General features: G+C 74.3%; 78 protein-coding genes and 2 pseudogenes. 41 read left to right on the forward strand and 39 right to left on the reverse strand.

What is annotated here, in order from left to right; translation table 11 throughout:
• Positions 1 to 268 precede the first annotated feature (268 nt).
• Positions 269 to 625 (forward strand): ArsR/SmtB family transcription factor, encoded by a 357-nt coding sequence (locus tag ACZ5GT_RS22770; protein ID WP_469028383.1) that lies wholly within the window; start codon positions 269 to 271, stop codon positions 623 to 625.
• A gap of 6 nt (positions 626 to 631) precedes the next feature.
• Here the strand turns inward: ACZ5GT_RS22770 and ACZ5GT_RS22775 are convergent, their stop codons facing one another.
• Together ACZ5GT_RS22775 and ACZ5GT_RS22780 are read right to left on the reverse strand one after the other, a co-directional pair.
• Positions 632 to 1,624, reverse strand: coding sequence for an Acg family FMN-binding oxidoreductase (locus ACZ5GT_RS22775; protein ID WP_469028389.1), 993 nt, complete (start codon positions 1,622 to 1,624; stop codon positions 632 to 634).
• A 138-nt stretch (positions 1,625 to 1,762) separates the two neighbouring features.
• Positions 1,763 to 2,464 carry a response regulator gene (locus ACZ5GT_RS22780; protein ID WP_469028396.1) on the reverse strand — a complete coding sequence of 234 codons (702 nt, stop codon included), beginning with the start codon at positions 2,462 to 2,464 and terminating at the stop codon, positions 1,763 to 1,765.
• A 233-nt stretch (positions 2,465 to 2,697) separates the two neighbouring features.
• On the opposite strand from ACZ5GT_RS22780, the gene ACZ5GT_RS22785 reads away from it, so the two are divergent.
• Positions 2,698 to 3,285: an Rv1733c family protein gene (locus ACZ5GT_RS22785; protein ID WP_469028401.1), complete on the forward strand. Its 588-nt coding sequence runs from the start codon at positions 2,698 to 2,700 to the stop codon at positions 3,283 to 3,285.
• Positions 3,286 to 3,795: 510 nt separating this feature from the next.
• Here ACZ5GT_RS22785 and ACZ5GT_RS22790 read toward each other — a convergent pair.
• The 3 genes from ACZ5GT_RS22790 to ACZ5GT_RS22800 form a co-directional block, all read right to left on the reverse strand.
• A complete protein-coding gene (locus ACZ5GT_RS22790; RefSeq protein ID WP_469028824.1) occupies positions 3,796 to 4,455 on the reverse strand; it encodes a CBS domain-containing protein in 660 nt (219 codons plus the stop codon).
• A gap of 44 nt (positions 4,456 to 4,499) precedes the next feature.
• Positions 4,500 to 4,964: a cyclic nucleotide-binding domain-containing protein gene (locus ACZ5GT_RS22795; protein WP_469028405.1), complete on the reverse strand. Its 465-nt coding sequence runs from the start codon at positions 4,962 to 4,964 to the stop codon at positions 4,500 to 4,502.
• Positions 4,965 to 5,111: 147 nt separating this feature from the next.
• Entirely contained in the window at positions 5,112 to 6,821 is a 1,710-nt protein-coding gene (locus tag ACZ5GT_RS22800) for a SulP family inorganic anion transporter (protein ID WP_469028407.1), read from the reverse strand.
• A gap of 280 nt (positions 6,822 to 7,101) precedes the next feature.
• On the opposite strand from ACZ5GT_RS22800, the gene ACZ5GT_RS22805 reads away from it, so the two are divergent.
• Both ACZ5GT_RS22805 and ACZ5GT_RS22810 read left to right on the forward strand, forming a co-directional pair.
• Positions 7,102 to 8,007 (forward strand): universal stress protein, encoded by a 906-nt coding sequence (locus ACZ5GT_RS22805; protein WP_469028412.1) that lies wholly within the window; start codon positions 7,102 to 7,104, stop codon positions 8,005 to 8,007.
• Between the two features lie 111 nt (positions 8,008 to 8,118).
• Entirely contained in the window at positions 8,119 to 8,991 is an 873-nt protein-coding gene (locus ACZ5GT_RS22810) for a universal stress protein (protein WP_469028419.1), read from the forward strand.
• Positions 8,992 to 9,017: 26 nt separating this feature from the next.
• On the opposite strand, the gene ppk2 is transcribed toward ACZ5GT_RS22810, so the two are convergent.
• Complete coding sequence (gene ppk2, locus ACZ5GT_RS22815; RefSeq protein ID WP_469028426.1) at positions 9,018 to 9,821, reverse strand: polyphosphate kinase 2; 804 nt, start codon at positions 9,819 to 9,821, stop codon at positions 9,018 to 9,020.
• Between the two features lie 56 nt (positions 9,822 to 9,877).
• Between ppk2 and ACZ5GT_RS22820 the strand changes: the two are divergent.
• The 4 genes and pseudogenes from ACZ5GT_RS22820 to ACZ5GT_RS22835 form a co-directional block, all read left to right on the forward strand.
• Positions 9,878 to 10,045, forward strand: a pseudogene (locus ACZ5GT_RS22820) (phosphoketolase family protein); the annotation flags it as partial.
• Positions 10,046 to 10,171: 126 nt separating this feature from the next.
• Positions 10,172 to 12,868, forward strand: a complete 2,697-nt coding sequence (locus ACZ5GT_RS22825) for a bifunctional acetate--CoA ligase family protein/GNAT family N-acetyltransferase (RefSeq protein WP_469028434.1) — start codon at positions 10,172 to 10,174, stop codon at positions 12,866 to 12,868.
• A 14-nt stretch (positions 12,869 to 12,882) separates the two neighbouring features.
• Entirely contained in the window at positions 12,883 to 13,614 is a 732-nt protein-coding gene (locus tag ACZ5GT_RS22830; RefSeq protein ID WP_469028441.1) for a CBS domain-containing protein, read from the forward strand.
• Positions 13,615 to 13,655: 41 nt separating this feature from the next.
• Positions 13,656 to 14,168: a flavodoxin domain-containing protein gene (locus ACZ5GT_RS22835; protein WP_469028445.1), complete on the forward strand. Its 513-nt coding sequence runs from the start codon at positions 13,656 to 13,658 to the stop codon at positions 14,166 to 14,168.
• A 111-nt stretch (positions 14,169 to 14,279) separates the two neighbouring features.
• Here ACZ5GT_RS22835 and ACZ5GT_RS22840 read toward each other — a convergent pair whose 3' ends face one another.
• Positions 14,280 to 15,233: a GerMN domain-containing protein gene (locus ACZ5GT_RS22840; RefSeq protein ID WP_469028448.1), complete on the reverse strand. Its 954-nt coding sequence runs from the start codon at positions 15,231 to 15,233 to the stop codon at positions 14,280 to 14,282.
• A 281-nt stretch (positions 15,234 to 15,514) separates the two neighbouring features.
• Here ACZ5GT_RS22840 and ACZ5GT_RS22845 point away from each other — a divergent pair, with 281 nt between their 5' ends.
• Positions 15,515 to 16,504: an Acg family FMN-binding oxidoreductase gene (locus ACZ5GT_RS22845; protein ID WP_469028451.1), complete on the forward strand. Its 990-nt coding sequence runs from the start codon at positions 15,515 to 15,517 to the stop codon at positions 16,502 to 16,504.
• Between the two features lie 2 nt (positions 16,505 to 16,506).
• Positions 16,507 to 17,100 carry an Rv1733c family protein gene (locus ACZ5GT_RS22850; protein ID WP_469028453.1) on the forward strand — a complete coding sequence of 198 codons (594 nt, stop codon included), beginning with the start codon at positions 16,507 to 16,509 and terminating at the stop codon, positions 17,098 to 17,100.
• 542 nt (positions 17,101 to 17,642) lie between these two features.
• Here ACZ5GT_RS22850 and hypE read toward each other — a convergent pair.
• From hypE to ACZ5GT_RS22910, 12 genes are all read right to left on the reverse strand, one after another.
• Positions 17,643 to 18,677 carry a hydrogenase expression/formation protein HypE gene (gene hypE / locus ACZ5GT_RS22855; RefSeq protein ID WP_469028460.1) on the reverse strand — a complete coding sequence of 345 codons (1,035 nt, stop codon included), beginning with the start codon at positions 18,675 to 18,677 and terminating at the stop codon, positions 17,643 to 17,645.
• Entirely contained in the window at positions 18,674 to 19,777 is a 1,104-nt protein-coding gene (gene hypD, locus ACZ5GT_RS22860) for a hydrogenase formation protein HypD (RefSeq protein ID WP_469028466.1), read from the reverse strand. Before hypD ends, hypE begins: the two co-directional genes overlap by 4 nt.
• Positions 19,774 to 20,400 (reverse strand): CBS domain-containing protein, encoded by a 627-nt coding sequence (locus tag ACZ5GT_RS22865; RefSeq protein ID WP_469028473.1) that lies wholly within the window; start codon positions 20,398 to 20,400, stop codon positions 19,774 to 19,776. The genes hypD and ACZ5GT_RS22865 overlap by 4 nt, the downstream gene beginning before the upstream one ends.
• Positions 20,393 to 21,766, reverse strand: a complete 1,374-nt coding sequence (locus ACZ5GT_RS22870) for a Ni/Fe hydrogenase subunit alpha (protein WP_469028480.1) — start codon at positions 21,764 to 21,766, stop codon at positions 20,393 to 20,395. Before ACZ5GT_RS22870 ends, ACZ5GT_RS22865 begins: the two co-directional genes overlap by 8 nt.
• Positions 21,763 to 22,515, reverse strand: a complete 753-nt coding sequence (locus ACZ5GT_RS22875) for an NADH-quinone oxidoreductase subunit B family protein (protein ID WP_469028483.1) — start codon at positions 22,513 to 22,515, stop codon at positions 21,763 to 21,765. Before ACZ5GT_RS22875 ends, ACZ5GT_RS22870 begins: the two co-directional genes overlap by 4 nt.
• A gap of 1 nt (position 22,516) precedes the next feature.
• On the reverse strand, positions 22,517 to 23,323 hold the full coding sequence (locus ACZ5GT_RS22880; protein WP_469028486.1) for an FAD/NAD(P)-binding protein: 807 nt from the start codon (positions 23,321 to 23,323) through the stop codon (positions 22,517 to 22,519).
• The gene (locus ACZ5GT_RS22885; RefSeq protein WP_469028489.1) at positions 23,320 to 23,784 is read right to left on the reverse strand and encodes a Crp/Fnr family transcriptional regulator; all 465 of its coding nucleotides are present in this window, start codon (positions 23,782 to 23,784) and stop codon (positions 23,320 to 23,322) included. The genes ACZ5GT_RS22880 and ACZ5GT_RS22885 overlap by 4 nt, the downstream gene beginning before the upstream one ends.
• Positions 23,784 to 24,941, reverse strand: a complete 1,158-nt coding sequence (locus tag ACZ5GT_RS22890) for a 4Fe-4S dicluster domain-containing protein (protein WP_469028492.1) — start codon at positions 24,939 to 24,941, stop codon at positions 23,784 to 23,786. Before ACZ5GT_RS22890 ends, ACZ5GT_RS22885 begins: the two co-directional genes overlap by 1 nt.
• Before the next feature lie 828 nt (positions 24,942 to 25,769).
• Positions 25,770 to 26,027 carry a HypC/HybG/HupF family hydrogenase formation chaperone gene (locus ACZ5GT_RS22895; protein WP_469028498.1) on the reverse strand — a complete coding sequence of 86 codons (258 nt, stop codon included), beginning with the start codon at positions 26,025 to 26,027 and terminating at the stop codon, positions 25,770 to 25,772.
• Positions 26,028 to 26,033: 6 nt separating this feature from the next.
• On the reverse strand, positions 26,034 to 28,322 hold the full coding sequence (gene hypF / locus ACZ5GT_RS22900) for a carbamoyltransferase HypF (RefSeq protein WP_469028501.1): 2,289 nt from the start codon (positions 28,320 to 28,322) through the stop codon (positions 26,034 to 26,036).
• Positions 28,319 to 28,825 (reverse strand): hydrogenase maturation protease, encoded by a 507-nt coding sequence (locus ACZ5GT_RS22905; RefSeq protein ID WP_469028507.1) that lies wholly within the window; start codon positions 28,823 to 28,825, stop codon positions 28,319 to 28,321. The genes hypF and ACZ5GT_RS22905 overlap by 4 nt, the downstream gene beginning before the upstream one ends.
• A 168-nt stretch (positions 28,826 to 28,993) precedes the next feature.
• Entirely contained in the window at positions 28,994 to 29,662 is a 669-nt protein-coding gene (locus ACZ5GT_RS22910) for a universal stress protein (protein WP_469028514.1), read from the reverse strand.
• 170 nt (positions 29,663 to 29,832) lie between these two features.
• Here ACZ5GT_RS22910 and ACZ5GT_RS22915 point away from each other — a divergent pair, with 170 nt between their 5' ends.
• Together ACZ5GT_RS22915 and ppdK are read left to right on the forward strand one after the other, a co-directional pair.
• Positions 29,833 to 30,735 carry a universal stress protein gene (locus tag ACZ5GT_RS22915; RefSeq protein WP_469028517.1) on the forward strand — a complete coding sequence of 301 codons (903 nt, stop codon included), beginning with the start codon at positions 29,833 to 29,835 and terminating at the stop codon, positions 30,733 to 30,735.
• Positions 30,736 to 30,745: 10 nt separating this feature from the next.
• On the forward strand, positions 30,746 to 33,433 hold the full coding sequence (gene ppdK, locus ACZ5GT_RS22920) for a pyruvate, phosphate dikinase (RefSeq protein WP_469028522.1): 2,688 nt from the start codon (positions 30,746 to 30,748) through the stop codon (positions 33,431 to 33,433).
• A gap of 300 nt (positions 33,434 to 33,733) precedes the next feature.
• On the opposite strand, the gene ACZ5GT_RS22925 is transcribed toward ppdK, so the two are convergent.
• Positions 33,734 to 34,099 (reverse strand): DUF6479 family protein, encoded by a 366-nt coding sequence (locus ACZ5GT_RS22925; RefSeq protein ID WP_469028525.1) that lies wholly within the window; start codon positions 34,097 to 34,099, stop codon positions 33,734 to 33,736.
• 37 nt (positions 34,100 to 34,136) lie between these two features.
• Positions 34,137 to 34,535, reverse strand: coding sequence for a ChaB family protein (locus ACZ5GT_RS22930; protein WP_469028528.1), 399 nt, complete (start codon positions 34,533 to 34,535; stop codon positions 34,137 to 34,139).
• Between the two features lie 124 nt (positions 34,536 to 34,659).
• Here ACZ5GT_RS22930 and ACZ5GT_RS22935 point away from each other — a divergent pair, with 124 nt between their 5' ends.
• The 9 genes from ACZ5GT_RS22935 to ACZ5GT_RS22975 all read left to right on the forward strand — a co-directional run bounded on the left by ACZ5GT_RS22935 (position 34,660) and on the right by ACZ5GT_RS22975 (position 46,019).
• Positions 34,660 to 35,034 carry a four-helix bundle copper-binding protein gene (locus ACZ5GT_RS22935; protein WP_469028531.1) on the forward strand — a complete coding sequence of 125 codons (375 nt, stop codon included), beginning with the start codon at positions 34,660 to 34,662 and terminating at the stop codon, positions 35,032 to 35,034.
• A 105-nt stretch (positions 35,035 to 35,139) separates the two neighbouring features.
• Positions 35,140 to 36,318, forward strand: a complete 1,179-nt coding sequence (locus ACZ5GT_RS22940; RefSeq protein ID WP_469028537.1) for an acyl-CoA dehydrogenase family protein — start codon at positions 35,140 to 35,142, stop codon at positions 36,316 to 36,318.
• Positions 36,319 to 36,327: 9 nt separating this feature from the next.
• Complete coding sequence (locus tag ACZ5GT_RS22945) at positions 36,328 to 37,173, forward strand: oxygenase MpaB family protein (protein ID WP_469028541.1); 846 nt, start codon at positions 36,328 to 36,330, stop codon at positions 37,171 to 37,173.
• Between the two features lie 62 nt (positions 37,174 to 37,235).
• Complete coding sequence (locus ACZ5GT_RS22950; RefSeq protein ID WP_469028544.1) at positions 37,236 to 39,566, forward strand: serine/threonine-protein kinase; 2,331 nt, start codon at positions 37,236 to 37,238, stop codon at positions 39,564 to 39,566.
• A gap of 50 nt (positions 39,567 to 39,616) precedes the next feature.
• On the forward strand, positions 39,617 to 41,182 hold the full coding sequence (locus ACZ5GT_RS22955) for a phytoene desaturase family protein (RefSeq protein ID WP_469028550.1): 1,566 nt from the start codon (positions 39,617 to 39,619) through the stop codon (positions 41,180 to 41,182).
• A 149-nt stretch (positions 41,183 to 41,331) separates the two neighbouring features.
• Positions 41,332 to 41,526, forward strand: a complete 195-nt coding sequence (locus ACZ5GT_RS22960) for a DUF2795 domain-containing protein (RefSeq protein ID WP_469028553.1) — start codon at positions 41,332 to 41,334, stop codon at positions 41,524 to 41,526.
• Positions 41,527 to 41,729: 203 nt separating this feature from the next.
• Complete coding sequence (locus ACZ5GT_RS22965) at positions 41,730 to 42,839, forward strand: NAD(P)H-dependent flavin oxidoreductase (protein WP_469028556.1); 1,110 nt, start codon at positions 41,730 to 41,732, stop codon at positions 42,837 to 42,839.
• Positions 42,836 to 44,449: an acyl-CoA synthetase gene (locus tag ACZ5GT_RS22970; protein WP_469028558.1), complete on the forward strand. Its 1,614-nt coding sequence runs from the start codon at positions 42,836 to 42,838 to the stop codon at positions 44,447 to 44,449. The genes ACZ5GT_RS22965 and ACZ5GT_RS22970 overlap by 4 nt, the downstream gene beginning before the upstream one ends.
• A 73-nt stretch (positions 44,450 to 44,522) precedes the next feature.
• Positions 44,523 to 46,019 carry an acyl-CoA synthetase gene (locus ACZ5GT_RS22975; protein WP_469028561.1) on the forward strand — a complete coding sequence of 499 codons (1,497 nt, stop codon included), beginning with the start codon at positions 44,523 to 44,525 and terminating at the stop codon, positions 46,017 to 46,019.
• A gap of 94 nt (positions 46,020 to 46,113) precedes the next feature.
• Here the strand turns inward: ACZ5GT_RS22975 and paaK are convergent, their stop codons facing one another.
• From paaK to ACZ5GT_RS23000, 5 genes are all read right to left on the reverse strand, one after another.
• A complete protein-coding gene (gene paaK, locus ACZ5GT_RS22980; RefSeq protein ID WP_469028565.1) occupies positions 46,114 to 47,409 on the reverse strand; it encodes a phenylacetate--CoA ligase PaaK in 1,296 nt (431 codons plus the stop codon).
• A gap of 354 nt (positions 47,410 to 47,763) precedes the next feature.
• Positions 47,764 to 48,072, reverse strand: coding sequence for a hypothetical protein (locus tag ACZ5GT_RS22985; RefSeq protein WP_469028570.1), 309 nt, complete (start codon positions 48,070 to 48,072; stop codon positions 47,764 to 47,766).
• Complete coding sequence (locus ACZ5GT_RS22990) at positions 48,072 to 48,332, reverse strand: hypothetical protein (RefSeq protein ID WP_469028572.1); 261 nt, start codon at positions 48,330 to 48,332, stop codon at positions 48,072 to 48,074. The genes ACZ5GT_RS22985 and ACZ5GT_RS22990 overlap by 1 nt, the downstream gene beginning before the upstream one ends.
• 202 nt (positions 48,333 to 48,534) lie before the next feature.
• Positions 48,535 to 50,514, reverse strand: a complete 1,980-nt coding sequence (locus tag ACZ5GT_RS22995; RefSeq protein ID WP_469028579.1) for an alkaline phosphatase family protein — start codon at positions 50,512 to 50,514, stop codon at positions 48,535 to 48,537.
• Between the two features lie 169 nt (positions 50,515 to 50,683).
• Positions 50,684 to 52,297 carry an acyl-CoA synthetase gene (locus tag ACZ5GT_RS23000; protein ID WP_469028582.1) on the reverse strand — a complete coding sequence of 538 codons (1,614 nt, stop codon included), beginning with the start codon at positions 52,295 to 52,297 and terminating at the stop codon, positions 50,684 to 50,686.
• A gap of 187 nt (positions 52,298 to 52,484) precedes the next feature.
• Here ACZ5GT_RS23000 and ACZ5GT_RS23005 point away from each other — a divergent pair, with 187 nt between their 5' ends.
• The 8 genes from ACZ5GT_RS23005 to ACZ5GT_RS23040 all read left to right on the forward strand — a co-directional run bounded on the left by ACZ5GT_RS23005 (position 52,485) and on the right by ACZ5GT_RS23040 (position 62,375).
• Entirely contained in the window at positions 52,485 to 53,285 is an 801-nt protein-coding gene (locus tag ACZ5GT_RS23005) for a crotonase/enoyl-CoA hydratase family protein (RefSeq protein ID WP_469028587.1), read from the forward strand.
• A gap of 98 nt (positions 53,286 to 53,383) precedes the next feature.
• Positions 53,384 to 54,325: a Zn-ribbon domain-containing OB-fold protein gene (locus tag ACZ5GT_RS23010; RefSeq protein WP_469028593.1), complete on the forward strand. Its 942-nt coding sequence runs from the start codon at positions 53,384 to 53,386 to the stop codon at positions 54,323 to 54,325.
• A gap of 14 nt (positions 54,326 to 54,339) precedes the next feature.
• Complete coding sequence (locus tag ACZ5GT_RS23015; protein ID WP_469028599.1) at positions 54,340 to 55,407, forward strand: thiolase domain-containing protein; 1,068 nt, start codon at positions 54,340 to 54,342, stop codon at positions 55,405 to 55,407.
• On the forward strand, positions 55,404 to 56,570 hold the full coding sequence (locus ACZ5GT_RS23020) for a thiolase domain-containing protein (protein ID WP_469028604.1): 1,167 nt from the start codon (positions 55,404 to 55,406) through the stop codon (positions 56,568 to 56,570). Before ACZ5GT_RS23015 ends, ACZ5GT_RS23020 begins: the two co-directional genes overlap by 4 nt.
• Before the next feature lie 95 nt (positions 56,571 to 56,665).
• Positions 56,666 to 56,908, forward strand: coding sequence for a DUF397 domain-containing protein (locus ACZ5GT_RS23025; protein WP_150946472.1), 243 nt, complete (start codon positions 56,666 to 56,668; stop codon positions 56,906 to 56,908).
• A 117-nt stretch (positions 56,909 to 57,025) separates the two neighbouring features.
• Positions 57,026 to 57,934: a universal stress protein gene (locus tag ACZ5GT_RS23030; RefSeq protein ID WP_469028608.1), complete on the forward strand. Its 909-nt coding sequence runs from the start codon at positions 57,026 to 57,028 to the stop codon at positions 57,932 to 57,934.
• A 313-nt stretch (positions 57,935 to 58,247) separates the two neighbouring features.
• Entirely contained in the window at positions 58,248 to 61,139 is a 2,892-nt protein-coding gene (locus ACZ5GT_RS23035) for a helix-turn-helix transcriptional regulator (protein ID WP_469028611.1), read from the forward strand.
• Between the two features lie 738 nt (positions 61,140 to 61,877).
• Complete coding sequence (locus ACZ5GT_RS23040; protein ID WP_469028614.1) at positions 61,878 to 62,375, forward strand: hypothetical protein; 498 nt, start codon at positions 61,878 to 61,880, stop codon at positions 62,373 to 62,375.
• Between the two features lie 6 nt (positions 62,376 to 62,381).
• On the opposite strand, the gene ACZ5GT_RS23045 is transcribed toward ACZ5GT_RS23040, so the two are convergent.
• Both ACZ5GT_RS23045 and ACZ5GT_RS23050 read right to left on the reverse strand, forming a co-directional pair.
• The gene (locus tag ACZ5GT_RS23045; protein WP_469028616.1) at positions 62,382 to 64,352 is read right to left on the reverse strand and encodes an N-acetylmuramoyl-L-alanine amidase; all 1,971 of its coding nucleotides are present in this window, start codon (positions 64,350 to 64,352) and stop codon (positions 62,382 to 62,384) included.
• A gap of 307 nt (positions 64,353 to 64,659) precedes the next feature.
• A complete protein-coding gene (locus ACZ5GT_RS23050; RefSeq protein WP_469028621.1) occupies positions 64,660 to 65,799 on the reverse strand; it encodes an aminoglycoside phosphotransferase family protein in 1,140 nt (379 codons plus the stop codon).
• A 244-nt stretch (positions 65,800 to 66,043) separates the two neighbouring features.
• On the opposite strand from ACZ5GT_RS23050, the gene ACZ5GT_RS23055 reads away from it, so the two are divergent.
• The gene (locus tag ACZ5GT_RS23055; RefSeq protein WP_469028624.1) at positions 66,044 to 67,534 is read left to right on the forward strand and encodes a DNA-binding protein NsdB; all 1,491 of its coding nucleotides are present in this window, start codon (positions 66,044 to 66,046) and stop codon (positions 67,532 to 67,534) included.
• 21 nt (positions 67,535 to 67,555) lie between these two features.
• Here ACZ5GT_RS23055 and ACZ5GT_RS23060 read toward each other — a convergent pair whose 3' ends face one another.
• Positions 67,556 to 69,010: a PP2C family protein-serine/threonine phosphatase gene (locus ACZ5GT_RS23060; protein WP_469028627.1), complete on the reverse strand. Its 1,455-nt coding sequence runs from the start codon at positions 69,008 to 69,010 to the stop codon at positions 67,556 to 67,558.
• A gap of 418 nt (positions 69,011 to 69,428) precedes the next feature.
• Between ACZ5GT_RS23060 and ACZ5GT_RS23065 the strand changes: the two genes are divergently transcribed.
• The gene (locus ACZ5GT_RS23065; protein ID WP_469028634.1) at positions 69,429 to 69,842 is read left to right on the forward strand and encodes an SsgA family sporulation/cell division regulator; all 414 of its coding nucleotides are present in this window, start codon (positions 69,429 to 69,431) and stop codon (positions 69,840 to 69,842) included.
• 39 nt (positions 69,843 to 69,881) lie between these two features.
• Here ACZ5GT_RS23065 and ACZ5GT_RS23070 read toward each other — a convergent pair whose 3' ends face one another.
• Complete coding sequence (locus tag ACZ5GT_RS23070) at positions 69,882 to 70,982, reverse strand: baeRF3 domain-containing protein (protein WP_469028637.1); 1,101 nt, start codon at positions 70,980 to 70,982, stop codon at positions 69,882 to 69,884.
• A gap of 81 nt (positions 70,983 to 71,063) precedes the next feature.
• A complete protein-coding gene (locus ACZ5GT_RS23075; protein WP_469028643.1) occupies positions 71,064 to 71,543 on the reverse strand; it encodes a PaaI family thioesterase in 480 nt (159 codons plus the stop codon).
• Positions 71,544 to 71,610: 67 nt separating this feature from the next.
• On the opposite strand from ACZ5GT_RS23075, the gene ACZ5GT_RS23080 reads away from it, so the two are divergent.
• Complete coding sequence (locus ACZ5GT_RS23080; protein ID WP_469028648.1) at positions 71,611 to 72,036, forward strand: MarR family winged helix-turn-helix transcriptional regulator; 426 nt, start codon at positions 71,611 to 71,613, stop codon at positions 72,034 to 72,036.
• A gap of 57 nt (positions 72,037 to 72,093) precedes the next feature.
• Here the strand turns inward: ACZ5GT_RS23080 and ACZ5GT_RS23085 are convergent, their stop codons facing one another.
• Positions 72,094 to 73,668, reverse strand: a complete 1,575-nt coding sequence (locus ACZ5GT_RS23085) for an alpha/beta hydrolase (RefSeq protein WP_469028653.1) — start codon at positions 73,666 to 73,668, stop codon at positions 72,094 to 72,096.
• Between the two features lie 325 nt (positions 73,669 to 73,993).
• Between ACZ5GT_RS23085 and ACZ5GT_RS23090 the strand changes: the two genes are divergently transcribed.
• Positions 73,994 to 74,779, forward strand: coding sequence for a GNAT family N-acetyltransferase (locus ACZ5GT_RS23090; RefSeq protein WP_469028657.1), 786 nt, complete (start codon positions 73,994 to 73,996; stop codon positions 74,777 to 74,779).
• Positions 74,780 to 74,837: 58 nt separating this feature from the next.
• Positions 74,838 to 75,758, forward strand: coding sequence for an NAD-dependent epimerase/dehydratase family protein (locus ACZ5GT_RS23095; RefSeq protein WP_469028662.1), 921 nt, complete (start codon positions 74,838 to 74,840; stop codon positions 75,756 to 75,758).
• 544 nt (positions 75,759 to 76,302) lie between these two features.
• Here ACZ5GT_RS23095 and ACZ5GT_RS23100 read toward each other — a convergent pair.
• Positions 76,303 to 76,566: a GlsB/YeaQ/YmgE family stress response membrane protein gene (locus ACZ5GT_RS23100; protein ID WP_469028667.1), complete on the reverse strand. Its 264-nt coding sequence runs from the start codon at positions 76,564 to 76,566 to the stop codon at positions 76,303 to 76,305.
• 281 nt (positions 76,567 to 76,847) lie between these two features.
• On the opposite strand from ACZ5GT_RS23100, the gene ACZ5GT_RS23105 reads away from it, so the two are divergent.
• Positions 76,848 to 78,299, forward strand: coding sequence for a hydrolase (locus tag ACZ5GT_RS23105; RefSeq protein WP_469028670.1), 1,452 nt, complete (start codon positions 76,848 to 76,850; stop codon positions 78,297 to 78,299).
• A 117-nt stretch (positions 78,300 to 78,416) separates the two neighbouring features.
• Complete coding sequence (locus tag ACZ5GT_RS23110; protein WP_469028673.1) at positions 78,417 to 78,992, forward strand: PadR family transcriptional regulator; 576 nt, start codon at positions 78,417 to 78,419, stop codon at positions 78,990 to 78,992.
• 61 nt (positions 78,993 to 79,053) lie between these two features.
• Here ACZ5GT_RS23110 and ACZ5GT_RS23115 read toward each other — a convergent pair whose 3' ends face one another.
• Positions 79,054 to 79,512: a MarR family winged helix-turn-helix transcriptional regulator gene (locus tag ACZ5GT_RS23115; protein WP_469028678.1), complete on the reverse strand. Its 459-nt coding sequence runs from the start codon at positions 79,510 to 79,512 to the stop codon at positions 79,054 to 79,056.
• Positions 79,513 to 79,690: 178 nt separating this feature from the next.
• Here ACZ5GT_RS23115 and ACZ5GT_RS23120 point away from each other — a divergent pair.
• Positions 79,691 to 79,849: pseudogene (locus tag ACZ5GT_RS23120) on the forward strand (LLM class F420-dependent oxidoreductase); the annotation flags it as partial.
• A 201-nt stretch (positions 79,850 to 80,050) separates the two neighbouring features.
• Here the strand turns inward: ACZ5GT_RS23120 and ACZ5GT_RS23125 are convergent.
• Positions 80,051 to 80,614 carry an NAD(P)H-dependent oxidoreductase gene (locus ACZ5GT_RS23125; protein ID WP_469028684.1) on the reverse strand — a complete coding sequence of 188 codons (564 nt, stop codon included), beginning with the start codon at positions 80,612 to 80,614 and terminating at the stop codon, positions 80,051 to 80,053.
• Between the two features lie 101 nt (positions 80,615 to 80,715).
• Between ACZ5GT_RS23125 and ACZ5GT_RS23130 the strand changes: the two genes are divergently transcribed.
• Entirely contained in the window at positions 80,716 to 81,396 is a 681-nt protein-coding gene (locus ACZ5GT_RS23130; RefSeq protein WP_469028689.1) for a TetR/AcrR family transcriptional regulator, read from the forward strand.
• Positions 81,397 to 81,493: 97 nt separating this feature from the next.
• On the opposite strand, the gene ACZ5GT_RS23135 is transcribed toward ACZ5GT_RS23130, so the two are convergent.
• Both ACZ5GT_RS23135 and ACZ5GT_RS23140 read right to left on the reverse strand, forming a co-directional pair.
• On the reverse strand, positions 81,494 to 82,627 hold the full coding sequence (locus ACZ5GT_RS23135) for an FAD-dependent oxidoreductase (protein WP_469028694.1): 1,134 nt from the start codon (positions 82,625 to 82,627) through the stop codon (positions 81,494 to 81,496).
• A complete protein-coding gene (locus ACZ5GT_RS23140; RefSeq protein WP_469028700.1) occupies positions 82,624 to 83,334 on the reverse strand; it encodes a TetR/AcrR family transcriptional regulator in 711 nt (236 codons plus the stop codon). The genes ACZ5GT_RS23135 and ACZ5GT_RS23140 overlap by 4 nt, the downstream gene beginning before the upstream one ends.
• A 158-nt stretch (positions 83,335 to 83,492) precedes the next feature.
• Between ACZ5GT_RS23140 and ACZ5GT_RS23145 the strand changes: the two genes are divergently transcribed.
• Positions 83,493 to 84,539 (forward strand): LacI family DNA-binding transcriptional regulator, encoded by a 1,047-nt coding sequence (locus tag ACZ5GT_RS23145; RefSeq protein WP_469028707.1) that lies wholly within the window; start codon positions 83,493 to 83,495, stop codon positions 84,537 to 84,539.
• Between the two features lie 121 nt (positions 84,540 to 84,660).
• Here ACZ5GT_RS23145 and trxA read toward each other — a convergent pair whose 3' ends face one another.
• On the reverse strand, positions 84,661 to 85,047 hold the full coding sequence (gene trxA, locus ACZ5GT_RS23150) for a thioredoxin (protein ID WP_469028713.1): 387 nt from the start codon (positions 85,045 to 85,047) through the stop codon (positions 84,661 to 84,663).
• 123 nt (positions 85,048 to 85,170) lie between these two features.
• Here trxA and ACZ5GT_RS23155 point away from each other — a divergent pair, with 123 nt between their 5' ends.
• The gene (locus ACZ5GT_RS23155; protein ID WP_469028719.1) at positions 85,171 to 86,589 is read left to right on the forward strand and encodes a dihydrolipoyl dehydrogenase family protein; all 1,419 of its coding nucleotides are present in this window, start codon (positions 85,171 to 85,173) and stop codon (positions 86,587 to 86,589) included.
• A gap of 30 nt (positions 86,590 to 86,619) precedes the next feature.
• Here the strand turns inward: ACZ5GT_RS23155 and ACZ5GT_RS23160 are convergent, their stop codons facing one another.
• Positions 86,620 to 87,264: a peptide deformylase gene (locus tag ACZ5GT_RS23160; RefSeq protein WP_469028726.1), complete on the reverse strand. Its 645-nt coding sequence runs from the start codon at positions 87,262 to 87,264 to the stop codon at positions 86,620 to 86,622.
• A gap of 212 nt (positions 87,265 to 87,476) precedes the next feature.
• Between ACZ5GT_RS23160 and ACZ5GT_RS23165 the strand changes: the two genes are divergently transcribed.
• Positions 87,477 to 88,877, forward strand: coding sequence for a PepSY-associated TM helix domain-containing protein (locus ACZ5GT_RS23165; RefSeq protein WP_469028732.1), 1,401 nt, complete (start codon positions 87,477 to 87,479; stop codon positions 88,875 to 88,877).
• The last annotated feature ends 73 nt before the right edge of the window (positions 88,878 to 88,950 follow it).

Here is an 88,950-nt window from a genome sequence, read left to right on the forward strand (position 1 = left end):
GACGATGCCGGTGGCGGGGGGGGGGGGGGGGGGGGGCAGAGGGGGGGGGGGGGGGGGGGGGGGGGGGGAGGGCGGGGGGGGGGGGGGGGGGGGGGGGGGGGGGGAACCCCCCCCCCCCCCCCCCCGCTCCGCTTCAGGGGAGCCCGATTTCGGTCCCGCACCTCCGGCGCGCGAGGATGGGGCCCATGTCTTCGACGAGCGAGTGGATGCGATGCGCCGGCGCCCGGCCGGCCGGGTCGTGCGGCCGTGCCGGGGAAGGGCCGGCCCGGTGACCGCGCCCCTTTACCAGCTGAAGGCCGAGTTCTTCAAGACGCTCGGTCATCCGGCGCGCATCCGGGTCCTGGAACTGCTCAGCGAGCGCGAGCACGCGGTGGCGGAGATGCTGCCCGAGGTGGGCATCGAGCCCGCGCACCTGTCCCAGCAGCTCGCCGTGTTGCGCCGGGCCAACCTGGTGCGGACCCGCAAGGAGGGCTCGACCGTCTACTACTCGCTGACCAGCCCCGAGGTCGCGGAACTGCTGGGCGTCGCCAGGTCCATCCTCTCCGGCCTCCTGGCCGACCAGGCGGAACTCCTCGCCGATCTGCGCTCCGCCCAGCCTCCGCAGCGGGGCGGACAGCCAGGCTGACGCGGGTCAGCCGGAGACGGCGAGCGTGGGCTGTTCCAGCGTCCGGGACACCGGGCGGCGGGGTGACGCCGGGCCCTGCGGGCCGTAGCCCAGACGAAGCACCATCTGGGCGTGGATCCGGCCGTCCCGCGGCTCCCGTACCTGCTCGCGCAGGTCGGGCCATTCCATCGCCTGGTGCATCAGCGAGGCCCGCAGGCCGTGGGCGGTGGCGACCAGCAGGACGTGCTGGAGGGCCTGCCCGGCCCGCAGCCAGTCGGCACGCCGGTCGTGCGCCGTGGACAGCACGGCGAGCGCCGGGTCCGTCTCGTAGGTGCGGGCGGCGAGCGTGGCAGGGTGGCGGTGCGCGCCGAAGTCCCGCATCGGGACCCGGTCCCGGTAGTCCTGCGGTCCGACCGCGGCCGGCGGGACCCCGAGCCCCGCGCCGTCCGGCTCGTGGACCCAGCGGCGGCTCTCGGCGGCCCGGTCGGGGTCGGCCGTGTTGCGCCGCTCGGCCTCCAGCGTCACCCGCAGCAGACGGTCGGTCTCACCCGCGCCGGGATGGCTCAGCAGCGCCCCCTCGGCGTGGGCGGCCTCGGTGAGTTCGGTCAGCACGGCGGCGGGCAGCGGCCGGTCGGCGAACGGCAGGCGGCTGCTGTGCCGGAGCCACAGGCACTCGTACAGCCCCGGGGGCGGCGTGAACCGGGCGGGCCCGCCCAGCCGCACCGTGGCCAGCAGGTCCGGTTCCTCGGGCCTGGGCAGCAGCCGGGTCACCGGGGCCCAGCCGTGGTGTGCCACCGCCAGCCGCAGGTTGAACAGGGCGCAGCCGACCGACAGGTGCAGCGCGCGTCCCGCCGGGTCGGTGTGGCGCAGGCCGCGTTCGGAGGCCGCCCGGACCTCCAGCGTGAGGGAGTCCGGGGCGAACCGGAACCGCCAGGGCTGGGTGTTGTGGATCGAGGGAGCGGCCACCGCCGCCGAGACCATCTCCTCCAGGGTCCGCACATCGAGCAGAGCGGTGGGCATGGTGGTCTCCTCCCCGCCCTCAACCGAAGGGCCGGTGGCCGGTGGGTCCGTCGATGACCCTGACCACGGTGGCCCCTCACGGGCGGGCGCGGACAGGGGCCGTACGGCCTCCGCGGGCGCCGGACGGCCCCTGCGGGCTCACCGCGTGTGCGGGGGATTCTGCTCCGGCTGCTCCAGCTGGGAGGCGATCACCGCGGCCTGCACCCGCCGCTGCACGCCCAGCTTGGCCAGCAGCCGCGAGATGTGGTTCTTGACGGTCTTCTCCGACAGGTAGAGCTTCTTGCCGATCTCCCGGTTGGTCAGGCCGTCCCCGATCAGCGTGAGGATCTCCCGCTCCCGCGGCGACAGGCTCGCCAGCTCGGGCGACAGCTCCGGCTCGGCGGCGGGCTCGGTCCGCAGGGAGCGCATCAGCCGGGCGGTCGTCGCCGGGTCGAGCATCGACTGGCCGGAGGCGACCGTGCGCACCGCCGAGACCAGGTCGGAGCCCTTGATCTGCTTCAGCACGTAGCCCGAGGCGCCGGCCATGATGGCGTCCAGCAGCGCGTCCTCGTCGTCGAACGACGTCAGCATCAGCACCGCCAGCTCCGGCATGCGGCTGCGCAGCTCGCGGCAGACGGAGATGCCGTCGCCGTCCGGCAGCCGCACGTCCAGCACGGCCACGTGCGGCCGCACCGCGGGCGCCCGCACGAGGGCGTGCGCTACGTTCTCGGCGTCGCCGACGACGCTGATGTCGGGCTCCGCGTCCAGCAGGTCGGCAAGACCGCGTCGGACGACCTCGTGGTCGTCGAGCAGGAAGACGCGGATCGGATCCTGCGCCGTGAAGGTGCGTGGCTCGGTCATGTCGACCCCTTGTTCCCCGGGTGTGAGACGGACTGCGGGCCGTCTGTTCCGACGATCATCATGCGGTATGCGGTGGGACGGGGGCCACCAGGACCCTGAGTCCCCACACGGCCTATGGCATATTCTGCGCAATCCGTCGCCGCCGCGACAGGAGCCCCCTCCCCTCGGGGGCCGGAGAGTGAGACCTTTATAGGTGTGTTTGTCCCGTTGCGCCCGTAAAGGGGGTGCGTCCGATGCGGAGGACCGTAGACGCGACCGTCGTGGGGTGGCGCTGGCGGCACAACCCCGTGCGGCGGCGCAGTGACGTGCTGGAGGCGTGGATCCTGCTGGTCACCTGGACGGCGGCGGTGTTCGCGGCGATCGTGGCCGGTCTCCTCGGCTCCCGTGCGCTGGAGCGCGTGGCGGAGCGGGACCGGGCCACCCGCCTGCCGGTGCCGGCGGTGGTGACCCACTTCGTGCCCGGCGGCGGCCGGGACGTGCTCACCGGCGTGCGCCTCGACCGGGTGCCGGCGACCGTGCGCTGGACGGACCGCGCGGGGCGGTCGCGCACCGGGACGACCGACGTGCCGCGTGCGGCCCGGCCCGGGACCGGGGTGAGGGCGTGGACGGACGGCCACGGCCACCTGGTCCCCGCGCCAGTCCCGGCCGCCGAGGCGACGACGCGCGCGGTGCTGGCCGGCGCGGGCGCCGCTGTCGTGACCGGCGTGACGGTGCTCGCGGGCGGATACCTGGTGCGCCTGCGGGTGGAGCGGCGCGCCACCGACCGCTGGGGCACCGAATGGGAACGCGCCGACCGACGCTGGGGCCACACCACCGGCTGACCCACGACCCCGCCATCGGACGACGCGCCTCCCCGCGACCCGCTGCCGGGCGCGGGGGCCCCGCCGTCAGGCGGTCGGCGTCCCGGCGGACCCACTGCCGTGGCAGCGGCCGCCTGTCGTCGGGCGGTGGTGTCCTCGCGGTCCCGCTGCCGCGAGCGCTGGACCTGCCGTCACGAGGTGGGTTCCCGTGGATCCGCTGTCCGGGCGCGGTGGCCTGCGGCCGGGCGGTGAGTGTCCTCGCGGTCCCGCTGTCGGGGGTGGACCCGCCGCCACACGGCGGGTGTCCCCGTGGACCCGCTGCCAGGGCGCGATGGCCTGCCGTCAGGCACCGTGCGTCTCTGCGGTCCCCTGTCGGGTGAGCCGGACCTGTCGTCGACGCGACGGGGGTCCCGCACCCGTCCGCCGGGCCGCGGTGGGTGTCCCCGTGGACCCGCGGTCGGGTGCGGGGGCCCGCTGTGCGGCGGCGGGTGTTCCCGGGGATCCGCGACCGGGGGGGCGGGGGATCCGCCGTCAGGGGGCGGGGGTGCCCCGGCCGTCGAGGTCGAAGCGGACGTCGACGACGCCCTCGACCGCCCGCACCATGCGTGCGGCCACCGGGACGAGCGAGGTGTCGTGGACCCGTCCGCCGAGCGTCACGACGCCCTCGTCGACCTCCACCCGCACCTCCGAGTCCGGGGCCGGGAACAGATACGCCACGACCTCCCGGCGCACCTCCCGCGCGATGTCCTCGTCCTCGCGCAGGAACACCTTCAGCAGGTCGGCCCGGCTGACGATGCCCTCGAGGCGGTCGTCCTCGCCGACGACGGCGAGCCGCTTGACGCGCGCCCGCGCCATCTCCCGCGCGGCCTGCGCGAGCGTCGCGTCGCCGCGGACGGTGAGGGCGGGGGAGGTCATCAGCTCGCCGGCCGTCACCGAGCCCGCCTTGGCGAGGTCGGACAGCCTGCGCAGCTGCGTGCGCCGGTCGGGGTCGCTGTCGCGGAACTCCTCCTTGGGCAGCAGATCCGCCTCGGAGACCATGCCGACGACCCGGCCGACGCCGTCCACCACGGGCAGCGCGCTCACCTTGTGCTGCTGCAGCGCCCGCACGATGTCCTTGAAGGCCGCCGTCCGGTCGACGGAGGCGACGGCGCGGGTCATCACGTCGCTCACGGTGTGCGGGGTTCCGTACACGTCCGCTTCGCGGGCCGCCCGCCCGCCGGGGTCCGGTGCCGTGGTCATCGCATGCCTCCGCTGCCGTACGGGCCGTACAGGTCCAGCAGCCGGGTCCGGGCCGTGCGCAGCCGGTGTGCCACGACCTGGCCCACCCATTCGGCGACGGCCCGCCCGAACAGCGGATCCGAGTGGCACAGCTCGCGCACGGCCGTGGCGTCGAACTCGTACGCCCGCAACGGGGTCACCGCCTCGGCGCCCAGGTGCCAGACGTGCGGCGGGTACAGCCAGGACCAGCCGACCATGTCGTTGTGCCCGACGGACTCGATGACGGCCGGGCGGCGGCCGGGCACCCGCATGTCGAGGTCGACCGTGCCGGTGCGGACGACCCAGAACTTGTCGGCGCGGCCGCCTTCCTCGAAGAGCCGGGTTCCCTGGGGGTACGACACCTCCCGGGCCATCTCCATCAGCCGCTGCCGCTGTTCGGGGGGCAGGGCCCGCGGCAGGCTCGTCGTTGCGGGAGCGTTCATGGCGTGCCTCCAGTGCGGCGTCGGAACTGGCCAGTTCCAGCGTGTCGGCGCGGGCGGCGGCGGGCCATGGGCCACCCGGCCCTGCGTCCGGGCCACCCGGCGCGGCGCCACCGGCTCCGGTCCGGCGGTACCGGCTCCGGCGCGGCGCTACCGGCTCCGGCACCACTTGCGGTACGCGGCGACCGCGGTCGGCAGCGTGGGGAAGATCAGGTCCCGGCCCACGGAGTCGGCTAGCCCGTACGCCTCCAGGTCGTCCAGCAGATCCTGTTTCACCCGGGCCAGGGCGAACACGACACCGCGGCGGGCCAGCTCGCGGCGCAGGGCGTCGACCGCGTCCAGGGCCGTGATGTCCACCTCCACGTTCGCCTCGGTGTTCAGCACGAACCAGCGCACCGGCTCGGTCTGCTCGTCGACGGCGGCCAGCGCCCGGCGGTGGAAGTCCTGCGCGTTGGCGAAGAACAAGGGGGAGTCGTAGCGGTAGATGAGCAGCCCGGGGATCGTGCGGGCCTGCGGGTAGTCGTCCACGTCGTGCATGCCGGCCACCCCCGGCACCAGCCCCTCGACGGCGTCGTGCGGGCGGGCCACCCGGCTGAGCAGCTCCGCCACCGACAGGCCCACGGCCACCAGCACCCCGTACAGGATGTCCAGGGCCAGCACCCCGGCCAGGCAGCCGAACGCCAGCAGCAGCTCGCGGCGGCGAAAGGAGGCCAGCCGGGCGAAGCCCGCCAGGTCGATCATGCGGACGGCCGCGTACACCACCAGCGCGCCCAGCACCGCCGCCGGCATGCGGGCCATCAGGGGGCTGAGGAACAGCAGGACGCCGAGCACCACCGCGCCCGCCACCAGGGAGTACGCCTGGCTGCGCGCGCCCGCCGAGGAGGCGAGCGCGGTCCGGCTGGCGCTGCTGCTCACCGGGAAGCCGTGCAGGAAGCCGGCGCCGAGGTTCGCCGCGCCCAGGGCCAGGAACTCCTGGTCGGCGTCGAGCGGGGGCGCCTCGTCGTCGCGGCCGCTGAAGGCCCGCGCGGTCAGCACGAAGTCGGTGTAGCCGACGATGAGAACGCCCAGCGCGGGCAGCACCAGCTCGGGCAGCACGCTCAGACCGGGCAGCCCGGCCGAGGGCAGGCCCGAGGGCACCTCGCCGATCACCTTGACGCCGAAGCGGTCGTCGAGACCGAACACGCCCACCGCCGCGGTGCCCAGCACCACCGCGAGCAGCGGGCCGGGCAGCGGGCGCGGCAGCCGGTTCACCGTGAACAGGAACGCGATCGCGACGGCCGAGAACAGCACCGTCGCGCCGTGCGCCTGCCCCAGACCGCCCAGGAACGACCACAGCTGCGGGAAGAAGGCCGAGCCGGTGCTGGGCACGCCCGTCAGCTTGGGCAACTGGTCCACGATCATGATCAGGGCGACGCCCGCGAGATAGCCGATCAGCACCGGCCGGGACAGCAGGTCGGCGACGAAGCCCAGCCTCAGCACCCGCGCCGCCACGCACAGCAGGCCCACCGTGACGGCGAGGGCCGCCGCGAGCGACGCGTAACGGGACGGGTCGCCGCCCGCGAGCGGACCCACCACGACGGCCGTCATCAGCGCCGTCGTCGACTCGGGGCCCACCGACAGCAGGCGGGAGGAGCCCAGCAGCGCGTACAGGCCCAGCGCGGGCAGGATCGCCCACAGCCCAGCGACCGGCGGCAGCCCGGCCACGCCCGCGTACGCCATCACCTGCGGGACGAGATACGCCGCCACCGTGAGGCCCGCCAGCAGGTCGCCGCGCAGCCAGGACCGGCGGTAGGAGCCCAGCGCGGCGATCCCGGGCGCCAGACGGCGCCAGTCACGTACATGCCCGCCCGAGCCGCGCACCTGGGCCTCCCTCCGCCGGCCTGTCCGGCATCCGCCGTGCCACGGCCCACCGCCCGGCCACCTCGGCGGCACCAGCTTCCGCGACCCGGCGACCGGCCGGAAGGGGCCGATCAGACCATACGACGGCGCCGCCGACGTGCGGCGTCGGCCCCGTGGCGGACGCGATGCGGGACGCCGCACGGCCGTTGGGCCGGTCGGTCCCCGCGGGGGACATGCGGCCCCTGCAGCGCCCGCCGGGAACTGCCCGAGGCTGGGAGCAGATCCCGATCAGGAGGCAGATATGGTCCGTACCGTTGTCGCAGGACTCGACGGCTCGCCCGAAAGCAGGGCCGCCGCGGAATGGGCCGCCCGCGAGGCGAAGCTGCGCGGCCTGCCGCTGAGGATCGTCCACGTGTGGGAGCCCGTCCCCGCGCCGATGGCCCAGGCACCCTTCCTCGGCGCCGAGACCAGGCAGCAGTGGACCGACCAGTACCCCTCGGACACCGCCGCCGGTCTGAGGCTGCGCCACCCCGGCGTCGAGGTGACCGTCGAGCAGTCCAGTGGCCGGCCCGCCGACGTCCTGCGCGAGGCGGCGAAGGACGCCGAACTGCTCGCCCTCGGCTCCCGCGGACTGAGCGGCGTCGGCGGGTTCCTGGTCGGCTCCGTCGGACTCGCCGTCGTGGCGCACGCCACCGTGCCCGTGGTCCTGGTAAGGGCCGGAGAGCAGGCCGCCGACGAGCACCAGCCGGACCCGGTGGGCATCCCGTCGGCCGCCACCCCCTACCGTCCCGTGGTGCTCGGCCTCGACCCGGCCGGACCGGACGACACCGTCCTGGAGTTCGCCTTCGAGGCCGCCGCCCGCCGCTCCGCCGCCCTGCGGATCGTCTACGGCTGGAACCTGCCGCCGTACTACACCTACGGCCTGACCGTGGACCCGCAGCTCCACGACGAGGTCGCCCGCCAGCAGGCCGCCGCCCTCGCCGAGGCCGTGCGCCCCTGGCGGCAGAAGTACCCGGACGTCGAGGTCGTCGAGGAGTCCCGGGCCGGCAGCGCCGGCGGTTTCCTGGTCGACGCCGCCGAAGGGGCCGCGCTGCTGGTGGTGGGCCGCCGGGTCCGCCGCACCCCGCTGGGGCCCTTCATCGGCCCCGTCGCGCACGCGGTGCTGCACCACTCCACCGCCCCCGTCGCCGTCGTCCCGCACGACTGACCGACCCTGACCACCAGGAGGAGCGAGTGACATGAACGCCGGCGACGACGTACCGCGCGGCCGGGTCAGGGCCCGCATCGTGTTCGATCTGAAATCAGGACGGTGAGGACGATGGAACTGCCCCTCGTGGTGGGCACGGACGGCTCCGAGCCGAGTCTGCGCGCCGTGGACTGGGCGGCCGACGAGGCCGTGCTGCGCGGCGTGCCGCTCAGGGTCGTGTACGCCTCGCTCTGGGAGCGCTACGAAGGCACCGCGCTCGCCCAGGAGATCCGCAAGCCGTCCGACGAGGTCATGGCCGAGGACATCGTCGACGGCGCCACCGAGCGGGCGCTCCGCCGGCACCCGGAGCTGAAGGTGTCCGGCGAGGTGCTGGCCGAGGAGCCCGAGTACGCCCTGGTGCGCGAGGGCCGCAACGCCTCCGCCGTGGTGGTCGGCACCCGCGGCCGCAGCGGCGTCGCCGAGTACCTGCTCGGCTCCGTCAGCCTCACCGTGGCCGCCCACGCCGACTGCCCGGTGATCGTGCTGCGCGGCAGCCAGGACAAGCGGGCCGAACCGGGCACCCGCGGACGCGTCCTGGTCGCCGTCGGCGAGGACGGCGCCGACGCCCCGGCCCTGCGCTTCGCCTACGACGAGGCCCGGCGCCGCGGGGTCCCGCTGGAAGCCGTACGGGCCTGGCGGTGCCCCGCGCACGAGACCACCGACCATCCGCTGCTGGCCGGCGAACCCGCCAGGGCGCACGAGGAACGCGCCGCCGAGGCGCTGGAGGCGGCCCTGCGCGACGCACCGCCGGACCTGGAGGTGCGCCGGCGCACCGTCGAGGGCCACGCCCGCCGGGTGCTGGTGGCCGCCTCGCACGACGCCGACCTGCTGGTCGTCGGGGCCAAGCGGCGGCCCGGGCACGTCGGACTGCAGCTCGGCCGCGTCACGCACGCCGTGCTGCACCACTCCGCCTGCCCGGTGGCCGTGGTACCGCACCGGGTGTGAGGCCCGCGAGGGACCCCACAAGGGGGTTACAGGCTCGCCGCGTGATCCGGGACGTAGGTCTGCAGATCGCGCGGCGGGCGCTCGTACCCGGTCGACGGCGGCCGCGGCGGCAGCTCCAGCACCGGCGGCGGCACGTCACGGTAGGGCACCGTGCTCAGCAGGTGGGCGATCATGTTCAGCCGGGCCCGCCGCTTGTCGTCGCTCTCCACCACGTACCAGGGGGACTCGCTGATGTCGGTGTGCACCAGCATCTCGTCCTTGGCCCGGGAGTAGGCCTCCCAGCGCGTGATCGACTCCAGGTCCATCGGCGACAGCTTCCAGCGCCGCAGCGGGTCGTCCAGACGGCGCCGGAACCGCTCCTGCTGCACCGCGTCGCTGACCGAGAACCAGTACTTGCGCAGCAGGATCCCGTCCTCCACCAGCATCCGCTCGAAGATGGGGCATTGCCTGAGGAAGAGCTGGTACTCCTCCCTGGTGCAGAAACCCATCACGTGCTCGACCCCGGCCCGGTTGTACCAGGACCGGTCGAACAGCACGATCTCCCCGGCGGCCGGCAGATGCTCGACGTACCGCTGGAAGTACCACTGGGTGCGCTCCCGCTCGGTCGGCTTCGGCAGCGCCGCGATGCGGGCCACTCGCGGATTGAGGTGTTCCGCGACACGCTTGATGGTGCCGCCCTTGCCCGCCGCGTCCCGCCCCTCGAAGACGACCACCAGACGAGCGCCCTCGGCCCGCACCCACTCCTGCAGCCGCACCAACTCGGCCTGCAGCCGGAGCAGTTCCTTCTCGTAGGTCTTGCGCGGCAGCGCCGCCTCGTCCTTGCCGGCCATTGCCGCCGCCTCCACCACCGCTCGATGACCCCTGCCGCTGACACCCGGAGCCACTGATGCCCAAGGTCGAACACCAGGACGCCACCGTACTGACCGACGACGAGCTGCGCACTCTGGACGCCCACTGGCGGGCCGCCAACTACCTGGCCGCCGGGCAGATCTACCTGCTCGCCAACCCGCTGCTGCGCGAGCCGCTGAAGCCGGAGCACATCAAGCCGCGGCTTTTCGACGCCTGAGATCAGGTCCGGATCGGGGGCCGACCGGCCCCTGATCGGTCCCCCAACAGCCCATGGGAGCGGGGACCGTTCCGCTGGACCCTCGGAGTGTCAACAGACCTGGAGGGAACCGCGATGACGCACGACGCGCCGGGCAGGCCCATGGTCCACGCTCTCCTCGCGGACGGCAGCACGGTGTGCATCCGCGGCGTGCGGCCGGACGACCACGACCAGTTGCGGGGGTTCTACGAGGAGATGTCCCCGGAGAACCTGCGGCTCAGGTTCTTCTCCGCGAGCAGGCGCTCCGCCGAGCTGGCCGCCGACCGGGCGTGCGCCTCCCCGCACCCGGGATACCGCGCCCTCGTCGCCGAGACCCAGGGCCGGATCATCGGCCTCGCCGAGTACGACACGGCCGGCGGCGACGGCACGGAGGCCGAGATCTCCATCGCCGTCTCCGACTCCGTGCACCACCGGGGCGTGGGCACCCTGCTGACCGAGCACCTGGTCTCCGCCGCCCGGGCCGAGGGCATCACCGGCTTCACCGCGGAGGCGCTCAGCGAGAACCACGAGGTGCTGCGCCTGTTCGCCGACCTCGGCCTGCACACGGCGCGCCACTTCGACGGCCCGGAGGTGCGCTGCGCCATCGCGCTCGACGAGTCCGACAGCTACCTCACGGCCGTGGAGGAACGCGGGCGCGCCGCCGACGTGGCCAGCCTCCAGCCGCTGCTGCGGCCGCGGGTGGTCGCCGTCGTCGGCGCCGGCCGCAAGCCGGGCTCGGTGGGCCGGGCGGTCCTGCACCACCTGCGCGCCGGCCGTTACGCCGGGCGCCTGTTCGCCGTGAACCCGCACGTCGACGCGATCCTCGGCGTGCCGTCCTACCCGTCGGTCTCCGCCCTGCCCGTGCCGCCCGACCTCGCCGTACTCGCCGTGCCCGCCGCCGCCGTCCCCGCCACCGCCGAGGAGTGCGGCAAGGCGGGCGTGCGGGCCCTCCTGGTGATCACCGCCGGACTCGACGCCGACCAGGCACGCGCCCTGCTGACGGCGTGCCGCACGAGCGGCATGCGGCTGGTCGGCCCCAACTGCCTCGGCGTCGGCAACACCGAACCGGACCTGTGCCTGGACGCCACGTTCGCCGCCGACCACCCCCGCCCCGGCACCGCGGGCGTCGCCGTGCAGTCCGGGGGAGTGGGCATCGCCCTCCTCGACGGGCTGTCCCGGCTCGGCATCGGCGTCTCCACCTTCGCCTCCCTCGGCGACAAGTACGACGTCAGCGGCAACGACATGCTCCAGTGGTGGGAGAGCGACGGCCGCACCGACCTCGCCCTGCTGCACCTGGAGTCCTTCGGCAACCCGCGCGCCTTCTCCCGCACCGCCCGCCGCGTCACCCGCCGGATGCCGGTGCTGACCGTCGACGCCGGCCGCACCGAGGCCGGCCGGCGCGCCGCCGCCTCGCACACCGCGGCCGCCGCCACCCGCACCATGACCCGCGGCGCGCTGTTCACCCAGGCCGGCATCACCGCCACCCGCTCCTGCGGCGAACTCCTCGAAGCCGCCGCCCTGATGCACTCCCAGCCGCTGCCCGCGGGCCCCCGCGTCACCATCGTCACCAACGCCGGCGGCGCCGGCGTGCTCGCCGCCGACGCCTGCGCCGAGGCCGGGCTGACCCTTCAGCCGCCGTCCCCCGGCCTCGTCGACGCCCTGCGCGCCGTCCTGCCCGGCGGCGCCGCGGCCGGCAACCCCGTCGACGTCACCGCCGCCGTCACGGAGGAACAGCTCACCCGGTGCGTGGACCGGGTCCTGGAGTCCGCCGCCGTCGACGCCGTGCTCGTCGTCCTCGTCCCCACGGCGGTCGCCGCGGCGACCGGCGACGACCTGGTCCGGGCCCTCACCGGCGGCCCCGCACGGCGGCCGAAGCCGGTCGCCGTACTCCGGCTGGAACAGGCCCTGCCCGTCGAACTGCTGCCCGCCGCCGACGGCGGCACCGTGCCCGCGTACGCCGAACCGCAGGCCGCGGCACGCGCCCTGGCCCACGCGGCGCGCCGTGCCGCCTGGCTCGCCCGTCCCGCCGGCACCGTCCCCGTCCTCGACGGCGTCGACGGCGCACGCGCCCACGCCGTCGTCGAGGAATTCCTCGACGCCCACCCCGAGGGAGGCTGGCTCCACCCGCGCGAGTGTGCCGGACTCCTTGACTGCTACGGCGTCCCGCAGTCGCCGTGGGCCTGGGCCGAGACCGAGGACGAGGCCGTCCTCGCCGCCGACCGGCTGCGCGGCGCCGACGGCCGGGTCGTCATGAAGGGCCACTGGCCGGGCCTGCTGCACAAGAGCGCCGAGCACGCCGTCCACCTGGACCTGCGCGGCGACCAGCAGGTGCGCGCCGCCTTCCGCGACCTGCGGACCCGGTTCGCCGGACTGCTGACCGGCGTGGTGCTGCAGCCGCTCGCCGACCGCGGCACGGAACTGATCGCGGGCGTCGTCCAGGACGAGGTCTTCGGACCGCTGGTGCTGTTCGGGCTCGGCGGCACCGCCACCGAGGTCCTCGCCGACCACGCCGCCCGGCTCGCCCCGCTCACCGACCTGGACGTCCACGACCTGATCACGGCCCCGCGCTGCGCCCCGCTGCTGCTGGGCGAGGGCGGCGCCCGGCCGGTCGATCTCCAGGGCCTCGAACAACTGCTGCTGAGGCTGTCCCGCATGGCGAGCGACCTGCCGCAGCTGGCCGAGGCCGACTTCAACCCCGTGCTCGCGACACCGGACGGCGTCCGTGTGCTCGACGCCCGGGTGCGCCTGCTGCCCCGCAGGCCCCAGGACCCCCATCTGCGCCGGCTCCGCTGAGGAGGAAAACAGTCATGCGACACAACAAGGTCGGCTCCGTCATGACCACGGAGGTCGTCCGCGCCGAGTACGGCACGCCCTTCAAGGAAGTGGCCCGGCTGCTCGGCGAGCACCGCATCAGCGGACTGCCGGTGGTGGACGACGACGAGAAGGTCATCGGCGTCATCTCCGAGACGGACCTGCTGATGCGGCAGGCCGAGAGCCCGGACCCGGCCGAGCCGAGGAAGCGCTTCCGGTTCGCCGACCTCACCCACGAGGGGCGGATCCGTGCGGCCAAGAGCCGGGCCCGCACCGCCGGCCAGCTGATGACCGAGCCCGCCGTCACCGTGCACGCCGACGAGACCATCGTCGAGGCCGCCCGCACCATGGCGCAGAACCGGGTGGAACGGCTCCCCGTTCTGGACGAGGAGCAGCGCCTCGTCGGCATCGTCACCCGCCGTGACCTGCTGCAGGTCTTCCTGCGGCCCGACAGCGACATCCACGACGAGGTCGTCGACGAGGTCCTGGTCCGCGCCCTGTGGCTGGCCCCGCGCAGCATCGACGTCTCGGTGGTCGAGGGCGTGGTCACGCTCTCCGGGCACATGGAACGCAGGAGCGAGACCGAGATCGCCGTCTCCATGACCCGGCAGATCGACGGCGTGGTCGCCGTCGTCGGCAAGCTGACCTACCGGCTCGACGACTCGCACATCCAGCCCGAGGAGCAGGCGCTGCACGGCGTCGCCGACGACTGGCTGCGCAGGCTGTGACGTGACGTGACGTGACGTCAGGTGAGAGGAGGCGGATCGCCATGCCGACGCGCGTGCTGGTCGCCTACGGAACGAAGAACGGATCGACCGCGCAGATCGCGGAGGCGGTGGCCGACGTGCTGCGCAAGGAGGGGCTCGAGGCCGACACGGCGCCCGCCTCGGCGGTCACCGACGTCACCCCGTACGACGCCGTCGTGGTCGGCGGCGCCCTGTACGCCGGACGCTGGCACAAGGACGCCCGTCGGCTGTTGCGCCGGCACGGCCGGACGCTGGCCGAACGCCCGCTGTGGCTGTTCAGCAGCGGCCCCCTCGACGCCACCGCCTCCGAGCGGGACATCCCGCCCGTCCCCGGCGTGCTGCGCGCCATGGACCGGCTCGACGCCCGGGAGCACGTCACCTTCGGCGGCCGCCTGGAGGAGGGCGCCAAGGGGCGCATCGCGCGGATGATCCTGCACAGCGGCAAGGGCGGGGACTTCCGGGACTTCCCCGCGATCGAGGCGTGGGCGGCGCACGTCGCCGACGCGCTGCTGAAGGAGCGGCAGGAACCTGCCTGAACGGTGCGGCGCGGGCCCGGCGCGGAAGGAACCCCGGCGCGAGACCCGCGCCGGGGTCCTTCCGTGCCGCGGACCGGAGTCGTCGCGGACCGGAGTCGTCGTGGACCGGAGTCAGCGGTGCACGGCCAGCGGCACGGTGTCGACGGTCACCGCGTGACCGTCCTCGGGAGACAGGTAGTACGCCGTCAGCAGGCCCGGCCCGGTGCGGAGGGCGCGGTAGGGGAAGGTGACGTCGAAGGTGCCGCGGGTGCCGGTCCCGGACGTCGCCCGGACCTGCACGTCGGCGGCCCTTTGCCCGGAGGCGTCGGTGACCTTCAGCCGGAACACCGCCTCGAAGGTGTCGGCGCTGCCCCACACCCGCAGCGGGCTGCGGACCGTGTCGCCGATCAGCGGGGACTCGACCAGCACGGCGGGGGAGACGTCCTCGAAGTCGGCCCGCCCGACCGGGCCGTTGAGCACGATGCCCTCGCCGCCGAAGGCCCTCACCGGCTTGCCGTCGATCTCGAAGGCGACCTTGCGCACCGACGGGAAGCGGGTCGCGGTGAACACGACCTGGGCGAGCCGTTCCCGCATCGACAGGCTGCCGCCACCGTCGTCGTAGCGGCCGGACAGGTCGACCGTGGCGACGTGGTCGCGGATGACGACGGAACGCAGCCGGGTGCCGGACGGGACGGCGGTGGTGCGGGAGTGACGGGCCTCGTAGGCGTTCGGCCCGGCCAGCAGGGCGCGCACCGCGGCGGCGGCGGTGCCCGGCGCGGTCACCGTGCGCGGGGCGGCGGAGATCTTCTCGCCGTGCAGGAAGTACACCGTCGTACGGACCTGCTTCGCCGGGGTGGCGGGGGTGGCGGGGGTGGCGGCGGACTCGGACGGGCGGGCGGCGCCCGAGGCGCCGCCGGACGAGCCGGTGTCCGCGGGGGACGACGGGGCGGCCGTGGTTCCGCCGGACGGGTCCGTGCCGCCGCCCGTGCCGCAGGCGGCGACCGTGACCAGGGGAAGCGCGAGCGCCGCGGTGAGCACACGGGACCGGCGGCGGGCGCGGCAGGCGGACGGCGTTTTGGTGAACATGGCATCCTCCTCCGACGCTCCCAGCCAACCCCTCGGCGCGCTCCTCACCCAGTGCTGTACGGCCCTCGCCGCGGGCCGAACGGCCGGGCATCCCTCGGCCGGGCCGCGACAAGGGCACGGGAGGGGGCGCGGGAGGGCCAGGGGGGCCAGGGGAGGGCCAGGGGAGGGCCGCACAGGCCGACCGCCGGGACCCTCGGCCCATGCCCCGGCGGACGCCCGGCCGGGACCCTGGGTGTGGACGGTTCACGACCGGTGGACGGTTCGCGAAAGGCGGGAAGCCCATGTCCGTGTCCTACGACAAGCCCGGCCACGCCGCCGTGCATCTGGCCCGCGCCGCCTCCCTCGCGCCCTCGCCGCACAACAGCCAGCCGTGGTTCTTCGTCGAGGAGGGCTACGACCGCGGTTTCGAGGTGCACGCCGACGCCGGCCGGCGCATGCCGCTGTCCGACCCCGACGGCAGGGAGATGGTCGTCGCCTGCGGGGCGGCCCTGTTCAACGCGCGGATGGCGGTACGGCACCTCGGCTTCAAACCCGCCGTCGAGCTGCTGCCCGACCCGGCCGACCCCACCTTCCTGGCGCACGTCGGCTTCGCCGCCCACGCCCCCGTCTCCGCCGACGAGGCGGCACTGGCCGACGCGATGGGGCTGCGGCACACCCACCGCGGACCGTTCGCCTCCGAGTCGCTGCCCGGCGAGTTCCTCGACGAGCTGAGCGAGCACGCGCGGGCCGAGGGGGCCGTCTTCCAGGTCATCGACGAACCCGAGGAACTCGAACTGCTCGCGCGGCTGGTGCGCACCGCGGAGGACCGGCACCGCGCGGACCCGGTGCACGCGGCGGAGGTGGCCCGCTGCGTAGGGCCCGACCGCGTGCCCGCCGAGGCGTGCCGTTACCACCCGGACTGCACGCTCCTGGCCGGCCGCGACTACCTCTACCTCTCCCGCCGGTACGTCGTCCCGGCCCGTCGGCGCGCCGTCGGCACCGGCACCGTCGCCGTGCTGTCCACCGCGCGCGACCAGAGCCAGGACTGGCTGCGCTCGGGGCAGGCGCTGCAGCGCGTGCTGCTGGCCGCCGCCGCCCGGGGCGTGATGGCCGCCTTCCACACCCAGCCCCTCGAACTGCCGGAGCTGCGGGCGCGGATGCGTCGGCAGCTCACCGCCGGTCACTTCCCGCAGGTGGTCATGCGGCTCGGCCGCACCGGACAGCGGTGGTCCACCTCCCGCCGTCCCGCCAACCGGGTCCTCGTCCGCGACAGCGCGCCGGCCCGGTGGTGACGATGCCCCGCGTCAGCCGCCCACGAGCGGCCGGGACACGCTGGTGGCGGCTGCGCCGCAACCCGCTCCGGCCCCGCAGCTACCTGGTCGAGGGCTGGCTGCTGATCGCCACCTGGATCCTGGCCCTGCTCGCCGCCGTCGCCTCGGGCCTGGGGACGGCCGGCGCGGTCGAGCGGAGCATCGACCAACTGCGGGCCGCCCGGCACGCGGTGGCGGCCGTGCTGGTCAAGGACGCGGTGCGCGGCACGTCCTCGGTGGACGGAGGCGGCAGCTCCCGGGCGTGGGCCACCGTGCGCTGGCCCCTGACCGACGGCACCACCCGCCAGGGCATCACCGCCGTCGAGCCCGGAAGCCGGGCCGGCAGCACCACCCGGATCTGGCTGGACCGCGAGGGCAACCTGGTGTCCGAACCCGCCACCGCCGGCCAGGCGCGCGCCCAGAGCGCCGCACTGGGCGCGGCGGCCGCCGTGATCGGCGGCAGCCTGGTCCTGCTCGCCGGCTGGCGCGTACGCGCCCGGATCGACCGCAGCCGGCTCCGCCGCTGGGACACGGAGTGGGCCATGGTCAGCCGCCAGTGGCGGGGCAGGACCGGCTGACCCGCGGGGACGAGCCCCCGGACGGGCCCGGCTGACGTACGGGAAGGAGCCCCCGGCCGGGATGCGCTGATCTGCGGGGGCGAACCGTCCGGTGGGGCGGGCTGACCTGCGGGGCAGAACCGTCCGACGGGGTGGGCTGATCTGCGGGGGCGAGCCCCCGGGCAGGATCGGCTGACGTGCGGGGACGAGCCGCGGGCCGGACCGGCTGACGTGCGGGGACGAGCCGCGGGCAGGATCGGCTGACGTGCGGGGACGAGCCGCGGGCGGGATCGGCTGACGTACGGGGACGAGCTGCGGGCGGGACCGGCTGATCTGCGGGGGGCGAGAACCCGGGCGGGATGGGCTGATCTACGGGGACGAACCGCCCGACGGGGCGGCTGACCTGCGGGGGCGAGTGCCCGAATGGGACGGGCAGACGTACCGGGGCGAGCCTTCGGACCGGGTGGCCGGCGGGGCGCAGGACGGGCACGGAGGGCGGCCCGGCCCGGTGTCCCGGCGGGCCGAACCGGCGTCCGTGCCGGTGCCCGTGCCCGCCCCGGCACTCAGCAGATCCGCGGGAGCAGTTCGCCCAGTGGCATGTCCACGATGCGGCGGGCGCCGACCAGGGTCCGCATGGTCACCCGGCCCGGGGGGCCGTCGGGCGTGACCTCGCCGATGCGGGTCGCCTGCGCGCCCTCGGGCATGGACCGCATCGCGGCCAGTGCGTCCACGGCGACGGCCGGGTCGACGAAGGCGACCAGACAGCCCTCGTTGGCGACCACCAGCGGGTCGAGGCCGAGCAGGTCGCAGGCGGAGGCGACCGCCTCGGGCACGGGGACGGCGTGCTCCTCGATCTCCACCGCGACGGACGAGTCCCGCGCGATCTCGTTGAGGGCGGCGGCCAGTCCGCCCCGCGTCGGGTCGCGCAGCACGTGCACGGCGGCGCCCAGCGGCGTCAGCGCGCGCACCAGCCGGTGCAGCGGACGGCTGTCGGAGGCGATGTCGCTCTCGAAGCCGAGTCCCTCACGGGTGCTGAGCACGGTCGTCCCGTGCAGCCCGACCGGCCCGGACAGCAGGACCGCGTCCCCGGCGCGGGCCGACGCCGCCGACGGGCACAGCGGCGCCTGCCGTCGCCCGACGCCGGTGGTGTTGACGAACAGCCGGTCGGCCGCGCCGCGCCCCACCACCTTGGTGTCGCCGGTGACGATCGGCACCCCGGCCTCCTGGGCGGCCTTGCCCAACGACGCCGTCACGGCCCGGAGTTCGGCCAGCGGCAGGCCCTCCTCGACGATCAGGGAGACGGACAGCGCGAGCGGCCACGCGCCCCGCATGGCGAGGTCGTTGACCGTGCCGTGCACGGCGAGGGAGCCGATGTCCCCGCCGGGGAAGAACAGCGGGCTGACGACGAAGCTGTCGGTGCTCATCACCAGGCCGGAGCGGCCCGGCAGCAGCGCCGCGTCCTCCAGCGGCCCGCCGGCCTCCCCGAACGAGGGCAGGATCAGGCTGTCGAGGAGTTCCGCGGAGAGGCGCCCGCCGGCGCCGTGGCCGAGCAGGACGATCTCGTCCTCGTGGTGCGGGGTGGGGCATTCGATGGTCATGCCGTGCTCCTGGGGGCGGTGCGGCCGGCGGCGTGGAAGGCGGCACACGTGCCCTCGGAGGACACCATGGGCGCGCCGAGCGGATGACGGGGCGTGCAACGGGTGCCGTACGCGGGGCAGTCGGTGGGCAGCCGCGCGCCGGTGAGGACCGCGCCCGCGATGCACTCCGGGTCCTCCACCGGGGACAGCCCGCCCACGTCGAACCGGCGGGCCGCGTCGAACCGCGCGTACTCCTCGGCGAGTTCCAGACCGCTGCCCGGCAGCGAGCCGATGCCGCGCCAGGACCGGTCGGTGACCCGGAACACCCTGCGGACGGCGTCCTGCGCGTCGGTGTTGCCCGCGCGCCGCACGGCCCGCACGTACTGGTTCTCCACCTCGTGCCGTCCGCACTCCAGCTGCCGCACGGCCATCAGCACGCCCTCCAGCAGGTCCAGCGGCTCGAAGCCGGTGACCACGATCGGCACCCGGTAGCGGGCGGCGATCGGTTCGTACTCGCGCCAGCCCATCACCGCGCACACGTGCCCGGCCGCCAGGAACGCCTGCACCTCGCAGTCGGGGTCGTCGAGCAGCGCGGTCATGGCGGGCGGCACCAGGACGTGGCTGACCAGCATCGAGAAGTTCGTCAGCCCCAGCCGGGCCGCGTGCAGCACGGCCGTCGCGTTCGCGGGCGCCGTCGTCTCGAAGCCGACCGCGAGGAACACCACCTCCCGGTCGGGGTGGGCGGCCGCCAGGCGTACGGCGTCCATCGGCGCGTACACCACCCGCACGTCCGCGCCCCGCGCCCGCAGCGAGAGCAGGTCGGTCCGGGAGCCGGGCACCCGCAGCATGTCGCCGAAGCTGGTGAACAGCACACCGGGCCGGGCGGCCACGGCCATGGCCCGGTCCAGCGTCTCCAACGGCGTCACGCACACCGGGCAGCCGGGTCCGTGGATCATCCGCATCCCGGCCGGCAGCAGCTCGTCGATGCCCTGGCGGACCAGGGTGTGGGTCTGGCCGCCGCACACCTCCATGATCCGCCAGGGCCGCGTGGCGGTCTGCCGCAGCTCCCCCAGCAGCCGCCGGGCGAGCACGGGGTCGCGGTACTCGTCGAGGTACTTCATCGGTGACTGAGATCCAGACGGATGTCGACGACCCCCTCCACGGCCCGCACCGCCCTGGCGACGATCGGGACGAGGATGCGGTCGGGCAGCGGGCCGCTCAGGACGACCACGCCGTCCCGCACGGTGACCGTCAGCTCGGTGGTGATCGGGAGCCGGCCCAGCACGTCGTGCCGGATCTCCTCGGCGATCTCCTCGTCCTCGCGCAGGAAGACCTTCAGCAGGTCGCTGCGGCTGACCACGCCCTGCAGCAGGCCGACCCCGTCCACCACGGGCAGCCGCTTGACGTGCCGGCGCGCCATGATGCGGGCGGCCTCGGCGACCGAGGCGTCCGCGTGCACGGTCACGGCCGGGCTGCTCATGAGCTCGCCCGCGGTCAGCGCGGCGGCCTTGCGCCGCTCGTCGCGCTCGGCGTCCTCCTCGCCCCCGTCGCGGAACTCCTCCTTCGCCAGCAGGTCGGCCTCGGAGACCACGCCGATGACCCGGCCCTCGCCCACCAGGACGGGCAGCGCGCTCACCTTCCACTGGTCGATCAGGCCGACGACCTCCTTGAAGGGCGCGTCGCGCCCGACGGCGATGACGGTCTGCGTCATCACATCGCTCACCGTGTACGGAGTCTCAGGCATCGCAGCCTCCCGCTGGTTCTCCCGGCGTGTGGCCGGAGGTACGGACGACCGTCAGGTCGAGGAAATGGGCGGAGCACGAGATGCACGGGTCGTGGTTGCGGATCACCCGCTCGCACAGGGCCGTCAACTCGGCGTCTCCCGGTTCGCCTTCGCCGATCGCCCGCTGGACGAGGCGCAGCAGGTCCTCCTCGATCGCGCCCTGGTTCTGCGCGGTCGGCGGCACGAGCAGCGCGGCGGTGACGATGCCGTCGGCGTCGATCTCGTAGCGGTGGTAGAGCAGCCCGCGGGGCGCCTCGGTCGCGCCGTGCCCGACGCCCGCGACCGGGGGGACGTCCGTGTACGGGCGCTCGGGCGGCTCGTAGCGGCCGATGATGCGCAGCGCCTCGTCGACGGCGTACAGCGTCTCCACCGCCCGCACCAGGATGGAGCGGAACGGGTTGCGGCACACGGCGCCCTCACGCGGGTCGCCCAGCCCCGCCTCGGCGCACGCCTGCAGCGCCACCGGGGACAGCAGCCGGCCGCTGATCGCGAACCGGGCGAGGGATCCGGTGAGATGGAGGCGCCCGTCGAGCCGCGAGTGCAGCGCCGTGGAGTGCGCCACCTGGGTCTCGGTGACGTGTTCGGTGAAGTCCGCGACGGGGAAGGAGCCGGTGGAGCCGTCGGGCCACAGGACGCTCGGGGCGCCGCCCTCGATGGCGTACGTGTCCGGCTCGGCCAGCGCCAGCAGGGCGGCGTCGGTGCGGGCGTCCGGGAACTCGAAGCCGGCCACCCAGCGCACGGTCGCCCACGCGTCGTCCAGCGCCCGCCTCAACTGCTCCGTCATCGGCCGCAGTTCCTCGCGCGTCGGCGCCCGGTGGAAGCCGCCGAGACGTACGTTGACCGGGTGCACCGCCCGCCCGCCGAGGAGCTCCATCAGGTCGTTGCCGGCCTTCTTCAGCCGCAGCCCCCGCTCCACCTCGGCCCGGTGGGTGCGGGCCAGGTCGATCGCGCCGGACCGGCCCAGGAAGTCCGGGGCGTGCAGCAGGTAGACGTGCAGGGCCTGGCTCTCGATCCACTCCCCGCAGTACAGCAGCCGGCGCAGCGCCCGGACCGCCGGGTCGACCGTCACACCGCAGGCGTCCTCGACCGCCGCGCACGCGCTCAGCTGGTACGCCACCGGGCAGATGCCGCACACCCGGGACGTCAGATCGGGCGGCTCGGTGTGCGCCCGGCCGCGCAGGAACGCCTCGAAGAACCGCGGCGGTTCGTAGATCTCCAGCCGGGCCTCGGTGACCGTGCCGTCGTGCACGTGCAGGCGCAGCGCGCCCTCGCCCTCGACCCGGGACAGCGAGCCGACGTGCAGGACACGGGATCCGCGGTGTGTCACTGGTCCAACTCCTTCTGGAACGCGGCGGCGTTGAAGGTGTGCAGGAACCGCAGCACGGCGTCGTCGTCCATGCCGTCGTGGCGCAGCAACGGGATCAGGGCGGGCAGGTTCACCGACCCCGACGGCCCGAAGCAGCCGTAGCAGCCGCGGTGGTAGGTCGGGCACAGGGCCCCGCACCCGGCGTGCGTGACCGGGCCGAGGCAGGGGGTGCCGTGGGCGACGGTGACGCAGACGTTGCCGCGCCGCTTGCACTCGAAGCACACGCTGTGGTCGGGCACGTCGGGCTTGCGTCCGGCGAGGAACGCGGTGATCACCTCGATGAGCTGACGGCGGTCGATGGGGCAGCCGCGCAGTTCGAAGTCGACGGCCACATGGGCGGAGACGGGGGTGGAGTCGGCGAGCGTGGAGATGTACTCGGGGCGCGCGTAGACCGTGCGCCGGTACTCGTCGACGTCCGCGAAGTTGCGCAGGGCCTGGACGCCGCCGGCGGTCGCGCACGCGCCGATGGTGACCAGGCGGCGGGAGGCGACGCGGATCTGCCGGATCCGCTCGGCGTCCTCCTCCGTGGTGACGGAACCCTCGACCAGCGACAGGTCGTAGGGGCCCGGCTGCACCTCGCTGGACGCCTCCAGGAAGTGCGCGATCTCCACCTCGCCCGCCAGCGCGAGGAGTTCGTCCTCGCAGTCCAGCAGGGTGAGCTGGCAGCCGTCGCAGGAGGCCAGCTTGAACACGGCGAGTTTCGGTGCCATCTCACAACTCCCTCACCGCGAGCAGCGGTTCGGCGAAGGCCCAGTCCACGACGGCGCCGTCCCGGCACACCAGCAGCGGGCCGAGCTGGCAGTGCCCGCACGTCCCGGTCGCGCACCGCATGTTGCGCTCCAGCGAGACCCGGATCCGTTCGCGGGGCACGCCGCGCTGCGCCAGTTCCCGGGCGGCGGCCCGGATCATCGGCTCGGGCCCGCAGACGAACGCCCAGGTGTCCGCCGGATCGAAGAGCGCCCGCCCCAGCAGCTGGGTGACCACACCGACGTCGCCGCGCCAGTGCCCGTCGGGCTGGTCGACGGTGACCCCGGTGTACGCCGTGGCCCAGCCCGCCACCTCCTCGCGGGCGATCAGGTCGCCCGGGGTGCGGGCCCCGATCAGCACGTTGACGCGGCGGTACGCCGCCGGCTCGGCCAGCGCGGCGAGGACCAGCGGCCGCACCGGGGCGAAACCGATGCCGCCCGCCACGACCACCACGTCCCGCCCGCGCGCCCGCCGCAGCTCCCAGTCGCTGCCGTAGGGGCCGCGGACGCCGACGACGTCACCCACCCGGGCCGCGCACAGCCCGCCGGAGACCGCGCCGACCGAGCGGACGGTGTGCGCGAGACCGCCAGTGGACTGCACCGAACTCGCGGAGACCGGGATCTCGCCGCGTCCGAAGGAGTGCACCATCGCGAACTGGCCGGGCAGGAACTCCTCGAGCGGCGCACCGACCGGCTCCAGACGCAGCGTGACCGTGTCCGCCGTCTCCTCCCGGCGGCCGACCACACGGTGCGGCACCGGTACGGCGGTCATCGCGGTTCCCTCGTCTCGTAGATCCCGTACAGGTCGACCAGCCGGGCCCGGGCCGCGTTCAGCCGGTGGGCGAGCACCCGGCCGACCCAGTGCTCGACGGCGCGGCCGAACTCGGCGTCGTTCAGGCACATCAGCCGGACGGCGACGGCGTCGAACTCGTACGTCTCCAGCCGGGTGACGGCCTCGGCGCCGAGCTGCCAGACGAACGGCTCGTACAGCCAGGACCAGCCGACCAGGTCGCCGACGCCGAGCGTCTCCACGACCGGCGGGCGGCGGCCGGGCACGTGCATGTCGAGGGCGGCCGTGCCGCTCCGGACGATCCAGAAGCGGTCGGCGTGCCCACCCTCCTCGAACAGGCGCGTGCCCTGCGGGAAGGTGACCTCCCGGCCGACGCGCAGCAGCCGCTCACGGTGCTCGGCGGGCAGGGCGTGGTTCATGCGCAGGGCGATCGAGGGGGCCATCAGTTCGTCTCCGTTCCGGTCTCGGGCTCCGGCGCTTCGGACTCGGCCTTCAGCGCGGCCACTTCCTCGGTGATGTCGATGCCGACCGGGCACCAGACGATGCAACGCCCGCAGCCCACGCAGCCGGTCGTGCCGAACTGGTCGTGCCAGGTGCCGAGTTTGTGGGTGAGCCACTGCCGGTAGCGGCTGCGCCCGGAGGAGCGCACCGGGCCGCCGTGCAGGTAGGAGAAGTCCAGGTCGTAGCAGGAGTCCCAGCGCTGCCAGCGCTCGGTGTGGTCACCGGTGAGGTCGGTGACCTCCTCCGTGGTGGTGCAGAAGCAGGTCGGGCACACCATCGTGCAGTTGCCGCAGGTCAGGCAGCGCGCGGCGACGTCGTTCCAGCGCTCGGCGTCCAGGCTCGCGCCGAGCAGGGCGCGCAGGTCGACCTCGGGCAGGGCGCGGCCCATGTGGTCCCGGGCCGCCTCGACCGAGGCGCGCGCCGCGGTCTCGGTGGGCGGGTCGGCCGCGCGGTGCGGCACCTCCGCCAGCAGCCCGGCGCCCTCCTCGCTGCCGACGCGCACCAGGAAGCGGTGGCCCCGCTCGTCGATCACCTCGGTGAGCGCGAGGTCGTAGCCGGGATCGGCGGCGGGCCCGCCGCCCGTGGAGACGCAGAAACAGGTCGCGCCGGGCTCGGTGCACTCGGCGGCGATCAGCAGCGCGCCGGAGCGGCGCGCTGCGTAACCGGTGTCCGCGTACCGTCCCCCGGCCAGCACCCGGTCCTGGATCGCGATGGCCCGCAGGTCGCAGGGGCGGACGCCGAGAAAGGCGTACGACGGCGGCTCCGGCTCGTCCGCGGTGAAGGAGACTTCGCCCTCGGGCGTGCGGTCGGCGCTCCACAGCCGCTGCCGCGCGGGATGCAGGAACGCCTTCCAGGACTGCGGGCCGGCGCTGTTCGCGAAGGCCGCCCCGTCCGCGCGCCGCACCAGCCGGTAGTGGCCGGCCTCCAGCTCCACACCCCAGCCGTAGGGCAGCGCGTCCGCCGACGTCAGCTCGGCCAGCACGATCGCGCCGTCCCGGACGGTCGGTCCCACGACGGTTCGTCCCCGGGCCACCAGAGCCGCGACCAGGGCGCTCAGGCCGTCCCGGTCGAGCACGACCGGGGCTGCGGTGACGGTCATGACGGTCCTCCTCGTCCGGCTGGCCGTGGTCCTCCACCGTCAGGTTCCGGCGGCGGGGGCCACCGGCGGCAGGGGCCGACCGGCCCTGCTCCCCGTGCCGACCGGATCCTCACCGTCGGCGTGCGCCGGTCGGTTTCCTGGCCGCGAGCCGCTCGACGGCGGGGTACCGCGTCGGCCCTGCTCCCCGTGCCGACCGGATTCCCACCGCCGACGGCCCCTGTCCCTGGTGCGCGCCGGTCTCCCGCCCGCAGGCGCGCGACCGCCGACGGCGGGACACCGCGCCGCCCGTCCGCGCCGCTCCCCGCGCCGACCGGATCCCCGCCGCCGGGCGTCCGGCGGCCGTGGTGGGCGCAGGTCTCTTCCTGCGGGTCGGTCTCCCGGCCGTGGGTGGCTCGACGGCGGGATGCCGCGTCGGCGGTGCGCGCTGCGCCGCTCTCTGTGCCGACCGGCGCCCGCGCACCCGGAGGTACCGGCCGGTCCGGGCCGACCGAGCCTGTTGCCCGTGCCGACCGCATCCGGACCGCCGACGTGCGCCGAAGGGCGCTGTCCCTCATGCGGGCTGGTCTCCTGCCGGGCGGGCGGGCGGGCGAGCGGGCGTCGGCGGCGGCGGTATCCGCGTCGGCGGTGCGCGCTTGTCCCGTGTCGGCCGGCAACCGGCGCACCCCGAGGTGCGGACCGGCGCCCGTGTACCCAGGCACCGACCGGCTGTCGGCGCGGGTCTCGCCAGCGACCCGTGCGGGCGGGTCTCCGCCCACGACCGGTGCGGCGGGTCCTCCGCCCACGACCGGTGCGGGCGGGGGCCGCGACGTCCGGTGTGGCGGGGAGCCGCTACGGGAGTGGTTCGCCCAGTTCGCCCTCCACCGCTCCCGCCATCGACCGCAGCACCTGCAGCGTCCGGTGGGCCTCCGCCTCGTCGACCCGGGTGATGGCGAAACCGACGTGCACGATGACGTACGACCCGGCGTCCGCGTCGGGGGTGCAGCTGAGGCAGACCTCGCGCCGCACCCCGCCGAAGTCGACCGTGGCCATGCGCAGGCCCGCGTCGTCGTGGATCTCGACGACCCGGCCCGGGATGCCCAGACACATGCGTGCTCACCTCTCTCCGGCCAGCCGTGCGGCCGCCACCGCCGCCTGGCCGTAGCTGATGCCGCCGTCCCCGACGGGGACCTGGCCGCCGGCCACCACCCGCAGCCCCTGCGCGTGCAGCCGGCGCTTGACCTCCGTCAGCAGCCTCCGGTTGACGAAGCAGCCGCCGCCCAGGCACACCGTGCGCGGCGCGCCGTCGGCCACGGCCCGGCCGACGAGTTCGGCCGTGACGATCCCGAGCGTGAGGTGGAAGGCGGCCGCCAGGCGCGCCACCGGCTCCCCGGCGAGCTGCCGCTCCAACAGGTCCGCGAGGGTGGGCGCGGGGTCGTACACCCACAGGTCCCGCACCCGCACCACGCGGTGGGCGAGCGGTACGGCGTGCTCGGCGCCCGCCGCGGCCTCCAGCAGGACGGCCGCCTCGCCCTCGTAACCGGTCCGGTCGCACAGGCCCAGCAGGGCGGCGACCGTGTCGAACAGCCGTCCGGCGCTGGACGCGCGCGGGCAGTTGACGTCCCGGGCGACCATGGCGCGTACCCCGGCCACCTCGGCGGGGTCGAGCCGGCCGGTGAAGTGCCGGGTCAGCAGCGGGCCGGGCGCGGGCGCCCCGAGCGCCTCCCCGCCGAACAGCCGGCCGAGGGCCGTGCGCGCCGGACGCCGTACCGCGGCGTCGCCGCCGGGCAGCGGCGCGGTCGCGAACCGGCCCACGCGCCGGTAGCCGGTCAGGTCGGCCAGCAGGATCTCGCCGCCCCACAGGGTGCCGTCGTCCCCGAGGCCCAGACCGTCGTAGGCCACTCCGAGGAACCGGCCGCGCACCCCGTGCTCGGCCGCGCAGGCCGCGACGTGCGCGTGGTGGTGCTGGACGGCGATCCGCCGCACCGGCTGCGCCGTGGCCCACCGGGTCGACAGATAGCCGGGGTGCAGGTCGTGGGCGACCGCCGCGGGCTCGATGCCGGTGAGCCGCCGGAGGTGGTCGTACGACGCCAGGAACGCGTCGTGGACCGCCGGGTCGGCCAGGTCGCCGGTGTGCGGGCCCAGGTGGGCGCGGCCGTCGGCGGCCAGCGTGAAGGTGTGCTTGAGCTGGGCGCCGGCCCCCGCGACCGGCTCCCGCACGGCCAGCGGCAGCGGCGCGGGGGCCAGCCCGCGGGCCCGCCGGACGGTGATCCGGGTGCGTCCGGCGAACTGCACCACCGAGTCGTCGTACCGGGAGCGGATGGGCCGGTCGTGGGTGAGGAAGCCGTCGGCGATGCCGGCCAGCGCGCGGCGGGCGTCGGCGTCGTCGACCGCTATGGGCTCGTCGCTGAGATTGCCGCTGGTGACCACGAGCGGTCGGGCGAGTCCGTCCAGCAGCAGATGGTGCAGGCCGGTGGTGGGCAGGAACAGGCCGATCCGGCGCAGGCCCGGATGCACCTCGCGCACCGGCGCGGGCGTGCCCCGCCGCCGGCGCCGGGCCAGCAGCACCACGGGCCGCTCCGGGGCCGTCAGCGCCTCGAGTTCGCCCGCGCCGACCAGGGCCAGCCGGCGCGCCGTGGCGAGGTCGGGGACCATCACGGCGAACGGCTTCGCCGGGCGGCGCTTGCGCCGCCGCAGTTCCGCCACGGCCGCCGGGTCGCCCGCGTCGCACACCAGCTGGTAGCCGCCGAGGCCCTTCAGCGCGACGATCCCGCCGTCGGCGACCGTCTTCACCGCCGCCCGCAGCGCGTCCTCGCCGCGCAGTTCCTCCCAGGCCAGCCTGGGCCCGCAGGCCGGGCAGGCGACGGGCTCGGCGTGGAAGCGGCGGTCGGCCGGGTCGGCGTACTCGGCGGCGCAGGCCCGGCACAGCGGGAAGCGGCGCATGGTGGTGCGGACGCGGTCGTACGGAAGGTCCTCGATGATCGTGGCGCGCGGCCCGCAGTCGGTGCAGTTGATGAACGGATAGCGGTGCCGGCGGTCGCGGGGGTCGCGCAGCTCGCGCAGACAGGCGTCGCAGATCGCGGCGTCCGGCGGGATCTCCCGCGCCGCCCGGTCCGCGGCGGCGGGCGCGCTGTCGCGCACCCGGAACCCCGGGCGGGGGGCTGGCCCGCGGGGGTCGTCGGTCAGCCGGACCCGGCGCACCCGGGCCAGCGCCGGGGCCCCGGTCCGCAGCCGGACCGCGAACTCCTCGACGGCCCGTTCGGGCCCGGCGACCTCGCCCTCCACGTGCCCGTCGACGTTGGCCACCCAGCCGTCCAGACCGAGCAGGGCCGCGGTGCGGTACACGAACGGCCGGAACCCGACGCCCTGGACGATGCCCTCGACGTGGAAGCGCCGTACGGTCATGCCCGCCTCCTCGCCGCCTCGTCCGGGCGGTGGGCGAGCTCGTCCTCGACCGCGTCGGCCAGGGGTTCCACGGCGGCCGCGACGGCGGGGGACAGGCCGGTGCCGAAGTCGCAGTCGGCGCCCTCGACGGCGTAGACGACCAGCCGCTCCGGCAGCAGGCCGAGGACGCGGGCGAGCTCGACGGCCTCGCCCAGGCCCAGCCCGTGGGTGCTGGTGGCGGACGGCGCCGCGAGGTGCCCGCCGTCCACTTCGAGGCGGTGCACGCGGCCGGGGGTGCCCGGATGGGCGTGCGCCGCGTCCACGACCACGGCCAGGTCGGCGCCCTCCCACAGGCCGATCAGCCGGCCCGGGTCGCCGTCACAGGTGGCGAAGACGGTGTCCGGCGCGTCGGGACGCCCGGCGGCCCGCTCCCGCAGCCGGGCCACCACGGTCCAGCCCACGCCGTCGTCGCGCCGGAAGTCGTTGCCGACGCCGATGACCGCGGTGCCCCTGTGCGTCCTCATGCCCTTCACCGTGTGCCGGACGGCCGCGAACCCACAGGGGCCGAACGACCCCCCACCGGGGCCGATCCTCCTCACCGCGACCAGGGCGGAGACCGGCGCCCCGGACCGAGGCGGGGACAGGGCGCCCGGGCGCGGCGGCGCCCGCCGGGCCGCGCGCGTCACCGGTCCCTACGCCGGCACCACGGCGACGGGGCAGCGGGCGCTGCGCAGCAGGGCGAGGGCGGTGCCGCCGGAGCGGCGGCCGAGGACCACCAGCCCGGCGTTGCCGGAGGCGTGACTGAGGGCCTCCTCGGGGGCGAGCAGCACGACGTCCTGCAGCACGTCGACGTCCGGGAACCGGGTGCGCCACGGCCGCAGGGCGTCGGACAGCCGCTGCACCTCCTGGTCCTCCCAGGTGGCCCGCTCGTCGTGCGCGACGGTGAACAGCCAGTCGGTGGCCTCTTCGGGCAGCGTCCAGGCGTGCACCGCGTGCAGGATCGCCCGGTGCAGCCGGGCCGCCTCGAACGCGAACGTGAGCACACCCTCCGCGGGGTCGCGGGCGTCGAGACCGACGGTCACCCGGCCGGGCTTCGACGGCGTCCCGGGCACCAGCACCACCGGGCGCGTCGCCCGCTCCACCAGCGCCGCCGCGGTGGTGCCCGCGGCGGCCGGGGAAAGGCCCACCACGACCAGTTCCGCGCCGTCGCCCAGGATGCGCACGGCGTCCGGGCCGTCGGCCGTCACCACCGGCACCACGCGCAACAGCACCCCTCGCAGCTCAGCCTCCCGCACGGCCCAGTAGGCCGCCGCGCAACCGGCCGCCGACGCGTCCGCACCGGCGACGATCATTCGCTCCATGGCTTCCCGCCTTTCCGCGAAGGGGAGTTCAGAATTCCACATTGGCCGCCGGCCGGCCGCGCCGCTCAGGGGCCGAACGGTCCCGCTTCGAGCCCTGGCGGCCCATACCTGACGCCCGGCCGCGGGCCGACGCTGGCATGGAGAGCTCGCCGAGCGCAGGAGGTGCGCACATGCTTCCCCCCGTGATCGCCGGAGTCGACGGATCGGCCGAGAGCCTCGCCGCCGCCGAGTGGGCGGCCCGCGAGGCCGTACGACGAGGCCGGCCGCTGCGCCTGGTGCACGCCTGGAACTGGCGCCCCCGCCCGGACGGCGACGATCCCGCCGGCGCCGCGCGGCGGCATCTGGCCCGCCGTGTCCTGAGAGAGGCGGAGGACCGGATCCGCCCTGCCTGCCCCGGTCTGCGGCTGGAGGAGGAGCAGACGGAGGGCCCCGCGACCGCCGCCCTGCTGAAGGCGGCGCAGGAGGCCGACCTGCTGGTGGTGGGCTCGCGCGGGCTGAGCGGCTTCACCGGGTTCCTGGTCGGCTCCGTCGCCCTGGGCGTGGTGGCGCGGGCGGAGAGGCCCGTCGTCCTGGTCCGGGCCGGCGAGGAGGCCGCCGACGAGCACCTTCCCGACGACGACGGGGGCCCGTCCACCGATACCGGGTACCGGGACGTCGTGCTGGGCGTCGACCTCGGCGACGCCTGCGACGAGGTGATCGAGTTCGCCTTCGAGGCGGCCCGGACGCGCGCCGCGCGCCTGAGGGTCGTGCACGCCTGGCAGCAGCCCTCCCCGATCGGGCTGGGCCCGGCCGAGACGGGCCTGCTGGGCGGGGTGCAGCAGGCGGCGGAATGGCTCGGCTTCCTGACCGCCGTCCTCCAGGTCTGGCGCGAGAAGTACCCCGACGTCGAGGTCGTCGAGACCGTGACCGATGGCCGCCCGCAGTCCGTGCTGGTGCGGGCCGCCTCCGGCGCGAGCCTGCTCGTCGTCGGCCACCACGCCACCGAACGCCCGGCGGGTCCGCGCACCGGCCCCGTCGCCCACGCCGCCATCCAACACGTCGGCTGCCCCGTGGCCGTCGTGCCCCATTTCTGAGAGGGCTTCCATGAGCAAGCCGATGAAGTACGTGTACGCATTCGCCGAGGGCGGTCGCGACATGGCCGCCCTGCTCGGCGGCAAGGGCGCCGGACTCGCCGAGATGACGCGGATCGGTCTGCCCGTCCCGCCCGGATTCACCGTCACCACCGACGCCTGCAAGGTCTACCTGAAGACCGGCGAGGAGCCGCCCGAACTCGCGGTCGAGGCCGCCCAGGCGCTGGCCGGCCTGGAGCAGGCCATGGGGCGCACCCTCGGCGCGCCCGACGACCCCCTGCTGGTGTCCGTGCGCTCGGGCGCCCGGTTCTCGATGCCCGGCATGATGGAGACGATCCTCGACATCGGCCTCAACGACGAGTCGGTCGCCGGGATCGCCAAGGCCTCCGGGCAGGAGAGGTTCGCCTGGGACTCCTACCGCAGGCTCGTGCAGATGTTCGGGCACACCGTGATGGGCGTGGACGGTGAGCTGTTCGAGCACGCCCTCGCCGCGCACAAGACCCGGCGCGCGGTCGCCGACGACCACCTGCTGGACGCCGGTGAGCTCGCCGAGATCACCGAGGAGTTCAAGGCCATCATCCGCGAGGAGACCGGCGAGGACTTCCCGCAGGACCCCGCCGAGCAGCTCTCCCGCGCCATCCGCGCCGTCTTCGACTCCTGGAACACCGAGCGCGCCCGCGTCTACCGTCAGCGCGAGCACATCTCCGAGGACCTCGGCACCGCCGTCAACGTCCAGGCGATGGTGTTCGGCAACCTCGGTCCCGACTCGGGCACCGGCGTCGCTTTCACCCGCGACCCCGCCACCGGCGAACGCGGCGTGTACGGCGACTACCTGCCCGACGCGCAGGGCGAGGACGTCGTCGCCGGCGTGCGGGACGCCCTGCCGCTGAGCGAGCTGAAGAACCTGAACGAGCGCGCCTACGACGAGCTCGGCGACCACCTGCACACCCTGGAGGACCACTACCGCGACCTGTGCGACGTCGAGTTCACGGTCGAGCGCGGCAAGCTGTGGATCCTGCAGACCCGCGTCGGCAAGCGCACCGCCGAGGCCGCCTTCCGCATCGCGCACGACCTGCGCGAGGAGGGCACCGTCACCGAGGACGAGGCGCTGGTCCGGGTCAGCGGCGCCGAACTGACCCGGCTGATGTTCCCCCGCTTCCGCACCACCTCCGACGACGTGCCCCTGGCCCACGGCGTGCCCGCCTCGCCGGGCGCCGCGGTGGGCGCCGTCGTCTTCGACTCCGCCGAGGCGGTACGCCGTGCCGCGGCCGGCGAGCAGGTGGTACTGGTCCGCCGGGAGACCACGCCCGACGACCTGCCCGGCATGATCGCCGCGCAGGCGGTGCTGACCAGCCGGGGCGGCAAGACCAGCCACGCCGCCGTCGTCGCGCGAGGCATGGGCAAGGTCTGCGTGTGCGGCGCCGAGGCCCTCGCCGTCGACACGGCCGCCCGCCGCTTCACCACTGCGGAGGGCACCGTCGTCGACGAGGGCGACGTCGTCTCCGTCGACGGCACCGCCGGCACCGTGCACCTCGGTGAACTGCCGCTCACCGCGTCCGAGGTGGGCCACGCGCTGGAGACCTCGGCCGCCGAGGGCCCGCTGACCGAAGCGGTGCTCGGCGCGCTCGGGCACGCCGATTCGGTGCGCCGCCTCCAGGTGCGGGCCAACGCCGACACTCCCGAGGACGCCGTACGCGCCCGCGCTCTCGGCGCGCAGGGCATCGGGCTGTGCCGTACCGAGCACATGTTCCTCGGCGAGCGCCGGGCCCTGGTCGAGGCGATGATCCTGGCCCGTGAGGACGCCGCCCGCGAGGAGGCCCTGGCGGCGCTGCTGCCGCTGCAGCGCGAGGACTTCACGAAGATCCTGGAGGCCATGGACGGGCTGCCGGTGACGATCCGGCTGCTCGACCCGCCGCTGCACGAGTTCCTGCCCGACCGCACGGAACTCGCCGTCCGCCTGGCCGAGGCCGAGCACCCGGACCCGCGCGACCGCGAGCTGCTCGCCGCCGTCGAGCGCATGCACGAGCAGAACCCGATGCTGGGCCTGCGCGGCGTGCGGCTGGGGCTGGCGGTGCCGGGCCTGATGGCCATGCAGGTGCGGGCCGTCGCCGAGGCCGCGACCGCACGGCTGCGCGCGGGCGGTGACCCGAAGGCCGAGATCATGATCCCGCTGGTCGGGACGGTCGAGGAGCTGCGGCTGGCCCGCGCCGAGGCGGAGCGCGTCCTCGCCGAGGTCGCCGCGGAGACCGGCACCGAGCTGGACTGCCCGATCGGCACCATGATCGAGCTGCCCAGGGCGGCGCTCACCGCGGGGAGGATCGCCGCGACCGCCGACTTCTTCTCCTTCGGCACCAACGATCTCACCCAGACCACCTGGGGCCTGTCCCGGGACGACGCGGAGGCCTCCTTCTTCCCGCTGTACCTGGAGAAGGGCGTCTTCGAGGTGTCCCCGTTCGAGACGATCGACCAGGAGGGCGTCGGACGGCTCGTCGAGATCGCCGTCGAGGCCGGCCGGGCGGTCAACCCCGGACTGCAGACGGGCGTGTGCGGCGAGCACGGCGGAGACCCGGACTCCATCCACTTCTTCCACCGCGCGGGCCTGGACTACGTCTCCTGCTCGCCGTTCCGCATCCCGGCCGCCCGCCTGGAAGCAGGACGCGCATCCCTGACCGAAACCACAAAAACCAGCGACACCCGATAAACAGCCCATCCCCCCGCCCCCAAGGGGCGGGGGGAACCGCGCGACCGCCCACGACGCTGCCGCGCCCGGCCGACGGCGTGTGGGCCCCGCAAGGGGCGCGGGGAACTGCGCGACCGGCCATGACGCTGCCGCGGCCGATCGACGGTGTGTGGGCCCCGCAAGGGGCGCGGGGAACTGCGCGACCGGCCATGACGCTGCCGCGGCCGGCCTACGGTGTGTGGGCCCCGCAAGGGGCGCGGGGTACTGCGCAACCACCCACCACGCCGCCGTGCCCGGCCGAAGGCATCACCCCGGCACCGTTCAGCCGCCGCCAGGCCCCCCGCTGCCGAAGGAACCGCTGCTGCCCTCGCTCCAGCGGGGCCGCTCCTGCGCCGAACCCGTCCGGGTCGGGGAGTTGCCGTGGCCCGGCATCTCGTGCGGGGTGAGCCGGCGGTCGCCGCGGGGCACCTCGTCGGGCTCCCGGTGCTCCCGCACCTCGCGGACCGGCCCCTCCTCGGGGAGCCGCGGCTGCTCGGCGGGGTCCGGGGGCCCCGGCTCACGGCGCCGTACGCGGATTCCCATCCAGAAGGCGCCGATCAGCAGGGCGACGAGAGCGACCGCCGCCACGATCAGCCCGGTCGCCAGTGCGCCGCTGCCCGCGGCGATGTCCATCGATGCGCTGTTCATGGCGTGCGGGTACCCCCGGTCCCCGGCGTGAACCGGCTCACCTCGCCCGGCGGGTCTCCGCGCGGTTGGCCTTCCGGATCGCGTCGAGCAGCTGCGCCTTCGACATCCGGGACCGCCCGCCGACGTCCAGCCGCCTGGCGATGTCGTACAGGTGCCGCTTCGAGGCCTGCTCGTCGACGCCCTCGCCACTGCGGCCGCCCTGCTGCCGGGGCCGCTCCGACCGCTCGTCGGAGGGGCCCTTGCGGCCGCCCTCCTTGCGCTCCCAGTGGTCGCCGACCTTCTCGTACATGTGCTTCAGCGCGCCGTACGCCACCCGGTGGGCGCGCTCGCCCTCGCCGTACTGCTCGACCGCCGAGTCGTGCGCCTTGATCCAGGTCCGCTGGGCGCCGTCGGACGAGCGCTCCAGGGTCGAGGGGAGTTCCTGTCGTCCGGGCATCGCGTCCACCTCCGTCAGCCGTGGTCCGCCCAGGGGCACGGGTGCCCGGCGGCGGGCCGGAAGAACCCGCGCGGGCCCGCCGAACGCCGGTTTGACGGCATCCGCACCGGGCTACCCGGACCGCGTGACTTCGACGACATCCCAGCAGGAGCTCTTCCGGTTCCTGGAGGACCGCTTCGCGTGCGCCCAGGCGTGCACCGAGTGCGCGCGGGCCTGCGCGCTGCGCGCCGGCCTGGTGGATCCGGACGGAACGGAGGAGCAGGAGAAAGTACGGCGCAAGGGCATCCTGTGCGCCGAGGTGTGCGACGCGACCTGCCGTGCGCTGTCCGAGCAGAACGGCCTGGACGAGGCCGGCATGCGCATCCAGGTGGAGTGGTGCCGCACGGTGTGCCTGGAGTCGGCCCACGTCTTCGACGCCGTCCCGGGCGCCGAGGAGGGCGCGCGGGCCTGCCGGGACTGCGCCCGGGCCTGCACCGAGTTCCTCACGGTGCTGAACTGACCCCGCCCGAATGACCCCGCCCGAAGCGGCACCGCCATTCCCTATTTCTGGAACACGTTCTACCGTGTGCGCCGTCAGTACCGGCCTGGGAAGCCTGGAGGCGCCGTGCACCTCGCATACACGCCCGAGCAGCAGCGGCTGCGCACCGAACTGCGCGCCTACTTCGCCGGCCTGATGCCGGACGACGCCGTCGCCCGCCACGGTGACGCCGCCGCCCAGAAGCGCTTCTACCGCGACACCGTCCGGCGCCTGGGCGCCGACGGCTGGCTCGGCGTGGGCTGGCCCCGGGAGTACGGCGGGCGCGGGCTGACCGCGATGGAACAGTTCATCTTCTTCGACGAGGCGGCCCAGGCGGGCGTGCCGCTGCCGCTGATGGCGCTCAACACGGTCGGCCCGACGATCATGCAGTTCGGCACCGACGAGCAGAAGGCCCACTTCCTGCCCCGGATCCTCGCCGGCGAGATCGACTTCGCGATCGGCTACAGCGAGCCCGGCGCCGGCACCGACCTGGCCTCCCTCCGGACCCGCGCGGTGCGTGACGGCGACGAGTACGTCGTCAACGGCCAGAAGATCTGGACCACCAACGGCGACACCGCGGACTGGGTCTGGCTGGCCACCCGCACCGACCCGGACGCCCCGCCGCACAAGGGCATCACCATGCTGCTGGTGCCGACCACCGACCCGGGCTACTCCTGCACCCTCATCCACACCCTCGCCGGCCACGACACCACGGCGAGCCACTACGAGGACGTCCGGGTGCCCGTCTCCCGCCGCGTCGGCGCCGAGAACCAGGGCTGGCGGCTGATCACCAACCAGCTCAACCACGAGCGGGTCACCCTCGCCGCGCACGGCACCATGGCCGTCCGCGCCCTGCACGACGTCCAGCGCTGGGCGACGGAGACCAAACTCGCCGACGGCCGCCGGGTGATCGACCTGGCCTGGGTGCGCCGCAAGCTCGCGCAGACCCACACCAGGCTGGAGGCCCTGAAGCTGCTGAACTGGCGGATGGTCGGCGCCGTGCAGGACGGCACCCTCACCCCGCAGGACGCCTCCGCGGTGAAGGTCTACGGCTCCGAGGCCCGCCGGGACGCCTACGCCTGGCTGCTGGAGGTCGTCGGCGCGGCGGGTGCCCTGAAGGAGGGCTCGGCGGGCGCGGTGCTGCGGGGCGAACTGGAACGCGGCTACCGCTCCGCGGTCATCTTCACCTTCGGCGGCGGCAACAACGAGATCCAGCGGGAGATCATCTCCTGGCTGGGCCTGGGGATGCCGCGCGTCCGGCGTTAGCCTGACGACATGTCGCCCGACCCTGGGCTGTTCGGTCCGGCATCCGTCACCTGGCAGATGCACGGCGACCCCATGATGTGGGTCGCCGGCATCCGCGCCCTCTACCTCCAGGCGCTGCACCCGCGCGCCGTCCGCGGCGTCATGGAGAACTCCGACTTCCGTCAGGACGCCTGGGGGCGCCTGCTGCGCACCGCCGGCTTCGTCGGCACCACCACCTACGGCACCGCCGAGGAGGCCGAACGCGCGGGCGCCCGGGTGCGGAAGATCCACAGCCTGCTGAAGGCCACCGACCCCGCGACCGGCGAGCGCTACGGCGTCGACGAACCCGACCTGCTGCTGTGGGTGCACTGCGCCGAGATCGACTCCTATCTGCACATCGCGCGCCGCTCCGGCTACCCGCTGAGCGACCGCGCGGCCGACCGCTACCTCGCCGAACAGCGCACCAGCGCCCGCCTGGTGGGCCTCGACCCCGACGCGGTGCCCGCGAGCCGCGCGGAGCTGGCCGCCTACTTCGAGCAGGCGCGCCCACAGCTCGCCGCCGGCGCCGACGCCCGCGCGGTGGACGACTTCCTGCTCCGTCCGCCGACGCACCCCCTCCTCGTCCCGGCGCGCGAGGTGCTGTGGCGGCGCGTGGCGCACCTGGCGTACGGCTCCCTGCCCCCGTACGCCCACGAGCTGTACGGCAGAGCGGCCCCCGCACCCGCCACCGTGACCCGCCGGCTGCGCGCCACGGGCACCCTGCTGCGCTGCGTCCCCGCAGGGCTGCGCTGGCAACTCCCGCCCGGACACATCGTCCGCGCCATGTCACGGCTCGGTCCCGGCTCCCGCCCCGCACCGTACAAAGTCGGCTCATAGGTCGCCATACTGGACGGGCCGGGGGAGGGCGGGGCGACCAGCGACGGGGGCGATCGCGGGCGATGGGGGACAACAGAGTCATCCAGGGCCGGTACCGGCTGATCGAGCGGATCGGGCGGGGCGGCATGGGCGAGGTGTGGCGCGCGCGGGACGAATCGCTCGGCCGGCAGGTCGCCGTCAAGTGCCTCAAGCCGCCCGGGGCCCACCACGACCGCTCCTTCACCCGCATGCTGCGGGAACGCTTCCGCCGCGAGGCCCGCGTGGCCGCCGCCCTCCAGCACCGCGGGGTGACCGTCGTCCACGACTTCGGCGAGGCCGACGGCGTCCTGTTCCTGGTCATGGAACTCCTGGACGGCCGGGACCTGTGCCAGCTCCTGGAGGACAACGGGCGCCACCCGCTGGCCGTGCCCGACGTCGTGGACATCGCCGAGCAGGTCGCCGCGGCCCTCGCCTACACCCACGAGCAGGACATCGTGCACCGCGACCTGAAGCCCGCGAACATCATGCGGCTCACCGACGGCACGGTGAAGATCTGCGACTTCGGCATCGCCCGCCTGGGTCATGACATCGGCTTCACCGCCCGGCTCGCCGGCACGGGCGTCGCCATGGGCACCCCGCACTACATGTCGCCGGAGCAGATCAGCGGTACCGAGGTGGACCAGCGCAGCGACCTGTACTCGCTGGGCTGCGTCCTGTACGAGATCGCCACCGGCGCGCCGCCGTTCGACCTGGAGGACGCCTGGGGGATCCTCGTCGGCCACCGCGACACCCCGCCCCGCCCGCCCCGCAGCACGCGCGCCGAACTCCCCGCCTACCTCGAGACGATCATCCTGGACCTGCTGGCCAAGCGCCCCGAGCAACGCCCGCCCGACGCCCGCGAGGTGGGCCGCCGCATCACCCTGGGACGTACCGACCCGGCGTACCCGCCGACCGTGGTGACCCCGCATCCCGTGCTCCGCCCGCCCGAGCCGGTCCCCTCCCGCGAGCCGCGCCTGCCGTCCTGGACCCGCTCCATGACCACCGGCCACAAGGCCGTCGGAGCCGGACCGCGCAGCGCCCCGCCGGACCCCGGGGCCGCCCTCACCGGCGAGTGGATCCCGCGGCCCGCCGCGGCCGGCACCGGCGGACCCCCGCCGCAGCACCCGCCGACGCCGGCCACGAGCGTGCTTCCGCAGGCGCCGTCCACGAGCGTGCTCCCGTCCGCGCCACCTATGCCGTCCGCGTCACCCGCGCTGCCCGCGCCACCCGCGCGCCTGCTCGCCGAGCTGGCCGGACGGCACGACACCGGGCTGAGGCTGGGGCGGCTGGGCCGGTGGGAGGAGGCGGGCGAGGCGCACCTGGCGGTCGCCGCCGGGCGCGCCCGCCTGCTGGGCCCCGACCACCCCGACACGCTCGCCAGCCGCTGCCAGGCCGCCTTCGCCCTCAGCCGCGCCGGCCGCGCCGCCGAGGCCCTGCGCGCCTACCAGCACGTCGCCGCCGCCCGGACCCGGACGCTCGGCGCCGACCACCCCGACACCCTCGCCGCCCGCCAGGAAATGGCGTACGTGCTCGGCCGGCTGGGCCGTCACCCCGACGCCCACCAGGTGTACCTGTCGGTGCTCGCCGCCCGCGAGCGGGTGCTGGGCGCCGACCACCCGGAAACCCTGCGCTGCCGCCACGATCTCGCCGTCAACCTCAGCCGGCTCGGCCGCCTCCGGGACTCCTACCGCACGGCCCTCGACGTGGCCGCCGCACGCGCCCGCGTGCTCGGCCCCGAGCACCCCGACACCCTCGTCACCCGCTACGAGGTCGCCCGCGCGCTCGGCCGACTGGGCCGCTGGACGGAGGCCCTGTGGACCTACCGGGAGGTCGCCGCCGCCCGTGCCCGTACCCTCGGCCCCGACCACCCGGACACCTTCGCCGCCCGCCACGAGGCCGGCATCGGCCTCGGCCGTCTCGGCCGCGCCGCCGAGGCGCTGGCGCTCTACCGCGACCTGGTCGACGACCGCGCCCGCGTCCAGGGCCCCGACCACCCCGAGACCCTGCGCGCCCGCCACGGCCTGGGCGTCAGCCTCGGCCGCCTGGGCCACTGGGAGGAGGCCCTCGCCGAGGCCCGCGACGTGGCCGCCGTCCGCGAGCGGGTGCTGGGCGCCGACCACCCCGACACCCTGGTCAGCCGCCGGGAGGTCGCCGTCGGCCTGGGCCGGCTGGGCCGCTGGACGGACGCGCTGGGCGAGTACCGCCGGGTGGCCGCGGCCTGCGAACGCGTCCTGGGCGCCGACCACCCCGACACGCTCGCCGCCCGCCACGACGAGGCGCACTGCCTGCAGCAGCTCGGCCGGGGCGCGGAGGCGGCCGAGGTGTACCGCAGGGCGGCGGCGCCGCGGCAGCGGGGAACCGCCCCGGGCCGGTGAGCCCGGGGCGCGCCCTGGCCGATCCGGATCATCGCGTGCTACCAAGGACCATGACCGCACACGAGCAACGCGCCTACGACGCCGTGATCGTCGGCGGCGGCCACAACGGCCTGGTCGCCGCCGCCTACCTGGCCCGCGCCGGACGGTCCGTCCTGGTGCTGGAGCGGCTGGCGCACACCGGCGGCGCGGCGGTCTCCACCCGGCCCTTCGCCGGCGTCGACGCCCGGCTCTCGCGCTACTCGTACCTGGTCAGCCTGCTCCCGCGGAAGATCGTGCGCGATCTCGGCCTGGACTTCCGCGTCCGGGCCCGCACCGTCTCGTCGTACACCCCCGCCGAGCGCGACGGGCGGCCCACCGGGCTGCTGGTGGGCGGCGGCGAGCAGCGCACCCGGGAGGCCTTCGCCCGGCTGACCGGTTCCGACCGCGAGTACCTGGCCTGGCAGCGCTTCTACGGCATGACCGGCCGCGTCGCCGAACGGGTCTTCCCCACGCTCACCGAACCGCTGCCCACCCGCGAGGAGCTGCGCCGCCGCGTCGACGACGAGGAGGCCTGGCGGACCCTGTTCGAGGAACCGATCGGCGTGGCGATCGAGGACCGCTTCGACGACGACCTGGTCCGCGGCGTCGTCCTCACCGACGCCCTCATCGGCACCTTCGCCGACGCCCACGACCCCTCCCTGAAGCAGAACCGCTGCTTCCTCTACCACGTGATCGGCGGCGGCACCGGCGCCTGGGACGTGCCCGTCGGCGGGATGGGCGCCCTGACCGACGCCCTGGCCGCCGCGGCGCACGAGGCGGGCGCCGTGCTCGCCACCGGCCACGAGGCGGTCCGCATCGACACCGACGGCCGCAGCGCGGAGATCACCTACCGGACCGCCGACGGCGAGGGCGTCACCGCCGCCCGCCACGTCCTCGTGAACGCCTCCCCGCGGGAACTGGCCGCCCTCACCGGCGACACCCCGCCCGCCCCCGCCGAGGGCGCCCAGCTGAAGGTGAACATGCTGCTCGAACGGCTGCCGAGGCTGCGCGACAGCTCCGTCGACCCGCGCGAGGCGTTCTCCGGCACCTTCCACATCGCCGAGGGCTACGAGCAGCTCGCCGCCGCCCACGCCCAGGCCGCGTCCGGCGCGCTCCCCGCCGCCCCGCCCTCCGAGATCTACTGCCACTCCCTGACCGACCCGAGCATCCTCGGCCCGGACCTCGCCGGACGCGGCCGGCAGACCCTCACCCTGTTCGGCCTGCACACCCCGGCGCGGCTGTTCGAGCGCGACAACGACGCCGTCCGCGAGGAACTGCTGACGTCGACGCTCGCCCAGCTCGACGCCCACCTCGCCGAGCCGCTCGCCGACTGCCTGGCCACCGACGCCGACGGCCGCCCCTGCATCGAGGCCAAGACCCCACTCGACCTGGAGCGGGACCTGCGCCTGCCCGGCGGCAACATCTTCCACCGCGAACTCTCCTGGCCCTACGCCCACCAGGACACCGGGCGCTGGGGCGTCGAGACCCGGCACGCCAACGTGCTGCTGTGCGGGGCGGGCGCGGTACGCGGGGGAGGGGTGAGCGGGGTGCCCGGCCACAACGCGGCCATGGCGGTGCTGGAGGCGGCAGAGGGCTGAGCGGGGCTCCACGACGCCTGAGCCCGGTGCCGCGACCCCTTGCCCGGTGCCGCGGCAGATGCGCCCGGTGCTGACGCGTGTGCCCGTTGCCACGGGGCACTCCGATGGCCGGAGAATCCGACATTCCGGACCTTGTGAGGGAGGCTCCCATGGCGGACCTCAGCCCGATCGACCTGCAGAAGGCCCTCAGCGGCATGGAGTACCCCACCGACAAGCAGCACCACCTGGTGGAGGTGGCCCGCAAGAACAAGGCCGACGAGAAGATCGTCAGCAGCCTCGACGGCCTGAAGCAGGACCGCTTCGACGGGCCGAACGACGTGCAGAAGGCCGTCTTCAACCAGTAGGCCGGCCCTCGGCCCCCGTACCGGCGGCGGATGCGCGGCTCAGGCCCGCACACCGCCGCCGACCCTGAGTGCCGCACCCGGCATCCAGCGCCTCGACGTTTCCGGGTGGCCGCCGGCGCCGCGGGCCGCCGGGGCGCAAGAAATCTGACGGAGCATCAGAAAAGGTCTTCCGTCGTCCGGAGGTCTGCGGCATCCTGCGCCTCATGCAGACGGAGCTGAGCAACCAACTGGGAGTCGAGCACGCCGTCTTCGGCTTCACGCCGTTCCCCGCCGTCGCCGCGGCCATCAGCCGGGCCGGCGGCTTCGGCGTGCTCGGCGCGGTCCGCTACACCGCCCCCGACGACCTCAAGCGCGACCTGGACTGGATCGAGGCGCACGTCGGCGGCAGGCCCTACGGGCTGGACGTCGTCATGCCCGCGAAGAAGGTCGAGGGCGTCACCGAGGCCGACGTCGAGGCGATGATCCCGGACCGGCACCGGCGGTTCGTCGAGGACACCCTCGCCGAGTACGGCGTCCCCGAACTGCCCGAGGGCGAGGCGTCCGGCTGGCGCATCACGGGCTGGATGGAGCAGGTCGCCCGCACCCAGCTCGACGTCGCCTTCGACTACCCGATCCGGCTGCTCGCCAACGCCCTCGGCTCACCACCCGCCGACGTCGTGGCCCGCGCGCACGAGCGGGGCGTGCTCGTCGCCGCGCTCGCCGGCAGCGCCCGGCACGCCCGCAAGCACCAGGCGGCGGGCATCGACGTCGTCGTCGCGCAGGGCTACGAGGCCGGCGGCCACACCGGCGAGATCGCCACCATGGTGCTCACGCCCGAGGTCGTGGACGCCGTCGCCCCGCTGCCCGTGCTGGCCGCCGGAGGCATCGGCAGCGGACGGCAGGCGGCCGCCGCCCTCGCCCTCGGCGCCCAGGGCGTGTGGCTGGGCTCCGTCTGGCTGACCACCACCGAGGCCGAACTCACCTCCCCCGGACTCGTCCGGAAACTGCTCGCCGCCGGCTCCGGCGACACCGTCCGCTCCCGCGCCCTCACCGGCAAACCCGCCCGCCAGCTCCGCACCGCGTGGACCGACGCCTGGGACGACCCCGAGGGCCCCGGCGCGCTGCCGATGCCCCTGCAGGGGCTGCTCGTCGCCGACGCCGTCTCCCGCATCCAGCGCTACGAGGTCGAACCGCTGCTGGGCACGCCCGTCGGGCAGATCGTCGGCCGGATGACCAGCGAACGCAGCGTCCAGGCCGTCTTCGACGACCTCACCCGCGGCTTCGAGGAAGCCGTCGACCGCGTCAACCGCGTCGCCGGAAGGAGCGGCACATGACGAGCACCCCCGAGAGCACCCCAGCGAACACCTCCGAGAGCACCCCCACGCGCCCCCCTGCGAGCACACCCCCCGCCGGCTTCTGGGCGCAGGCCGCCGCCGACCCGGGCCGCACGGTCCTCATCGCCCCCGACGGGGAGCGGTGGACCGCCGGACGCCTGCACGCCGCCGCCAACCAACTCGTCCACGGCCTGCGCGAGGCCGGCCTGGAACGCGGCGACGCCTTCGCCGCCGTGCTGCCCAACGGCGTCGAGTTCCTCACCGCCTACCTGGCCGCCACCCAGGCCGGCTTCTACCTGGTGCCGGTCAACCACCACTTCGTCGGCCCCGAGATCGCCTGGATCGTCGCCGACTCCGGCGCCAAGGTGCTGATCACCCACGAGCGGTACGCGGACCCCGCACGCCACGCGGCCGACGAGGCGGGCCTCGCGGCCACCCACCGGTACGCCGTCGGCGAGGCCGAGGGCTTCCGGCCGTACGGCGAACTCCTCGACGGACGGCCGGAGTCACCGCCCGCGGGCCGCACCATGGGCTGGGTCATGAACTACACCTCCGGCACCACGGGCCGCCCGCGCGGCATCCGCCGCCCGCTGCCCGGCAAACCCCCAGAGGAGGCATACCTCGGCGGCTTCCTCGGCATCTTCGGCGTCAAGCCGTTCGACGACAACGTCCACCTGGTCTGCTCGCCGCTCTACCACACCGCCGTGCTCCAGTTCGCGGGCGCGTCCCTGCACATCGGCCACCGCATCGTGCTGATGGACAAGTGGACGCCCGAGGAGATGCTGCGCCTGATCCAGGCCCACCGGTGCACCCACACCCACATGGTCCCGACCCAGTTCCACCGCCTGCTCGCCCTCCCGGAGGAGGTCCGGCGCTCCTACGACGTGTCGTCGATGCGGCACGCCATCCACGGCGCCGCGCCCTGCCCCGACCACGTGAAGCGGGCGATGATCGACTGGTGGGGGCCCTGCGTGGAGGAGTACTACGCGGCCAGCGAGGGCGGCGGGGCCTTCGCCACGGCGGAGGACTGGCTGAAGAAGCCCGGCACCGTCGGCAGGGCCTGGCCGATCAGCGAACTCGCGGTCTTCGACGAGGACGGCAACCGGCTGCCGCCCGGCGAACTCGGCACCGTCTACATGAAGATGGCCACCGGCGGCTTCTCGTACCACAAGGACGAGGACAAGACCCGCAGGAACCGCATCGGCGACTTCTTCACCGTCGGCGACCTCGGCCACCTCGACGAGGACGGCTACCTGTTCCTGCGCGACCGCAAGATCGACATGATCATCTCGGGTGGGGTCAACATCTACCCGGCCGAGATCGAGTCCGTCCTGCTGTCCCACCCCGCCGTCGCCGACGCGGCCGTCTTCGGCGTGCCGCACGACGACTGGGGCGAGGAGGTCAAGGCGGTCGTGGAAGCGGCCCCCGGACACGCGCCCGGACCGGACCTGGCCGCCGCGATCCTCGGCCACTGCGCCGGGCGGCTGGCCGGCTACAAACGGCCCAGGAGCGTCGACTTCGTCCCCGAGATGCCGCGCGACCCCAACGGCAAGCTGTACAAGCGGCGGCTGCGCGAGCCGTACTGGAAAGGGCGCACCCGCCCGGTGTGACATGCGGCGCCGTCCGCTCCGCCGCGGTCGCGTGTCTTGACCGCGCCCCGCGGCGGCCTGAAGATCATGTGCCATGACTCAGGGACACGGCAGCACGGTCGACGGGGTGCTGCGGCGCAGCGCCCGGCGCACGCCCGCGCGCATCGCGATCGAGTACGGCGAGCGCACCTGGACGTACGGCGAACTCGACGACGCCGTCTCCCGCGCGGCGACCGTCCTGCTCGACCAGGGCCTCACGCCCGGCGACCGGGTCGCCGCCTACGGCCACAACTCCGACGCCTACCTCATCGGCTTCCTCGCCTGCGCCCGGGCGGGCCTGGTGCACGTGCCGGTCAACCACAACCTCACCGGCGACGACCTCGGGTACCTCGTCGGCCAGTCCGGCAGCTCCCTGGTCCTCACCGATCCCGGCCTCGCGGACCGGCTCGGCGGCGACGTCCGCACGCTGCCCCTGCGCGACACCGACGACTCCCTGCTGACCCGGCTGGCCACGGCCTCCGCGTACGACGGTCCCGAGCCGCGCGCCGAGGACCTGGTGCAGCTGCTGTACACCTCGGGGACGACCGCGCTGCCCAAGGGCGCGATGATGACCCACCGCGCGCTGGTGCACGAGTACCTGAGCGCGATCACCGCCCTCGACCTGAGCGCCGGGGACCGTCCCGCGCACGCGCTCCCGCTCTACCACTCGGCGCAGATGCACGTCTTCCTGCTGCCCTACCTCGCGGTCGGCGCCACCAACACCGTCCTCGACGCGCCCGACGGCGACCGGCTGTTCGACCTGATCGAGGCGGGCCGGGTGGACAGCCTGTTCGCCCCGCCCACCGTGTGGATCGGCCTCGCCAACCGCCCCGACTTCGCCACCCGCGACCTCGGCGGCCTGCGCAAGGCCTACTACGGCGCCTCGATCATGCCGGTGCCGGTCCTGGAGCGGCTGCGGGAGCGGCTGCCGAAGCTGGCCTTCTACAACTGCTTCGGGCAGAGCGAGATCGGCCCCCTGGCCACCGTGCTCGCCCCCGACGAGCACAAGGGCCGCATGGACTCCTGCGGCCGGCCCGTGCTGTTCGTCGACGCCCGCGTGGTCGACGAGGACGGCAAGGACGTCCCCGACGGCACGCCCGGGGAGATCGTCTACCGCTCCCCGCAGCTCTGCGAGGGCTACTGGGACAAGCCCGAGGAGACCGCCGCCGCCTTCCGCGACGGCTGGTTCCACTCCGGGGACCTGGCCGTCCGCGACGCGCACGGCTACTACACGATCGTCGACCGGGTGAAGGACGTCATCAACTCCGGCGGCGTACTGGTCGCCTCCCGGCAGGTCGAGGACGCCCTTTACACGCACCCGGCGGTCGCCGAGGCGGCCGTGGTCGGCCTCCCCGACGAGCGGTGGATCGAGGCGGTCACCGCGTTCGTCGTGGCGCGCGCCGAGGTCACCGAGGACGAACTGATCGCCCACACCCGGGAGAAGCTCGCCCACTTCAAGGCGCCCAAGCGGGTGCTGTTCGTGGACGAGCTGCCCCGCAACGCCAGCGGCAAGATCCTCAAGCGCGAACTGCGCGACCGCTTCGCCGGTTAGCGCCCCCGAAGGGGCGTGGGGAACCGCACGACCGGCCGCCGCGGCGCGGCAGCCGGACGACGGCAGGCCGGTCGTGGCCCCGGGAAGGGGAGCGCTACCGCGGCCGCAGGTCCACGATGCGCCGGATCTTGCCCACCGACCGCTCCAGCGACTCCGGTTCGACGATCTCCACGGAGACCGACACCCCGATGCCGTCCTTCACGGCCGCAGCGATGGCCCCGGCGGCGGCCTCCCGCGACTCCGGGCCCGCCTCGGGCCGGGCCTCCGCCCGCACCGTCAGGGCGTCCAGCCGGCCCTCGCGGGTCAGCCGCAGCTGGAAGTGCGGCGCGACGCCCGGCGTGCGCAGCACGATCTCCTCGATCTGCGTGGGGAACAGGTTCACCCCGCGCAGGATCACCATGTCGTCGCTGCGCCCGGTGACCTTCTCCATCCGCCGGAACACCCGGGCGGTGCCGGGCAGCAGCCGCGTCAGGTCCCTCGTCCGGTAGCGGACGACCGGCATCGCCTCCTTGGTGAGCGAGGTGAAGACCAGCTCGCCCTCCTCGCCGTCCTCGAGTACCTCCCCGGTGATCGGGTCGACGATCTCCGGATAGAAGTGGTCCTCCCAGATGTGCAGGCCGTCCTTGGTCTCCAGGCACTCCTGCGCCACGCCCGGCCCCATGACCTCCGACAGCCCGTATATGTCGACGGCGTCGATCGCGAACCGCTCCTCGATCTCCTGGCGCATCCGCTCCGTCCACGGCTCCGCGCCGAAGATCCCCACCCGTAGCGAGGTGGTCCGCGGATCGACGCCCTGCCGCTCGAACTCGTCCAGGATGGTCAGCATGTACGAGGGCGTCACCATGATGATCTGCGGTTCCAGGTCCCGGATCAGCTGCACCTGACGGGCCGTCATGCCGCCGGACGCGGGGATGACCGTACAGCCCAGCCGCTCGGCGCCGTAGTGGGCGCCGAGGCCTCCGGTGAACAGCCCGTACCCGTAGGCCACGTGCACCTTGTCGCCGGGCCGCCCGCCGGCCGCCCTGATCGAGCGGGCCACCATGTCCGACCACAGGGACAGGTCGCCGTCGGTGTACCCGACGACCGTGGGGCGTCCGGTGGTGCCGCTGGAGGCGTGGATGCGGCGGATACGGTCCTGGGGGACGGCGAACATCCCGTACGGGTAGTTCTCGCGCAGGTCGGCCTTGGTGGTGAACGGGAAGCGGGACAGGTCGGCGAGGGAGCGGCAGTCGTCCGGGTGGACACCGGCCTTCTCGAAGGACTGCCGGTAGAACGGCACGTGGTCGTACGCGTGCCGCAGCGAGGCGCGCAGCCGCTGAAGTTGCAGCGCGCGCAGCGCCTGAGCGTCCAGCCGTTCTCCCGCGTCCAGCGGCTCCGTCGCATCCACCATGGGGACTTCTCCCTCGCCAACCGCGTCATTACCGTCATTGCCGTCATTACGGACGACCGATCATTCGGTCGCGCCGTTCGGGATCAGTAATCCAGGACGCCGGGGCCCAGGGCAAGAGGTGGGGGGCGACTTTCTGGGCGCGCCACGGCCCGCCCGCGCGGTGCGCCCCCCGGAGGCCCACGACCGCCGCACCCCAGGACGGGGTCCTGGGGTGCGTGTCGAAACCGGATCCTGAATATGCGGTGATCTCGATTTGCGGGGCGGGGGAATCCGGCTGATGCGCGGTGGCGGTGCCGGACCCCCGTTATGGGAGGGCAAGAAGCCGACCGGCCGAGAAAGGGCCGGCGAAAGCGTTCACAAAGACGCGACCCAGATCAGGTCACAGACCCTGATCTGCTGTTCCTCCGGATAGATGCTGTAGTTGAAAAATACGGGATCGTTGGGGACGGGGAGGCTGTACCAGGTGACGCCACGAATGGTCATGGGCAGACCCGGAGGCGGCTTCGCGGATTCCACTGCGCTGCCGACCTCCAGCGCCAGGGCCCGGATGAACCGGACGATGTTGTCGTGGAGGTCGACGTGGCCCGCGTCACGCATCTGGCTGAGCACCTTGGAGGCGGTCACCTGGGTGACCGCCGTCCAGCCTTTCGAAACCGGCCGCATCAGTCTTCCGCCTCCGGGAGTTCGACGAGCCCTACCGCGGCGACGGTGTCGTCGAGGCGCTGGTCCCGTTCGGGCACCGCCTCGAACATGGCCTCGAGCCACCAGGTGGTCATCACCGAATCCAGTGCGTCGCCTTGTCCGGCGCGGGTCACGGCGGCGTGAAACTCTTCGCGCCGCCCGGCGGGCAGGGCGTCATTGATGGCGGAGACGGTGCGGGGAATCGCCTGTACACGGAGGTCGCCGTGCGATCCAGCATTCACTCGAATTTCGCATCCTTACAGCTCGAATGATCCAGCGGCCACGCTACGCGGGCAGTGCGCGTCGGCGGGCCGAAACGGCTCATCTTGCTCCCGGTTCCGTTCTGGCCAAAGCTTGCGTCCGGTGCGCGATCTGTCGGCGGCAACGCGCGGTCGCAGGCCGAGTCGTACGCGGCGCCGCGCCCGCCGCCCGGACGCGCGCCTTTCACCCCTGGTGCGGTCCGTACGCCGTCAGGAAGCGGTCGCGGAAGGTGTCCATGCCCCACTCGGGGGCGTTGCGGGCCGGCCGGAGGCCGTCCGTCCAGCCCCAGTCGGAGATGCGGTCCAGGACCTTCTTGTCGCGGGCGACCAGGGTGACCGGCACGTCCTTGCTGGTGTTGCCCGCGGTGACGGTCGGGACGGGCTGGTGGTCGCCGAGGAAGACGAGCACCGTGTCGTCGTCGCCGTAGCGCTGGACCCACTCCGTCAGGCTGCGCAGCGAGTACTCGATGGCGTTCTTGTACTCGGTGCGCACGCTCTCCGGGTTCTTCCAGACCTCCTTGGGGTCCTTGCCCTCCTTCTTGATGCGGTGGAAGACCGAGCCGTCGCCGAGGTCGTTCCAGTCGATCATGTGGGCGATCGGGGCCCAGGGGTTGTGGCTGGAGGCCAGGATGATCTCCGCCATGATCGGGCCCCGGTCCTTCTTGCCGTGCTCCAGACGCTGGAAGGCCTCCAGGCTGAACTGGTCCGGCACGGGCGTCCAGCTGAAGTAGGGGCCGTGGTAGCCGAGGTGCTCGGAGTCGTAGATGTGGTCGAGCCCGAAGAACTTCCCCTCCGGCCACGCCCTGCGCACCCCCGGCACGATGCCGACCGTGCGCCAGGCGCCGCTCTTGCGGAAGTAACTGGTCAGCGTCGCGCGGTCGCTGGTCGTCAGGGAGCGGTAGCGCTGCTGGTTCTTGATCCACAGGCCGGACAGGAACGTCGAGTGGGCGAGCCAGCTGCCGGCGCCCGACACCGGTGACCTCAGCCAGCCGCTGCGCGAGGCGAACCCGGCCGCCTTCAGGTCGGCGGTGCCCTTGTCCAGGACCGCGTCGACGTCCGGCGCCATCGCCGGGTCCTCGATCGCCGTGCGGCCGTAGCTCTCGATGAAGGTGAACAGGACGTCCTTGCCCCGCAGTCCGGTCAGCAACTGGTCGGGCGGGGTGTCGGCGAATGCGTCGACGGCGGCCTGCTTCTGGAAGACCCGCGCGTCCGCGAGCCCCGCCCGCACCTGGTCGACGCGGTTGCCGACCAGATCGGCGTCGATCTTCGAGGCGACCGGCACGCCCGTGAACTGCACGCCCAGGGTGACGCAGGTGATCCACGCCGTGCCCAGGACCAGTGTGGTCCGGGCGGCCGTCGGGCGGTGACGGACCATCAGGTCGGCCAGCCGTACGACGGCGAGGGTCGTCAGCACCAGCACGGCGGCGACGAGGACGATCACCGCGACGACCGCCAGCACCTCGCCGGTGCCGCCGAACGACTCCTTCACCCATTCGGCGGCGTCGTCGAGCAGGATCCAGTCGAGGACCAGGTCGAAGGGGCGCGACAGCACGGAGTAGAACCCCATGTCGACGAACTTCACCACCGTGACCAGGCCGAGCAGCACACCCACGGCGATCGCCGCGGCGCGCCGGAACCGCGGCGGCAGCGCCAGCAGCAGACCGGCGAGGAGGACGCCCTCGGCGGGGATGCGCAGGAACGCCTCGACGGTGAGGCGGTCGAGCCGGTTCGGCACGAGGAGGGCGGCCAGCACCAGCACGGCGGCCAGGACGGTGATCCCGACGGTCACGCCCCGCGCGGTACGGGGGTACCTGCGCCGCCACCCGAACAGCCCGGCGCGGTCAGCGGCGTCGGGGTGGGGGTGGGGGTCGGTGACGTCGGTGACCGCCTCGGGCCGGTCGGCTTCGGGGACATCGGCCTCGGACGTGCCGGCCTCGTCGCCGGGCGCTCCGGAGGTGGCGTCGGGCGTCGCGTCGGCGGCGGGCCCGGCCGTCTCCGCCCCGGTTCCCGCGTCCGTGCCGGCGCCGGTCTCCGCGTCCGCGCCCGCGTCCGTGCCGCCCGCCGGCGCCCCGGGATCCGGGGCGGGATCCGCTTCGGCACCGGAGTCGGCGTCGGAGCCCGCGTCGGTGTGCGGGAGCTGGCGAGGGGGCGTGAGGTGCGACACCCGTTGGTCCTTCCGTGCTGAAGCGCGAGAACGGCGCGGCGAACCGGACCCGCGGGGCCGGGCCGCCAACCTCCGTACGGCCCCTCGCAACCCACCGTTCAAACACCCGGGTCAACCGCGCGCAAAGAGTACGCCCGCCCCGCCCCGCCGCGGGCGACCCGTGGCCGGCCTACCGGTCCGCGGCCACCGCCACCTCCCGGGCCCACCGGTAGTCCGCCTTGCCGCTGGGCGACCGCCGTATCGCCTCCGTGATCACCAGCTGGCGCGGGATCTTGTACCCGGCGAGGTGGGAACGGCAGTGCGTCTGGATGTCCGCCAGGGACGGCCGCCGCGCCCCCGCGCGCAGTTGGACGACGGCCGCCACGTGGCTGCCCCACTGCGCGTCCGGCACGCCGGCCACCAGCGCGTCGTAGACGTCCGGATGCGACTTGAGTGCTTCCTCGACCTCCTCCGGATACACCTTCTCCCCGCCGGTGTTGATGCACTGCGAGCCCCGGCCGAGGACGGTGACGACGCCCTCCTCGTCGACGGTGGCCATGTCGCCGAGCAGCACCCACCGCCTGCCCTCCTTCTCGAAGAACGTCTCGGCGGTTTTCCGCGGGTCGTTGTAGTAGCCGAGCGGTACGTGGCCGCACTGCGCGACGCGGCCCACCTCACCGGCGGCGACCGGCTCGCGGGTCGCCGGGTCGACCACCTGCGTACGGGAGTTGACGCGGACCCGGAAGCCGCGGCCCGGGCCGGAGTCCTCGGTCGCCGTGCCGTTGAAGCCGGACTCCGAGGAGCCGAAGTTGTTCAGGAGCACGGCGTTCGGCACCAGCGCGCGGAACTGCCGCCGCACGGTGTCCGACAGGACCGCCCCGGACGACGCCACGCTGAACAGCGACGAGCAGTCCGTGCCCTTCAGGGGCCCCTCCAGCGCGTCGATCAGCGGCCGCAGCATCGCGTCGCCCACCAGCGACACACTGGTGACCTTCTCCCTCTCGATCGTCCGCAGCACCTCCTCGGGCACGAACTTGCGGTGGATCACCACCCGTTGACCGAAGTTGAAGCCGATGAAGGAGGTGAGGGTGGACGTGCCGTGCATCAGCGGGGGCGTCGGGAAGAAGGTGATGCCGCTGCCGCCGGCCGCGACCCGTTCGGCCAGCTCCTCCGGCCTCGCCACCGGCTCACCGGTCGGCGCGCCCCCGCCCAGTCCCGCGAAGAACAGGTCCTCCTGACGCCACATCACCCCCTTGGGCATGCCGGTGGTGCCGCCGGTGTAGATGATGAACTGGTCGTCGCCCGAGCGTGGCGGAAAGCCCCGGCCGGGCGATCCGGCCGCCTCGGCGTCGGCGAACGGCACCGCGTCCACCTCTTCGGCGGACGGGGCGCCCACCCGCACCAGGTGCCGCAGTCCGCCGGCCCGCGGCCTGACCGCCGCCACCCGGTGCTCGAACTCGGCGTCGAAGACCAGCGCCGCCAGATCCGCGTCCCGGTAGAGGTAGGCCAACTCCTCCTCGACGTAGCGGTAGTTGACGTTGACGGGCACGACGCGCGCCTTGAGGCAGCCCAGCACCGTCTGCAGGTACTCCACCCCGTTGTACAGGTGCAGCCCGAGATGCTCGCCGGGGCGTATCCCGCTGTCGATCAGGTGGTGGCCGATCCGGTCGGCCGCCGCGTCCAGCTCCGCGTAGGTCAGCCGGCGCTCGGCGCCCGTGCCGGGGTGATCGACGTACACGAGCGCCTCGCGGTCGGGGACCGCGTCGACGACCGACTCGAACAGGTCGGCAAGGTTGAACTCCACCGCTCCTCCTGACCCCGGCAGGTATGACGAAGAAAGGCGCGTCCGTCGGTTCGCGGTCATCAGAGCAAAGGGCGGAGCAACTGTGAAGGGCTTCCGCAGCAGAAATCTGACTGACTGTCAGAAAACTCTTGTACTGGCCGCCCGACTCCTGCAACCTGTTCTCGTTCCGCAGACGGGAGGACGGCACATGGGCGGCACCGAACACCTCACCGTGCGACGCGAAGGCGCCACACTGGTGCTCACCCTCAACAGGCCCGAGGCGAGGAACGCGCTCTCGCTGCCCCTGCTCGTCGGCCTGTACGACGGCTGGTTGGAGGCGGACGAGGACGACACGGTCCGCTCGGTCGTGCTCACCGGCGCGGGCGGCACCTTCTGCGCCGGCATGGACCTCAAGGCGCTGGCCGGCCAGGGCATGACCGGCGAGCACCACCGGGACCGCCTCAAGGCCGACCCCGACCTGCACTGGAAGGCGATGCTGCGCCACCATCGCCCCCGCAAACCGGTGATCGCCGCCGTCGAGGGGTACTGCGTGGCGGGCGGCACCGAGATCCTCCAGGGCACCGACATCCGCGTCGCGGGCGAGTCGGCGACGTTCGGCCTCTTCGAGGTCCGCCGCGGACTGTTCCCGATCGGCGGCTCCACCGTCCGCCTGCAGCGCCAGATCCCGCGCACCCACGCCCTGGAGATGCTGCTCACCGGCCGCCCCTACACCGCCCGGGAGGCCGCCGCCGTCGGCCTGATCGGGCACGTCGTCCCCGACGGCACCGCCCTCGCCAAGGCGCTCGAGATCGCCGAACAGATCAACGCCTGCGCGCCGCTGGCCGTCGAGGCGGTCAAGGCGTCGGTGTACGAGACCGCCGACATGACCGAGACCGACGGCCTCGCGGCCGAACTCGCGCGCGGCTGGCCGGTCTTCGACACCGCCGACGCCAAGGAGGGCGCCCGAGCCTTCGCGGAGAAGCGGCCCCCCGTCTACAAACGCGCCTGACGACCGGCGACCCCGCGCGCCGACGGGCGACGCCCCGCCCCTCGCGCGCCCGGTCCGCGACGGCCCCCACGCGCCCGACCCGTTGAAGGAGACCGGGCATGCCCGAAGTCCTCAAGGCCCCCCTCACCCTCGAATTCCCCTTCACCCGCTCCCTCGGCCCGGTCCAGAGCGCCTTCCTCACCGGACTGCGCGAACGCGTCGTCCTCGGCGTCAGGACCGGCGACGGCCGCACCCTCGTCCCGCCCGTCGAGTACGACCCGGTCACCGCCGAGGAGATCCGCGACCTCGTCGAGGTCGCCCCCACCGGCACGGTCACCACCTGGGCCTGGAACCACCGGCCCCGCCGCGGACAGCCCCTGGACACCCCCTTCGCCTGGGTCCTGGTCCGCCTGGACGGCGCCGACACCGCCCTCCTGCACGCCCTCGACGCCCCCGGCCCCGACGCCGTCCGCACCGGCATGCGCGTCCGCGTCCGCTGGGCCCGGGAGCGCACGGGGGCCATCACGGACATCGCCTGCTTCGAGCCGTACGACGGCGCGGCGGTCCCGCCCGGCGGCCACACCGGCGAGTTCGCCGACCCGGTCACCGGCATCGTGGCCCCCGCCCGCCTCGACTACAGCTACTCGCCCGGCCGCGCCCAGACCGCCTACATCACCGCCCTGGCCGGCCGGCGGACCGTCGGCGAGCGCTGCCCGTCCTGCCGCAAGGTGTACGTCCCGCCCAGGGGCGCCTGCCCCACCTGCGGCGTCGCCACCGCGGAACAGGTCGAGGTCGGCCCGCGCGGCACCGTCACCACCTTCTGCATCGTCAACATCAAGGCGAAGAACCTCGACATAGAGGTCCCCTACGTCTACGGCCACATCGCCCTCGACGGCGCCGACCTCGCGCTGCACGGCCGCATCGGCGGCATCCCGTACGACCAGGTGCGGATGGGCCTGCGGGTGGAACCGGTGTGGACCGACGGGGCCCGCTACCCCGACCACTACCGGCCCACCGGCGAGCCCGACGCGGACTACGAGACGTACAAGGAGCTGCTGTGACGCGAGGAGCTGGTGTGACAAGAGGAGCTGCTGGGACGCGGGACATCGCGGTCGTCGCCTTCGCGCAGACCGGCCACCGCCGCACCACCGACGACCTCTCCGAGGTCGAGATGCTCATGCCGGTGCTGCACGACGTCCTCGGACAGACCGGCCTGAAGACCGCCGACATCGGCTTCACCTGCTCCGGCTCCAGCGACTACCTCGCCGGCCGCGCCTTCTCCTTCACTCTCGCCCTCGACGGCGTCGGCGCCTGGCCGCCGATCTCCGAGTCGCACGTCGAGACGGACGGCGCCTGGGCCCTGTACGAGGCCTGGACGAAACTGCTCACCGGCGACGCGGACACCGCCCTCGTCTACTCCTACGGCAAGTCCTCGCCCGGCCCGCTGCGCGACGTCCTGACCCGGCAGCTCGACCCCTACTACGTGGCCCCCCTCTGGCCCGACTCCGTCGCCCTGGCCGCCCTCCAGGCGCAGGCGCTGATCGACGCCGGACAGACCGACGAGCCCGCGCTCGCCGCCGTCGCCGCGCGCAGCCGCGCGGACGCGGCCGGCAACCCGCACGCCCAGCTGCGCGGCCCGCAACCGCAGGGCGACTACCTGGTACGTCCGCTGCGCACCGGCGACTGCCCGCCCATCGGCGACGGCGCCGCCGCGGTGATCCTCGCGGCGGGGGAGCGGGCCCGGGAGCTGTGCCCGCGGCCGGCCTGGATCCGCGGCATCGACCACCGCGTCGAGGCGCACAGCCTCGGCGTGCGCGACCTGACCGACTCGCCCTCCACCCGGCTGGCGGCCGAACACGCCGGCGCCTTCGAACGGCCCGTCGACACCGCCGAACTGCACGCGCCGTTCACCTCCCAGGAGGTCGTCCTGCGCAAGGCGCTGCGGCTCGGCGACGGCGTACGCGTCAACCCGTCCGGCGGCGCCCTCGCCGCCAACCCGGTCATGGCCGCCGGGCTGATCCGCGTCGGCGAGGCCGCCGCCGCCGTCCACCGCGGCGAGTCCGACCGGGCCCTGGCCCACGCCACGTCCGGACCCTGTCTCCAGCAGAACCTGGTCGCCGTACTCGAAGGGGAGCCCCGATGAGCAAGGAGCCCGTGGCCGTCGTGGGCGTCGGCCAGACCCGGCACGCGGCGGCCCGCCGTGACGTGTCGATCGCCGGACTCGTCCGGGAGGCGGCCCGGCGCGCCCTGGACGACGCCGAGCTGACGTGGGCCGACGTGGACGCCGTCGTCATCGGCAAGGCGCCCGACTTCTTCGAGGGCGTGATGATGCCCGAGCTGTACCTCGCCGACGCCCTCGGCGCGGTCGGCAAGCCGATCCTGCGGGTGCACACCGCGGGCTCGGTCGGCGGCTCCACCGCCCTCGTCGCCGCGGGCCTCGTCGCCGCCCGGGTCCACGGCACCGTGCTGACCCTGGCCTTCGAGAAACAGTCCGAGTCGAACGCCATGTGGGGCCTGTCGCTGCCGATCCCGTTCCAGCAGCCCCTGCTGGCGGGCGCGGGCGGCTTCTTCGCCCCGCACGTGCGCGCGTACATCCGGCGCAGCGGCGCCCCCGACACGGTCGGCTCGCTGGTGGCGTACAAGGACCGGCGCAACGCGCTGAAGAACCCCTACGCGCACCTGCACGAACACGACATCACCCTGGAGAAGGTCCAGGCGTCGCCCATGCTGTGGGACCCCATCCGCTACTCCGAGACCTGCCCGTCCTCCGACGGCGCCTGCGCGATGGTGCTGACCGACCGCGCGGGGGCGGCCCGCGCCCCGCGCCCCGTCGCCTGGATGCACGGCGGCGCGATGCGCAGCGAGCCCACCCTCTTCGCCGGCAAGGACGCCGTGTCGCCGCGGGCCGGCCGGGACTGCGCCGCCGACGTCTACCGGCAGGCCGGCATCGCCGACCCGCGCCGGGACATCGACGCCGTCGAGATGTACGTGCCGTTCTCCTGGTACGAGCCCATGTGGCTGGAGAACCTCGGCTTCGCCGACGAGGGCGAGGGCTGGAAGCTCACCGAGTCGGGGGTGACCGAACTGGACGGCGACCTGCCGGTCAACATGTCGGGCGGCGTTCTCTCCAGCAATCCCATCGGCGCCTCCGGCATGATCCGCTTCGCGGAGGCGGCCCTCCAGGTCCGCGGACAGGCCGGGGAACACCAGGTTCCGGGGGCCCGGCGGGCGCTCGGGCACGCCTACGGCGGCGGATCGCAGTTCTTCTCGATGTGGCTGGTCGGCTCGGAGCCGCCCGACTCCTGACCGGCTCGGCGAAGCGCCCCCTCAGGTGGCCTGTCGGTGGCCGGAGCCGCTCGCTAGGCTGGCCGCGGACGACGCAAATCGGGAGGAGCACGGACGTGGCCGAGAGCACCATCCAGCAGCAGCCGCTGGCGGGCTGGGACAAGCCGGAGCTTGACCTCAGCAACGCCGACTGGCACTCGAGCAGCCGTGGCCTGGGAGATGTCCAGATCGCCTTCGTCGAGGGATTCATCGCGATGCGCAACAGCGGCCGCCCGGAGAGCCCTTCCTTGATCTTCACCCCCGCGGAATGGGGGGCCTTCGTGTCGGGCGCCAGGGAGGGTGAATTCGACCTCACGTGAACCGGTGGCGGTGTTCCGCCCGGATTTCCGGACACGCGACCTTCAGCACTCTCCCGGGGCCGTGCCTGAGCGAGGCTGGTTCCGGGGGAAAGGCCGCAACCCGGAGACGAGGTACCCATGAACACCCTGCCGGTCATCGCGGCGGTCGACGGTTCCGACGACAGCCTGCGCGCCCTGGACTGGGCCCTGGACGCGGCCCGCAGGCGCGGGGCGCCGCTGCGGGTGGCCCACGTGCGGCAGTACGCCGCCTGGGCCCGGCCCGACCTCCTGGCCGTCGGTCCGTCGGACGCGGAGCCGGATCCCGTGCTCGACCAGGTCCGCACCCGCCTGGCGGGACGGACCGGCGGCCCGGACGTCGAGTACGTCGGGCTCGACGGCCCCACCGGTGTCCTGCTGCCCGGACTGGGCTCCGGCGCACAGTTGCTGGTGCTCGGTTCCCGGGGCCGCGGCGGCTTCGCGAGTCTGCTGCTCGGCTCCAACGGCATGGCCGCCGCCCGCGACGCGGAGTGCCCCGTCGTCGTGGTGCCACGGCCCGGACGCGTGGTGCACGGCGACGACGGCCCGCCCGAGCCGGGCCCCCGGGTGGTCGTCGGTCTCCAGGCCGACGGCCCCGACGAGGCCACCCTCGCCTTCGCCTTCACCGAGGCCGCCCTGCGCGGCGCCGTGCTCCAGGTGATCGCCGCCTACTCCTGGCCGGTGCAGACCCTGGTGGCCCCCGGCGAGCTGCTGCCCCCGGTGGTCGGCCAGGAAGCCGTCGAGGCGGAGACCCGCAGCCTCGCCGAGGGCTTCCTCGCCCCGCACCGCGCCCGGCACCCCGACGTCCGCGCGGTGATCCACACGCCGGCCGGGGACGCGGCCGGCCACCTGGTCGCCGCCTCCAGGGACGCCGAACTCGTCGTCGTGGGCCGCCACCGGCGCCGCCTGCTGGCCCCCGCCCGCATGATGGGCTCGGTCACCCAGGCCGTCCTGCTGCACGCGGCCGGCCCGGTCGCGGTGGTGCCTCCCGCACCCGTCACGGAGGAGTGAGACGGCCGTCGCGGCCCAGGGGCGGGGCGGTCGCGCATGCCCGGGACCGGGCGCTCGCGGATCCCCGGGCCGGGGCGGTCGCGGACGTCACCGCCGGGGACCGTCGCGGGCCCTGTCGATCACCGCCGGGGACCGTCGCGGATTCCGTCGACGGGCCGTCGCCGAGACCACCGTGGAACGTCCCCGTCCCACTTCGGTCAGTAACGGTCGCGGCGGGACGCCGGGCACGCTCGAGGCGTACGCTGAGGTGCCTGTGGATCACGGTACGCGCCCGCTTCCCGCGCGGGCGCACCACCGTGACAGGGGGTACATCATGGTGCGGCACGCTGCGCGGAACAGCAGAACCCTGTTCGAACGGGACAGTGAACTCGCTGCCGTCGACGAGGCGTTGGGTGAACTCGCCGGCCTGCGCCCGGACGGCGCCGAGCCCGCGGGACGGCCCGGCGGCGGCCTGCTCGCCTTCGCCGGACGCGCCGGTCTGGGCAAGACGACCCTCCTCGCCGAGATCCGCCGCCGCGCGGCCGCGAAGGGCTGCACCGTGCTCTCCGCCCGCGGCGGCGACCAGGAGCAGCGCGTCGCCTTCCACGTCGCCCGCCAGCTCCTGCAACCGCAGCTCGCCGGCTCGTCTGAGTCCGAACTGCGTGCCTCGCTGGGCAGTTGGTACGACATCGTCGGCCCCGCACTCGGCCTGTGCGCCCCCACCGACGGCGCCCCGCCCGACCAGCAGGGCCTGCGCGACGGCCTCGACTGGGTGCTCACCCACCTCGCGGTGCAGCGCGCCCCCATGGTTGTCGTCCTCGACGACGCCCACTGGGCCGACCCGGAGTCCCTGCGCTGGCTGGCCGGCTTCGCGCCCCGCGCCGAGCAACTGCCGCTGCTGCTCGTCGTCGCCTACCGGCCCGACGAACTCCCCGACCACGCCCAGTCGTTCCGCGGCCTGCCGGGCCGCGCCGGCGGCCGGCCCATCGGCCTGGAGCCGCTCAGCGCCGCCGCCGTCGCCCGCCTCGTCCGGGAGACGCTCGGCGCGCACGCCGACGACGCGTTCTGCCGCGAGTGCTGGGCCGTCACCGGCGGCAGCCCGTTCGAGACCGTCGAGCTCGTCGCCAAGGTCCGCGACCGCGGCCTCACCCCGACCGGGACCGGCGCGCACCTGCTGCGCGACCTGGCCGCCGCCGTCAAGGGCAGCGGCCTCGTCGACCGTCTCGACCGCCTCGGCGCGTCCACCGTCCGCTTCGCCTGGGCCTGCGCCGTCCTCGGCACCGAGATACGCCCCCGGCTGGCCGCCGCCGTCGCCGGACTCGGCCACGAGGAGGCCGCCGACGCCGCCGACGCCCTGCGCGGCGCCCGCATCCTGACCGGCGTCGACACCCTGGAGTTCGTCCATCCGCTGATCGCCACCGCCGTCTACCGGGCCATCCCGCCCGGCGTCCGTGTCGCCCTGCACGGCCAGGCCGCCTGGTGCGTCATCGACGACGGACAGGGCCCCTCCGCCGCCGCCCGCCACCTCCTGGAGACCCACCCCGAGGGCGACCCCTGGGTGGTGCGGCAACTGCGCGCCGCCGCCGTGGAGAACCTCCGTGCCGGCGCCCCCGACGCCGCCCGCAGCTACCTGGCCCGGGCCCTGAGCGAACCCCCGGCCCCCGGGGAGCGGGCCGCCGTCCTGTACGAACTGGGCAGCGCCTCCCTGCTCACCGAGCCGGCCACCACCGTCAACCACCTGCGGGCCGCCCTCGAGCAGCCCATCGCCGACGCCCGCCTGCGGCAGAACATCGTCTACCGGCTCTCCCAGGTCCTCGCCCACAGCGACCGCCTCGCCGAGGCGTCCGAGACCCTCGCCCGCGAGACCCGCACCACCGACGACGCCCGGGTCAGACTGCGCATGCTCGCCGAGCAGTTCATGTGGGACGCCTTCCGCGCCGACGAACCCGACCACCCCTCCCGCTCCCGCCGCCTCGCCCGGCTCGCCGACCGCCTGCACGGCCGCGACCTCACCGAGCGCTACATCATCGGCCTGCGCGCCTGGGACGCGATCCTGCGCGGGGAGCGCGCCCAGACCGCCGTGCGCCACGCCGAACGCGCCCTCGCCGGCGGACTCTGCTGGGCCGAGGCCGACCGCGGCTTCGAGGTGCCCGTCCTGGTCGCCCTGGCCTTCATGTACGCCGACCGCCCCGGCCGCACCGAGGAACTCTTCGAGACCGGCATCGCCGACTACGAACGCCGCGGCTGGCGCGGCGGCCACATGTCCTTCGCCTGGACGCTGCTCGGCTACGTCCGCTACCGGCGCGGCCGGCTCGCCGAGGCCGAGGAGTTGGTGCGCGACGGGCTCCGGCTCGCCGAACGCGTCGGCCCCGGCACCCCCGCCCACTGGTACGCCGTCGGCATCCTCGTCGAGGTACTGCTCGCCCGCGGCCGCGTCGACGAGGCCGCGCGGACCGCCGACGACTACGGCTTCGCGAAGCCCTTCCCGTCCGCGGTGGTCTTCCCCGACGTCCAGACCGTCTACGGCGAACTCCTGCTCGCCTGCGGCCGGACCGAGGACGCCGCCGCCGAACTGGCCGCCGCCGGACGCCGGTTGGACCCGCGCGGCATCCGCAACCCCGCATGGTGCCCCTGGCAGCTCCACCTCGCCCGCGCCGAGAGCCACCACGACCCCGAGCGCGCGGCCGCCACCGCCCTCGAAGCGCTCGCCCGCGCCCGCCAGTTCGGCACCCCGTCCGCCGTCGGACAGGCCCTGCGCACCGCCGCCGAGGTGTCCCCGGGCGCGATGCGGGTGAAGTATCTGGAGGAGTCCGTCGCCCACCTGGAACGCTCCCCGGCCGCCTGTGAACTGGCCCGCGCGCTCGTCGCCCTCGGCACCGAACTGCGCCGCACCGGCCGCCCGGCGGACGCCGCCGAGCACCTCCACCGCGGGCTCGACACCGCCCTGCACTGCGGCGCCGACGGCCTCGCCGAGACGGCCCGCACCGAACTCGCCGCGGCCGGACTGCGCCCGCGCCGGCCGCACCCGACCGGGACGGACACCCTCGACACCCTCACCGCCCGCGAGCGCGCCGCCGCCGACCTCGCGGCCCGGGGCCGCACCGAGCCGCAGATCGCGCGGGAACTGGGCACCGAGGAGGCGGAGGTGGTCCGCCTGCTGTCCGCGGTGTACCGGAAGGTCGGCACGGAAAGCACCGGCCTGGCCGCGGCGCTCCAGCCGACCTGACACCACCCGACTGACACCGGACGGCCTGACTCCAGCCGACCCGACACCGCCCGGCCCGCCGATCCGGCGGCCTGCCCGACCCCTGGCCTGAGGCCCGCCCCGGCCACGACCGGCCGGCCCGCAGCAGCTGACCGGCCCGCAGTGTCCGGTGGTTCGCCCTGTCCGACGGCCCGTCGCGGCCGGCCGGGGCAGCGTCCCGTCCGTCGGCCACGGTCTCTCGGCCCGTAGGCCCGGCCGGTCTGCTGCACCCGACGGCCGCCCTGTGCGCCGGTTCGTCGCGGCCGGCCGGTGTGCGACGCGCCGGGGTGACCCGTCCGTCCGCCATGGTCTCTCGGCCCGTAGGTCTCCCCGGCCTGCCGCCCCCCAACGGCCGGCCAGTGTCCGAAGACCGCCCGCGACCCGTCCGTCCGCCGCCGTCCCCCGGACCGCGGGGCCGCCCCGTCCGCCCGGTCTGCCGCCCCCCAACGGCCGGTCGGGCCGCCGGGTCCGGCGGCCCGACCCGTCGTGGCTCGTCGGTCCGGCCCGCGATCGCCCGTCCGTCTTGGTCCGTGGCCCGTCGGCCTTGGTCCGTGGCCCGTCCGCCTTCGTCCGTGGCCCGTCCGCCGGGCCCGGAGAGCCGGTCCGCCCGTCGCCTGCGGGACCCGTCCGGCGCGGTGCGCCGGGTCGCCGCGGGACGCGTGCCGGTGACGTCCCAGGCCAGGCGTCACCGAGCGGCTCCGTGGCCGTACCATGGGCGGCATGTCGTTCCTCCGCCGCCGCAGCGCCACTCCCGCCGGGCCCGACTTCGACGTTCTGGCCATGGACCCGGGCGACTGGCCCGGCAATCTCGGCGCCGGGCTGCTGCCCGCCCCCGACGGCACCTGCCAGGGCGTCTTCCTGCGCTACGACCTGTTCGGCGGCCGTGGGCCCGCAATGATCATCGGCAACCTGCCCGAGGGCTCCCCGGCCCGCGAGGTCGCCGAGGGAGAGGTCCCCTTCGAGGTGGGCCAGCTGCTCCTCGCCCTGGAGAACGACGAGGAGGTGACCGTCGTCGGCGTCGAGGACGTCCCGGTGATGCAGGGCGACAACCTGCTGATCGTGCGCCGCCTGAAGCTCTCCGAGAGCCGCATCTCCTGCGTGCAGTTCGACCGCAGCGACAACGTCCTGGTGACCATCGCCGCCTGGGACCGCCCGATCACCGACGACCTGTACGCCCTGCTGAAGCCGCTCCCGGCGGAGCTTTTCCAGCAGGGCTGACCCGGGCTACGAACCGGCCGGCACGACCCGCACGTCGGCGGCGCGCACGAACGCCACCCGGTGCCCGAACTGGATCTCGTAGTACAGGTCCTCGCCGGCCACCACCCGGTGGGAGTCGGTGGTGTAGGTGACGGCGTAGTAGTACTCGCCCGGCACCTCGTCACCGACCACGTACCGCTGCCCCTGAGGCAGGGTGTACGGCAGCGGCGAGACCGCCTGCGCGGGCACCCCCGCCGGGTAGGCCGACGCCTCCGGGTAGGCGCGCCCGTACACCGGAACGCTGTCCACGCCGTCCTTGGGCATCACGACCAGGCCCGAGGCCGGAACCGCCGTCGGGTTCTGCCGCGGGTTCCGGAACCAGGCCTTCTGGCCGAGGTACCAGATCGCCGTCCAGTCGCCGTAGTGGTCCGCGACCGCGTACTGCTGGCCGGTGGAGACCCGTGAGCCCACGTCGTTGACGTCGATGGTGGAGTCGGCGCCCTTGTGCAGGCCCACGTCCTTGATCAGCGCGGAGTTCTCGTCGTGGTCGGAGTACAGCCGCACCTCGCTGGAGCCGTGCGCCGCGCAGGGCTCGCCCTTGGTGACGCAGCCGGTGTACACCGGCTGGTTGGCCGCGTAGTCGGGCAGGATCGTCACCAGGCCGCCGCCCTTGCCGGCGGTGGGCCTGAAGGGGTGCCCGAGCAGCGCGAAGTAGTGCCGCCAGTCCCAGTACGGGCCCGGGTCGGTGTGCATGCCGGGGACGGTCGACGTGGTCGGGCCGGGCACGTTGTCGTGGCCGAGGATGTGCTGCCGGTCCAGCGGGATGCGGTACTTCGCCGCGAGGTAGCGCACCAGCCGCGCCGACGACCGGTACATCGCCTCCGTGTACCAGGCGTCCGGCGAGGCGAGGAAGCCCTCGTGCTCCAGGCCGATCGACTTGGCGTTGACGTACCAATTGCCCGCGTGCCAGGCCACGTCCTTCGCCTTCACGTGCTGGGCGATGTGACCGTCCGTGGAGCGCAGCGTGTAGTTCCACGACACGTACGTCGGGTCCTGCACCAGGTTCAGCACGCCGTCCCAGGAGCCCTCGGTGTCGTGGATGACGAGGTACCTGATGCTCTGCGAGGCGGGCCGGTCGCCCAGGTCGTGGTTGCCGTAGTCGCCGTCTCCGAACTCCTCGTACGGCGCCGGGATCCACTCGCAGGACACCGACTTCGGGCACTCGGTGCCGTCGGCGGACACCGTGCGCAGACCCGTCTCGCCGAGCTGCGCGGTGTCGGGGGCCACGCCGGGCCGGGCGGCGAGCACGACCCGCTGCCCGGCGTCGGTGGTGCGCTCCTCGCCGGTGCGCAGCACGGCGTACACGTCGTTCGCGTACGCCGCGGCGGTCGCCGTGTCGTCCGCGCCCGAGAAGCGGGCCACCGCCCCGTACCAGTCGGCCGGGTCGTCGCTGAGCGGCTCGCCGAGGTCCCGCTGAGCGGCGGCCAGCAGCGCGGCGCCGCCGGCCACGTTGGCCTCCTCGTCGGTGCGCAGCTCCTGGGCCGGGATGCCGGTCAGCTCGGCCGCCTTCGGCAACGTCTTCAGGCGGGCCGGGAGTTCGGAGTCCGCGGGCACCTCGGTGCCGGGGTGCAGGGCCGGGCGGGCGCTGTCGCCGCGGGCGTCCTCGGTGCCCTCGCTGTGGTGCGGGGCCCCGGCGAGGGCGGTGCGGGCGTCGGTGAGGTGCATGGGGCCGTAGCCGCCGGTCACGCTCGGCGCCCCGTCGTGGGCGTCCCAGCGCGACTGCAGGTAGGAGACGGCCAGCAGCACGCTCTGCGGGACGTGGTACTCGGCGGACGCGTCCGCGAACGCCTGTTGCAGCCGGTCCGCTGAGGGCTGCGCCTGGGGCGGGGCCGCGCCCAGCAACGGGAGCAGCAGCGCCGCGCACGCGAGCGCGCCCGCGGTGGTGCGGGCGCGTCGGTGACCGGGCGCGGGTATGGGGGCGGGGGCGGATCCTCGCAATGCGGCCTCCTGGGAAGGACGGGCGTGGCGGGGCGTGCGGGGCCCAGCGGTCCGTCAGTGGTACCCGTTGGCCCGACGATCCGTCAATCATTCACAGAGGCAGGGGATTTGGCATGTCAACACAAGGATGGCGAGGTTTCGCGGGCGTGGCTCGCGGGCCTGCGGGGCGTCAGTGGCATAGACCAATGGCCGGTGCGAGGCGCCCTGCGCGAGCGGAGGCCCGCAGCGCCCCCCCGGGTGCCTTCCAGGGGTGCGCTGCGGGCCTCCGGGCGCTTTCCGGGGGTGCGCTACGGGCCTCCGCCCCGTTTCAGCGGGTGCCGACCGCCGCCCGGACGGCCCGCCGGGCCAGCTGGCAGTCGTCGTGCAGCCGCCTGAGGACAAGCCGCTGTTCCTCGCCGGACGCAACGGCGCCGGGGTGGGCCGCCGTCGGTGCCGGGGCCGCCTCGTGCATCGACCGCTGCACGGCCGTCTCGTAGGTCCGGATCTCGCGGGTCAGCACGAGCATCAGGTTCACCAGGAACGCGTCGCGGGAGGCCGGTCCGGCGGACTGCGCGAGCTGGCTGATCTGGCGGCGGGCCACCGGGGCGTCGCCGAGGACCGACCACAGCGTCGCCAGGTCGTACCCCGGCAGGTACCAGCCCGCGCGCTCCCAGTCCACCAGCACCGGGCCGGCCGGGGAGAGCAGGATGTTCGACAGCAGGGCGTCCCCGTGGCAGAACTGGCCCATGCCCTGCCGGCCCGCCGCGTGGGCGATGCCGTGCAGCAGCTTCTGCAGGTCGCCCATGTCCCGGTCGGTCAGCAGCCCCAGCTCGTGGTACCGGGTGATGCGGTCCGCGTAGTCGAGCGGGGCGTCGAAGACGCCCGCCGGGGGCCTCCAGGCGTTCAGCCGGCAGACCGCGCCGAGCGCGGCCCTGATGTCCGCGCGCGGCGGGGCCTCCGCCGGGTGCCGCTGGAGCGCCGCCGCCCGCCCCGGCATCCGCTCGATCACCAGGATGCAGTTGTCCGGGTCCGCCGCGATCAGTCTCGGTACGCGCACCGGTGGGCGGTTCCGGACGAACGAGCGGTATGACGCTATTTCGTGATGGATCCGCTCCGCCCAGGTGGGTGAGTGGTCCAGTAAGCACTTGGCGACCGCCGTGCTGCGTCCGGTCGTGCCGACCAGGAGCAGGGACCGCCCGCTGCGGCGCAGCACCTGGACCGGGGCGAACTCCGGGCAGATCCGGTGCACCGACGCGATCGCCGAGCGCAGCTGGGCGCCCTGGGGGCCGGACAAGTCGAGTCTCCCGCTGAGCGGTTGGGCGCCGATCCCCGGGGCGCGCCGCGTCCGGCCCGCGCCGAGCACGGGAGCCGCCTGGCGCGCGGCGGGGGCGAGGTAGGGGCCGCCGGCCCCCGGGCGGGGGAGCAGCGGCCGGGGCGGGGCGGACACGGAGGACGATGCTGCGTACATGTGCTGGACAGGTCCCTTCGTGTGCCTGCGACGTCTGCGCGCCGCCCGGCCCGGCGGCCCGGACACACCCTGGGGAATGAGTCCGTACAACCGGGTGGCCGCCGGGTCGGGATGGCGCGTTCCTACCTGACACCCGATGCGCAGTGGCACACCATCTGGCGCACCCTGGCGAACCCTGGCGAATAGTCGCCCGGCATGTCTGCCGGGGCTACTGTCAACTCAGCCGAGAACCTGGGGGCTTGACGTGAGCGGACAACCCAACACCCGTCTGGCGGACCTGTTCGGCTTGGCCGGCTGGTCCAAGGGCGAACTCGCGAGGCTGGTCAACCGGCAGGCGGCGGCCACGGGCCACCCCCAGCTGGCGACCGACACCTCCCGGGTGCGGCGTTGGATCGACATGGGAGAGATCCCGCGCGATCCGGTACCGCGGGTGCTGGCGGCCCTGTTCACCGAGCGTCTCGGCCGTGTCGTGACCATCGAGGACCTCGGTCTGGTCCGGCACGGGCGTGCGGGTAAACGGCAGCACGGCGGGAGCGCGGAACATCCCGACGGAGTGCCGTGGGCGCCCGAACGGACCGCCGAGGTCCTCACCGAATTCACGGGAATGGACCTCATGCTCAACCGACGCGGCTTGGTGGGCGCGGGTGCCGCGCTCGCCGCGGGATCAGCACTCAGCGACGCCATGTACGACTGGCTCCGCACCGATCCGGCCCTCAGGGCCGACGCCCCCCGATCCGACCATCCCCTGCACGCCGACCCCGCTGGGTACGACCGTTACGAGGCCGCCCCCATCGGGTCGCAGGAGATCGAGGAACTGGAGGGCTCGGTCGAGGTGTTCCGGGCCTGGGACGCGGCTCGCGGCGGCGGGCTGCAACGCAAGGCGGTCGTGGGCCAGCTCAACGAGGTGGGCGGCATGCTCGCCTACCGTCACCCCGACCATCTCCAGCGGCGCCTGTGGGGCGTCGCCGCCAACCTGGCCGTCCTCGCGGGCTGGATGTCGCACGACGTCGGCCTGGAGCCCACGGCCCAGAAGTACTTCGTCATCGCCGCCCACGCGGCGAGAGAGGGCGGTGACCGGCCGCGCGCCGGGGAGGCACTGTCCCGGGCGGCCCGCCAGATGGTCCACCTGGGCCGGCCCGACGACGCACTGGATCTGATGAAGCTGGCCAAGGCCGGCTCCGGCGACGAGGTGCTGCCCCGCACCAAGGCGATGCTCTTCACCATCGAGGCCTGGGCACAGGCCTCGATGGGCAAGGGCCAGGCGATGCGCCGCACCCTCGGGCAGGCGGAGGACCTCTTCGTCTCCGACAAGGGCGACGTGCCGCCGCCGAGCTGGATGCAGATGTTCAAGGAGGAGGACCTGTACGGCATGCAGGCCCTGGCCTACCGCACGCTGGCGGAGTCCGATCCCTCGGCGGCCGTGCACGCGCAGCACTACGCGGAGAAGGCCCTGGCCCTGCGGGTGGACGGGCGGCAGCGGTCGAAGATCTTCGACTTCCTGTCGATGGCCTCCGCCTGCTTCATCGCGGACGATCCCGAACAGGCGGACCGGTACGCGCGCCTGGCGCTGATGTCGATGGGGTCCAACTCCTCCCACCGCACGTGGGACCGGCTGCGTCAGATGTACCGACTCACCGCCCAGTACTCCGGCTACCCGAAGGTCAACGAGCTGCGGGAGGAGATCCGGCTGGCGCTGCCGAAGCAGGCGAAGGGGGGTGACAGCGCCCGGGCGTAGGGGGACCGGCGCCGCCTCCGGTCACCTGAGCACCCTGGCCACGAGCACGCACGCGTCGTCGTCGCGCTCGCTCTCGCCGAACTCCGTCACGACCAGCCGCACGCAGTCCTGTGCGGTGCGGGCCTCGGCGAACCGGGGGGCCAGGCCGAGCAGCGGGTCCGGGGCCGCCGTTCCTTCCGCGCTCCCGGCTTCGCCCGCGCGGGGGGACCCGCCGTGCCCGGGCACCAGCCCGCCGGTGTACAGCAGGAGCACGTCGCCCACCTCGAGGGTCTCCTCGGCCTGCCCGTAGACGGCACCCGAGGTCGCGCCGAGCGGGACGCCGTGCGGTGCCGGCAGCCTGCGCCCCGTCCCGCCGCGGTACAGCAGCGGGGCGGGGTGTCCTGCCTGCGCCCAGGTCAGGGTGCGGGTCTCCGGCCGGTAGCGGCAGCAGACGGCGCTGCCCAGGGCGGGCTGGACGGTGGCGTCGAGCAACTGGTTGAGGCAGGACATCAGCCGGCCTGGCGCGGTGCCGGCCACGGCCATCCCGCGTACCGCGCCGAGCAGCGTGGCCATGCCCGAGGCCACGGCGACGCCGTGCCCGATCAGGCCGCCCACGCTCAACAGCGTCTCTTCGCAGGGCAGTTCCAGTGCGTCGTACCAGTCGCCGCCGATCGGGGCGCCGGCCGCGGAGGGCAGGTGGTGGGCGGCCAGGTCCAGGGTCTCGGGCCCTCGGCGCGGGAGCCGCAGGGAGCCGCGCCACGGCGGCAGCACGGCTTCCTGCAGCTCGACCGCAAGCCGGTGCTCGGTCTGCTCGCGCTGCCGGTGGTGCCGGAGCGAGTCACGGGTCTCGCTCACCGCACGCCGGCGGCGGCGCAGTGCACTGACGTCGCGCAGGACGGCCCACATCGAGGCCGTGCCGCCGTCGGTGTCGAGCACCGGCTCGCCCATCATGTGCACGGTGCGTACCTCGCCGTCCGGGTGCACCACGCGGAACTCGCCGTCGATGGGCCTGCCGTCGACGAGGCACTCGGTCACCATCGCGGTCAGCTTCGGCCGGTCCTCGTCGAGCACCAGGGAGGGCAGCTCGTCGAGGGTGAGCGGGGGAGCGGCGGGGTCGCGGCCCAGGATCCGGTACAGCTCCGCCGACCAGCCGGCCTCGTCCGTCAGCAGGTTCCACTCCGCGCTGCCCACCCTGCTGAGCAGCGAGCCGCCGCCATCGGGCGCGGGCGGCACGGCGGCCGACGGCTCGGGCTCGGCGGCCGGGTGGCCGTCCCGCAGTTGCGCCAAGTGGACTCCGAGATCGTCCAGTTGGTGCAGCGCCAGGTCGCACAGCGCTCGCTGCCAGCGGTCCTGCGGGTCCGATCCGTCCCCGTGGGTGTCCCGTCGTACGGCGTCCACGTCTCCCTTGAGCCGCCGCGTCCGCGAGATGAGCGCGTCCACCGAGCCGCGTCCGGGCGGCTGGGCGGCGGGGCGGTCCGCGGAGAGATGGGACGGCATGACGCACTCCGATGCGGGGACGGTACGGCCGGGACTGGCGGAGGGACCGTTACGACTGTTGCACAGCCCGCGACGCGCTGTAAGGGATTTGGCAACACCCGATCCGGTGGTGCTTCTGGCATATGCCACAGTCTTCGCGGGCGGTCCGGCGGCCCCGGTCGCGTACCCGGACGGCAGGTCAAGTCGTAGGCGCGGTACGAGACTTGATGGACCGGCGCGTGGATCGTACGGGTGTTCAAAGGGTTGTCCGGTGGGTGTGCGTTCGACGGGCGGCCGCCTGACCGGGCGGTCACCGAGTCCGGAGTGACGGAGGTCACATCAATTGGTGTGCTCCTGGATGTAATGCAAACGGCACCTGCGAGGTCGTAACACCACACGGCCATCCGGCCGACCTCCGACCCGCAGGGGAGACCGATCCATGGACATCACCCTCGAACAGCCCGCCCGCGGTCGCCTGATCACCGCGGACGAGCTGGAACTCCCCGTCCCGGCCACGCTCCGCTACACCTCCGGGGACCCGCTCGCGGTGCACGTCGACTTCCCGCCCGAGGTCTCCCTGGACGGCACGGGGGTCACCTGGACCTTCGCCCGCAGCCTCCTGGAGGAGGGGCTGTACGGGCCGGCGGGCGGCGGGGACGTGCACCTGTGGCCGTGCGGCCGGGCCCGCACCGTGCTGGAGCTGCACTCGCCGTACGGTCTGGCCCTGCTGCAGTTCGACACGCCCGCCCTGAGCCGGTTCCTGCTGCGCACGTACGCCGTCGTGGCGGCCGGCCAGGAGGACGTCGGCGAGGCCGTCGACCGTGGGCTGAGCGCGTTGTTCGGCAACGTCTGAGGCGGGGCCGGCCCCACCCGGCCCCGCCCGGGCGTGACCTCAGTACCGCAGCACCCCGGCGATCCCCGCGGCGTCGCCCAGGGTGCCGTCCGGCACGAAGCGGACCTCCGCGCCGGTCTCCAGGCACTTCTCCACGATCTCGTCCACGATGTCCTCACGGGCGTCCAGGTCGCCGCTCGCGGCGGGAACCAGGTGGTCGCCGTCGGTGTCGCGCACCGTCACGCGGTAGTCCTCCTCGACGACGAGCAGGCGTACCCGGCCCTCGCGCGCGTTCTGCCACACCTCGTCGACACCGGCCGCGAACGCCTTGCGGCCCCGCGCCGCCACCAGCTCCCCGGCCAGCGCGTCGGTGCTCCGGCGCTCGTTCTCGGCGACGATCGGCCGCACGGCCTGCCACACGGCGTCCGGGCTGCCGTGCGCCAGACCCCCGTGCGGGGCGTGCACGGCCTCCTTGACCACGCCGCCGGCCTCGTCCAGGACCGCCAGGGCGGCCGGTTCGCCGGTGACGTACAGCGGCCGCGGCTGCTCGCGCAGCAGCCTGCCCATGGCGGCGTCGGCCTCGCGCAGGAAGTGGCGGGTGTCCTCGTCGCGGTAGGTGCTCGGCATGTCGCCGATCTGCTCCTGCCGCTCGGCGTCGAAGTTCTCCGGGCGTCTGGTCAGCGGGAAGCCGTCGTCCCGGTGCTCCACGACGCGGTTGACGCCGCCGCTCCACAGCGTGACGCGGTCGGGGGAGACCGACAGCACCCAGAACGGGCGTGCCGCGGCGTGCGCGGAGACGAGGTTGCGGGTCAGGAAGGTGTCCGACAGCACCACCCGCTCCGGCACGGAGCGGGCGAGCGCCCACACCTGGTGCTCTCCCGGGGCGGCGAAGATCGCCAGACCGTCCTCGGCGCGCGACAGGTCCACCTCGGACAGCGCCAGGTCGAGCTGGTGCGTCACATCGGTGCGCCGTTCCCGGGTGACCGCGGGATCGGATTCCAGCTGCCTCCTGGCCTCGGCCACGGCGTTGCGCAGCCGGACCCGGTCCCGGGCGTCCACCGGTCCGCGTCGGCGATGCGTGGGCGTCAGCACGGACACGGCCGGATAGGGGCGGGGGCGTCGCAGCTCGGACAGGGACGTGGGGCTCAGCTCGTGCTCCATGACAGCACGATAGGACCGTTTCGCGAATCGGGCATCAGGGGGCGTAAATGGTGAAACGGTCAAGCCTTCGGGTCTGCTGGTCTACCGGTCTGCCGACGCGTCGGGACGGCCCTTCTCAGGCCGGTCCGCGGCGGGGCGGTCCGCGGGGCCGGTCACCGACACGGTCCCCTGGGCCACGGCGCACAGCGTCTCGGCGCCCGCCGCGTCGGTCGTGCTCAGGTCGCACCGGCACACGACGCGGGTCCGCCCGGCCCGCACCACCCGGGCGTGGGCGCGCAGGATCTCGCCGGTGGCCGGCCGCAGGTAGTCGATGGTGAACCCGGCGGTGATCAGTCCGCTGCCGGCGACCGACCCCGCCGCGAAGGTCAGCGCGTTGTCGGCCGCGTACGCGAGCACTCCGCCGTGGACGAAGCCGTACTGCTGCAACAACTCCTCGCGGATGTCCAGTTCGAGCGTCGCCTCGCCCTCGCCGAACGCCGTCAGGCGGGCGCCGAGCAGCGCGCTGAAGGGCTGGGCCGCGAGCGTCTCGCGGGCCGGTTCCAGACCGAGGGTTCCGGACACGGGGGCTCCTCACTTCACCAGTGAAGTGAGGGTGGCGCGGTCCGGCCGGGTCTGTCAAGATCGGCCCATGTCCGAGCCCGACCAGCGCCTGTTCTTCCTGCTGCAGCGGGCGGCCCACCGGCTGCGCACCACGGCGGACCGGCGCTGTCTCGCGGCCGCCGGGGTCACCACCGCCCAGCTCGGCGCGCTGTTCGCGGTCCACGACCGGCCCGGCATCACCCAGCAGGAACTCGCCCGCACCCTCGGCCTGCGCGAATCCGCCGTCACCGGACTCGTCGGGCGGCTCACCGCGGCGGGCCTGCTGAACAAGCGGGCGCATCCCCGCGAACACCGGGCCGTGGTGCTGGAGCTGAGCGACCGCGGGCACGCCGCCCTGCGGGCCGCGCGACCGGAGATCGACCGCTTCAACACCGAACTGCGGGACCTGCTCGGCGACGACGGTTTCCTCGAGACCGCCGGCGCCCTGGACCGTCTCGCGCACTGGGAGCCCTGACACCCACCCCTCGGCGAGTGACCGCGGTTCCTCAGCCGTCGTCCTGAGCCGTCGTCCTCAGTCGTCGTCGTCCGAGCCGCAGGAACTGCCGTCGGCCGGCAGGGAGCCGTACAGCAGGAACGCGTCGACCTTGCGGTGCACGCACTTGGCGGAGCCGTAACCGGTGTGCCCCTCACCCCTGTTGTCCAGCACGACGGCCGAGGAGCCGAGCCGCTGCGCCGTCTCCACCGTCCAGCGGTACGGCGTCGCCGGGTCGCCCCGCGTGCCGACCAGGAGCATCTTCGGGGTCCGGACGTCGCGCACCTCGTCGCGGATGAAGTCGGTGCCCTTGGGGCGGCCGTAGCACATCAGCACCTCGGTGAGCCGGTAGCGGCCGAACACCGGCGACGCCTCCTCGTACCGGGCACGCAGCCGGCCGAGGTCCCGGGTGATCCGGCCGGCGGTCGGGCGGTCGGGGTCGTCCGCGCAGTTGACCGCCATCAGTGCCGCCGGGAGGTTGTCGACGGGCACGTCCTCCTCGTCGACCAGCCCGCTGTGGTGGGCCTTCCGGGCGGGCACGGCCGTCCCGGCGGAGGCGAAGCCCATGACCGCGCGGGTGTCCCCGTCCTCCAGCAGATCGGCGAGCGCGCGCTCCAGGGAGGGCCAGAGCCGTCTGCTGTAGAGGGCCTGGCCGATGGCGCCCGCGAGATCCTGCCCGGTGAAGCGGCCGCCGAGGCCCATCGGCACCGGGTTCTCGTCCAGCGACCGGACCAGCCGCACCACCTGCTCACGGGCGGCGCGCGGATCGTGCCCGAAGGGGCAGGCGACGTCCTTCGTGCACCAGGTGACGAAGTCCTCCAGGGCCCGCTGCTGCCCCTCGGCGCCCGCCACCCCCTGCTCGGCCAGCGGCTCGGTCAGCGTGTCGACACCGTCGAGGACCAATCGCCCCACTTTGTCGGGGAACTGCGCGGCGTACACCGCGCCGAGCCGGGTGCCGTAGGAGAAGCCGAGGTAGTTGAGCTTCTCGTCGCCGACGGCCTGGCGTATCACGTCCAGGTCGCGGGAGGCGTTCACCGTGCCGATGTGGCGCAGCACGGGCCCCGAGTTGCGGGCGCATGCGGCGGCGGCCTTCCGCAGCAGCTCAAGCCCGGCCTTCGGATCGCTGACGTCCGTGTCCGCGTCGAGTGCGGCCGCGGCTTCCTCGGAGCCGTTGCCGCAGCTGACCGGCGAGGACCTGCCGACGCCGCGCGGGTCGAAGGCCACGACGTTGTAACCGTTCGTCAGCCCCATGAACTCCTTCGCTCCGGCGGCGAGTTCGTTGACGCCCGCGCCGCCCGGGCCGCCGAAGTTCAGTACGACCGAGCCGTGTTTCTTCCCCGTCGCCCGGTAGCGGGCGAGGGCCAGGTCGAGCGTCCCCGCCCGGGGCCTGGCGTAGTCGAGGGGCACGGTGACCTTGCCGCACTGCAGGTCCGTGGGCATGTCCGGTCCGTCGCACCGGGACCAGGCGACCTTCTGGGCGTAGAACCGGGTCAGGTCGGGGCCGGGGCGGCCGGAGGCCGCCGTGGGCAGTCCCGCGCCGAGCAGGGCCAGGCCGACGGCGCCGGTGAGCGCGCAGCGCGGGACGGCGGACCGCCTCGACAGCTTGGCCAGCATCCATGCCTCCAGGGACCGTCGCGGACCGGTGGAACGGCGCCCCTCGCTCACGATAAGTGGACGCCACGGGCCCCGCCTCCGGACGGACGTCCCGGCCCCGGCTGTCCTGCGGAGCCTCCCCACCCACCCGACGGACGTCGGCGCCGACGGGTGACCGGGCGTGTCCCCACGCCGCAATGGCGACCGGCCGCCCGCGCCTGCCCCGCCCGCAACCGCGGCCCGCCGCGCGTGCCTGCCCTGCCGCGGTCCGGCCGGAGGCCGGCGAGGGCGCGGTGCCCGCGTAAAGCCGTTGCCGCCGTACACCCCTCGATGCTGGGGTGACCGTATGGATCGTTCCTCGGTACTCGCGCTCTACGACCGTGACATGCGCGAAGGCGCCCGGCCGGACGGCCCGGACGCCCGCGTGGAGCGGGTCGGCGCCGTCGTCCGCCAGGTCGCCCCGGCGCAGGGCTGGAACGGCGTCGTCTGGTCCGGGCTGGACGCCGCGGACGCGGACGCGGCGATCGCCGGACAGCTCGCGTACTTCACCCGCCTGAGGCGCCCGTGCGAGTGGAAGCTGTACGGGCACGACCTGCCGGTGGACCTCGGCCGGCGGCTGGAGGGCGCCGGGTTCGTGCCCCTGCCGGAGGAGACGCTGATGGTCGCCGAAGCGGCGGACCTCGACCTCGACGCCGGGCCGCCCGCGGGGATCCGGCTGCTGCCCGTCACCGACGCGGCGGGCGTCGGTCTCGCGGCGGACGTGCACCGGAAGGTCTTCGGCGGCGACGGCTCCCGGACGCGCCACCGGTTGCTCGCCCGGCTCACGGCCGCCCCGGACACGCTCGTCGCCGTCGTGGCGCTGGCCGGTGACGAGCCGGTGAGCGCCGCCCGCATGGAGTTGGTGCCCGGCACCCGGTTCGCGGGTCTGTGGGGCGGCGGCACCGTCGAGGAGTGGCGCGGGCGAGGTGTCTACCGGGCCCTGGTCGCCCACCGGGCCCGGGCCGCCGTCGAGCGCGGATACCGCTACCTCCAGGTCGACGCCTCCGCCCGGAGCCGCCCCGTTCTGGAACGCCTCGGCTTCGAGCCGCTGACCACGACCACCCCGTACACGTACACACCGCCCGCCGCCTGACGTGGGCGCGTACTGCCGGGGATGTCACATCCGCGGCCGTCCGGTCCGTCGCAGGGGCATGACGACGAACGGAACGAACCAGCGCATCCTCCTCGCCGGCGCGAGCGGCGTCCTCGGCCGGCACATCACCCGCGCCCTGACCGAGGCGGGCCACGAGGTGACCGGACTCGGGCGGGGGCCCGCTAACGGCGTCCGCGCCGACCTGCTGGACCGCGACGCCCTGCTGCGCGCGGTCGACGGACGGCACTTCGACACCGTGATCCACGCGGCGACGGCCCTGCGCAAGTCGCCCGTGCGGCACCGCGACATGTACGCCACCGACGCGCTGCGCACCGAGGGCACCGCCCACCTCGTCGAGGCCGCGCAGGCCACGGGCGCCCGCCGTTTCGTGAGCGAGTCCATGGTCTTCGGTCACGGCTATGGGGACTTCGGCGACCGCCCCCTCACCGAGGACGACGTCTTCGGACCCCGCGGCACCACGCCGGAACTGGAACGGCACCTCGAAGGCATGCGCGTCAAGGAACAACTCACCCTCTCGGCGCCCGGTCTTGAGGGTGTCGCCCTCCGCTTCGGCCTGTTCTACGGGCCCGGCGGCACCGATGCCCTGCTGCCGTTGCTGCGCAAGCGGCAGTTGCCCGTCCCCGACGACCACGGCCGGGTCCTGCCGTGGGTGGAGCTCACCGACGCGGCGCGCGCGGTGGTGGCGGCGGTGGAACGCGGCCGCCCCGGTCAGGCGTACCACGTCGCGGACCGCACCCCGCTCGGGTTCCGCGCTCATCTCCTGTGCGTGGCGGAGCGGTTCGGGCTGCCCAGGCCGGTGAAGGTGCCGCTGTGGCTGATGCGGCCGATGTCGTACGCGCACGCCGTGATGTCGACGAACCTGCGGGTCTCCACGGCCAAGGCGGAGCGGGAACTGGGCTGGAGCCCCGTCCACCCGTCTCCGCGTGAGGGTCTGGCGGCCCTCGCCCAGGCCGGCTGAGGGCCGGCCGACGGGGGTCGAACGGCGGGCAGCCGAGGACGGCGCGACCGGGCGGACGGGGGGCCGCGCCGTACGCGGCTCGGATGGGGCCGCGCCGCACGCGGTTCGGATGGGGGTCCGTGCCGCACGCCGTGCAACCACACGCCGTGCAATCCGCATGATGGGGCACGCGCCGTCGCCCGGGGGACCGCCTCTCGAGGCGCCGGCATGGCGATCCCCGACGTTCCGGCGCACAGGGTGGAGGCGGCGGGCCCGCCGACCGCCGAGGGGGCTCCGGTCGGCGGGTCCGGGTCCGGGCCGCCCCGGAAGACCGACGGCTCCGCCCCCGCGGGCGCCTCCGGGGCCGGGCGGCCTCTCCGCAAGGCGCCCGTGAGCCTCGGCCGCTGTCCCGCCGGGCGCACGCGAACCTTGGCCGCCGTCCCGCCGGGTGCCCGGTTCCGGCCGCCTCTCCGTGTGGGTGTCCCGGTGCGGGTGCCCCGGTGCGGCTGTCCGGTGCCGACCGGCGAGCGGTGCGGCCGGGGCCGGGTAAACGGGCCCGGTGCCGTCAGCGGTGTACCCGCGACCGGTCCAGGGCGGCGATGCCCAGTGCGGCCAGGCCGATCTGGATGAGCCACTCGATCCAGTCCACGCCGTTCGTGTCGGCGACGTCGAGGGCGTTCGCGATGGCGGACCCGATCAGCGCGGCCACGATGCCGACGAGGATCGTCAGCAGGATGCCGACGCGCTGGCGGCCGGGCAGCACGAGCCGACCCAGGACGCCGATGACGATGCCGATCACGATGGCACTGATGATGCCGGAGATCTCCATTTTCCACCCCATTACTTCAAGGTCCCCGCACAGTCCTCATGCCCCCTCGCACCCCGTACAGTCCGCTCGAGTTCAACCGCCGGCCAACGCCGGGTCAATCTTGGGGCGCAGCATTCCCATGGCGCCTGTTCACCCCTCGGATTGCCATGTACCGTTCAACCGATCGGTCGCGCGGGTGCCGTGCGACCCGATTTCTACGCGCGCAGACGTGCCCAGCGTCTACGCGCGTAGTTCCGGCCCCCGCACCGCTTCGTCCCCGACTCCCCACGGAGGTATGCCGGATGCTCGGACACAGCAGGTTCCGCCACAGACTCACCACCGCCCTCGCCGCGCTCGGCCTGCTCACCGCGGGCGCCGCCGTGCAGGCGACGGCCACCGCCACCCCCGCCCACGCGGCCACCACCCACCGCATCCTGTTCGACAACGCCCACGCCGAGACGGCCGGCAACGCCGACTGGATCATCTCCACCAGCCAGCCCGACCCGCTCGGCCAGAACTCCTCCCCGTCCGCCGAGACGGACTGGACCGGCGCGCTGTCCTCCTGGGGCGTCGCGCTGCAGAAGACCGGCAGCTACAGCCAGAAGACCCTCCCGTCGGGCTCCAGCCTCAGCTACGGCGGCTCCTCCACCACCGACCTGTCGAACTTCGACACGCTGGTCCTGCCGGAGCCCAACACCCTCTTCACCACCGCCGAGAAGACGGCGATCATGAACTTCGTCAAGAACGGCGGCGGGCTGTTCATGATCTCCGACCACACCGGCGCCGACCGCAACAACGACGGCTACGACGCGGTCGAGATCTTCAACGACCTGATGACCAACAACAGCGTCGACTCCACCGACCCGTTCGGCTTCTCCATCGACTCGCTCAGCATCAGCTCCGACTACCCGACGGCCATCAGCGACAGCACCGACCCCGTGCTGCACGGCTCCTTCGGCACCGTCACCAAGAGCCTGATCGCCAGCGGCACCACCGCCACCCTGAAGCCGTCGGACAACTCCTCCGTCAAGGGCCTGCTGTACCGTACCGGTTACTCCGGCAACACCGGCGCGTTCTTCGCCACCAGCACCTTCGGCAGCGGCCGAGTCGCCTTCTGGGGCGACAGCTCGCCCATCGACGACGGCACCGGCCAGTCCGGCAACACCCTCTATGACGGCTGGAACGACTCCGGCGCGACCAACGCGGCGCTCGCCCTGAACGCCACCGCCTGGCTGTCCGGCACCGGCACCAGCAGTGGCGGTGGCGGTGGCTCCACCACCTGCACCGCCGCCCAGCTGCTCGGCAACAACGGCTTCGAGTCGGGTGCCACCACGTGGAGCGGCACCAGTGGCGTCATCACCAACTCCACCGGCGAGTCGGCCCGTACGGGCTCCTACTACGCCTGGCTCAACGGCTACGGCTCCGCCAACACCGACACCCTCTCCCAGTCGGTCACCGTCCCCTCCGGCTGCACCACCGCGACCCTGAGCTTCTACCTGCACGTCGACACGGCGGAGACCACCACCAGCACCGCCTACGACACGCTCAAGGTCCAGGTCCTCAACAGCTCCGGAACGGTCCTGGGCACCCTGGCGACCTACTCCAACCTCAACGCCGCCAGCGGTTACACGCAGCGCAGCTTCAACCTGGCGAGCTACGCCGGCCAGACCGTCACCCTGAAGTTCACCGGCACCGAGGGCTCCACCCTCCAGACGTCGTTCGTCATCGACGACACCGCGCTGAACGTCAGCTGACCCGCCGGGGCCCTGCCCGGTCCGCCGAGGACCGGCCAGGGCCCCACGGCCACCATCGCCCCGACAGCCTCCCCACGGCCGCCCCTCGGCTGATCAACACGGTGTTAATTTGGGGCAATGGCATTGCGCAACGCTGTGATGGCCGCGCTCCTGGAGGGCGAGGCATCCGGATACGACCTCGCGAAGGGCTTCGAGGCCTCGGTCGCCAACTTCTGGATGGCCACCCCACAGCAGCTCTACCGGGAGCTGGAGCGCATGGAGAGCGAGGGGCTGGTCTCCGCGCGGGTCGTGCAGCAGCAGCGGCGTCCCAACAAGCGGCTCTACTCGCTCACCGACGCCGGTCTCGCGGTGCTCCGCGACTACGTCGCCGACGTCCCCGCCCGGCCGACCGCCATCCGGGACGAGCTGATGGTCAAGGTCCAGTGCGTCGACATCGGCGACACCGGCGACATCGAGGCCGTACGGGCCGCCGTCGTCGAGCGCATGGAGCGGTCCGCCGCCAAGCTCGCCCGCTACGAGCGCCTTCAGGAACGCCTCCTCGCCGGCCGCGGCGAGGACGACTACTTCGCCACCGCCGAACGCATCGGCCCCTACCTGACCCTGCTGGGCGGCCTCGCCCTCGAGCGGGCCAACGTCGAGTGGGCGCGCACCGCCCTGCGCCGCCTCGAACAGCGGGCCTCCGCACTGCGCTGAGGCCGCTCCGCCTCACCGATGCCGGGGTGTCGGGCGCCGTACGTGAAGGCGTCCCATTTCGTCAGGCGGGTGTGTGGAGCGTCTCGACCGCCGTTACGAGCGGGGCGAGTTCCGGGTTCCGCGCGGCCTCGTCCAGGGCTTCCCGCAGCGCCGCCTCATTGGTGGGGCGGGCCTGCTCCAGCAGTTCGAGACCCGCCTCGGTGACGTTCGTGTAGATGCCGCGCCGGTCGGTCGGGCAGAGGTAGCGGGTGAGCAGGCCGCGGTCCTCCAGGCGCGTGACCAGCCGGGTCGTCGCGCTCTGGCTGAGGACGACCGCGTCCGCGACCTGTTTCATCTGCAGATGGCCGCCCTCGCCGTCGTGCTGCCGGCTCAGCACGTCCAGCAGCGAGTACTCGCGCACGCTCAGATCGTGTCCGGCCTGCAGCGCGCGCTCGATGTGGGCCTCGATCCTGCCGTGCAGCAGCGAGAGGGCGCACCAGCCCTGGGCGAGGGCGGTGAGCGCCGGATCCGTCGCGGTCATGGGCCTGGGTCCTCCGTCCCGGGATGCTGGCTGTGCTCCAGGATAGGGCACCGGTGAAAATGTCGGCTTGGGCGTGTAGGGCGCGCATGCAACTTGTCTCCGGCGCGGAGGCTGCGCGGTACGCCGACCGGACGTCCACCCCCGCGGCGGCGCTTGACTTCGAGAGCGTTCGAAACCGGCCACCACGGGCGACCTCGACGCCTTCCTGAGGGACATGGAGGGCTACACGAAGCTGGGCCTCGACACCGTGATCCTCCCCCCCCGCGTCGGGCAGTCGGCCGGCTGGATCGAGAGCTTCGCGGCCCCGGCGGTCCGGCGCCTGGCCGAGCTGGACTGAACGACGGCGGCGCGGGGAAGGCGCCGGACGAGCCTCGCGGAACCGGCCGTGCGGATCAGGCCTCGCCGAAAAGGCCGTAGGGGAGGGGCTGTAGGGAAGGGGCCGGAGCGCGTGGCTCCGGCCCCTGGGGACCCGTGGCCGGGGCGGGGGTCGAGGAGGCCCGCGGTGTCCGCGCCTCCCCGTGATCCGGCCGGGGTCGGGTCAGGCGGCGACGGCCTCGCCCGCGTGGCCCCGCAGACGGGCGACGACCTCGGTCACCTGGGCGGCGACCTCGGCGTCGTCGGCCGGGTGGGTCTCGGCGAAGCGGGTGATGGAGTTCGGGATGGACAGCTTGATGTCCTCGATCACCTTGCCGCCGGCGATGCCCACGGACTTGCGGGTCTCGTCCTGCGCCCACACACCGCCGTACTGGCCGAAGGCGGTGCCGATCACGGCGACCGGCTTGCCGCCGAAGGCGCCGGCGCCGTACGGACGCGACAGCCAGTCGATGGCGTTCTTCAGGACGGCCGGGATGGAGCCGTTGTACTCGGGGGAGAAGAGCAGGAATGCGTCGGCGCCCCGGGCGGCCTCGCGCAGCTCCGCGGCGGCGGCCGGGACGCTGCCCTCGACGTCGATGTCCTGGTTGTAGAAGGGGATGTCGCCGAGGCCCTCGAACAGCACCACGTCGGCGCCCTCGGGGGCCAGCTTGGCGGCCGCTTCGGCGAGCTGGCGGTTGTGCGACCCGGCGCGAAGGCTGCCGACGAGGGCAAGGATGCGAACAGACATGGGAACTCCAAGGGGGGTGCGAGTCACGGTCGTGCAATGCGGACCGGGGTCCGCTTAGCTGTTGTAGCACCCTAAGCGGACCGCGGTCCAGTTTTGTTCCCATGCTTTACGCTGTGTTCATGCCCAGCGCCCCGCCGCCTTTCCCCGAGTCGGTCCAGCCCTCCGGTGAGCCCCAGTTGCTGCAGCTCAGCTCCCTCGAGGACGAGCCGTGCCTGCGGGCCGACGCCGCGCGCAACCGTGCCCGGCTGCTGGAGGCGGCCACCCGCCTGATCGCCGAGCACGGTGTGGACGGGGTCACCATGGAGGCGGTGGCCGTGGCGGCCGACGTGGGCAAGGGCACCGTCTTCCGCCGGTTCGGCGACCGCACCGGACTGCTGATGGCGCTGCTCGACCACTCCGCGAAGAAGCTGCAGGCCGACTTCCTCGGCGGACCGCCGCCGCTCGGCCCCGGCGCGCCGCCCCTGGACCGGCTGCGGGCGTTCGGCGTGGCGGTGCTGTACCGCTCGGCCGAGCAGCTGGACCTGCGGCTGGCCGCCCAGGCGGGGCCGAACCGGCGGTACGCGCACCCGTCGATCCAGGCGCTCTCCATGCACGTCGTCGTCCTGCTGCGGCAGATCGTGCCGGACGCCGACTGCGAAGTGCTCGCCCAGGTGCTGATGGGGTACCTCGACCCCGGTCTGATCCACCATCTGACCCGGGAGCGCGGGATGCCGATGGAGCGGCTGGAGGTGGGCTGGACCGACCTGGTGGCCCGCGTGACGCAGACCCCGCTCCCCGCCTGATCCGGCTTCCCTCCTGGTCCGGCCCCCTCGCCTGGTCCGGCCCCCTCGCCTGGTCCGGCCCCCTCGCCTGGTCCGGCTTCCCGCCTGGTCCGGCGGCTCAGTGCCAGACGGCGAACGCGTCCAGCAGCCCCTGCGGTGCGTCGTCGCGGAACAGCAGCACGGCGTTGGCGGCCGATTCGGCGGCCGACTTCTCGCTGCGGGGGAACAGCCTCTCCTCGTACGCCGCGAGCGCGGCCTCGGTCTCGCCCGGGGCCGCGGCGATCGCCAGGCCCAGTTCCGCGCCGTCGAGCATGGCCAGGTTCGCCCCCTCCCCGGCGAACGGGGACATCAGGTGCGCGGCGTCGCCGAGCAGGGTGACGCCGGGGACGCGCTCCCAGCGGTGCCCGACCGGGAGGGCGTGGATCCGCCGCGGGACCAGGGCGCCGTCGGCGTCGCCGACCAGCGCCCGCAGGCTCTCGTGCCAGTCGGCGAAATGCTCCAGCACGGCCGCCTTGGCGGCCGCGGTGTCGGTGAAGTCGACCGAGTCGAGCCAGTCCTCGGCGACCCGCAGCGCCGCGTACACGTGCAGGCTGCCGTCGGTCTCCCGGTGGGCGAGGAAGCCCTTGCCGGCTCCGAGGGCGAACAGCAGCCCGCCGCCGACGACCTCGGCGCCGACCGGGTGGCGTGCGTCCGCGTCCCGCAGGTCGGCCTCGACGAACGACACGCCGGAGTAGACGGGCACCGCGTCGGAGACCAGCGTCCGGATCCGCGACCAGGCGCCGTCGGCGCCCACCAGCAGGTCCGTGGTGAAGGCGGCGCCGTCGGCGAGCGTCACCTCGTGTCGGCCGTCGCCCAGCGGGCGCGCGCCGGTGACCTTCGCGCCCCAGCGCACCGTGCCCTCGGGCAGTGAACCGAGCAGCAGACCGCGCAGGTCGCCGCGGTCGATCTCGGGGCGCTCGCCGTCCCCGTCGTCCGGCTCGTCCATGCGGACCACCGCGTCCTTGTCGAGGATCCGCATGGCCTCGCCGCCCCGGTGGACCAGGGAGCGGAACTCCTCGTGCAGGCCCGCCGCCCGCAGCGCCTCCTGGCCGGAGTCGTCGTGGATGTCGAGCATGCCGCCCTGGGTGCGGGTGGCGGGGGAGGGCTCCAGGTCGAAGACGGCGGCCTCGACGCCGCGCAGACGCAGGACGCGGGCGAGGGTGAGGCCGCCGAGTCCGGCGCCGACGATCGCGATCGGGTGGTGGGTGGTCATGAGTTCTCCTCGGAGTCGGCCGGGTGTGGCGGTGGAACGGGCACGGCGGTCCGCGCGATGCCGGCGATCAGCACCTCGAACCCCCACGCCATGCGGTCCTCGGGGCCGGCGCCCGACAGCAGGTGGCCGGCGAGAGCCGCGATGTGCGGGTGGTCCTGCTCGGAGGCGCCGTGCAGGGCGTCGCGGAGGGCGTCCCAGTCCTCCTCGGACGCCTCGTCGGCGTGCTCGGCGGCCGTCGCGGTGGCGAGCTGCAGCAGCAGGTCCACGCCCCACGCGGCCTGCGCGGGCGGCACACCCCCCTCGTCGAGCAGGGCCAGCAACGTCTCGATCAGATCGAGGTAGTTCGGCCCGCTGGGCCGGGCGGTGAGCGCGGAGCGGGCGAGGCTCGGGTGCTCCAGGAGCATCGCGGTGTACGCGGTGAGCACGCCCCGCAGCCGGTCCCGCCACGAGCCCCCGGCCGGCGCCGGGCCGACCGTGCCGAGGAGTTCGTCCAGGACGGCCGCGTGCAACTCCGCGGTGTTGCGGACGTAGACGTACAGCGAGGCCGGGCCGGTGTCGAGCTCCTGCGCCAGACGTCGCATGGTCACCTTCTGCAGACCCTCGGCGCGCAGCACGGCGACGGCCGTGGCCACGATGCCCGCCCTGCTCAGGGCGGGCTTGGCCGGGCGCTCACGGCGGCTGCGGGGGGTGTCGGGGCGGTCGGTCATGAGAAGACCGTAACGAACATGTTCGTGCAGAACAAGTTCGTCACGAACATGTTCGTCCAAAAGTTCGTCGATGAGGTCCCGTGGGGCTTCGGTGCGGTCCCGAGGCCGGCCGGTCCCGCGTTCACCCCCTCGGAGTGCCGGGCCGAGCTTCTGCCAAGATGCGGTACGTCATGGTGCAGATACCGAACACGCCCGCGCCCCCGTCACCCACGCCGCGTTCCGTGCCCACGAGTGCCGACGTGGCCCGCCTGGCCGGCGTCTCGCGCGCGACCGTCTCCTACGTCCTGAACAACACCAGCGCCGTGCGCATCAGCGAGCCCACGCGCCGCCGGGTCCGCGAGGCCGCGAAGGAACTGGGGTACGTGCCGCACGCGGCCGCCCGCAGCCTGCGCGCCGGACACAGCCGCATGGTCCTGATGCCCGCCCCGGCCATCCCCGTCGGCGCGCTGTACGGCCGGTTCATCAACGAACTCCAGTGGGCGCTCGGCCGCCTCGACTACACGGTCGTGCAGTACGGCACCGTCGGCCTGCACAGCGACGAGGCCGCCCGCGCCTGGGCGGAACTGCGCCCCGTCGCCGTCCTGGTGCCCGGCGCCGGGCTCGGCCCGCAGGGCGTGGCCGTGCTCAAGGGTTCCGGCGCCCGTGCCGTCGTCACTCTCGGGCCCGCGTCCGTCGAGGGCGCCCACGCCCTGCTCATGGACCACGAGGCCGTCGGCCACTGCGCGGCCCGCCATCTGCACGACCGCGGCCGGCGCCGTATCGGGGTCGTCGTCCCGGAGGAGGAGGGCCTGGCGACCTTCTCGCTGCCCCGCCTCGACGGCGTGCGCGGCGCCCTGCGCGGCACCGCCGCCACCGTCACCGAACTGCCCCTCGCCTACACGGAGGAGAGCGCCGCCCGGCTCGCCGCCCGCTGGCGCGGCCTCGGCCTGGACGCGGTGTTCGCGTACAACGACGAGTACGCGATGCTGCTGATGCGCGCCCTCCAGGACGAGGGCGTCCGCGTCCCGGAGGACACGGCCGTCATCGGCGCCGACGACCTGATGCTCGGCCGCCTGCTGCGGCCCCGCCTGAGCACCGTACACATCGAGTTGCCGTCCGGCCGCGACCTCGCCGAACTGGTCGACCGCGCGGTGCGCGACCCCGGCGCCGCGCCCGGGACGCACAAGGTGCTGGGGGCCACGGTGGTGCACCGCGACTCCAGTTGACCGCCCGGCTGCCGCACCGCCCGTGGAGGGTGCACGGAAACGGGGCGCCGTGTCTCTCCGACACGACGCCCCGGACGTACGCGGCGCCCCGGAACGGGGGCGCCCCGGAACAGGGGTGCCGCTACTCCCCGTTCTGCCCGGCCTGCGCCTGCTGCGCGGCCACGGCCTTGCGGACCTCGTCCATGTCCAGCCGGCGGGCCTGCCCGATGACGTCCGTCAGGGCGGCCTCCGGCAGGGCGCCCGGCTGCGCGAACACGGCGACCTGGTCACGCACGATCATCAGCGTCGGGATCGACTGGATGCCGAACGCGGCCGCCAGCTCCGGCTGGGCCTCGGTGTCCACCTTGCCGAACACCAGGTCCGGGTTCTCCTCGGCAGCCTTCTCGTACACCGGCGCGAACTGACGGCACGGCCCGCACCAGGACGCCCAGAAGTCGATCAGGACGAACTCGTTGTCCGTGACCGTCTGGTCGAAGTTCTCCTTGGTGAGCTCCACGGTGCTGCTCATGACGTGAATCCCTGCTTCCTGGGGGGTCGGGTCGAAGCCGTCCGCACAACGCGGCCGACCGGTCGCGTATTCCGCGCCCATACCCGTGTGGCCACGGGGCACACCACCCACCAGACTGACCCCATGACGGAAACGGAAACCTTCGTGTACGACGTCGTGGTGCTCGGAGCCGGGCCCGTGGGGGAGAACGTCGCCGACCGCACCCGTGCGGCAGGCCTCTCCACCGCGGTCGTGGAGAGCGAACTGGTCGGCGGCGAGTGCTCGTACTGGGCGTGCATGCCCAGCAAGGCGTTGCTGCGCCCGGTCATCGCGCGGGCCGACGCCCGCCGCCTGCCGGGCCTGAGCCAGGCGGTCCAGGGCCCCCTCGACGCGTCCGCGGTGCTCGCCCGGCGGGACGAGTACACCTCCCACTGGAAGGACGACGGCCAGCTCCAGTGGCTCGACGGCATCGGAGCCGACCTCTACCGCGGCCACGGCCGCCTGACCGGCCCGCGCACCGTGACCGTCGGCGGCAAGGTCCTCACCGCCCGGCAGGCCGTCGCCGTCTGCACCGGCAGCCGGGCCCTCCTGCCCGACCTGCCCGGCCTCGACGCGGTGGCGCCCTGGACCAGCCGGGAGGCCACCAGCGCCAAGGCGGCGCCCGGCCGGCTGGTCGTGGTCGGCGGCGGGGTCGTCGCCACCGAGATGGCCACCGCCTGGCAGGCCCTCGGCTCCCGCGTCACGCTCCTGGTACGCGGCAAGGGACTGCTGGGCCGCATGGAGCCCTTCGCCGGCGAACTGGTCGCCGACGCCCTCACCGAGGCCGGTGTCGACGTGCGCACCGGCACCTCGGTACGGGCCGTGTCCCGTCAGGACGGCACGGTCGTGGTCGTCACCGACGGCGGCGAGCGCATCGAGGCCGACGAGATCCTCTTCGCCACCGGCCGCGCCCCGCGCACCGACGACATCGGCCTGGAAACCGTCGGTCTGGAACCCGGCTCCTGGCTGACCGTCGACGACAGCCTGCGGGTCACCGGCACCGACTGGCTGTACGCCGTCGGCGATGTCAACCACCGCGCCCTGCTCACACATCAGGGCAAGTACCAGGCCCGCATCGCCGGCGCCGCCATCGCGGCCCGCGCCTCCGGCACGCCGATCCCGGAGTCCGACCCGTGGGGCGCCCACGCGGCCACCGCCGATCACGCCGCTGTCCCCCAGGTCGTCTTCACCGACCCGGAGGCGGCGGCCGTGGGCCTGTCGCTGGCCGACGCCGAACGGGCCGGCCACCGGGTCCGCGCCGTCGACGTCGAGTTCTCCTCCGTGGCCGGCGCCGGCCTGTACGCCGACGGCTACCGCGGGCGGGCCCGCATGGTCGTCGACCTCGAACGCGAGATCCTGCTCGGCGTCACCTTCGTCGGCCCGGGCGTCGGCGAACTGATCCACTCGGCGACGGTCGCCGTGGTCGGCCAGGTCCCGGTCGACCGCCTCTGGCACGCGGTCCCGTCCTACCCGACGCTCAGCGAGGTGTGGCTGCGGCTGCTGGAGGCCTACCGCGACAACTGACCCACCGGGCACGGTCGTTCGGCCGGTCCCTCACGGCAGGTCGAAGCCGAGGGACCGGGCCGCCTCGACCGGTGTCGGCTGTGCCCAGCGCCGCGCCATTTCCTGGTTCGACGACAGCGAGCGCAGCTCGGCGCGGTCGAGGTACAGCACACCGTCGAGATGGTCCGTCTCGTGCTGCACGATCCGGGCCGGCCAGCCGGTGAACACCTCGTCCACCGGGCGGCCGGCCTCGTCCTGGCAGCGCAGCCGGACCTCGGCCGCCCGGGCGACCACCGCCTGCCAGCCGGGCACGCTCAGGCAGCCCTCGAAGAACGCGGCACGGGCCGGGCCGACGGGCTCGTAGGACGGGTTGACCAGCACCCGGAACGGCTGCGGCAGCCGGCCGCGGGCCAGCCGCACCTCCTGCGGCACGGGCGCCGGGTCCTCGATCACCGCTAGCCGCAGGGCCACCCCGACCTGCGGCGCGGCGAGGCCGACGCCCGGCGCCGTACGCATGGTGACGCGCAGGGCGGCCACGAAGCGGGCCAACAGGGCGGGATCCAGCTGGCCGTCGAAGGGCTCGGCGGCGCGCCGCAGCACCGGATCGCCCGCCGCGACGATCGGCAGCGGGCCGCCGGCGGCGAGGAGTTCCTCGACCAGGTCGGCAAGGGGCGCACGGTCACGGGATGTTGCCATCCGGCAAGCATGCCACGACGGCCGCGCAGGGACGTTCCGTCCTGTGACGCAGGACACACGCGCCCGGCGGGAACCCGGCGCCGTCCGCACCCGACGACTGAGACACCACCGCAGTCACCTGAATCACCGCGGCCACTCCCGCCCCTGCCCCTTCCCCTGCCCCTTTCCCTGCCCCTGTCCCCGTTCCCCTTCCCGTCCCGGAGAGCCCGCCGATGCCCACCGCTTCCCCGACCGCCACCGACGAGGCCCCGCGGCACCCCGACCCCGCGCCGACGTCCTCCGGATTCCTCGCGCCGTTACGGCCGTTGATCCTGCGCCTGCACTTCTACGCCGGAGTCGTCGTGGCGCCCTTCCTGCTCGTCGCCGCCGTCACCGGCTTCCTGTACGCCGGCGCCCTCCAGGCCGAAAAGCTCGTGTACTCCCACGAGTTGACCGTCGCCGAGGTGGGGAGGGCCAAGCTGCCCGTCTCCCGCCAGGTGTCCGCCGCGCGCAAGGCCCACCCGGAGGGCACGGTCTCGGCCGTGCGCCCCTCCCCGGCGGCCGACGCCACCACCAGGGTGCTGCTGTCCGGCGTCGAGGGCGTCGCCGCCGGCCACACCCTCGCCGTGTTCGTCGACCCGTACACCGGCGAGGTGCGCGGCGCGCTGGAACAGTACGGCTCGACCGGCGCGCTGCCGCTGCGGACCTGGATCGACGAACTCCACCGCGACCTGCGCCTGGGCGAACCCGGCCGCGTCTACAGCGAGTTCGCGGCGAGCTGGCTGTGGGTGATCGCGGGCGGCGGGCTGGTGCTGTGGTTCTCCCGGCGTCGCGCCCTGCGCGCGGTGCGCGGCACCGCCGGACGGCGCCGCACGCTGGGCCTGCACGGCACGGTCGGCGTCTGGGCCGCGGCCGGCTTCCTCTTCCTCTCCGCGACCGGCCTGACCTGGTCGACGTACGCCGGGGCGAACATCGCCGAGCTGCGCACCGCGCTCGGCCAGGCCACCCCGTCCGTCTCGGCGACGGCCGGCGGTGAGCACGCCGGCCACGGCGGCGCCGTCTTGGGCGGGGGAGCGGAGCGGGGCGCCGGTCTCGACGAGGTGCTGGCGGCGGCCCGGGCGAAGGGGCTGACCGACCCGGTGGAGATCGTGCCGCCCGTCGACGCGGACTCCGCCTACGTCGTCAAGCAGGTGCAGCGCAGCTGGCCGGAGAAGCAGGACTCGGTCGCGGTCGACCCGGTCACCGGTGAGGTCACCGACGTGCTGCGGTTCGCCGACTACCCGCTGCTGGCGAAGCTGACCCGCTGGGGCATCGACCTGCACACCGGCGTCCTCTTCGGCCCGGTCAACCAGATCGCCCTGATGCTGCTCGCGCTCGCGCTGGTGCTGCTGATCGTCTGGGGCTACCGCATGTGGTGGCAGCGCGGCCGCGGACGGGCCTTCGGGCGGCCGGTCCCGCGCGGCGCCTGGCAGCGGGTGCCGCCGCAGCTCCTCGTCCCGCTGGTGGCGGGCGTGGCCGTCCTCGGCTGGTTCGTGCCGCTGTTCGGTGTTCCGCTGGCCGCCTTCCTCGCCGTCGACGTGCTGCTCGGCGAGGCGGCCCACCGGCGGGCGCGGCGGCGCGGCGCGCCCGCCTGACACGGGTGGGGGGGGGGTCCCGGGGACCGGCCCCCCCCCCCCCCCTGCCGTCCGCGGGATGCAACCCCGCGGT

The sequence above is a fragment of the Streptomyces sp. NPDC031340 genome (genome assembly GCF_055569945.1).

Bases quoted from the DNA above. Each gene is read 5' to 3' on its own strand.
- ACZ5GT_RS22925 (WP_469028525.1), bottom strand. From the start codon at position 34,099: ATGAACAGCGCATCGATGGACATCGCCGCGGGCAGCGGCGCACTGGCG.
- paaK (WP_469028565.1), bottom strand. From the start codon at position 47,409: ATGGTGGATGCGACGGAGCCGCTGGACGCGGGAGAACGGCTGGACGCT.
- ACZ5GT_RS23125 (WP_469028684.1), bottom strand. From the start codon at position 80,614: ATGTCTGTTCGCATCCTTGCCCTCGTCGGCAGCCTTCGCGCCGGGTCG.
- ACZ5GT_RS22865 (WP_469028473.1), bottom strand. From the start codon at position 20,400: ATGCCTGAGACTCCGTACACGGTGAGCGATGTGATGACGCAGACCGTC.
- hypE (WP_469028460.1), bottom strand. From the start codon at position 18,677: ATGACCATCGAATGCCCCACCCCGCACCACGAGGACGAGATCGTCCTG.
- ACZ5GT_RS23040 (WP_469028614.1), top strand. From the start codon at position 61,878: ATGTCGTTCCTCCGCCGCCGCAGCGCCACTCCCGCCGGGCCCGACTTC.
- ACZ5GT_RS23010 (WP_469028593.1), top strand. From the start codon at position 53,384: ATGCCCGAAGTCCTCAAGGCCCCCCTCACCCTCGAATTCCCCTTCACC.
- ACZ5GT_RS23100 (WP_469028667.1), bottom strand. From the start codon at position 76,566: ATGGAGATCTCCGGCATCATCAGTGCCATCGTGATCGGCATCGTCATC.
- ACZ5GT_RS22905 (WP_469028507.1), bottom strand. From the start codon at position 28,825: ATGAGGACGCACAGGGGCACCGCGGTCATCGGCGTCGGCAACGACTTC.
- ACZ5GT_RS23030 (WP_469028608.1), top strand. From the start codon at position 57,026: ATGAACACCCTGCCGGTCATCGCGGCGGTCGACGGTTCCGACGACAGC.
- ACZ5GT_RS23050 (WP_469028621.1), bottom strand. From the start codon at position 65,799: ATGTACGCAGCATCGTCCTCCGTGTCCGCCCCGCCCCGGCCGCTGCTC.
- ACZ5GT_RS23065 (WP_469028634.1), top strand. From the start codon at position 69,429: ATGGACATCACCCTCGAACAGCCCGCCCGCGGTCGCCTGATCACCGCG.
- ACZ5GT_RS23110 (WP_469028673.1), top strand. From the start codon at position 78,417: ATGGCATTGCGCAACGCTGTGATGGCCGCGCTCCTGGAGGGCGAGGCA.
- ACZ5GT_RS23070 (WP_469028637.1), bottom strand. From the start codon at position 70,982: ATGGAGCACGAGCTGAGCCCCACGTCCCTGTCCGAGCTGCGACGCCCC.
- ACZ5GT_RS23095 (WP_469028662.1), top strand. From the start codon at position 74,838: ATGACGACGAACGGAACGAACCAGCGCATCCTCCTCGCCGGCGCGAGC.
- ACZ5GT_RS23020 (WP_469028604.1), top strand. From the start codon at position 55,404: ATGAGCAAGGAGCCCGTGGCCGTCGTGGGCGTCGGCCAGACCCGGCAC.
- ACZ5GT_RS22830 (WP_469028441.1), top strand. From the start codon at position 12,883: ATGCGACACAACAAGGTCGGCTCCGTCATGACCACGGAGGTCGTCCGC.
- ACZ5GT_RS22970 (WP_469028558.1), top strand. From the start codon at position 42,836: ATGACGAGCACCCCCGAGAGCACCCCAGCGAACACCTCCGAGAGCACC.
- ACZ5GT_RS22915 (WP_469028517.1), top strand. From the start codon at position 29,833: ATGCTTCCCCCCGTGATCGCCGGAGTCGACGGATCGGCCGAGAGCCTC.
- ACZ5GT_RS22775 (WP_469028389.1), bottom strand. From the start codon at position 1,624: ATGCCCACCGCTCTGCTCGATGTGCGGACCCTGGAGGAGATGGTCTCG.
- ACZ5GT_RS22960 (WP_469028553.1), top strand. From the start codon at position 41,332: ATGGCGGACCTCAGCCCGATCGACCTGCAGAAGGCCCTCAGCGGCATG.
- ACZ5GT_RS22890 (WP_469028492.1), bottom strand. From the start codon at position 24,941: ATGACCGTCACCGCAGCCCCGGTCGTGCTCGACCGGGACGGCCTGAGC.
- ACZ5GT_RS23165 (WP_469028732.1), top strand. From the start codon at position 87,477: ATGCCCACCGCTTCCCCGACCGCCACCGACGAGGCCCCGCGGCACCCC.
- ACZ5GT_RS22875 (WP_469028483.1), bottom strand. From the start codon at position 22,515: ATGGCACCGAAACTCGCCGTGTTCAAGCTGGCCTCCTGCGACGGCTGC.
- ACZ5GT_RS23140 (WP_469028700.1), bottom strand. From the start codon at position 83,334: ATGACCGACCGCCCCGACACCCCCCGCAGCCGCCGTGAGCGCCCGGCC.
- ACZ5GT_RS22810 (WP_469028419.1), top strand. From the start codon at position 8,119: ATGGAACTGCCCCTCGTGGTGGGCACGGACGGCTCCGAGCCGAGTCTG.
- hypF (WP_469028501.1), bottom strand. From the start codon at position 28,322: ATGACCGTACGGCGCTTCCACGTCGAGGGCATCGTCCAGGGCGTCGGG.
- ACZ5GT_RS23145 (WP_469028707.1), top strand. From the start codon at position 83,493: ATGCGGTACGTCATGGTGCAGATACCGAACACGCCCGCGCCCCCGTCA.
- ACZ5GT_RS23080 (WP_469028648.1), top strand. From the start codon at position 71,611: ATGTCCGAGCCCGACCAGCGCCTGTTCTTCCTGCTGCAGCGGGCGGCC.
- ACZ5GT_RS22885 (WP_469028489.1), bottom strand. From the start codon at position 23,784: ATGGCCCCCTCGATCGCCCTGCGCATGAACCACGCCCTGCCCGCCGAG.
- ACZ5GT_RS22805 (WP_469028412.1), top strand. From the start codon at position 7,102: ATGGTCCGTACCGTTGTCGCAGGACTCGACGGCTCGCCCGAAAGCAGG.
- ACZ5GT_RS22845 (WP_469028451.1), top strand. From the start codon at position 15,515: ATGTCCGTGTCCTACGACAAGCCCGGCCACGCCGCCGTGCATCTGGCC.
- ACZ5GT_RS23035 (WP_469028611.1), top strand. From the start codon at position 58,248: ATGGTGCGGCACGCTGCGCGGAACAGCAGAACCCTGTTCGAACGGGAC.
- ACZ5GT_RS23105 (WP_469028670.1), top strand. From the start codon at position 76,848: ATGCTCGGACACAGCAGGTTCCGCCACAGACTCACCACCGCCCTCGCC.
- ACZ5GT_RS22795 (WP_469028405.1), bottom strand. From the start codon at position 4,964: ATGAACGCTCCCGCAACGACGAGCCTGCCGCGGGCCCTGCCCCCCGAA.
- ACZ5GT_RS22955 (WP_469028550.1), top strand. From the start codon at position 39,617: ATGACCGCACACGAGCAACGCGCCTACGACGCCGTGATCGTCGGCGGC.
- ppdK (WP_469028522.1), top strand. From the start codon at position 30,746: ATGAGCAAGCCGATGAAGTACGTGTACGCATTCGCCGAGGGCGGTCGC.
- ACZ5GT_RS23085 (WP_469028653.1), bottom strand. From the start codon at position 73,668: ATGCTGGCCAAGCTGTCGAGGCGGTCCGCCGTCCCGCGCTGCGCGCTC.
- ACZ5GT_RS23160 (WP_469028726.1), bottom strand. From the start codon at position 87,264: ATGGCAACATCCCGTGACCGTGCGCCCCTTGCCGACCTGGTCGAGGAA.
- ACZ5GT_RS22945 (WP_469028541.1), top strand. From the start codon at position 36,328: ATGTCGCCCGACCCTGGGCTGTTCGGTCCGGCATCCGTCACCTGGCAG.
- ACZ5GT_RS22975 (WP_469028561.1), top strand. From the start codon at position 44,523: ATGACTCAGGGACACGGCAGCACGGTCGACGGGGTGCTGCGGCGCAGC.
- ACZ5GT_RS22950 (WP_469028544.1), top strand. From the start codon at position 37,236: ATGGGGGACAACAGAGTCATCCAGGGCCGGTACCGGCTGATCGAGCGG.
- ACZ5GT_RS22840 (WP_469028448.1), bottom strand. From the start codon at position 15,233: ATGTTCACCAAAACGCCGTCCGCCTGCCGCGCCCGCCGCCGGTCCCGT.
- ACZ5GT_RS23115 (WP_469028678.1), bottom strand. From the start codon at position 79,512: ATGACCGCGACGGATCCGGCGCTCACCGCCCTCGCCCAGGGCTGGTGC.
- ACZ5GT_RS23130 (WP_469028689.1), top strand. From the start codon at position 80,716: ATGCTTTACGCTGTGTTCATGCCCAGCGCCCCGCCGCCTTTCCCCGAG.
- ACZ5GT_RS22835 (WP_469028445.1), top strand. From the start codon at position 13,656: ATGCCGACGCGCGTGCTGGTCGCCTACGGAACGAAGAACGGATCGACC.
- ACZ5GT_RS22965 (WP_469028556.1), top strand. From the start codon at position 41,730: ATGCAGACGGAGCTGAGCAACCAACTGGGAGTCGAGCACGCCGTCTTC.
- ACZ5GT_RS23155 (WP_469028719.1), top strand. From the start codon at position 85,171: ATGACGGAAACGGAAACCTTCGTGTACGACGTCGTGGTGCTCGGAGCC.
- ACZ5GT_RS22850 (WP_469028453.1), top strand. From the start codon at position 16,507: ATGCCCCGCGTCAGCCGCCCACGAGCGGCCGGGACACGCTGGTGGCGG.
- ACZ5GT_RS22825 (WP_469028434.1), top strand. From the start codon at position 10,172: ATGACGCACGACGCGCCGGGCAGGCCCATGGTCCACGCTCTCCTCGCG.
- ACZ5GT_RS22930 (WP_469028528.1), bottom strand. From the start codon at position 34,535: ATGCCCGGACGACAGGAACTCCCCTCGACCCTGGAGCGCTCGTCCGAC.
- ACZ5GT_RS22910 (WP_469028514.1), bottom strand. From the start codon at position 29,662: ATGGAGCGAATGATCGTCGCCGGTGCGGACGCGTCGGCGGCCGGTTGC.
- ACZ5GT_RS22880 (WP_469028486.1), bottom strand. From the start codon at position 23,323: ATGACCGCCGTACCGGTGCCGCACCGTGTGGTCGGCCGCCGGGAGGAG.
- ACZ5GT_RS22780 (WP_469028396.1), bottom strand. From the start codon at position 2,464: ATGACCGAGCCACGCACCTTCACGGCGCAGGATCCGATCCGCGTCTTC.
- ACZ5GT_RS22895 (WP_469028498.1), bottom strand. From the start codon at position 26,027: ATGTGTCTGGGCATCCCGGGCCGGGTCGTCGAGATCCACGACGACGCG.
- ACZ5GT_RS23005 (WP_469028587.1), top strand. From the start codon at position 52,485: ATGGGCGGCACCGAACACCTCACCGTGCGACGCGAAGGCGCCACACTG.
- ACZ5GT_RS23060 (WP_469028627.1), bottom strand. From the start codon at position 69,010: ATGCCGTCCCATCTCTCCGCGGACCGCCCCGCCGCCCAGCCGCCCGGA.
- ACZ5GT_RS23135 (WP_469028694.1), bottom strand. From the start codon at position 82,627: ATGACCACCCACCACCCGATCGCGATCGTCGGCGCCGGACTCGGCGGC.
- ppk2 (WP_469028426.1), bottom strand. From the start codon at position 9,821: ATGGCCGGCAAGGACGAGGCGGCGCTGCCGCGCAAGACCTACGAGAAG.
- hypD (WP_469028466.1), bottom strand. From the start codon at position 19,777: ATGAAGTACCTCGACGAGTACCGCGACCCCGTGCTCGCCCGGCGGCTG.
- ACZ5GT_RS22985 (WP_469028570.1), bottom strand. From the start codon at position 48,072: ATGCGGCCGGTTTCGAAAGGCTGGACGGCGGTCACCCAGGTGACCGCC.
- ACZ5GT_RS22785 (WP_469028401.1), top strand. From the start codon at position 2,698: ATGCGGAGGACCGTAGACGCGACCGTCGTGGGGTGGCGCTGGCGGCAC.
- ACZ5GT_RS23090 (WP_469028657.1), top strand. From the start codon at position 73,994: ATGGATCGTTCCTCGGTACTCGCGCTCTACGACCGTGACATGCGCGAA.
- trxA (WP_469028713.1), bottom strand. From the start codon at position 85,047: ATGAGCAGCACCGTGGAGCTCACCAAGGAGAACTTCGACCAGACGGTC.